108 protein-coding genes, 1 tRNA gene and 1 pseudogene (2 of these 110 only partly in view) are annotated in these 114,160 nt (G+C 71.6%); 57 read left to right on the forward strand and 53 right to left on the reverse strand.

The features are described from left to right. A protein-coding gene (locus ACRAKI_RS07250) for a ferredoxin (protein ID WP_447006274.1) crosses the window boundary here: on the reverse strand, positions 1–34 show its 5' portion. Its footprint begins 161 nt before the window's first position; the window shows 34 of its 195 coding nt (coding positions 1–34); the start codon lies at positions 32–34; its stop codon lies off the left edge, out of view. Then, positions 35–1,231 (reverse strand): cytochrome P450, encoded by a 1,197-nt coding sequence (locus ACRAKI_RS07255; RefSeq protein WP_447006275.1) that lies wholly within the window; start codon positions 1,229–1,231, stop codon positions 35–37. It abuts the gene before it with no gap. Positions 1,232–1,418: 187 nt separating this feature from the next. On the opposite strand from ACRAKI_RS07255, the gene ACRAKI_RS07260 reads away from it, so the two are divergent. The 3 genes from ACRAKI_RS07260 to ACRAKI_RS07270 are packed head-to-tail and all read left to right on the forward strand — an operon-like array spanning position 1,419 to position 3,372. Then, a complete protein-coding gene (locus ACRAKI_RS07260) occupies positions 1,419–2,288 on the forward strand; it encodes an ABC transporter ATP-binding protein (protein ID WP_447008353.1) in 870 nt (289 codons plus the stop codon). Then, entirely contained in the window at positions 2,285–3,136 is an 852-nt protein-coding gene (locus ACRAKI_RS07265) for an ABC transporter permease (RefSeq protein ID WP_447006276.1), read from the forward strand. The genes ACRAKI_RS07260 and ACRAKI_RS07265 overlap by 4 nt, the downstream gene beginning before the upstream one ends. After that, complete coding sequence (locus ACRAKI_RS07270; protein WP_033437276.1) at positions 3,133–3,372, forward strand: helix-turn-helix transcriptional regulator; 240 nt, start codon at positions 3,133–3,135, stop codon at positions 3,370–3,372. Before ACRAKI_RS07265 ends, ACRAKI_RS07270 begins: the two co-directional genes overlap by 4 nt. A gap of 57 nt (positions 3,373–3,429) precedes the next feature. Here ACRAKI_RS07270 and ACRAKI_RS07275 read toward each other — a convergent pair whose 3' ends face one another. Further along, positions 3,430–4,581: a macrolide family glycosyltransferase gene (locus tag ACRAKI_RS07275; RefSeq protein ID WP_447008354.1), complete on the reverse strand. Its 1,152-nt coding sequence runs from the start codon at positions 4,579–4,581 to the stop codon at positions 3,430–3,432. A gap of 128 nt (positions 4,582–4,709) precedes the next feature. Then, positions 4,710–5,300 (reverse strand): TetR/AcrR family transcriptional regulator, encoded by a 591-nt coding sequence (locus ACRAKI_RS07280; protein ID WP_447006277.1) that lies wholly within the window; start codon positions 5,298–5,300, stop codon positions 4,710–4,712. A 60-nt stretch (positions 5,301–5,360) separates the two neighbouring features. Here ACRAKI_RS07280 and ACRAKI_RS07285 point away from each other — a divergent pair, with 60 nt between their 5' ends. From ACRAKI_RS07285 to ACRAKI_RS07305, 5 genes are all read left to right on the forward strand, one after another. Then, a complete protein-coding gene (locus ACRAKI_RS07285; RefSeq protein ID WP_447006278.1) occupies positions 5,361–6,461 on the forward strand; it encodes an FAD-dependent monooxygenase in 1,101 nt (366 codons plus the stop codon). Positions 6,462–6,662: 201 nt separating this feature from the next. Next, positions 6,663–7,814: a nitric oxide synthase oxygenase gene (locus ACRAKI_RS07290; protein ID WP_447006279.1), complete on the forward strand. Its 1,152-nt coding sequence runs from the start codon at positions 6,663–6,665 to the stop codon at positions 7,812–7,814. Positions 7,815–7,922: 108 nt separating this feature from the next. After that, on the forward strand, positions 7,923–9,014 hold the full coding sequence (locus tag ACRAKI_RS07295) for an NAD(P) transhydrogenase subunit alpha (RefSeq protein ID WP_447008355.1): 1,092 nt from the start codon (positions 7,923–7,925) through the stop codon (positions 9,012–9,014). Next, positions 9,011–9,334 (forward strand): NAD(P) transhydrogenase subunit alpha, encoded by a 324-nt coding sequence (locus tag ACRAKI_RS07300; protein WP_447006280.1) that lies wholly within the window; start codon positions 9,011–9,013, stop codon positions 9,332–9,334. Before ACRAKI_RS07295 ends, ACRAKI_RS07300 begins: the two co-directional genes overlap by 4 nt. Further along, entirely contained in the window at positions 9,331–10,698 is a 1,368-nt protein-coding gene (locus tag ACRAKI_RS07305) for an NAD(P)(+) transhydrogenase (Re/Si-specific) subunit beta (protein WP_447006281.1), read from the forward strand. The genes ACRAKI_RS07300 and ACRAKI_RS07305 overlap by 4 nt, the downstream gene beginning before the upstream one ends. A 54-nt stretch (positions 10,699–10,752) precedes the next feature. Here the strand turns inward: ACRAKI_RS07305 and ACRAKI_RS07310 are convergent, their stop codons facing one another. Both ACRAKI_RS07310 and ACRAKI_RS07315 read right to left on the reverse strand, forming a co-directional pair. Continuing rightward, the gene (locus tag ACRAKI_RS07310) at positions 10,753–12,810 is read right to left on the reverse strand and encodes a diguanylate cyclase domain-containing protein (RefSeq protein WP_447006282.1); all 2,058 of its coding nucleotides are present in this window, start codon (positions 12,808–12,810) and stop codon (positions 10,753–10,755) included. Between the two features lie 89 nt (positions 12,811–12,899). After that, positions 12,900–13,706: an SAM-dependent methyltransferase gene (locus tag ACRAKI_RS07315; protein ID WP_447006283.1), complete on the reverse strand. Its 807-nt coding sequence runs from the start codon at positions 13,704–13,706 to the stop codon at positions 12,900–12,902. A 399-nt stretch (positions 13,707–14,105) separates the two neighbouring features. Here ACRAKI_RS07315 and ACRAKI_RS07320 point away from each other — a divergent pair, with 399 nt between their 5' ends. Genes ACRAKI_RS07320 through crcB form a run of 3 tightly spaced genes read left to right on the forward strand, consistent with a single transcriptional unit; the run spans position 14,106 to position 15,335 of the window. After that, complete coding sequence (locus tag ACRAKI_RS07320) at positions 14,106–14,543, forward strand: MarR family winged helix-turn-helix transcriptional regulator (RefSeq protein WP_447006284.1); 438 nt, start codon at positions 14,106–14,108, stop codon at positions 14,541–14,543. Next, positions 14,533–14,994, forward strand: a complete 462-nt coding sequence (locus tag ACRAKI_RS07325; protein ID WP_447006285.1) for a fluoride efflux transporter FluC — start codon at positions 14,533–14,535, stop codon at positions 14,992–14,994. Before ACRAKI_RS07320 ends, ACRAKI_RS07325 begins: the two co-directional genes overlap by 11 nt. Further along, positions 14,991–15,335 carry a fluoride efflux transporter CrcB gene (crcB, locus tag ACRAKI_RS07330; RefSeq protein WP_447006286.1) on the forward strand — a complete coding sequence of 115 codons (345 nt, stop codon included), beginning with the start codon at positions 14,991–14,993 and terminating at the stop codon, positions 15,333–15,335. Before ACRAKI_RS07325 ends, crcB begins: the two co-directional genes overlap by 4 nt. A 13-nt stretch (positions 15,336–15,348) precedes the next feature. Here the strand turns inward: crcB and ACRAKI_RS07335 are convergent, their stop codons facing one another. Beyond that, complete coding sequence (locus tag ACRAKI_RS07335) at positions 15,349–17,601, reverse strand: HelD family protein (RefSeq protein WP_447006287.1); 2,253 nt, start codon at positions 17,599–17,601, stop codon at positions 15,349–15,351. A 345-nt stretch (positions 17,602–17,946) separates the two neighbouring features. Here ACRAKI_RS07335 and ACRAKI_RS07340 point away from each other — a divergent pair, with 345 nt between their 5' ends. The 4 genes from ACRAKI_RS07340 (at position 17,947) to ACRAKI_RS07355 (ending at position 21,386) form a co-directional block, all read left to right on the forward strand. Further along, the gene (locus ACRAKI_RS07340) at positions 17,947–18,621 is read left to right on the forward strand and encodes a hypothetical protein (RefSeq protein ID WP_447006288.1); all 675 of its coding nucleotides are present in this window, start codon (positions 17,947–17,949) and stop codon (positions 18,619–18,621) included. A gap of 105 nt (positions 18,622–18,726) precedes the next feature. Continuing rightward, on the forward strand, positions 18,727–19,407 hold the full coding sequence (locus ACRAKI_RS07345; protein ID WP_447006289.1) for a TetR/AcrR family transcriptional regulator: 681 nt from the start codon (positions 18,727–18,729) through the stop codon (positions 19,405–19,407). A 76-nt stretch (positions 19,408–19,483) separates the two neighbouring features. Beyond that, the gene (locus tag ACRAKI_RS07350) at positions 19,484–20,845 is read left to right on the forward strand and encodes a dihydrolipoyl dehydrogenase family protein (protein ID WP_447008356.1); all 1,362 of its coding nucleotides are present in this window, start codon (positions 19,484–19,486) and stop codon (positions 20,843–20,845) included. Positions 20,846–21,014: 169 nt separating this feature from the next. Further along, positions 21,015–21,386, forward strand: a complete 372-nt coding sequence (locus ACRAKI_RS07355; RefSeq protein ID WP_447006290.1) for a hypothetical protein — start codon at positions 21,015–21,017, stop codon at positions 21,384–21,386. A gap of 21 nt (positions 21,387–21,407) precedes the next feature. Here ACRAKI_RS07355 and ACRAKI_RS07360 read toward each other — a convergent pair whose 3' ends face one another. Continuing rightward, entirely contained in the window at positions 21,408–22,655 is a 1,248-nt protein-coding gene (locus tag ACRAKI_RS07360; RefSeq protein ID WP_447006291.1) for a hypothetical protein, read from the reverse strand. Between the two features lie 152 nt (positions 22,656–22,807). On the opposite strand from ACRAKI_RS07360, the gene ACRAKI_RS07365 reads away from it, so the two are divergent. The 3 genes from ACRAKI_RS07365 (at position 22,808) to ACRAKI_RS07375 (ending at position 25,751) form a co-directional block, all read left to right on the forward strand. Then, a complete protein-coding gene (locus tag ACRAKI_RS07365; protein WP_447006292.1) occupies positions 22,808–24,250 on the forward strand; it encodes a S8 family peptidase in 1,443 nt (480 codons plus the stop codon). Between the two features lie 308 nt (positions 24,251–24,558). Further along, on the forward strand, positions 24,559–25,062 hold the full coding sequence (locus ACRAKI_RS07370; protein ID WP_123743506.1) for a DUF3145 domain-containing protein: 504 nt from the start codon (positions 24,559–24,561) through the stop codon (positions 25,060–25,062). A 110-nt stretch (positions 25,063–25,172) separates the two neighbouring features. After that, positions 25,173–25,751 carry a hypothetical protein gene (locus ACRAKI_RS07375; RefSeq protein WP_447006293.1) on the forward strand — a complete coding sequence of 193 codons (579 nt, stop codon included), beginning with the start codon at positions 25,173–25,175 and terminating at the stop codon, positions 25,749–25,751. 154 nt (positions 25,752–25,905) lie between these two features. Here the strand turns inward: ACRAKI_RS07375 and ACRAKI_RS07380 are convergent, their stop codons facing one another. From ACRAKI_RS07380 to ACRAKI_RS07405, 6 genes are all read right to left on the reverse strand, one after another. Continuing rightward, positions 25,906–27,333 (reverse strand): acyl-CoA carboxylase subunit beta, encoded by a 1,428-nt coding sequence (locus ACRAKI_RS07380; RefSeq protein WP_447006294.1) that lies wholly within the window; start codon positions 27,331–27,333, stop codon positions 25,906–25,908. Positions 27,334–27,357: 24 nt separating this feature from the next. Then, positions 27,358–28,593, reverse strand: coding sequence for a beta-ketoacyl-[acyl-carrier-protein] synthase family protein (locus ACRAKI_RS07385; RefSeq protein WP_447006295.1), 1,236 nt, complete (start codon positions 28,591–28,593; stop codon positions 27,358–27,360). Next, complete coding sequence (locus ACRAKI_RS07390; protein WP_053720023.1) at positions 28,590–28,829, reverse strand: acyl carrier protein; 240 nt, start codon at positions 28,827–28,829, stop codon at positions 28,590–28,592. Before ACRAKI_RS07390 ends, ACRAKI_RS07385 begins: the two co-directional genes overlap by 4 nt. A 61-nt stretch (positions 28,830–28,890) precedes the next feature. After that, the gene (locus ACRAKI_RS07395) at positions 28,891–29,853 is read right to left on the reverse strand and encodes a beta-ketoacyl-ACP synthase III (RefSeq protein ID WP_447008357.1); all 963 of its coding nucleotides are present in this window, start codon (positions 29,851–29,853) and stop codon (positions 28,891–28,893) included. Between the two features lie 11 nt (positions 29,854–29,864). Further along, positions 29,865–30,794 (reverse strand): ACP S-malonyltransferase, encoded by a 930-nt coding sequence (locus ACRAKI_RS07400; protein ID WP_447006296.1) that lies wholly within the window; start codon positions 30,792–30,794, stop codon positions 29,865–29,867. Positions 30,795–30,981: 187 nt separating this feature from the next. After that, a complete protein-coding gene (locus ACRAKI_RS07405) occupies positions 30,982–32,157 on the reverse strand; it encodes a PucR family transcriptional regulator (protein ID WP_447006297.1) in 1,176 nt (391 codons plus the stop codon). Between the two features lie 118 nt (positions 32,158–32,275). Here ACRAKI_RS07405 and ACRAKI_RS07410 point away from each other — a divergent pair, with 118 nt between their 5' ends. Further along, the gene (locus tag ACRAKI_RS07410) at positions 32,276–33,787 is read left to right on the forward strand and encodes an alpha/beta hydrolase (protein WP_447006298.1); all 1,512 of its coding nucleotides are present in this window, start codon (positions 32,276–32,278) and stop codon (positions 33,785–33,787) included. A gap of 255 nt (positions 33,788–34,042) precedes the next feature. After that, a complete protein-coding gene (locus ACRAKI_RS07415) occupies positions 34,043–34,831 on the forward strand; it encodes a mechanosensitive ion channel family protein (protein WP_447006299.1) in 789 nt (262 codons plus the stop codon). A gap of 107 nt (positions 34,832–34,938) precedes the next feature. On the opposite strand, the gene ACRAKI_RS07420 is transcribed toward ACRAKI_RS07415, so the two are convergent. Further along, the gene (locus ACRAKI_RS07420) at positions 34,939–36,186 is read right to left on the reverse strand and encodes a phytase (protein WP_447006300.1); all 1,248 of its coding nucleotides are present in this window, start codon (positions 36,184–36,186) and stop codon (positions 34,939–34,941) included. Between the two features lie 186 nt (positions 36,187–36,372). Between ACRAKI_RS07420 and pnuC the strand changes: the two genes are divergently transcribed. After that, positions 36,373–37,026, forward strand: coding sequence for a nicotinamide riboside transporter PnuC (pnuC, locus tag ACRAKI_RS07425; RefSeq protein ID WP_447006301.1), 654 nt, complete (start codon positions 36,373–36,375; stop codon positions 37,024–37,026). On the opposite strand, the gene ACRAKI_RS07430 is transcribed toward pnuC, so the two are convergent. The 3 genes from ACRAKI_RS07430 to aceE form a co-directional block, all read right to left on the reverse strand. Further along, positions 37,023–38,276, reverse strand: a complete 1,254-nt coding sequence (locus ACRAKI_RS07430) for an ABC transporter substrate-binding protein (RefSeq protein WP_447006302.1) — start codon at positions 38,274–38,276, stop codon at positions 37,023–37,025. The two genes, pnuC and ACRAKI_RS07430, sit on opposite strands and share 4 nt — an antisense overlap. Then, a complete protein-coding gene (locus tag ACRAKI_RS07435) occupies positions 38,273–40,321 on the reverse strand; it encodes a hypothetical protein (protein ID WP_447006303.1) in 2,049 nt (682 codons plus the stop codon). Before ACRAKI_RS07435 ends, ACRAKI_RS07430 begins: the two co-directional genes overlap by 4 nt. 189 nt (positions 40,322–40,510) lie before the next feature. Further along, complete coding sequence (gene aceE, locus ACRAKI_RS07440; RefSeq protein ID WP_447006304.1) at positions 40,511–43,261, reverse strand: pyruvate dehydrogenase (acetyl-transferring), homodimeric type; 2,751 nt, start codon at positions 43,259–43,261, stop codon at positions 40,511–40,513. Positions 43,262–43,555: 294 nt separating this feature from the next. Between aceE and ACRAKI_RS07445 the strand changes: the two genes are divergently transcribed. The 3 genes from ACRAKI_RS07445 to ACRAKI_RS07455 all read left to right on the forward strand — a co-directional run bounded on the left by ACRAKI_RS07445 (position 43,556) and on the right by ACRAKI_RS07455 (position 44,708). Further along, positions 43,556–43,987, forward strand: coding sequence for a DUF3052 domain-containing protein (locus ACRAKI_RS07445; RefSeq protein ID WP_447006305.1), 432 nt, complete (start codon positions 43,556–43,558; stop codon positions 43,985–43,987). A 158-nt stretch (positions 43,988–44,145) separates the two neighbouring features. After that, on the forward strand, positions 44,146–44,604 hold the full coding sequence (locus ACRAKI_RS07450; protein WP_447008358.1) for a peroxiredoxin: 459 nt from the start codon (positions 44,146–44,148) through the stop codon (positions 44,602–44,604). Between the two features lie 32 nt (positions 44,605–44,636). Then, a tRNA-Val gene (locus ACRAKI_RS07455) sits at positions 44,637–44,708 on the forward strand. A gap of 216 nt (positions 44,709–44,924) precedes the next feature. Here ACRAKI_RS07455 and ACRAKI_RS07460 read toward each other — a convergent pair. Then, positions 44,925–45,860 (reverse strand): TIGR04141 family sporadically distributed protein, encoded by a 936-nt coding sequence (locus tag ACRAKI_RS07460; protein ID WP_447006306.1) that lies wholly within the window; start codon positions 45,858–45,860, stop codon positions 44,925–44,927. Between the two features lie 75 nt (positions 45,861–45,935). On the opposite strand from ACRAKI_RS07460, the gene ACRAKI_RS07465 reads away from it, so the two are divergent. Continuing rightward, entirely contained in the window at positions 45,936–46,226 is a 291-nt protein-coding gene (locus ACRAKI_RS07465) for a hypothetical protein (protein ID WP_447006307.1), read from the forward strand. Positions 46,227–46,250: 24 nt separating this feature from the next. After that, entirely contained in the window at positions 46,251–47,306 is a 1,056-nt protein-coding gene (locus ACRAKI_RS07470; RefSeq protein WP_447006308.1) for a saccharopine dehydrogenase family protein, read from the forward strand. On the opposite strand, the gene lipA is transcribed toward ACRAKI_RS07470, so the two are convergent. The 3 genes from lipA to ACRAKI_RS07485 are packed head-to-tail and all read right to left on the reverse strand — an operon-like array spanning position 47,286 to position 49,728. Continuing rightward, a complete protein-coding gene (gene lipA / locus ACRAKI_RS07475) occupies positions 47,286–48,290 on the reverse strand; it encodes a lipoyl synthase (protein WP_447006309.1) in 1,005 nt (334 codons plus the stop codon). The genes ACRAKI_RS07470 and lipA overlap by 21 nt on opposite strands. A gap of 15 nt (positions 48,291–48,305) precedes the next feature. Next, on the reverse strand, positions 48,306–49,247 hold the full coding sequence (locus ACRAKI_RS07480; RefSeq protein WP_447006310.1) for an oxidoreductase: 942 nt from the start codon (positions 49,245–49,247) through the stop codon (positions 48,306–48,308). Between the two features lie 19 nt (positions 49,248–49,266). Next, on the reverse strand, positions 49,267–49,728 hold the full coding sequence (locus ACRAKI_RS07485) for a hypothetical protein (RefSeq protein ID WP_447006311.1): 462 nt from the start codon (positions 49,726–49,728) through the stop codon (positions 49,267–49,269). A 129-nt stretch (positions 49,729–49,857) separates the two neighbouring features. Here ACRAKI_RS07485 and ACRAKI_RS07490 point away from each other — a divergent pair, with 129 nt between their 5' ends. After that, a complete protein-coding gene (locus ACRAKI_RS07490; RefSeq protein ID WP_447008359.1) occupies positions 49,858–50,502 on the forward strand; it encodes a TetR/AcrR family transcriptional regulator in 645 nt (214 codons plus the stop codon). Between the two features lie 48 nt (positions 50,503–50,550). Continuing rightward, positions 50,551–51,483 (forward strand): LLM class F420-dependent oxidoreductase, encoded by a 933-nt coding sequence (locus ACRAKI_RS07495; RefSeq protein ID WP_447006312.1) that lies wholly within the window; start codon positions 50,551–50,553, stop codon positions 51,481–51,483. On the opposite strand, the gene ACRAKI_RS07500 is transcribed toward ACRAKI_RS07495, so the two are convergent. The 7 genes from ACRAKI_RS07500 to lpdA form a co-directional block, all read right to left on the reverse strand. Next, a complete protein-coding gene (locus tag ACRAKI_RS07500) occupies positions 51,468–51,989 on the reverse strand; it encodes an ArsR/SmtB family transcription factor (protein WP_447006313.1) in 522 nt (173 codons plus the stop codon). The genes ACRAKI_RS07495 and ACRAKI_RS07500 overlap by 16 nt on opposite strands. A 1-nt stretch (position 51,990) precedes the next feature. After that, positions 51,991–53,016 (reverse strand): serine hydrolase, encoded by a 1,026-nt coding sequence (locus ACRAKI_RS07505; RefSeq protein WP_447006314.1) that lies wholly within the window; start codon positions 53,014–53,016, stop codon positions 51,991–51,993. A 79-nt stretch (positions 53,017–53,095) separates the two neighbouring features. After that, positions 53,096–53,839 (reverse strand): lipoyl(octanoyl) transferase LipB, encoded by a 744-nt coding sequence (lipB, locus tag ACRAKI_RS07510; protein WP_447006315.1) that lies wholly within the window; start codon positions 53,837–53,839, stop codon positions 53,096–53,098. Beyond that, positions 53,826–54,425: a phosphatase PAP2 family protein gene (locus ACRAKI_RS07515; RefSeq protein WP_447006316.1), complete on the reverse strand. Its 600-nt coding sequence runs from the start codon at positions 54,423–54,425 to the stop codon at positions 53,826–53,828. Before ACRAKI_RS07515 ends, lipB begins: the two co-directional genes overlap by 14 nt. Further along, the gene (locus tag ACRAKI_RS07520) at positions 54,422–55,306 is read right to left on the reverse strand and encodes a TIGR01777 family oxidoreductase (RefSeq protein ID WP_447006317.1); all 885 of its coding nucleotides are present in this window, start codon (positions 55,304–55,306) and stop codon (positions 54,422–54,424) included. The genes ACRAKI_RS07515 and ACRAKI_RS07520 overlap by 4 nt, the downstream gene beginning before the upstream one ends. Before the next feature lie 386 nt (positions 55,307–55,692). Then, positions 55,693–57,504: a 2-oxoglutarate dehydrogenase, E2 component, dihydrolipoamide succinyltransferase gene (sucB, locus tag ACRAKI_RS07525; RefSeq protein ID WP_447006318.1), complete on the reverse strand. Its 1,812-nt coding sequence runs from the start codon at positions 57,502–57,504 to the stop codon at positions 55,693–55,695. Between the two features lie 54 nt (positions 57,505–57,558). Beyond that, a complete protein-coding gene (lpdA, locus tag ACRAKI_RS07530) occupies positions 57,559–58,929 on the reverse strand; it encodes a dihydrolipoyl dehydrogenase (RefSeq protein WP_447006319.1) in 1,371 nt (456 codons plus the stop codon). Positions 58,930–59,104: 175 nt separating this feature from the next. Between lpdA and ACRAKI_RS07535 the strand changes: the two genes are divergently transcribed. After that, positions 59,105–59,422 (forward strand): oxidoreductase, encoded by a 318-nt coding sequence (locus ACRAKI_RS07535; protein ID WP_447006320.1) that lies wholly within the window; start codon positions 59,105–59,107, stop codon positions 59,420–59,422. A gap of 139 nt (positions 59,423–59,561) precedes the next feature. On the opposite strand, the gene ACRAKI_RS07540 is transcribed toward ACRAKI_RS07535, so the two are convergent. Continuing rightward, positions 59,562–61,058 carry a leucyl aminopeptidase gene (locus ACRAKI_RS07540; RefSeq protein ID WP_447006321.1) on the reverse strand — a complete coding sequence of 499 codons (1,497 nt, stop codon included), beginning with the start codon at positions 61,056–61,058 and terminating at the stop codon, positions 59,562–59,564. Positions 61,059–61,253: 195 nt separating this feature from the next. Between ACRAKI_RS07540 and ACRAKI_RS07545 the strand changes: the two genes are divergently transcribed. Then, positions 61,254–62,489 carry an APC family permease gene (locus ACRAKI_RS07545; protein ID WP_447006322.1) on the forward strand — a complete coding sequence of 412 codons (1,236 nt, stop codon included), beginning with the start codon at positions 61,254–61,256 and terminating at the stop codon, positions 62,487–62,489. Between the two features lie 86 nt (positions 62,490–62,575). Then, positions 62,576–63,676: a branched-chain amino acid aminotransferase gene (locus tag ACRAKI_RS07550; protein WP_447006323.1), complete on the forward strand. Its 1,101-nt coding sequence runs from the start codon at positions 62,576–62,578 to the stop codon at positions 63,674–63,676. Between the two features lie 84 nt (positions 63,677–63,760). Here the strand turns inward: ACRAKI_RS07550 and cobS are convergent, their stop codons facing one another. The 3 genes from cobS to cobU are packed head-to-tail and all read right to left on the reverse strand — an operon-like array spanning position 63,761 to position 66,050. Further along, on the reverse strand, positions 63,761–64,459 hold the full coding sequence (gene cobS / locus ACRAKI_RS07555) for an adenosylcobinamide-GDP ribazoletransferase (RefSeq protein WP_447006324.1): 699 nt from the start codon (positions 64,457–64,459) through the stop codon (positions 63,761–63,763). Beyond that, a complete protein-coding gene (gene cobT / locus ACRAKI_RS07560; RefSeq protein WP_447006325.1) occupies positions 64,459–65,496 on the reverse strand; it encodes a nicotinate-nucleotide--dimethylbenzimidazole phosphoribosyltransferase in 1,038 nt (345 codons plus the stop codon). The genes cobS and cobT overlap by 1 nt, the downstream gene beginning before the upstream one ends. After that, a complete protein-coding gene (gene cobU / locus ACRAKI_RS07565) occupies positions 65,493–66,050 on the reverse strand; it encodes a bifunctional adenosylcobinamide kinase/adenosylcobinamide-phosphate guanylyltransferase (protein WP_447006326.1) in 558 nt (185 codons plus the stop codon). The genes cobT and cobU overlap by 4 nt, the downstream gene beginning before the upstream one ends. A 76-nt stretch (positions 66,051–66,126) precedes the next feature. Between cobU and ACRAKI_RS07570 the strand changes: the two genes are divergently transcribed. Then, positions 66,127–66,327: a hypothetical protein gene (locus ACRAKI_RS07570; protein WP_447006327.1), complete on the forward strand. Its 201-nt coding sequence runs from the start codon at positions 66,127–66,129 to the stop codon at positions 66,325–66,327. 89 nt (positions 66,328–66,416) lie between these two features. Here the strand turns inward: ACRAKI_RS07570 and ACRAKI_RS07575 are convergent, their stop codons facing one another. Both ACRAKI_RS07575 and ACRAKI_RS07580 read right to left on the reverse strand, forming a co-directional pair. Continuing rightward, entirely contained in the window at positions 66,417–67,403 is a 987-nt protein-coding gene (locus ACRAKI_RS07575) for an aldo/keto reductase family protein (RefSeq protein ID WP_447006328.1), read from the reverse strand. Between the two features lie 53 nt (positions 67,404–67,456). Further along, positions 67,457–68,089, reverse strand: coding sequence for a DUF3043 domain-containing protein (locus ACRAKI_RS07580; protein WP_447006329.1), 633 nt, complete (start codon positions 68,087–68,089; stop codon positions 67,457–67,459). A gap of 42 nt (positions 68,090–68,131) precedes the next feature. Between ACRAKI_RS07580 and ACRAKI_RS07585 the strand changes: the two genes are divergently transcribed. Both ACRAKI_RS07585 and ACRAKI_RS07590 read left to right on the forward strand, forming a co-directional pair. Continuing rightward, entirely contained in the window at positions 68,132–69,145 is a 1,014-nt protein-coding gene (locus ACRAKI_RS07585) for a glycerate kinase family protein (RefSeq protein ID WP_447006330.1), read from the forward strand. Positions 69,146–69,234: 89 nt separating this feature from the next. Beyond that, positions 69,235–69,609 (forward strand): HesB/IscA family protein, encoded by a 375-nt coding sequence (locus ACRAKI_RS07590; RefSeq protein WP_447006331.1) that lies wholly within the window; start codon positions 69,235–69,237, stop codon positions 69,607–69,609. Between the two features lie 109 nt (positions 69,610–69,718). Here the strand turns inward: ACRAKI_RS07590 and ACRAKI_RS07595 are convergent, their stop codons facing one another. Continuing rightward, on the reverse strand, positions 69,719–69,889 hold the full coding sequence (locus ACRAKI_RS07595) for a hypothetical protein (RefSeq protein ID WP_447006332.1): 171 nt from the start codon (positions 69,887–69,889) through the stop codon (positions 69,719–69,721). A gap of 188 nt (positions 69,890–70,077) precedes the next feature. Beyond that, entirely contained in the window at positions 70,078–72,006 is a 1,929-nt protein-coding gene (asnB, locus tag ACRAKI_RS07600; protein ID WP_447006333.1) for an asparagine synthase (glutamine-hydrolyzing), read from the reverse strand. 207 nt (positions 72,007–72,213) lie between these two features. On the opposite strand from asnB, the gene ctaC reads away from it, so the two are divergent. Continuing rightward, positions 72,214–73,146 (forward strand): aa3-type cytochrome oxidase subunit II, encoded by a 933-nt coding sequence (gene ctaC, locus ACRAKI_RS07605; protein WP_447006334.1) that lies wholly within the window; start codon positions 72,214–72,216, stop codon positions 73,144–73,146. A gap of 12 nt (positions 73,147–73,158) precedes the next feature. Further along, a complete protein-coding gene (locus tag ACRAKI_RS07610; protein WP_447006335.1) occupies positions 73,159–73,575 on the forward strand; it encodes a cytochrome c oxidase subunit 4 in 417 nt (138 codons plus the stop codon). A 55-nt stretch (positions 73,576–73,630) separates the two neighbouring features. Here the strand turns inward: ACRAKI_RS07610 and ACRAKI_RS07615 are convergent, their stop codons facing one another. From ACRAKI_RS07615 to ACRAKI_RS07630, 4 genes and pseudogenes are all read right to left on the reverse strand, one after another. Beyond that, positions 73,631–74,299, reverse strand: coding sequence for a lysophospholipid acyltransferase family protein (locus tag ACRAKI_RS07615; RefSeq protein WP_447006336.1), 669 nt, complete (start codon positions 74,297–74,299; stop codon positions 73,631–73,633). A gap of 164 nt (positions 74,300–74,463) precedes the next feature. Next, complete coding sequence (gene trpD / locus ACRAKI_RS07620) at positions 74,464–75,519, reverse strand: anthranilate phosphoribosyltransferase (RefSeq protein ID WP_447006337.1); 1,056 nt, start codon at positions 75,517–75,519, stop codon at positions 74,464–74,466. Positions 75,520–75,526: 7 nt separating this feature from the next. After that, a complete protein-coding gene (locus ACRAKI_RS07625) occupies positions 75,527–75,937 on the reverse strand; it encodes a hypothetical protein (RefSeq protein ID WP_184928362.1) in 411 nt (136 codons plus the stop codon). 61 nt (positions 75,938–75,998) lie between these two features. Further along, positions 75,999–76,379: pseudogene (locus tag ACRAKI_RS07630) on the reverse strand (hypothetical protein); the annotation flags it as partial. An 84-nt stretch (positions 76,380–76,463) separates the two neighbouring features. Here ACRAKI_RS07630 and ctaE point away from each other — a divergent pair. Genes ctaE through qcrB form a run of 4 tightly spaced genes read left to right on the forward strand, consistent with a single transcriptional unit; the run spans position 76,464 to position 80,714 of the window. Then, positions 76,464–77,072: an aa3-type cytochrome oxidase subunit III gene (gene ctaE / locus ACRAKI_RS07635; protein WP_447006338.1), complete on the forward strand. Its 609-nt coding sequence runs from the start codon at positions 76,464–76,466 to the stop codon at positions 77,070–77,072. A gap of 44 nt (positions 77,073–77,116) precedes the next feature. Beyond that, positions 77,117–77,926, forward strand: coding sequence for a cytochrome bc1 complex diheme cytochrome c subunit (gene qcrC / locus ACRAKI_RS07640; RefSeq protein ID WP_447006339.1), 810 nt, complete (start codon positions 77,117–77,119; stop codon positions 77,924–77,926). Next, positions 77,923–79,047 carry a cytochrome bc1 complex Rieske iron-sulfur subunit gene (qcrA, locus tag ACRAKI_RS07645; RefSeq protein WP_447006340.1) on the forward strand — a complete coding sequence of 375 codons (1,125 nt, stop codon included), beginning with the start codon at positions 77,923–77,925 and terminating at the stop codon, positions 79,045–79,047. The genes qcrC and qcrA overlap by 4 nt, the downstream gene beginning before the upstream one ends. Further along, positions 79,044–80,714, forward strand: a complete 1,671-nt coding sequence (qcrB, locus tag ACRAKI_RS07650) for a cytochrome bc1 complex cytochrome b subunit (protein ID WP_447006341.1) — start codon at positions 79,044–79,046, stop codon at positions 80,712–80,714. The genes qcrA and qcrB overlap by 4 nt, the downstream gene beginning before the upstream one ends. Before the next feature lie 394 nt (positions 80,715–81,108). Here the strand turns inward: qcrB and ACRAKI_RS07655 are convergent, their stop codons facing one another. Both ACRAKI_RS07655 and ACRAKI_RS07660 read right to left on the reverse strand, forming a co-directional pair. Then, a complete protein-coding gene (locus ACRAKI_RS07655) occupies positions 81,109–81,393 on the reverse strand; it encodes an Lrp/AsnC family transcriptional regulator (RefSeq protein ID WP_158840431.1) in 285 nt (94 codons plus the stop codon). A 42-nt stretch (positions 81,394–81,435) separates the two neighbouring features. Continuing rightward, positions 81,436–83,139, reverse strand: coding sequence for a DEDD exonuclease domain-containing protein (locus ACRAKI_RS07660; RefSeq protein WP_447006342.1), 1,704 nt, complete (start codon positions 83,137–83,139; stop codon positions 81,436–81,438). A 119-nt stretch (positions 83,140–83,258) separates the two neighbouring features. Between ACRAKI_RS07660 and ACRAKI_RS07665 the strand changes: the two genes are divergently transcribed. From ACRAKI_RS07665 to ACRAKI_RS07680, 4 genes are all read left to right on the forward strand, one after another. Then, a complete protein-coding gene (locus ACRAKI_RS07665; protein ID WP_447006343.1) occupies positions 83,259–84,617 on the forward strand; it encodes an NYN domain-containing protein in 1,359 nt (452 codons plus the stop codon). A gap of 297 nt (positions 84,618–84,914) precedes the next feature. Next, a complete protein-coding gene (locus ACRAKI_RS07670; protein ID WP_447006344.1) occupies positions 84,915–85,955 on the forward strand; it encodes an NlpC/P60 family protein in 1,041 nt (346 codons plus the stop codon). 63 nt (positions 85,956–86,018) lie between these two features. Next, complete coding sequence (locus ACRAKI_RS07675) at positions 86,019–87,284, forward strand: basic secretory protein-like protein (protein WP_447006345.1); 1,266 nt, start codon at positions 86,019–86,021, stop codon at positions 87,282–87,284. Between the two features lie 25 nt (positions 87,285–87,309). Beyond that, a complete protein-coding gene (locus ACRAKI_RS07680; RefSeq protein ID WP_447006346.1) occupies positions 87,310–88,440 on the forward strand; it encodes a glycosyltransferase family 4 protein in 1,131 nt (376 codons plus the stop codon). 136 nt (positions 88,441–88,576) lie between these two features. On the opposite strand, the gene ACRAKI_RS07685 is transcribed toward ACRAKI_RS07680, so the two are convergent. Both ACRAKI_RS07685 and ACRAKI_RS07690 read right to left on the reverse strand, forming a co-directional pair. Next, positions 88,577–91,465: a BTAD domain-containing putative transcriptional regulator gene (locus ACRAKI_RS07685; protein WP_447006347.1), complete on the reverse strand. Its 2,889-nt coding sequence runs from the start codon at positions 91,463–91,465 to the stop codon at positions 88,577–88,579. Positions 91,466–91,809: 344 nt separating this feature from the next. Continuing rightward, the gene (locus ACRAKI_RS07690; RefSeq protein ID WP_447006348.1) at positions 91,810–93,618 is read right to left on the reverse strand and encodes an AMP-dependent synthetase/ligase; all 1,809 of its coding nucleotides are present in this window, start codon (positions 93,616–93,618) and stop codon (positions 91,810–91,812) included. A gap of 113 nt (positions 93,619–93,731) precedes the next feature. Here ACRAKI_RS07690 and ACRAKI_RS07695 point away from each other — a divergent pair, with 113 nt between their 5' ends. The 7 genes from ACRAKI_RS07695 (at position 93,732) to ACRAKI_RS07725 (ending at position 98,949) form a co-directional block, all read left to right on the forward strand. Then, complete coding sequence (locus ACRAKI_RS07695) at positions 93,732–94,112, forward strand: polyketide cyclase / dehydrase and lipid transport (protein WP_447006349.1); 381 nt, start codon at positions 93,732–93,734, stop codon at positions 94,110–94,112. A gap of 11 nt (positions 94,113–94,123) precedes the next feature. Then, a complete protein-coding gene (locus tag ACRAKI_RS07700) occupies positions 94,124–94,912 on the forward strand; it encodes a metallophosphoesterase family protein (protein WP_447006350.1) in 789 nt (262 codons plus the stop codon). 27 nt (positions 94,913–94,939) lie between these two features. Further along, positions 94,940–95,377 (forward strand): SRPBCC family protein, encoded by a 438-nt coding sequence (locus ACRAKI_RS07705; protein WP_447006351.1) that lies wholly within the window; start codon positions 94,940–94,942, stop codon positions 95,375–95,377. Then, entirely contained in the window at positions 95,374–96,567 is a 1,194-nt protein-coding gene (locus tag ACRAKI_RS07710; RefSeq protein WP_447006352.1) for an ArsA family ATPase, read from the forward strand. The genes ACRAKI_RS07705 and ACRAKI_RS07710 overlap by 4 nt, the downstream gene beginning before the upstream one ends. Positions 96,568–96,572: 5 nt before the next feature. After that, positions 96,573–96,908, forward strand: coding sequence for a hypothetical protein (locus ACRAKI_RS07715; protein WP_447006353.1), 336 nt, complete (start codon positions 96,573–96,575; stop codon positions 96,906–96,908). Further along, a complete protein-coding gene (locus tag ACRAKI_RS07720; RefSeq protein WP_447006354.1) occupies positions 96,902–97,873 on the forward strand; it encodes an ROK family glucokinase in 972 nt (323 codons plus the stop codon). Before ACRAKI_RS07715 ends, ACRAKI_RS07720 begins: the two co-directional genes overlap by 7 nt. A 134-nt stretch (positions 97,874–98,007) precedes the next feature. Next, on the forward strand, positions 98,008–98,949 hold the full coding sequence (locus tag ACRAKI_RS07725) for an anti-sigma factor RsbA family regulatory protein (protein WP_447006355.1): 942 nt from the start codon (positions 98,008–98,010) through the stop codon (positions 98,947–98,949). A gap of 96 nt (positions 98,950–99,045) precedes the next feature. Here ACRAKI_RS07725 and ACRAKI_RS07730 read toward each other — a convergent pair whose 3' ends face one another. Beyond that, positions 99,046–99,540 (reverse strand): hypothetical protein, encoded by a 495-nt coding sequence (locus ACRAKI_RS07730; protein ID WP_447006356.1) that lies wholly within the window; start codon positions 99,538–99,540, stop codon positions 99,046–99,048. A gap of 201 nt (positions 99,541–99,741) precedes the next feature. Here ACRAKI_RS07730 and ACRAKI_RS07735 point away from each other — a divergent pair, with 201 nt between their 5' ends. The 3 genes from ACRAKI_RS07735 (at position 99,742) to ACRAKI_RS07745 (ending at position 102,114) form a co-directional block, all read left to right on the forward strand. Continuing rightward, positions 99,742–100,473, forward strand: coding sequence for a lysophospholipid acyltransferase family protein (locus tag ACRAKI_RS07735; protein ID WP_447006357.1), 732 nt, complete (start codon positions 99,742–99,744; stop codon positions 100,471–100,473). Positions 100,474–100,495: 22 nt separating this feature from the next. After that, a complete protein-coding gene (locus ACRAKI_RS07740; RefSeq protein ID WP_447006358.1) occupies positions 100,496–101,008 on the forward strand; it encodes a polyadenylate-specific 3'-exoribonuclease AS in 513 nt (170 codons plus the stop codon). A gap of 80 nt (positions 101,009–101,088) precedes the next feature. Beyond that, positions 101,089–102,114 carry a 6-phosphofructokinase gene (locus ACRAKI_RS07745; protein ID WP_447006359.1) on the forward strand — a complete coding sequence of 342 codons (1,026 nt, stop codon included), beginning with the start codon at positions 101,089–101,091 and terminating at the stop codon, positions 102,112–102,114. Positions 102,115–102,264: 150 nt separating this feature from the next. On the opposite strand, the gene ACRAKI_RS07750 is transcribed toward ACRAKI_RS07745, so the two are convergent. Further along, positions 102,265–103,275, reverse strand: a complete 1,011-nt coding sequence (locus tag ACRAKI_RS07750) for a DUF2891 domain-containing protein (protein WP_447006360.1) — start codon at positions 103,273–103,275, stop codon at positions 102,265–102,267. 63 nt (positions 103,276–103,338) lie between these two features. Here ACRAKI_RS07750 and ACRAKI_RS07755 point away from each other — a divergent pair, with 63 nt between their 5' ends. Next, positions 103,339–104,727: a class II 3-deoxy-7-phosphoheptulonate synthase gene (locus ACRAKI_RS07755; protein WP_447006361.1), complete on the forward strand. Its 1,389-nt coding sequence runs from the start codon at positions 103,339–103,341 to the stop codon at positions 104,725–104,727. Positions 104,728–104,802: 75 nt separating this feature from the next. Here the strand turns inward: ACRAKI_RS07755 and ACRAKI_RS07760 are convergent, their stop codons facing one another. Next, on the reverse strand, positions 104,803–106,869 hold the full coding sequence (locus tag ACRAKI_RS07760) for a PASTA domain-containing protein (RefSeq protein WP_447006362.1): 2,067 nt from the start codon (positions 106,867–106,869) through the stop codon (positions 104,803–104,805). A 185-nt stretch (positions 106,870–107,054) separates the two neighbouring features. Here ACRAKI_RS07760 and ACRAKI_RS07765 point away from each other — a divergent pair, with 185 nt between their 5' ends. Further along, positions 107,055–107,420, forward strand: coding sequence for an Rv2175c family DNA-binding protein (locus tag ACRAKI_RS07765; RefSeq protein WP_447008360.1), 366 nt, complete (start codon positions 107,055–107,057; stop codon positions 107,418–107,420). A 125-nt stretch (positions 107,421–107,545) separates the two neighbouring features. Here the strand turns inward: ACRAKI_RS07765 and ACRAKI_RS07770 are convergent, their stop codons facing one another. The 4 genes from ACRAKI_RS07770 to ACRAKI_RS07785 all read right to left on the reverse strand — a co-directional run bounded on the left by ACRAKI_RS07770 (position 107,546) and on the right by ACRAKI_RS07785 (position 112,906). Beyond that, the gene (locus ACRAKI_RS07770; protein WP_447006363.1) at positions 107,546–108,442 is read right to left on the reverse strand and encodes a phytoene/squalene synthase family protein; all 897 of its coding nucleotides are present in this window, start codon (positions 108,440–108,442) and stop codon (positions 107,546–107,548) included. Then, a complete protein-coding gene (gene mptB / locus ACRAKI_RS07775) occupies positions 108,439–109,998 on the reverse strand; it encodes a polyprenol phosphomannose-dependent alpha 1,6 mannosyltransferase MptB (protein WP_447006364.1) in 1,560 nt (519 codons plus the stop codon). The genes ACRAKI_RS07770 and mptB overlap by 4 nt, the downstream gene beginning before the upstream one ends. Before the next feature lie 344 nt (positions 109,999–110,342). Continuing rightward, positions 110,343–111,836 (reverse strand): phytoene desaturase family protein, encoded by a 1,494-nt coding sequence (gene crtI / locus ACRAKI_RS07780; protein WP_447006365.1) that lies wholly within the window; start codon positions 111,834–111,836, stop codon positions 110,343–110,345. A gap of 2 nt (positions 111,837–111,838) precedes the next feature. Then, positions 111,839–112,906: a polyprenyl synthetase family protein gene (locus tag ACRAKI_RS07785; protein ID WP_447006366.1), complete on the reverse strand. Its 1,068-nt coding sequence runs from the start codon at positions 112,904–112,906 to the stop codon at positions 111,839–111,841. A 105-nt stretch (positions 112,907–113,011) separates the two neighbouring features. Here ACRAKI_RS07785 and metF point away from each other — a divergent pair, with 105 nt between their 5' ends. Next, on the forward strand, positions 113,012–113,899 hold the full coding sequence (metF, locus tag ACRAKI_RS07790; RefSeq protein WP_447006367.1) for a methylenetetrahydrofolate reductase [NAD(P)H]: 888 nt from the start codon (positions 113,012–113,014) through the stop codon (positions 113,897–113,899). A 133-nt stretch (positions 113,900–114,032) separates the two neighbouring features. On the opposite strand, the gene ACRAKI_RS07795 is transcribed toward metF, so the two are convergent. After that, positions 114,033–114,160, reverse strand: partial view of a carboxymuconolactone decarboxylase family protein gene (locus ACRAKI_RS07795; protein ID WP_447006368.1) — the final stretch only. The gene runs 310 nt beyond the window's last position; the window shows 128 of its 438 coding nt (coding positions 311–438); the start codon falls outside the window, past its right edge — the gene reads right to left on this strand; its stop codon occupies positions 114,033–114,035.

The following is a 114,160-nucleotide window of genomic DNA, read 5'->3' on the forward strand; positions in this document are numbered from 1 at the left end:
CCGCGCACAGGTCCGGATCCACTTCGATCTTCACTCAGAACTCCACCGGTAGCTCGTGTACTCCGTAGATCGCCATATCGTCCCGCATCCGCACCTCCTCCGCGGGAACGGCCAGCCGCAGGTTCGGGAACTCGCGGAACAACGCGGTGTACGCGACCCGCATCTCGATCCGGGCCAGCTGCTGCCCGAGGCACTGGTGCACGCCGTGGCCGAACCCGAGGTGCCCCGCCGCGGACCGGCGGATGTCGAGCTCGTCCGGCCGCTCGAACCGCGCCGGGTCGCGGTTGGCGGCGGCCACGGAGATCGAGACCGACTCGCCGGCCCGGATCACCTGCCCGCCGACCTCCACGTCCTCCAGCGCGGTGCGGAGGGTGCCGAACTGGAGGATCGACAGGTACCGCATCAGCTCCTCGACCGCGTTGTCCGCCAACGACGGGTCCGCCCGCAGCGCCGCCAGCTGGTCCGGGCGCCGCAACAGCGACAACGTGCCGAGGCCGAGCATGTTCGCCGTGGTCTCGTGGCCCGCGATGAGGAGGAGCAGCCCCATGTTGGCGACTTCCTCGTCGGTCAGCTCACCGGTGGCGACGAGCCCGGACAGCATGTCGTCGCCCGGTGTCACGCGCTTGCTCCGCGTCAACCGGAGCACGAAGTCCTCCAGCCGCTCGAACGCCGCCATGATCTCCTCGAACGAGGAGTCCAGCCGCAAGGCCTTCGCGGTGTCCGTCTGGAACGACTCCCGATCCTCGTAGGGGACGCCCAGCAGTTCGCAGATCACCAGCGACGGCACCGGCAGCGCGAAGTCCGCCACCAGGTCCGCCGGCGGTCCGGCGGCGCGCATGGCGGCCAGGTGGTCGGCCACGATCCGCTCGATCCGCGGCATCAGCAGGTTCATCCGCCGCACGGTGAACTGCCCGGTCAGCAGCTTCCGGTAGCGCGTGTGGTCCGGCGCGTCCATCCCGATGAACATGCCCGGCTTGGCGGGCGGCCGTTGCGCCATCGGCTGACCGGCGACCAGCCGCGGTGAGTGCTGCAACTCGGAACGGCTGCTGAACCGCCGGTCCGCGTGCACCTCGCGGGCGAGCTCGTAGCCGGTCACCAGCCACCCCAGGTGCCCGTCGGGGAACTTCATCCGGCTGATCGGTGCCGTGCCGCGGAGCAACCCCAACTCCGCGGGCGGGTCGAACGGCGTGCTGCGCGTCGTGGGCAGCTCGGTGTACAGCGTGTCGGTCATCTCGCACACCTCCCAGTGCGTTAAGGGACCTCCTTCGCAACGTACAGAAGTTTCACGAACCCGTGAAGTAAATATGCCATCAAAGAACGGTGCTAGTACGACCGATAGCACGTGTGCTACAAAATGCCCGAGAACTCCAACGAGGGGGAGGTGAGGGTCCTTGGTCATCGAGGTGCGCGATCTGCGGATGCGCTACGGCACGACGGACGTGCTGCACGGGGTCGACTTCACCGCGGGCCCCGGTGAAGTGGTGGCGCTGCTGGGGCCCAACGGCGCGGGCAAGACGACGACGATCGAGATCCTGGAGGGCTTCCGGCTGCCCTCCGACGGCCACATCCGGGTGCTGGGCGTCGACCCGGCCACGGGCGACGAGGCCTGGCGGGCGAAGCTCGGCGTGGTGCTGCAGTCGTGGCGCGACCACGGCAGGTGGCGGGTGCGCGAGCTGTTGCACCACCTCGGCCGCTACTACACGCCCTACAGCACGCCCCACCAGTCACGGCCGTTCGACACCGACGAGCTGATCGAGACGGTCGGCCTGACCGAGCACGCGCACAAGAAGATCAGCAGCCTCTCCGGCGGCCAGCGGCGGCGGCTGGACGTGGCGATCGGCATCGTCGGCAAGCCGGAGCTGCTGTTCCTGGACGAGCCGACCGCCGGGTTCGACCCGCACGCGCGCCGGGACTTCCACGACCTGGTGCACCGGCTGTCCGACCTGGAGGGTATGACGATCCTGCTGACCACGCACGACCTGGACGAGGCGGAGAAGCTGGCCGACCGCATCCTCGTGCTCGCGGGCGGCCGGATCATCGCCGACGGCAGCCCCGACCAGCTCAGCCGCCAGGTCGCGGGCAAGTCCGAGATCCGCTGGACGCAGGGCGGCCTGCGGCACGTGCACACGGCCGACGACGCGACGGCGTTCGTGCGCGACCTGTTCCGCCAGCACGAGACCGGCATCTCCGAGCTGGAGGTGCGGCGCAGCACGTTGGAGGACACCTACATGGCACTCGTGCAGCAGCACGAGAGCGGGCAGCGGAGGGAGGAGGTGGCGGTCCTGTGAACGCCAAGACGCAGGCCATCCGGCTCGGCGTGGACCGCGGCGTGCGGGAGTTCCGCCACTCCATGGGCAGCTCGGACCAGTGGTACAACGTCTTCACCGGGCTCGCCGCGCTGACGGTGCTGTGGTTCCAGCGCGACTCGTCCATCGAGGGCTCCGGCGTCTCGCTCGCCGCGCTCACCCTGCCCGGCCTGCTCGGCATGGGGATGGTGTTCGGCGCCCTGGTCGGGCCCGCGGGCCAGCTCGCGACCAACCGCGAGGACGGCACGCTGCTGCGCGCCAAGGCGGTGCCCCACGGGATGGTCGGCTACCTCGTCGGTCGGACCGTGCAGACGTCGCTGGACTCCTTGACCGGTCTGCTGATCGTGCTGGTGCCGGGCCTGTTCCTGGTGAACCTGCTGGCGGACGCGGGTGTGGGCGGTCTCCTCGGCCTGCTCGCCGTGCTCGCGCTCGGCATGGTGTCGATGCTGCCCTGGGGCGCGGTCGCCGGGTCGGTCACCAAGAGCCCGGGCGGCGCGATGGGTATCACCATGCTGCCGATGATGGGCATCGTGGCGATCTCGGGCATCTTCTACCCGATCACCGCGATGCCCGGCTGGATGCAGGGCGTGGCCCAGGCCTTCCCGGTGTACTGGGCGGGACACGGCGCCAGGGCGGCCCTGCTGCCCGACGCGGCGGCGGTCGCGGAGATCGGCGGTTCCTGGCGGATCACGGAGATGATCGGCGTGCTGGGGGTGTGGACGGTGGTCGGCTTCCTGATTGCGCCTACGATCCTGCGTCGGATGGCTCGCCGTGAGTCGGGATCGGATATGGAGCAACGCCGACAGGCGGCGCTGCAGAGGGTGCGATGAGCGAAAGCGTCTACAACCGGATCGCGATGCTGCGCGCGGAACGGGGTGTGTCCCGCCGCCAGCTGTCCGAGGCGTTGGGCATCCACTACCAGACCGTGGGCTACCTGGAGCGGGGCGAGTACAGCCCGAGCCTGTACCTGGCGCTGCGCATCGCGCAGTACTTCGAGGTGCCGGTGGAGGTCGTCTTCTCGACCGACCCGTTCCCCCGCCTGGGCAGTTCGGAGAGATCCGCGTAGACGAAGCAGGGGGCGGCGCGCGAGAGCGCCGCCCCCTGCCCGCTCACCCGGAGTCGATCACTTCAGCGCGGACTCGATCACGTCGGCCGCCGCCGGCGTGCCACCGGCGGCCCGGATCTCCGCCTTGATCGCGGCGAGCCGTTCGGCCACGTCCGGGTCGTCGGCCAGTTCCAGCACCGCGGAGCGCAGCCCCTCGGCGGTGACCTCGTCCCTCGGGATGTGCCTGCCGACGCCGAGGTCGACCAGGCGCATCGCGTTCACGACCTGCTCGCCGATCGTGGGCACGCCGATCATCGGCACGCCGTGGTACAGGCCCTCCATCGAGCCGCCCATGCCGCTGTGCGTGATGAACACCTTGGCGTGGGCCAGGATCGCCAGCTGCGGCACCCACCGGTGCAGCTCGACGTTCGCCGGCGGCTCGCCCAGCTCGGCCGGGTCCACCACCTTGCCGATGTTGACCACGACCTGCCAGTCGAGGTCGCCGAACGCCTCGAAGCACTCGCGGTAGATGCCCGGCTCGTTGGTGTAGGCCGAGCCGAACGACACCAGCAGCACCGGCCGGTCGTCCGCCGGCTCCCAGCCGCCCTGGAACGCGCGGTCGTCCAGGCACGGCCCGACGAACGTGTACTTCGGGTGCACGGACTCGCTGCGCGGCTGGAACGACCGCGCGATGCTCACCACCGCGCGGTCCGGGTGGCTCACGTACGTCTGCGCCGGGATCGGCACGCCCTCGGCCGCCAGCCACTCGTCCAGCTCGGCGTAGAACGCGCGCACCTCGTCGTCGATCAGGTCGCCCATGTCGTCCTCCCAGCCCTCGTACGCGACGAAGGTGGGCGAGAACTGGATCGCCGGCACGCCCCAGCGGTCCGCGAGCAGGCGCGCGGTCCACGCGCCGATGTCGTACACGACGACGTCCGGCCGGTCGTCCGCGAACGCCGCCTCCAGCACCGGCAGCACGGCCTTGGCCTCGGCGAGGAACAGGTGCATGGCCGCCGCCATGCCGGTCGGCCACTCCCGGTCGTCGGTGGGCAGGGTGGTCGGGTGGACGACCGGCGTGGCGCCCGCCTGCCCGACGATGTCGGCGAAACCGGGGTCGACCGCGTAGCTGACCCGGTGGCCCCGGTTCACCAGCTCGGTGACGACGGGCAGCGTCGGGTTGACGTGGCCGTGGCCCGGGATGTTGAGGAAAGCGATGTGCGACAAGGAAATCTCCGTGTGGGTTGGGTCGAATACCCCGTCACGCGTGGCGCGTGGGGGTTGCCGGCTGACCCGAACTCAGAGGTAGAAGACCTGGAATGCCCACATGTGAACCACGATAGCGACGGCCGCCAGTCGATTTACGACTGCGGTCCGAGCACGGCGCGCAGCGCCGCGCGCACCGCTCGGGCCAGTTCGGCGCGGCTCTCCGGCGTGCCGGGGGTGGGTGCGCCGAGCGCGCCCGCGCCGACCAGCCGGTCGAACACCAGGCCGTCGACGAACGCCACCAGCTCCCGGCCCTGCCGCTCCGGGTCTGGCGCGCCGGCCGCCGCCAGCATCGCCCGGGCACGGGCGCGGGGCCGTTCACCGTGGGCCAGGATGCCGCGCAGCTCGGGGTGGTGGGTGGCCTCCAACAGGCAGGCGTACCGCGCCAGGGTGCGCTCGCGGCCGGTGGTCATCCACTGGTCGAGCACGTGCGCGATGCCCTCGGCGAGCCGGTCGAGGTCGAGCGGCGTGGTCGTGTCCACGTCCTCGACCTCGGCGTTGTCCAGGTCGGCCAGCCGCTGCACCACGCCCTCGATCAAGGCCTTGCGGGTGCGGAAGTAGGCGGAGGTGGAACCGGTGGGCACGCCGGCCCGCGCGTCCACCGCGCGGTGGGTCAACCCGCGCATGCCCTTGGTGGCCACCACGTGGATCGCCGCGTCGGCCAAAGCGGCCATGCGCTCCGTCACAGTGCTCCCTCCTTCTACAGCTGTAGAGTACGTCCATCTACAGCTGTAGAAGGAGTGCGCATGAAGGCGGTCGTGGTGGGTGGTGGCCTCGGTGGGGTCACAGCGGCGGTGGCGTTGCGCGAGGTCGGGTGGGAGGTGTCGGTGCTGGAGCGCGCGCCCGAGTTCGGCGAGGTCGGCGCGGGTGTGGGCGTGATGCCGAACGCGATGCGGGCGTTGGCGGCGCTGGGGTTGGCCGACGACGTGCGGCGGATCGGCACGCCGCGCGTGGCCGGTGGCATCCGTGACCCGAGAGGGCGGTCGCTGGCGCGCGTCGACGCGACGCAGCTGGACCACGTGGTGGCGGTGCACCGCGCGGACCTGCACCGGGTGCTGCGGTCGGCGTTGCCGGCGGAGTGCCTGGTCACCGACACCGACGTGCGGTCGGTGGACGACCTGGACGCGGACCTGGTCGTGGCGGCGGACGGCATCCGCAGCCGGATCAGGCAGGCGTTGTTCCCCGACCTCCCCCAGCCGGTGTACGCGGGCGCCACGGCGTGGCGGAGCGTGACGACGGCGGAGTTCCCGCCGGACCTCGAAATCAGCCAGACGCTCGGGCCGGGGACGGAGTTCGGCGTGCTGCCGCTGGGTGACGGCCGGGTGTGCTGGTACGCGGCCACGGTCGCGCCCGCCGGTGGCCGTTCGGAGGACGAGTGGGGCGAGGCGCGCCGGCTCGTCGCCGACTGGCACCACCCGATCCCGGCGCTGCTGGACGCGACCCCGCCGGAGACCGTGCTCCGGCACGACGTCCACGAGCTGGCGACGCCGCTGCCGACGTTCGTCCGGGGTCGGGTGGCGCTGCTCGGCGACGCCGCGCACGCCATGACGCCGTACCTCGGGCAGGGCGCGTGCATGGCGATCGAGGACGCCGTGGTGCTGGCCGCCGCGTGCGCGCACGGCGATGTGCCGAGCGCCCTCGCCGAGTACGACCGGCAACGCCGTCCGCGCACCCGGGCGATCGCCAGGGCGTCGAGGGTGCTCGGGCGGGTGGGGCACAAGGTGCGCCACCCGGTGGCCGTCGCACTGCGTGACGCGGCGATGCGAGCGGTTCCCGCGCGGACCGCAATTAGAGGGATGACGAAGTTCCACGGGTGGGTCCCGCCACGGTTGTCACTCGATAGGTGAATAATGAACTGTGAGGTAAATCACTTATCACCGCAGTGATTCGGGCGGGTAACGATCCAATATCACTCGTTTTCCCAGGGTGCGTCACCCTTTTGCTGGATCAAGCACTCACGGTGTGCCATCAAAGATGCGGCGTACCGCTCCTTGTGTGCCCGACGCGGCGGTGCAACAACCCCGAATGGGCAACTACGGTGTCCCGCCATGGCACCCGTCCCCTTGTGTCCGGCTGAAGCCATCCCCCTGCGCGAGACCACTGTCGACCTCGCCGAGGCCGATGACTTCCTCCGTCTCCACCACGCCGAGAACCCCGAACTCGGCCCCGTCGAACACCGTCTCGCGGAGGTGCACGCCGAGGTCGCCGCGACCGGCACGTACCGCCACACGGCCGAAGAGCTCACGTTCGGCGCCCGGGTCGCGTGGCGCAACAGCGCGCGCTGCATCGGTCGCCTGTACTGGCGCAGCCTCAAGGTCCGAGACCTGCGAGACCTGCGTGATCCGAAAGAGATCGCGGACGAGTGCGTGGAACACCTCAAGCTCGCCGCCAACGGCGGCAAGGTCCGCCCGGTGATCACCGTGTTCGCGCCGGACGAGCCCGGCCGGCCGGCGCCGAGGATCTGCAACGAGCAGTTGATCCGCTACGCGGGCTACCTCGGCTCGGACGGCGGCGTGCTGGGCGACCGGCGCAACGTCGAGCTGACCGACAAGGCCGTCCGGATGGGGTGGCGCCCGCCCGCGCGACGAGGGCCGTTCGACGTGCTCCCGCTGATCGTGGAACGGGACGACGCCGAACCGTCCCTGGTCGAACTGCCGCCGGACGCCGTGCTGGAAGTCCGGATCGCCCACCCAGAGCTGCCGTGGCTCGCCGACCTGGGCCTGCGCTGGCACGCCGTGCCCGCGATCAGCAACATGCGGCTGCGGATCGGGGGGATCGACTACCCGGCCGCGCCGTTCAACGGCTGGTACATGGGCACCGAGATCGGCGCCCGGAACTTCGCCGACGCCGACCGGTACGACCTGCTGCCCTACCTGGGCAGGCGGATGGGGCTGGACACGTCGTCGGTGCAGACGCTGTGGAAGGACCGCGTGCTGGTCGAGCTGAACCGCGCGGTGCTGCACTCGTTCGCGGCGGCGGGCGTGACGATCACCGACCACCACACCGAGTCGGACCGGTTCCTCACCCACCTCCGGAAGGAGGAGGAAGCGGGCCGTTCGTGCCCGGCGGACTGGACGTGGATCGTGCCGCCGATGTCGAGCGGCATCACCAGCGTCTTCCACCGGTACTACGACAAGCGCGAGCTGGTGCCGAACTTCTTCGCGGGCGACACCGAAGGTGTCTGCCCGGTCATCCACTGATCCATTCGTGGAGGCGACGAGGTCTCACCAAGACGTACGTACGGGTACTTTTATCGCCTGCGTGTGGCATAGATCACCTTCGGCGGACTAGGGTGACTCTCCGTGAGAGTGGGCATACCCGTCGAGGCTCGGCCCGCCGAGCGCCGCGTCGCAGGTCTACCGGAAACGGTGGCCACGCTGATCGGTGCCGGACTCGCGGTGGACGTCCAAGCCGGGGCGGGCGCACACGCCCACGCCTCGGATGACGCCTACCGCGCAGCCGGCGCGAACATCATCACCGACCACCCGGCCGGTCGATCCGATGTGCTCGTCTCCGTCCAACCGCCGACCCCGGACCAAGCCGCCGCCCTCCGCGAGGGCGACATCACGATCAGCTTCCTCCAGCCGAACGCCGAGCCGGAGCTGATCGAGGTGCTGAACGCCAACAAGGTCACCGCGTTCAGCCTCGACCTGCTGCCGCGGGTCACCAGGGCGCAGTCCGCCGACGCCCTGTCCTCCCAGGCGCTGGTGGCGGGCTACCGCGCGGTGATCGAGGCGGCCAACCGGCTGCCGAAGTTCCTCCCCATGTTCACCACCGCGGCCGGCACCATCCCGCCGGCCAAGGTGCTCGTCCTCGGCGCGGGCGTGGCGGGGCTCCAGGCCATCGCCACCGCCAAGCGCCTCGGCGCGGTGGTCGAGGCGTACGACATCCGTGCGGCGGCCAGGGAAGAGGTCAAGAGCCTGGGCGCGAGGTTCCTCGAACTGGACCTCGAAACGCAGCGGGGCGTCTACGCCGAAGCCCAGTCGGAGACGTTCCTGGAGCGGCAGCGGGAGCTGATCGCGGATCGGGTCGCCGCCTCCGACGTGGTCATCTCCACCGCCGCCATCCCCGGCCGCAAGGCGCCGGTGCTCGTCACCACGGACATGCTCAAGGCGATGGGGCCCGGTTCGGTGGTGGTCGACCTGGCCGCCGAGTCCGGCGGCAACGTCACCGGGAGCAGGCCAGGCGAGGAGACCTGGATCGGCGAGGTGCTGGTCTACGGCGCCAGGAACATGCCCAGCACCATGCCGGTGCACGCCAGCAGGCTGTACGCGCGCAACGTGGCCAACCTGCTCATGATGATGACCAAGGACGGCCAGGTGACCCCCGACCTCACCGACGAGGTGCTGGCCGGCTGCTGCCTCACGCACGCGGGCGAGCTGAGGAGGGAGCTGCCGTGATCGACCTGTTGACGATCTTCGTGCTCGCGGTGTTCGTGGGCTTCGAGGTCGTGTCGAAGGTGTCCACCATCCTGCACACGCCCCTGATGTCGGGCGCGAACGCGATCCACGGCGTGATCCTGGTCGGCGCGATCCTCATCACCGGCCGAGCCGAGCACGCGCTGGAGGTCGCGCTCGGTGTCGCGGCGGTCTTCCTGGCCACGATCAACGTGGTGGGCGGCTTCGTGGTGACCGACCGGATGCTGGAGATGTTCAAGGGCCACAAGCCGGTCAAGGCGGTCGAGGTCCAGGGCAACGGGCACAAGGAGACGGGGACATGAGCCCGACCTGGGTCCAACTCGCGTACCTGGTGGCCGCCCTGTGCTTCGTGCTGGCGCTCAAGGGCCTGAGCACGCCGAGGTACGCCCGCGCGGGCAACCTGCTCGGCGCGGCGGGCATGGCGCTGGCCGTGGTCACGGCGTACGTCCACGGCGCGGTCCACAACGGGCTGCTGATCCTGGTCGCCGTGGCCGCCGGTGTGGCGGTGGGCATCCCGGCGGCGCGGTCGGTGAAGATGACCGCCATCCCGCAGATGGTGGCGCTGTTCAACGGCGTTGGCGGCGCGGCGGCGGCCCTGGTGGCGTTGACCGAGTTCCTGGCGGTCCCGCACGGCTCGGTGCTGTTCCAGGTCGCCACCGCGCTCACGGTGCTGATCGGCTCGGTCAGCTTCTCCGGCAGCGTGGTCACGTTCCTCAAGCTCCAGGAGATCATGACCACCCGGCCGGTGCTGCTGCCCGCGGGTCAGCTGGTGGGCATCGGCGTGGCCGCGGCGAGCGCGCTGCTGGCGCTGTCCGTCGTCCTCAGCGGGAGCGCCCTGCTGCTGGTGCTCCTGGCGTTGGCCGGTCTCGCGCTGGGTGTGCTGTTCGTGCTGCCGGTGGGCGGCGCGGACGTGCCGATCGCGATCTCGCTGCTCAACGCGTTCACCGGCCTGGCCGTCGCCGCGTCCGGCTACGTGCTGGCCAACACCCTGCTGATCGTCGCCGGCACGCTCGTCGGCGCGTCCGGCACCATCCTGACCCGGCTGATGGCGCAGGCCATGGGCCGGCCGCTGACCAACATCCTGTTCGGCGCGTTCAAACCCACCACGGCGGCAGCTCGGACCGACGAGCAGCGGACCGTCCGCTCCGGCACGGTGGAGGACGTCGCGATCCTGCTCGGCTACGCCCACTCGGTGCTGGTGGTGCCCGGCTACGGCCTGGCCGTGGCGCAGGGCCAGCACGCCGCGCGGGAACTGGCGGCCGTGCTGGAGCAGCGCGGCGTCACGGTGCACTACGGCATCCACCCGGTGGCCGGCCGGATGCCGGGCCACATGAACGTCCTGCTCGCCGAGGCGGACGTGCCGTACGAGCAGCTGAAGGAGCTGGCCGACGTCAACCCCGGCATCGGCAGCGTCGACGTGGTGCTCGTGGTCGGCGCGAACGACGTGGTCAACCCGGGCGCGCGGGACGAGCCGAGCAGCCCGATCTACGGCATGCCGATCTTCGACGTGGACCGGGCGAAGGCCGTGGTGTTCATGAAGCGCTCGATGCGGCCGGGCTTCGCGGGCGTGGACAACAGCCTGCTCTACAACCCGAAGACCACCATGCTGTTCGGCGACGCCAAGGAGTCGCTGACCAAGCTCCTAGCCGCAGTAAAACAGGTCTGACCCCGCGAGTCCTCCGTTCCCGTCACCCGAGTCCTCCGTGCGTGGACGGAGGACTCACGGGGGTGGGAGGTCGTAGCCGGGCACGGCGGGGCCAAGGTGAGCGCCGAACGCGGCGTCCACCTCGACCCGGGCCCACCACGCCTCGTGGTCCGCCGTGGAGACGTCCGGCACCACCACGGACACCCCGGACGACCGGATCAGGCGCACCATCCGCGACATCGCCTCGTGCAGCAACGCCTCGGGCTGCTCGGCGAGCCGGCGCACCACCGACGCGTCCAGCACCAGCGAGTCCACCGGCAGCTCGCCGAGCAGCGACAGCTCCGCCTGCCCGCCGTTGAACCGGGTCAGCCCGACGGCGATCCCGTTGTCCCGCAACACCTGCGCGTTGTCCTCTCCCGCGCCTTCGAGCATCGACCTGGTGTCCAGGAATATCCGCAGCCGCGACGCGGGCAGCCCGGTGTCGTCCAGCGTCCGCTTCACCGTGCGGACCAGGTCCTCGTCGCGCGACTGCATCGGCGACAGCTCGAAGTACAGCAGGCCGGGGGAGCCCGACGAGGCCACGTCGCCCGCTGCCTCACGCAGCGCCCACTGGCCGAGCGCCAGGGACACCCCCGTCGCCTCGGCCAGGTCCAGGCAGTCGTCGTGCCCCAGTTCGTCCCAACGCAGCCGGGCCACGTGCCCGAGCACCTGCCGCCCGGTCAGGTCCAGCACCGGCTGGTACTCGACCTCCACCTCGCCGTCGGCCACCGCGCCCGGCATCCGCGCGGCCCGCGACTGGCGCTCCCGGAACGCCTGGTCGGCGTGCCGGTCGTACGGCAGCCACTGCCGCTTGCCCTTCGCCTTGGCCCGCTGGAGGGTCGCGCCGGCCGCGCGCAGCACGTCCGCCGCGTCCGAACCGGCGGGCGGCCGGTCCACCACGCCGATGCTGACCGACAGCGCCACGCCGTCGTCCATCGGCTGCTCCACCGCCGCGGCGATCCGCTCCACCATCTCGGGCACGGTCGGCGTGGCCGGCGAGTTGTCGATCAGGATGGCGAACTCGTCGCCGCCCACCCGTGCGACCAACGCCTGTTCGTCCGCCACCAGGGCGTCGAGCCGGCGGCCCACCTCGGTCAGCAGCCGGTCGCCGACCGCGTGGCCGAGACCGTTGTTCACCACCGAGAAGGCGTCCAGGTCGAGGCAGTAGAGCGTGATCCCGTGGCGCGACGCGCTGTGCACCGACTCCAGCCGGGTGATGAAGCGCTGCCGGTTGGACAGGCCGGTGAGCGAGTCGTGCAGCAGCTGGAAGTCCAGGTTCTTCTGCAACAGGTGCAGTTCGCTGACGTCCTCGACCATGGTCACGTGGTACGCGGGCGCGCCGTCCTCGTCACGCAGCAACGACACCGCCAGGTGCGCCCACACCGGCTCGCCGTCCTCGCGCAGCAGCCGCCGCTGCTCGCGCACCCGCTCCACCCGGCCCTCGCCCACCGCCCGGTAGGTGGCCACCATGGCGTCCACGTCGGCCGGGTGGAACAGCTCGATCAGCCGCAGACCGGCCAGGGCGCCCCGGTCCAGGCCGGTCATCTCGGCCAGTGCCTCGTTCGCCCGCACGCACTCGCCGCGCAGGTTCGTGATCGCGATGCCGAACGCGGACGAGTCGAACACCTCGCTGAACCGGGCCTCGCTCGCCTTCAGCCCCCGTTCGGTCCGGAGCTTCGCCTCCAGCAGCGCCCGCTTGATCTCTTCCTGCTGGTCGAACGCGTCCAGCCGCATCGCCGTGGCGAAGCTGGTGCTGACGCTGCCCAGGATGGCGACGACCTTCTCCGCCAACCTCGGCACGTCCTGCAGCTCGGGGATGAACAGCAGGGTGTGCCCGAGGACGTCCACCGTGCGGCGCAGCGTCTCCGGCCCGGTGAAGTGCGCCTCGACCAGCCGGTCGCCGACCACCTCGACCGGGTCGATGGCGAACGGCTCGGCCTGGATCGCGTCGGCGATGACGTCCACGAGGTCGAGCAGGAACAGCTCGATCTCGGTCGGCGACATAGGCACGTACGCGGTCGGGTAGACCGCCCGCATCCAGGTGCGCGCGATTTCCTGCCGCCGGGTCCTGACCGGTGGCGCCTTCCCGCTCACGTCCCGCGGCTCACTTCTCGGCGCTCACTTCCGGCGCTCACTCCTGCGCGCTCATCCCCGAGGCTCACTTCCGGCGGCTCACTTCCGGTTCACTTCTTCCGGCCGACCCCGGCGAAGATCCCGGCCCGGTCCACGTCCTCGTCGACGGCGCCCTCCTCGGGGCGCCACAGCGGCAGCGGGACGACCCCGGGCTCGACCAGGTCGAAGCCGTCGAAGAATGCGGTGATCTCGGCGTGGCCGCGCGGGAACATCGGGTTCGCGCTGTTCCGCATCACCGCGACGACCCCGGCCATCTCCTCCGGCTGAAGGTCCGCGGTGAACTGGGACAGCGCCAGGTAGCTGCCCGGCACGACGGCGTCCCGGTACGCGGCGACCACGCCCGCCGGATCGCGTTCCGGCGGCACGAAGTGGAAGACCCCGACGGTGAGCACGCCGACCGGCTCGCTGAAGTCGATCAGACCCGTCTCGCGGACGCCGGCGAGCACCGCGTCCGGGTCGGTCATGTCCTGCTGGAGGACGGTCGACCGGTCGTCGTCCTCCAGGAGCATCCGGCTGTGCGCGACCGCGACGTCCTCGTAGTCCACGTACACGACGCGGGACCCGGGCGCGGCCTTCTGCGCGATCTCGTGCACGTTGCCGACGGTCGGGATGCCGGAACCCAGGTCCAGGAACTGCCGCACGCCCGCGTCGACCAGGTGCAGCACGGCCCGGCGCAGGAACGCGCGGTTGAGCCGGGCGATGGTGCGGGCGTTGGGCTGGGCGAGGAGGAACTTCTCCGCCAGCGCGCGGTCGGCGGCGAAGTTGTGGCCGCCGCCCAGCAGGTAGTCGTAGATCCGTGCGGCGCTGGGCAGCCCGGTGTCGACGTCGTTCGGGACCCAGCTCAGCTGTTCCGCCACCGCATCCTCACCCGTTGTGTGCAATGCCCGAGGGTTCGGCCCCCGTGGGGCGAGGTTACTGATGTGGATCGCCGAAGGGGCAGGGGGTCGAGCCGCTTGCCCCTGATCGGCGTACACACGGTGAGGAATGCGATCACGGTCGGTGTCCCGGATGCCCACCCTCGGTCCCCACTGCGCAGGGACGAACAGCGGCAGTGCCACCCCGAACGCGGTGCCGAGCGCGCGGGCGAGGGTCACCGCGTCACCACCCGATCCGGCGTCACCCGTGGAGGGCACCGAGGATGGTGGCCGGCCTGCGGCATCGCCGCGCCCACGCCCGCACCGAGCCGGTGCCACCACCACCTCGTCGCGGCGGACTGTCTCGGCCTCCGATGTATTACCACCCAGTACCATTCGCGCATGTCAGACGAGGCACGCTCGCTCACCGACGTGGTCACGAGGCTCCGCCGGGCGTTGCGCACGAGCATCCGTTCGGAATGGCCGTGGGACGCCCTCCCGATGGCGCAGGTGGAGCTGCTCCAGACGCTCGCCGAGCGTCCGCCGATGCGCGTGGGCGACCTCGCGGCGGAACTGCGGCTCGCGCCCAACACGGTCAGCGGCCTCGTCGGTCAGCTGATCGAGAGCGGTCTGGTGGAACGGGGCGGCGACCCGAGCGACCGCCGCGTGGCCCGGCTCTCGGTGACCCCGCAGGGACATGAGCAGCTGGCCGTCTGGCAGGCCGCGCACGAGACGCGCATCGGTTCGGCGCTGGACAAGCTCGACCCGGCGGAACGCGCCGACGTGGTCCGCGCGCTGGCCGCCTTGGACCACCTGGTGGACCACCTGCGTGCCCACTGATCCGGCGGACCCCCAGCACGAGCCGGATCACGGGCACCCGGATCAGGCGCACGACCAGCCGGTCGACCCGGGCGTCTCGCTCGACGTCCCGGCGCAACGCCGTGAGCTCGGCCCGGCGGTGCCGGCCGTCATCGCGCTGGGCGGCGGTCTCGGTGGTCTGGCCCGGTACGGGCTGTCCGCCGCCGTTCCCGGCCCGTGGGGTCTGCTCCTGGTCAACGTGCTGGGGAGCGCGCTGATCGGCGTGCTGATGGTGCTGGCGCCCCGGCTGCACCCGCTGGCCCGGCCGTTCCTGGGGGTCGGCGTGCTGGGCGGGTTCACCACGTTCTCGGCGTACGCGCTGGACGCCGTGCACCTGGGCGCGACGGCCTTCGTCTACCTGTTCGGGACCTTGTTCCTGGCGCTGGGCGCCACCTTCGCCGCCATGGCGCTGACCAGGAAGGCGCTCCCGTGACGGCGCTGCTCGTGTTCGTGGGCGCGGCCATCGGCGCTCCGCTGCGCTACCTGGCCGACCGCGTCGTCCAGTCCTGGCACCCGACCCGGTTCCCGTTCGGCACGGTGACGGTGAACGTCGTCGGCTCGTTCGCGCTCGGCTGCGTGACCGGCGCGTCACCGCACCTGGTCGCGTTCCTGGGCACCGGCCTGTGCGGCGCCCTGACGACCTACAGCACGTTCAGCTTCGAGACCGTCCGCCTGGCCGAGGACGGCGCGTACCGGCAAGCGTTTGCGAACGTCGCCACCTCCCTCGCCGCCGGCGTAGCCGCCGCCTACCTCGGCTACGCCCTCACCCACTGACGGCAGGACGCCCTCACCCGTCCGACGCCAGCCTCCCCAGGACCGCCGGCAACTCGCCGGTGTGGACGACGCCGAGCCGTTGCGTGGCACGGGTCAGCGCCACGTACAGGTCGCTCGCACCGCGCGGTGACTCGGCGAGGATGCCCGCCGGGTCGACCACGAGCACCGAGTCGAACTCCAGGCCCTTCGCGTCCGTCACGCCCAGCACCACGACCTGCGCGTCGAGGTCGTTCGACGCGCCCGGCACGGCGGCGCGCAGCGACGCCACCGACGCCGACGGCACGATCACCGCCAGCTTGCCGTCCCCGACCGCGGAGACCTCCTTGTCGACCACAGAAGGCAGCGCCTCGGCCAGCGACGGCACCCGCAGGCTCCACGGCTCGAACCCGCTGTCCCGCACCGACGTCGGCGGCACCAGGTCCGGGTCGACCGAGGCCAGCACGTCCGCCGCCACCGCCATGATCTCCGACGGCGTCCGGTAGTTCACCGTCAACTCCGTGAGCTTCCAGCGGTTCATCACGTACGGGGACAGCACCTCGGCCCAGGACGACGCGCCCGCGATGTCGCCGGTCTGCGCGATGTCGCCGACCACGGTCATCGACTTGGACGGGCACCGCCGCATCAACGTCCGCCACGCCATCGGGGACAGCTCCTGCGCCTCGTCCACGATGATGTGCCCGAACGTCCACGTCCGGTCCGCCGCCGCCCGCTCGGCCGCCGTCTCGTAGCGCTCCGCGCCGTGCCGCTCGGCCAGCTTGTAGGCGTCGACCAGGTCGGTCGCCATCAGGATGTCCGGGTCGGCGTCGTCCTCCAGGTCGAGGATGTCCAGCACGCCCTGCGCGTAGTCGATCGCCTGCCGCCGCTGCCGCTCGGCCCTCGCCTTGGCCTCGGTGTCGTCCTCGCCGAGCAGCTCCGCCGCCTCGTCCAGCAGCGGCACGTCGGCGGGCGTCCACTCGGAGCCTCGTGGACGGGCCAGCAGCGCGCGTTCGTCGGGGGAGAGCTTCGGAGTGGCCTTGGCGATCAGCTTCGGCGACGCGTAGAGGTCTTCGAGGAGCTGCTGAGGGGTGAGGTTGGGCCACAGCTTCGCGATCGCGGCCTGGACACCCGGGTCCTCCCGCAGCTCGCGCCGGATGTCGTCGATGTCCGCCTGGTCCAGCAGGTGCCGACCGAGCCGGGACACGGCCTGCGACGCCAGCGTGGAGATGATCTCGCGCTGGAACGTCCGCCGCGCCTCGTTGTGCGGACGCCTGGTGCGCCGCGCCCGGCCGCGCGCGTCGGTGATGGCCCGCCGGTCCAGCCGCAGCACGTCCTGCTCGAACGGGACCTCGACCAGCCCCGGCGCCTCCTGCCGGTCCCGGATCGCGTGCGCCACCACGTCCGCCATGCTGATCCGGCCCTTCAGCGCGGCCACCTCGGCGGGCTCGCGGCCGACCGCCGTCATGCCGGGGAACAGCTCGCCCACGGTCGACAGCAGCACGCCCGTCTCACCCAGCGAGGGCAGCACCTGCCCGATGTACCGCAGGAACGTCGCGTTCGGCCCGACCACCAGCACGCCGCGCTTCGCCAGCTGCCGCCGGTGCGTGTAGAGGAGGTACGCGGCGCGGTGCAGCGCCACGGCCGTCTTGCCCGTGCCCGGACCGCCCTGCACGACGACCACGCCGTTCAGCTCGGTGCGGATGATCTTGTCCTGCTCGGCCTGGATGGTCGCGACGATGTCGCCCATCTGGCCGGTGCGGCTCGCGTTCACCGCGGCCAGCAATGTGGCCTCGCCGGTCAGGCCCTCGGAAGGGCGGTCGAGGTCCACCGAGCTGATGTCCAGCAGCTCGTCGTCGAAGCCGACGACCTTGCGCTGCTTGGTCCGCAGGTGCCTGCGCCGGCGCACGCCGTCCGGCGCGGCGGCGGTGGCCAGGTAGAACGGGCGGGCGGCGGGCGCGCGCCAGTCCATCAGCAGCGGTTCGTAGTCCTTGTCCTCGTCGAACAAGCCGATCCGGCCGATGTAGAACCGGTCGTCGGTGTGGAAGTCGAGCCGGCCGAAGCACAACCCGTTCTCCACCGCGCTGTACTGCGCCAGCTGGTCCGAGTACATCGCGACCGACGTGTCCCGCTCGGACCGCATCTGGTGTGTTCCACCGGTTTGCCGCAACGCCCCGGCCAGGCGCTTCGAGCTCTGCTCGCGCAGGTCGTCCAGCCTGCCGTACAGCATCGACACGTATTCCTGCTCCGACTCGGTTTCCGCGAGCCGGAGGTCATCGGAGGGGCTTGACAACGTGCCTCATTTCTGGATAGCGTGGTTTATCAGCCTGTGTCGCATTGCGGCTGACAGTTTTCTGCGGGCTGACAGTCCTGCGCCCGTCATGCGCAGAACGTCTAATCTACTACACGTCTTCGCCCTGGTGCGCGAAAGCCGTAGCCGAGCGCTGTCCGCCGGCCCCGACGGATCGACCCGCGGTTGGTAGCACCTTGCGCACGCTCGGCAGCGCTGCGTGATCGGCGCAGTCGACCCGCCCCACCTGCACGCCCGGTGAGCACCGGATCACCCGATGAGCGGCTGTCTCCGGGCACGCGGGTGAAACCGGTCGACGTCGGCCGATCACCCGGCACCCTGGGCAGGGTGAGGGAGAAGCGCCGGGAGCTGGCCCGGCTGTGCCGCGTCGTGGTCGACCGGCCCCGGTGGGAGCTGGCGTTCGCGGTGGTCGTGTCCGCCTGGTCGCTGGTGTGGGTGGGGAGCCAGGTGTTCGGCGGGCCGAGCCCGCTGGAAGTGCTGCCGGTGCGGTGGGCGGGATTGCCCACCGGGTGGCTGGACGCGACGGGCGCCTGGTTCGCCGGCCGCACCGGGTTCCTCGCCGTGGCGGGCGGCCTCCTGTGGGCGATGACGAGCGCGCGGCGGCAGGCGTCGGCGTTGTTCGGCTGGCTCGCCGTGATGGCGGCGGCCCAGGACGTCGGCTACGTCGCGGTCCGGTGGGCGCTGCTCACCTTCGTGGTGCACCTCGCGGTGATGGGACTGGTGTCGATCACGGGCCGGCGGGCGTTCGTGGTGGACCGGATTGCCGTGATTCCACGGGACGTGGCACAGGCCGGTGCCACTGCGGCGGCGTTGTCGGCGGTTGTTCCCCTGCTCGCGCCGGGCCTGGCGCTCGCCCGACTGGTCGCCCCCTACGTGACTCGGCCACCCCGCCCCCGGGCCGGAGCGCCGATCGTCCGCGTCCCCTCCGCCGAACGGGTCCACCCGGTCGGCACACCCGGTGAAGTGCTGAAACCGGTGCCCGCGCAGCGCGGGTCGAGGTGAACCGGGTCGATTTCGGCATCGCCGGATGGCGGCGGATGGTTTTGTCGCCTAACAATTGGCCACGGAAGTCGAGGGAACCTCACATCACATTCCGGAATCGTCTGTTTGGGCTTACCGGTCCGTATCCATCAAGATGAGCCCGTGCCAGAAAATCCCGCCGAAAACCGCTTAGCCAAGGTGATGCGTCGTCAGCCCGTTCAGCAGCGCGGCGCCGCCACGGTGACCGCGATTGTCGATGCCTGCGCGACGCTGCTCAACGACTACGACTACGACGACATCACCACAGCCCGGATCGTCGAGCTGGCAGGCGTGCCAATTGGATCGTTCTACCAATACTTCCCGGACAAGCGTTCTGTCGTGCACGCGTTGGCGTTGCGCGGCATGGAGGACTACCTGTCCCGGGTCGAATCGCTGTTCACGGAGGGTCGGCTCGCCACGGACTGGCGGGAAGCGGTGCAGCAGGTCGTCGCCATCTACCTGCGGATGCTCGTCGAGATACCCGGTTTCGGGCGGGTCAGGTTCAGCGACATGCTCGACGGCCACCGGCTCGACGCGTCGGTCGACCAGTACGAGTTGATGGCCGAGCGGTTGCGCGACCTGTTCGTCGGTCGCTTCGCGGTGCGCGGCGCCGCGCCGATCTCGTTGACATTCCGGATGGCGGCCCAGACCGCCGACGCGATGTTCAAGCTGGCCGAAAGGGTCGAGCCGGACGAGCGCCCGGTGGTGCTCCGCACCGCCGATCAGGTGATCATGAAAATGTTGTCCGGGGTCTTCGACCCGGCCTAGGCGGGGTCCGACGGCGTCTGATGTTGCCGCCGAGGTCCGGGTGGTGTGGGGTGGACCGGTGAGCGACGACTTCGACGTGATCGTGATCGGCGGCGGGCCGGTGGGTGAGAACGCCGCCGCCCGGACCGCCGCCGGCGGACTCCGCACCGCGCTGGTGGAAGCCGAACGCGTCGGCGGTGAGTGTTTGTACTGGGCCTGCATGCCGAGCAAGGCGTTGCTGCGCCCCGGTCACGCGCTCGCCGCCGCCCGCCGGCTGCCCGGCGTGCCGGTCGGTGACCGGCTGGACCCGGCGGAGGTGTTGAAGCGCCGCAACGGCTTCACCTCCGACTGGGACGACTCGGGCCAGGTCGAGTGGGCCGAGGGCGCGGGGCTGACCGTGGTCCGCGGCCGTGGCCGGCTGGCGGGGGAGCGGCGGGTCGAGGTCGACGGCCGGGTGCTGACCGCCGCGAAGGCGGTCGTCGTGTGCACCGGCAGCGTGCCGCGGGTCCCGTCGCTCCCCGGCCTGTCGGACGTGCCCTACTGGACGTCCCGCGAGGCGACCTCGGCGCAGGAGGTGCCCACGTCGTTGGTGGTGCTCGGCGGCGGCGTGGTCGGCGTCGAGATGGCGCAGGCGTGGGCCAGGCTCGGCTCGGAGGTCACGCTGGTGGTCTCCGGCGAACGGCCGTTGCCCAGGTTCGAGGCCTTCGCGGGCGACCTGGTCGCCGAGGGCCTGCGCGAGGACGGCGTCCGGGTCGTCACCGGTGTCAGGGCGACCGGTGTGTCCACTTCGGACGGCGGCGTGTCGTTGCGGCTGTCCGACGACTCGTCGGTGTCCGGCGCGCACCTGCTCATCGCGACCGGGCGCCGGCCCGCCACCTCGGACCTCGGCGTCGAGCAGTTCGGCTTCACCGCGGGCGAGGTGCTGGAGGTCGACGACACCGGCCGGGTGTCCGGAGTGGACTGGCTGTACGCGGCGGGCGACGTCACGGGCCGCGCGCTGCTCACCCACCAGGGCAAGTACGCCGCGCGGGCGGTCGGGACGGCGATCGTCACCGGCGCGACCAACCCGGAACCGTGGACCGCGCCGGTCGCCACGGCCGACCACACCGCCGTGCCACAGGTCGTCTTCACCGACCCGGAAGTGGCGTCGGTGGGCTGGTCCGAGGCGCAGGCGCGAGAGGCCGGGCTGGACATCCGGGTGATCGACCTGGACATCGCCGTGGCAGGGTCGTCCCTGCACGCGGACGGGTACCGGGGCAAGGCCCGGATGATCGTGGACGAGCGCAAGCGCACGCTGGTCGGGGTCACGTTCGCCGGTCCGGACGTCGCCGAGCTGGTCCACGCGGCCACCATCGCGATCGTCGGCGAGGTCACCGTGGACCGGTTGTGGCACGCGGTGCCGGCGTACCCGACGATCAGCGAGGTCTGGTTGCGGCTGTTGGAGGCGTACGGGTTGTAGCGCACACGGGTGGTGGGCGTGGGACTTCGCCCGACCCTGTCGACACACTGACGCTGCGTACACGATTGAGCGGTATAGCGTGCCTGCGATCGCCCGAGTGCCGTACAAACGCTGCGGCCATAAAGCGTCTGAACCGAAAAGTGCGGTTCCAGCTCATTACACTGCGGGTGTGACCAGGGGAACTGTGGCAGTCGCGATGGGCGCGGTGCTCTGGTGCGCCTTCGTCATCGCGACCACGTTCCTGCCGGGCGGACCTTCGTGGCCGCCGACCGCGGTGTACCTGCCGGGGTTCCTGGTTATCCCGGTCGTGCTCTCCACGTTGTTGCGCGCGCGTTCCCACGCCTTGTTCTGCCTGGCCCACGTGCCGAGATCGGTGATGTTCACCGGTTTCGCCATCGCGGTCGGCGGGTGGATGTTCTCGTTCGGCCTGATCACCGGCAAACCGGGCACCGAAACGCTGGTCGCGGTGGCCGGGCTGGTGATCGTGCTGCACGTCGCGTTCGGGTTGATCGGCGTCGGCATGGCGCGCACCGGGCGCTGAGCACCGCGTCACCCCTGGGCGTCACCCCTGGGCAGCGGGCAGCCGCAAGCCCTGCTCGGCGATCTCCACCAGCTCCGGCGCGGCCGGATCCGGTTCGCCTTCCGCCCACACCACCTGCGTGATCCGCAGCAGCGCGCCCTTCACCGAGACCCGGATCACCGACCGGTCGAACGACTTCGGCCCGCCGGGCCACCCCTTGCCGTCCTGGACCAACGGCTTGACGCCGCCCGAGCCCGCCGTCGACGCGATCGCGTGCAGCTCGCCGGCGCGCGTCGCGTCCGGCAGGCTGAGCTCGGCGATCGCCACGCCGACCTCGCGGCCGTCCACCGCTGTCTCGTACTGGGCGCGCCTCAGCTGCATGCACATGTGCCCGGACAGCCACGCCCGCACGTCGCCGAACGCGTGCCCGGCGCAGTCCTCGGTGCGGTCCGCGCCGCGGGGCGAGAAGTTCCGGCCGTCCACGACGACCGTCGTCGGCTGCGGTGAAGGAGGGGTGGAGGCCGCGCTGTCCGCCGTGTTGCCCGACGACAGCGACGCGATCAGGGCGATGACCAGCAGCACGCCGACGACCGCACCGGCCACGTAGGGCACCAGCTTGCGCCGGGTCGGGGCCACCGCGATCTTCGGCAGCAGCATCGTGCTGGCCGACGCCAGGTCGGCCGCCGCGTCGGAGAAACCCTCGGCGATCAGCGCCCGCCGGTCGGGCGGCGAGCCGGTCGGCGCCAGCACCGCGACCAGCTTGGCGGCGTGGTCGGCCGTGCAGGGCCGGTCGCTGGTGGCCAGTTCGCGCGCGGCGGCGAGCAGCGTGGTCGGCTTGGGGTGCAGGACGCGCACGCCCCGGTTGAGGTCCACGGTCGGCTGCACGACCTGGCCGACGTACGGGCCGACGGCCACCACGGTCGTCACCGGCAGCGGCTCGCCGCGCATGTCCTGGATCCGGCGGCCGACGGCGGTGCTGGCCTCCAGCGCCTCGGCGGCGGGGCTCATCGCGCCGTCGGGACGGGTCAGCGGCCAGCCGTCGATCTTCCACTGCCCGTTCAGCGGCGCCTCCAGCCGCACGGCCGGGTCGGGCAGGTCCACGCCCACGACGACGAGCACACCCCGTGGCAGCACGATGACCGCGTCCAGGACGCGGGGGCAGTCCGGCGGACGCACCCCGAGCAGCGCGACGCCGCCCAGCACGGCGTCGCCCACACCCCACGTGCTCAACGCGGCGCGCACGTCAGCGCCCACTTCGGACGGCTCGCTCCCGAGTCGGATCAGCCGCACAACACCACACCGTTCCACACGGTCGGACACGGTAGCGCCGTTGGCAGCCGGGTCGTCGGGCGCATCGGGGGAGACGACGTCGCGTGACACCCATCACCTGGACGGCCGTGGCTCGTTGGTCGGTCGTCCAACCCCGCATCGGAGGTCCGACAGTGAAGCGCAACGCCGCCCTGCTCGCGGCGGGAACGCTGGCGCTGTCCGTCGCGGTCGTCCCGTCCGCCTCGGCCGGTCTGCTCGCCCCCGTCTCGACGTTGCCCGCCAGTCAGCTGTCCGGCGGTGCCGCCGGCACCGTCTTCGTCCACGGCACCGATCTCGCCGCCGCCGAACGCGCCGTGCGCGGGTCCGGCCTGAGCCGCATCACCAGCTTCGACCGCATCGGCGTGGTCGCCGCCCGCGGCACCGCCGCGCAGATCACCGCCGCCCGTGCCGCCGCCGGCGTGACGTACGTCGAGGCGAACCGGCCGATCGAGTTCACCGGCTCCACGTCCCACACCGCCACCCGCGGGCTCGAAGCGCGCCGGACCCTGACCGGCCCGAACGGCCAGGCGCTCGACGGCAGCGGCGTCACCGTCGCGGTGATCGACTCCGGGGTCGACCCGACGCACCCGGCGTTCCGGCAGCCGAACGGCCAGACCAAGATCGTCCGCAACCTCAAGAGCGTCTGCCTGGACGAGGCGAACCCCGGCACCGGCTGCATCCTCGACGTGCCGACCACCGTGGACACCGACCTGCTCGCGGTCGGCGGCCACGGCACGCACGTCACCGGCATCGCGGTCGGCGGCGACACCACGCTGACCGACGGGACGGTGGTGCGGGGCGCGGCTCCCGGCGCGAAGGCCGTGGTGATCTCCACCGGCGCGGTGCTGTTCATCATCGGCGCGGACGCGGCGCTGAACTGGGTGCTGGAGAACCACCGGGCTCCTTGCGGCGCGGGCGTCCCGGCGTCGGTGTGCCCGCCGATCAAGGCGATCAACAACTCGTACGGCCCGTCCGGCGGCGGCGCGTTCGACCCGAACTCGACCACGGTCAAGCTCCAGCGCGCGTTGGCGGCCGAGGGCGTCGTGACGGTGTGGGCCAACGGCAACGACGGCGGCGACGGCAGCGCGAACCTGTCCAACCCGCCCGGCCAGGACCCGACGCCCGGCGTGCTGTCCGTGGCGTCGTACCACGACCTGGGCACCGGCACCCGGGACGGCGCGGTGTCGGAGTTCTCGTCGCGCGGCCTCGCGACGGACTCCTCGACGTGGCCGGACATCTCCGCGCCGGGCGAGGACATCACCTCGGCTTGCCGGCCGTACCTGGTGATCTGCGCGACCGGGCTGCAGCCGCAGCACGGGCCGGGCCTGCTCGACCTCGGCACCTTCAACACGATCAGCGGCACGTCGATGGCCGCGCCGCACGTCACCGGCATCGTGGCGCAGCTGTTCCAGGCGAACCCGTCCGCCACTCCCGCGCAGGTCGAGGCGGCGCTGAAGTCGACGGCGCACAAGTACGGGTCCGGCTACCGGGCCGTCGGACCCCACACCTCCAGCCACGACAGGGGAACGGGCCTGGTCGACGTCGTCGCCGCGGCCCGCGTGCTCGGCGCAGCCTGATCAGCGCGGCTCGATCTGCCCGGCTTGATCTGCCGGTCTTGATCTGCCGGTCTTGATCAACCACCGATCACATCACCGTGTCCGGGCGATCCCGGAAAGTGACCTCGCGGCCCGCACCCGGGCCGCGAGGTCGTCGTTTTAGGGTCGAAAGTCCTGTATCCGACCCGCCCGGGTGAGGAACGCGATGGTTCTTATGGCGGACCGCAGCCGTAGCGGGCAGAATGACCAAGTCGGGAATTCACAAGATCGTCCGCTCCATCGACAGGCCGTAGGGGAAGACGTCCCTCGTCGAGTAGCGGAGGTCAGCTGTGAGCACCCGTGGCAGCAGCAGTGGCGTGGTCTACGTCCACTCGTCGCCGTCTGCGGTCTGTCCGCACGTCGAGTGGGCGATCTCGGGCACCCTCGGTGAGCGAGCGGACCTCAAGTGGGCGGCGCAGCCCGCGGCGCCCGGACAGTTGCGCGCCGAATGCAACTGGACCGGCGATGCCGGCACCGGGGCCAGACTCGTGTCCGCCCTCAGGGCGTGGCCGATGCTCAGGTTCGAGGTGACGGAAGACCCGAGTCCGGGAGTGGACGGCGTGCGGTACTGCTTCGCGCCCGTGCTGGGCCTGTGGCATGCGCGCACCAGCGCCAACGGTGACATCGTCGTGTCCGAAGACCAACTCCGAGCCCTGGCCGCCCGCAGCAGGGGCGGCGAGTCGTTCGCGCACGGCGTGGACGAGATCCTGGGCGCGGCGTGGGACGACGCCCTGGAACCGTTCCGGCGCGCGGGTGATGGCGCACCCGTCACCTGGTTGCACCGCGTCGGCTGAGCCGGTCGACGGCGCCCGGCCGTCGTGCTGTTCTCCGTCCGGAGGTCACCGGGGTCCGGAGGTCACCGGGTTTCGCTTCACGCGCACGGTCGCTGTGGCACGCTCGTGCTGTGTCCGCACGTCTGCTGCTGCCCGTCGTGCTCGTGGTCGCCACCGCCACGGCCGGTGTCGGTGTGCTCGCGCGCGAGGTGTACCAGCGGCCCGTGCAGGCGCAGGGCGACCAGATCGCGGTGCCGAGTTCCGGGCCGTCCAGCCGCGTGCCGCGCAGTGCCCAGCCGGGCAGCGGCACCGTGCAGCTGAGCATCGACGCGTCGCAGCACCCGGACGGCCAACGCGTGCGTGAAGTGCTCCAGCAGTTCTTCGACGCGATCAACGACCACGACTACGACGAGTGGGCCAAGACCGTGACGGCGCACCGGGTGAGCCAGACACCGAAGTCCCGCTGGGTGTCGGACTACGAGAGCTCGCAGGACGGCTCGATCCTGGTGCACCGAGTCGAGTCCGTCTCGCCGACCAGGCTGCGCGTGCTCATGACGTTCACCAGCACCCAGGACGTGGCCAAGGCGCCGGCCGAACTCCAGGCCGACTGCATCAACTGGCGCGTCGTCTACCCGCTGCAGGAGGAACGCGGTGGCCTCCGCGTGGACCTGGGCACCGAAGGCTCGACCTCCCAGTTCGCCCCCTGCTGACGACCCGCGAGTCCTCCACTCGGACACCGCGAGTCGTCCGCTCGGGCACCGCGAAAGCCCCGGTCGGGCACCGCGACATGCGCGGTGGGGTCGCCCCCCGACGGAACGACCCCACCGCGGTGCGGCGGAGCTGGGGCCGGTCGAGCCGGCAGGGTTACAGGGGGATGTTGCCGTGCGCGCCGCGGCCGGCGGGGGCGGCGGCCAGTGCCTGGGCCAGCTTGCGGCGGGTCCGGGTCGGCTCGACGACCTCGTCCACCACGCCGATCGCGATCGCGCGCTCCACGCCACCGGCGATGCGCTCGTGCTCCTCGACGAGCGAAGCGTGCAACGCCTCCCGCTCCTCGTCCGGCACGGCCGCCAGCTTCTTGCGGTGCAGGATGCCGACGGCGGCCTTGGCGCCCATCACGGCCACCTCCGCGATCGGCCACGCGAACACCGCCGTCGCGCCCAACGAACGCGAGTTCATCGCGATGTACGCGCCGCCGTACGACTTCCGCGTCACCAGCGTCACCCGCGGCACCACGGCCTCACCGAACGCGTGCAGCAGCTTCGCGCCGCGCCGGACCACGCCGTCCCACTCCTGGCCGACGCCCGGCAGGTACCCCGGCACGTCCACCAGCACCAGCAGCGGCACGCCGAACGCGTCGCACATCCGGACGAACCGCGCCGCCTTCTCCGCCGACAGCGAGTCCAGGCACCCGCCCTTGCGGATCGGGTTGTTCGCGATCACGCCGACCGTCCGACCGCCGAGCCGGCCGAGGCCGACCACGATGTTCGGCGCCCACTTCGCCTGCAACTCCTCGAACGAGTCCGCGTCGAGGATCGCGGCGACCAGCGGCTTCACGTCGTACGCCCGCTGCGGCTGTTCCGGCAGCAACGCCCGCAGGTCGTCGCCGTCCGGCACCGAGTGCAGGTCGAACACCCCCGGCTGGGCGAACAGCCCGGTGATCCGGCGCGCCCGCTGGTAGGCGTCCGGCTCGTCCGAGGCGATCACGTGCACCACACCGGACTTCCGCCCGTGCGCCTCCGCGCCGCCCAGTCCGTCCATGTCGATCTGCTCGCCGGTCACCGACCGGACCACGTCCGGCCCGGTCACGAAGACCTTGCCGGCCGGAGCCATGATCACCACGTCGGTCAGCGCCGGCCCGTACGCCCCGCCGCCGGCCGCCGGCCCGACCACCACGGAGATCTGCGGCACCCGGCCGGACGCCCGGATCATCGCGGCGAACATCTGGCCCATGCCGTCCAGCGACTCCACGCCCTCCGGCAGCCGCGCGCCGCCGGAGTGCCAGACGCCGATCACCGGGGTGCGCTCGCGCACCGCGATGTCGATCGCCTCCACGATGTGCCGACAACCCTCGGACCCGAGCGCCCCGCCCATCCGCGTGGCGTCACTGCAGTAGGCCACGACCTTCGCGCCGTTGACGCGCCCCCGCACGGCGTACATGCCGCTGCCGTCACGGGGCCGCAACGGCGCGATCGAACCGGGGTCCAGCAGTTGCGCGAGCCGGACCTCCGGGTCGCGCGGGTCGAGTGCGGCATCCGCCTCCGGGTTCGCCGGGCGGGACGCAAGAGCGGTCATCGCGAAGCTCCTCGTAGACGTCTGTCAGGCCTGGGTGAACACGAGCGAGACGTTGTGCCCGCCGAACCCGAAGGAGTTGTTCACCGCGGCCACCAGGTCGATCTTGCGCGGCTCACCGGTGACGACTTCCAGGTGCACCTTCGGGTCCTGGTCCACCAGGTTCAGCGTCGGCGGCACGATGCCGTCGCGGACCGACAGCAGCGTGGTGATCGCCTCCACCGCGCCCGATGCGCCCAGCAGGTGGCCGTGGTTGCCCTTGGGCGCGGTCAGCACCGGGTGGTCGCCGATCGCCCGCTGCACCGCCTTCGGCTCGATCACGTCGCCCACCTGAGTGGACGTCGCGTGGCAGTTGACGTGGCCGACGTCGGCCTTGTCCACGCCCGCGACCTGGATCGCCTTCGTGATGGCCCGCGACTGGCCGATGCCGTCGGGGTCCGCCGCGGTGATGTGGTGGCCGTCGGAGCTGGTGCCGATGCCCGCGAGCTTGCCGTAGATCCGCGCGCCGCGGGCACGGGCGAACTCCTCGCGCTCCAGCACCATGATCCCGGCGCCCTCGCCGAGCACGAACCCGTCCCGGTTCACGTCGAACGGGCGCGACGCGGCTTCCGGGTCGTCGTTGCGGGTGCTCATGGTCCGGGCCTGGATGAAGCCCGCCATGGTGATGGTGGTGATGCACGCTTCCGCGCCACCGGCCACGACCACGTCCGCCTCGCCCGACTTCAGCATCCGGAACGCCCAGGCCAGCGCCTCGGCGCCGGACGCGCACGCCGACACCGGCGCGTGCACGCCCGCGCGTGCCTTCAGGTCCAGGCCGACGTGCGCGGCCGGGCCGTTGGGCATGAGCATCGGCACGGTCAGCGGCGAGACCTTCCGCAGCCCGGCGGTCTCGATCAGGTCGTCCTGCTCCAGCAGCGTCATCGCGCCGCCGATGCCGGTGCCGACGATCACGCCCAGCCGTTCGGGGTCGACGCCGTCGTCGCCGAGCCCCGAGTCCGCCCACGCCTGGCGGGCGGCCACCACCGCGACCTGCTCGCAGCGGTCCAGCCGGCGCGCCTCGACGCGGGGCAGCACCTCGGTCGGCTCGACCGCGAGCCGCGCGGCGATCCGCACGGGCAGCTCGAACCGCTCCGCGAACCCGCCGATCAGCGACTTCACACCGCTGCGGCCGGCCAGGAGCGCATCCCAGGTGGAGGCGACATCGCCACCGAGCGGGGTGGTTGCACCCAGCCCGGTGACGACGACGTCGTTGTTACTGGTCATGCGTTGCTGGCGATGTAGTTGACCGCATCCCCCACGGTCTTGAGGTTGGCCAGCTCGTCGTCCGGGATCTTCACGCCGAACTTGTCCTCGGCCTGCACGGCGATCTCCACCATGGACAGCGAGTCGATGTCCAGATCGTCCACAAAGGACTTATCGGCCGTCACGTCGGCCGCCTCGACACCGGCGACCTCCTCGACGATCTCGGCGAGCCCCTTCTGGATGTCCTCGTTGCTCACTGAAAATCCCTTCCTTCTTGCTTCGCCGGCTGGTTGGTCCCACCGGAGTCTGGATGTGCGGTCATGGCAGTCGGACGACCTGGCCCGCGTAGGACAGGCCCGCTCCGAAACCGACGAGCAGCGCCACGTCACCGCTGCGCACCTCACCCGCCGCGCGCATGTGGTCCAGCGCGAGCGGGATGGAAGCGGACGAGGTGTTGCCGGAGTCCACGATGTCACGCGCGATCACGAGGTCTTCGCGGGCTCCCTTGGCGCGCAGGCGCTTCGCGATGGCCTCGATGATCCGCAGGTTCGCCTGGTGCGGCACGAAGACGTCCACATCGGACACCTCGATGCCGGCCAGCTCGATCGCCTGCAGCGCGATCGGCGCGATCTTGGTGGTGGCCCAGCGGAAGACCGCCTGGCCCTCCTGGAAGATGAACGACTCGCGGTCGGAGATCCGGATCATGTCGGCCAGCTCGCCCGCGCTGCCCCAGGCCACCGGGCCGATGCCCGGCTCGTCGGACGGACCGACGACCGCCGCGCCCGCGCCGTCCGCGAAGATGATCGCGGTGGACCGGTCGCCCTGGTCCACCCAGTCGGTCAGCTTCTCCGCGCCGATCACCAGGACGTGCTTCGCGGTGCCCGCGCGGACCATGTCGGACGCGGTGCCCAGGGCGTAGCAGAAGCCCGCGCACGCGGCGTTCAGGTCGAACGCCGGCGAGCCCGTGACCCCGATCCGGTCGGAGACCTGCGCCGCCGCGTTCGGGATCTGGGTCGGCATGGTGCAGGTGGCCACGATGACCGCGCCGATGTCCGACGGGGCGAGCCCGGCGTCGGCGACCGCCTTCGCGCCCGCCTCGGCGGCCATGTCGACCAGCAGCTCGTCCGGCTTGGCCACCCGGCGGTTCGCGATGCCGACCCGGTCCCGGATCCACTCGTCCGAGGTGTCCATGCGGAGGCTGAGGTCGTGGTTGCTGACGATCGTCTCGGGCTGGTAGCTGCCCAGGCCGAGGATGCGGGTGCCGGCCGGGCCGGCGGGCATCGAGAACGTGGTCACCCGGTCACCTCTGCCCCGGTGAGCAGGTCGACGACCCGGTCCAGCTCGTCGGGGGTCTTGAGGGCCAAGGTGGGGGTGCCCTTCAGCTCGCGTTTGGCCAGGCCGGTCAGCGCGCCGGCGGGCGGCAGCTCGACCAGCGCGGTCACGCCGTTCGCGGCCAGGGTCGCCTGGCAGGCGTCCCAGTGCACGGGGCTGGTCACCTGCGAGATCAGCCGGCTCAGCACCTCGGCGCCGTCGGTCACCACAGCGCCGTCGGCGTTGGACAGCAGCGGCAGCGCCGGGTCCTTCACCGCGATCCCGGTGGCACGGGCGCGCAGCGCCTCCTGGGCGGGCGCCATGTACTCGGTGTGGAACGCGCCGGCGACCTTGAGCGCGCGGACCTTCGCGCCGGGCGGCGGCTCGGCGACCAGCTTCTCCAGCGCGTCCAGCGGACCGGCGGCCACGATCTGGCGCGCGCCGTTGAGGTTCGCGCCGACCAGGCCCAGCTGCTCCAGGTGGGCCAGCACCTCGTCCTGCTCGCCGAGGAGCACCGCCGCCATGCCGGTCGCCGTCAGCGCGCACGCGGCGGCCATCTCGGCGCCGCGCACGGCGGCCAGCGCGACCGCGTCGTCGGTGCTCATGACGCCCGCGATGGCGGCGGCGGCCAGTTCGCCGACGGAGTGGCCGGCGATGATCGTGTCGGCGGGCAGCTCGACCCGGCGGCGCAGCTCCTCGTAGGCGAGCAGGGCGAGCGCGACGACCAGCGGCTGGGTCACCGAGGTGTCCTGGATCTCGTCCGCGTCGGCGGTCGTGCCGAGCCGGACGAGGTCGAGGCCGGTCGCCTCGGACCACGCGCCGACGCGCTCGGCGGCCCCCTCGAGTTCGAGCCAGGGGGCGAGCATGCCGGGTGTCTGGGACCCCTGTCCGGGGGCGAGGAGCGCGATCACCCGCTCACTGAACACTCTTCCGGCCGTGTCCGGTGATGCTGTCACGGACGAAACCAACGACCAGTGTTTGTAGGGTGTCTACAAATGTGACTCTGAGATGAACGTAGAACGACGTCAGGTGTTGTCGAACTCGGCCCAAACCGGACATGCGTCGTCCGTCACACCCCGTCGAGCGTCCCTCGTCAGGTCACCAAAGACCGCGGGCGCGGGCCAGCCGCCCCACGGACAGTGCGATGCGCAACACCAGAGCGTCACGGGGATCGTTGGCGTTCCTCCCGGTGAGCTCGGTCGCCCGCTTCAACCGGTAGCGGACCGTGTTCGGGTGCACGAACAGCTTCCGCGCGCACGCCTCCAGCACGCCCCCGACTTCCAGGAACGCGTCCACCGTCTCCAGCATCGAGCCGCCGGCGTCCTCCAGCGGACGGGCCACCCGGTCCACCAGCTGCCACTCGGCCTCCGGGTCACCGGCGAGCGCGCGCTCCGGCAGCAGGTCGAGCGACCGCACCGGGCGCGGCGCGGCGGGCCACCCGACCACCGCGCGCAGCCCGGACAACGCGTCGCTGGCGCTGCGGTGCGCCTCGGCCAGGCTCATCACGGTCGGACCGGCCACCACCGGGCCGGGTCCGAACGCGTCCGAGATCCGGACCAGCGACTCGCCGCGCTCCGTCTCGCCGCTCAGCACCACCACGAGCCGCGAACCCTGGACGCTCAGCAGCACCGGCCGGCTGATCCGGGCCGCCCTGCTGCGCACCTCGAACACCACGGCCGGCGGGTCGTCCGACGGCGGGTTGCCCACCAGCACGGTCGCCTCCGCCGCCGGGTCCCAGCCCAGCGCGGTGGCCCGGGACAACAACGACTCCTCCGCGTCGCCGCGGACGATCCCGTCCACGACCAACGCCTCCAGCCGGGCGTCCCACGCGCCGCGAGCCTCGGCCGCCGCCGCGTACGAGGTGGCCGCGGAGAACGCGATCTCCCGGCCGTAGCGCAGCACTCCTTCGCTCAGCAGCGCGCGCTCGGCCTCGTTCTCGGCCAGCTGCGGGAGCTGCCGTTCGAACAGCTCCAGCGCGATCCGCACCAGCTCCACGGTCTGCCGCAGGCTCACCCACCGCGAGATGTCCTTGGGCGCGGAGCGGAACGCCTCGGCGGTCAGCCGGATCGCCTGCTGCGGATCGTCCAGCCAGGACACGAAGCCGGCGACCCCGTTCTGGATCAGCAGCAGCACGCCCGCGCGCTGGTCGGCGGGCATCCGCCGGAACCACGGCAGGCGTTCCTCCATCTCGGCCACGCTCGCCGCGGCCAGGTCGCCCGACGCCCGTCGCAGCGTTCGCAAGGTGGCCCGCGAGAGCGCGGCTGAGCTGGTCATACCCCAACGATCGCATGGGCCGGGAGGGGCGACACCAACGAGTGACACAGCCTGACGCTCCGCGCCGGCCGCCTTACGGTCGGTGGCAATCGGACCAGCTCTTCGTGGAGGGGTGCTCGTGCGCAGGTACATGTCAGTCGGCCTGGCGGTGACCGCGGTGCTGGCGACGGGGATGACACCGTCGTGGAGCTCGTCGCGCGATGATCCGCTCGCCGAGTTCCACGGCCAGCAGCTCACCTGGTCGCCGTGTCGGGAGAACCTGGAGTGCGCGGAACTGGTCCTGCCGCTGGACTACACCCGGCCCGGGGCCGACCGGATCTCGTTGGCCGTCAGCCGGAAGCAGGCGACCGACCAGGAGCGCCGGCGCGGCGTCCTGGTGCTCAACCCCGGCGGGCCGGGCGGGTCGGGCCTGGACATGCCGTCGTTCCTGGCCCACACGAAAGCCGCGGAGGTGTACGACCTGATCGGCTTCGACCCGCGCGGCGTCGGCGGGTCGACCGCGCTGACGTGCCGCACGGTGCCGGAGTTCGCCACGCTGGACTCCCGACCGGCTGATTCAGAGTTCCCGAAGTGGGCCGCCGAGGCACGGGCCGCCGAGGACGCCTGCCACCGCGCGGCCGGTGGCATCCGGCCGTTCATCAACTCGGCGAACACCGCGCGGGACCTCGACGTGGTGCGCGCGGCGCTGGGCGAGGAGAAGCTGAACTACCTGGGCTACTCCTACGGTACGTACCTGGGCGCGGTGTACGGCAGCCTGTTCCCGAACCGGCTGAACCGCAGCGTGCTCGACTCGTCCGTGCACCCGGAGTGGGTCTGGCGCGAGCAGTTCCGGGCGCAGGGGGTGGCGATCCGGCGCAACGTCGAGGCGTGGGCCGCGTGGGCCGCGCAGCACCACGACCGGTTCGAGCTCGGCGCGACCGCCGACGAGGTGATGACGACCGTCGAGGGCGTCGCGGCCACGCTCGCGGCCACACCGGTGGAGGGCCAGGACCGGACCAGGTTCGACGCCATGGTCGGCGTCGGCAGCCGCTACCGTCCACTGTGGTCCGACCTGGCCGACTCGGTGGTGAAGCTGGGGGCCGGGAAGGCCTCCCCGTCGGGCGCGTTGCTGGCGCGGGCGGCGCGGGACGACCTGGTGTCCGGTGTGTTCAACACGGTGACGTGCGAGGTCGACTGGCCGACCGACCTGGCGGTGTACTACGAGGACATGCGGGTCTTCCGGGACCGCTACCCGTACGGGTACGGCGTCCTCCGCGCGGCGCCGACCACCTGCGCGTTCCGCACGTTCACCCCGCCGGAGCCGGCCGTGTCGCTCAAGCGGGCCGGGTACCCGGTCGGGCTGATCGTGCAGGCGGAGGGCGACACCCAGACGCAGTACGAGAGCGGCCCGGCGATGGCCACCCGGCTCGGGCACAACCTGATCACCGTGCGGGACGAGGGCAAGCACGGCATCTACGGCCGCGGCAACGTGTGCGTGGACAAGGCCGTCGACCGGTACCTGGTGTACGGCGTGCTGCCGGCCAGCAGCTCGAACTGCCCCGGCGACCCGAGGCCGGACGCGGCGCGGGAACCGTCGGCCCAGTACGTGCAGGCGTACCTGGACGGCCGGGTCCTCTCCGCCCGTTCCTGATCCGCCCGCGATCGGAAACGCGCGATCCCCGGCGCGCGATCCCCGACGCGAAAGGCGCTCACGCGAAAACGCCCGGCGCGAGAATCCCGCGCCGGGCGTTTCCCTCTCCCCGGTCCCCACCGGTGATTCCACTCTGGACTGTCCGGGCGCGAACCGCCACGTCAGTCACCCTTTCGTGCCACCACTTCAGGTTGCCGGGTGATGCGCACTGGGAAACGATCTCCACCACAAGCGAAAATGCCAAGGAGGGTCGTCGTGGGTACCCAGATCACCGAAGGACTCGGACAGGCGTGGGCGATGGTGGCCACGTTCGTGCCGAAGCTCCTCGGCTTCCTGCTGGTTCTGTTCATCGGCTGGCTGATCGCCAAGGCACTGGCCAAGGCCGTCGGCTTCCTCCTGAAGCGGGTCGGTTTCGGCCGCCTCGTCGAGCGCTCCGGCCTCGGTGGCGACAAGTCCCCGATCGACGCCTCCGGTGTGATCGTGAAGATCGTCTACTACTTCGTGCTGCTGATCGCCCTGCAGCTCGCGTTCGGCGTGTTCGGCACCGGCAACGCGGTGAGCGTCCTGCTCAACGACGTCATCGCCTACCTGCCGCGGATCGTCGTGGCGATCATCCTCGTGCTCGTCGCCGCGGCCATCGGCAAGGCGCTGAAGGGCCTGGTGAGCGGCGCCCTGGGCGACCGCCCGTACACGAAGATCCTGGGCAACATCACGTACGGCTTCATCGTCGCGCTCGGTGTCATCGCGGCGCTGAACCAGCTCGGCATCGCCGTCGCGGTGACCATGCCGGTGCTGATCGCGGTGCTGGCGACGGTCGCCGGCGTGATCATCATCGGTGTCGGCGGCGGCCTGGTCCGGCCGATGCAGCAGCGCTGGGAGGGCTGGCTCAACAAGATCCAGGAGGAGTCGGCGCACATCGCCCCGACGCCGCGGCGCGAGCAGGAGCCCGTGACGGCCGGCGCCGGCCGCGCCTCGGCGCGTGCCGGGCAGGTCCCGCAGACCCCGCCCGCCGGGATGGCGAAACCGCCGGCCGAAGGCCGCTGACCCCGGTTCGGCCGGGCGCGGCCCAGCCCGCCTCGCACACACCTGACGACGCCCCGAACACACCGGCAGGCCCCCGCACCGGCGGGGGCCTGCCGGTGTGCGGTGGATCAGTCCAGCTCGTCCAGCACGTCCGCCCAGCTCACGTAGGCGAACCCGGTGGTGTCCACGTCACCGGCGGCCGGGGCGCGCTCGCCGTCGTGCACCACCAGCAGCCCTTCCCGGTAGTTCCGGCCGAGATCGGCGGTCACGAGGTGCGCGCCGTCCGAGTGCTCCACCGAGTCGTTGCCCCGGCCGCTGCCCACCACGAACTCCCCGGCGTACCGGTTGCGCCCGGTTCGCTCGTAGGCCACGAACCGCGAGTCGCCCTGGCTGGACGCGATCAGGTAGTCGTCGCCGACGGCCAGCCCCTCGGCGTCCGCCGTCAGTCGCCTGCCGCCGAAGCCCGGGTCGGCGCCCGACACCGAGCACTCCTCGGTCTCCGGGTCGTAGGCCTGCGGCACGCCGAACGACCGCACCTTGTCGATCAGCACGGGCGTGCCGAACCCGGCGGCGCGCAGCGGGATGCGCCAGATGCCGACGTCCTCCTGGGCCGCGTACAGCACGCCGTGCTGGGAGTCGACCACCATGCCCTCCAGCTGCGGGCGCTCACCAGGCTCGCCGCAGGGCGTCCAGTCGGTGCCGTCGGGCAGCCGGAACGTCGCCGGTAGGTCGATCGAGGCCACCACCGCGGTGCCGACCGAGCGGTCCGGCCCGGCGACGACGTGCAGCAACGCCACCCGGGTCTCGTTGCGCCGGTTCGCCACGACGACCGGCGTGCGCCCGACGATCCCGGCCGCCAGCCCGTACGCGGTGTGCTGGTCGTCCACTTCCTCCTCCGACGCCGAGAACACCGGCCGCGCGCCGGGATCGGTGACGTCGCGGACGACCGACGCGCCCGCCGCCGCACCCCGGCCGTCGATCTCGTAGACCCGGATCCGGTCCCGACCGCGATCGCTGACGAACGCCAGGTCCCGTGCCCGTCCGCCGACCGGCACCCGGCTCAGCACGTCCACGTTGTTGAACCGGCCGGGCTTGGCGTCCGGCGTCGGCGGCGCGGGCGCCGGGTAGGTGCCGAGCGTCCGACCGGACAGGTCGAACGCGGCCAGCCCGCCCTCCTTCAGCGTGCCGAGCACCACGCTCTGCCGGGCAGCGCGCGGATGCACCCAGATCGCCGGGTCGTCCGCGTCGGCGTTGGCCGGCGTCCCGGACGGGTCGTCGACGAACGCGCGGGTCTGGGTCACCGGCACGACCTCGGCGGGACCGGGGGACGAGGCGATCAGCAGCGGCACCAGGGCGGCCATGAGCAGGATTCGCATTGAGCGGAAGCTACGGGCCGCCGGTGTACGACCGCTGAAGTCGAGGTGACACCTCCACCGCCGGGCGGGGGCTTCGGGAATCTTGCGCTTTTCGTCACCACAGGAACACGGACGCGCGGGCTGATGTTCGATGCGACAGAGAGACATGCGCTCCGGAGCGCGCCACGCTCGTTACCGTGCCCGGGCATGTCGGGGATGGAGGACGCGGTGCACGTCTTGTTGGAGCAGGGGTTCACGGTCTTCGGGCAGAAGGTCTCCTGGGCGGAGTTCATCGGCCAGGTCTTCGCCCTGGTGGTGGTCTACCTGGCGCAGAAACGCTCGCTCTGGACGTGGCCCGTGCAACTGGTGTCGGTCACGCTGCTGTTCGTCGTCTACATGTCGGCCCAGCTCGGCGGCACCGCCGCGCGCCAGGTGGTGATCGCGCTGATCACCCTCTACGGCTGGTGGGCGTGGACCCGCCGGCGCGACCCGGTGTTCGGCGTGGTCGTCCGCAAGGGCACGACCGTGGAGCGCGTCGCGGTCGCGGTCGCGTTCGTCCTCGGCACGGTCGGCTTCGCACTGGTCCTGGACGCGCTTGACGCCTCCTGGGCGCCGTGGCCGGACGCCGCGATCTTCGTCGGGACCATCCTCGCGTTCACCCTCCAGGGCTTCGGCCTGGTCGAGTTCTGGCTGGTGTGGCTGGTGGTGGACGCGATCGGCGTACCGCTGCAGATCCAGTCCGGGCTGTGGTTCAGCGCGTTCGTCTACACGATCTTCGCCGTGCTGGTGGTCCGCGGCTGGATCGACTGGAACCGCGCGGCCAAGCAGACCACGTCGCGCGCCAAGGCGCCCACGGCCTAGCGCCCGGTCTTGGCCTTGGCGAGCTCCGCGGCGAGCACGTCCAGCGAGCTGTCCACTGACTCCGGTTTCCCCAGCGCGTGGTGCAGGTTCTCCTGCATCACGCTGGTCAGCTCGTCGTAGTGCGCGGACGTGGGCCGGAGCCGGGCGGTCCGCAGGCTCTTCCACAGCGGGGCCAGGTCCGCCTCCAGCTCGGGATCGCGGTACAGCGCGGTGGACGTCGGCCCGAACCCGGCGTGCTCGAACATGAGCCGCTGGTTCGCGTCGTCGACGACGAACCGGATGAACTTGCGAGCGGTCTGCTGGTGCGCCGAGCACCGTGACACGGCCAGGTTCCAGCCACCCAACGCGCTGGTGCCGGGCAGCGTCGTCCTCTCCCACTCCCCGATCACGTCGGAGTCCTTCCCGTCGAGCACCGGCCCCGCGTACGGCCAGTTGCGCATGAACAACGCCCGGCCGGCCTTGAACTCGTCGAGGGACGCGTTCTCGTCGTAGTCGAGCGCCGCCCGGGGGATCCACCCCTGCTCGATGCCCTCCGCGAGCGCCCGCACGCCGGCCTTCGCGCGGGGGTCGTCCGGGCGTTCCAGGTCGCCGTCGTGCGCCCAGATCGCCTCGGCCGCGTTCACGATCAGGCCCTCGTAGCGCCGGAACTGGCCCACGTAGCCCTGCAACCCGTGGCGGGGCGCGACCTCGGTCGCCTGCCGCCGCAACTCGGCCCACGTGGTCGGCGGCTGGAGACCTGCGCGCTCCAGCACGTCCTTGCGGTAGTAGAGGAACCCGGCGTCGGCGCGCCACGGGACGGCCCACAGCTTCCGCTCCTCCGGCGACCGCGTCCCGCCCACCGGTGACCTGGCCGCCTCCACCGCCTGCGGCAGCATCCGGTCCACCCCGAAGTCGCCGGGGTCCAGCGGCTCCAAGTGCCCGGCCGCGGCGAACTCGGCCGTCCACACCATGTCCACGGCCATCACGTCGTAGCAGTCCGGGCTGCCGGGCACGCCCGCCAGGTCCTGGGCGCGCGCGGTCAACTGGGCGCGGTGGGCGTCGGTGGAGCTCGGCATCTGCACGAAGTCCACCTGTTCGTCCAGGCCGGCCCTCGCGTTCCAGCGGTCCACCATCTTCGCCACCTGGCCGCCGTCGGTGGTGTCACGCCCGTCCACGAACGTGATGGGGCCGCTCCCGTCCCTCGTCTCGTCCTCGATCGGGGTCGTGCAGGCCGCCAGGAGCACCAGCAGCGGTATGAGAACGCGGATCACGTCACCCTCCCCCAAGCCATGCGCGCTATGTCGTCCAGAGCGACCTCTCGGCCCCCAAGCGCCCCGTTGCCGTTCGCACCGCCGATTTGGTGGCAGAGCCCGCCGTTGGCGGTCGCGGCGGCCCAGAGGGCCGTTGAGGGCGCGCACGCCCCATCGGTGAAGCCGACGGCCACCACCCGGACCGGACGGCTGACGCCGCGCGCGATCGGCGTGATCGGCGCGGTGGACGCCAGCACCACGATGGTCGCCCCGCGCTCGACGCCTTCCTCGACCGCGTCCTCGGACAGGGGCAGCTCGATCAGCCCGTCACGCGGGCCGATCAACCGCGCCACCTCGGCCGCGAACAGCGCCGCGTCGGCCGAGCCGTCGACGGCCACCGCGATCACCCGCCGCCGGGACGCCGCCTCCCACGCGGCGCGCACGTCCGCCGCGTCCGCCGAGCCCGGCTCGACCTGGAGCGTCTCGGGCCGGCCGGGCCGCACGTCCGGCCGCGAGTCGACGTTCCAGGCCACGTCCCGGAACCCCTCCCGCTTGAACTCCTCCTGGGCGGACGCCGAGAGCAGGTGCGCGAGGAACCGGTCCACGATCCGCAGCCGGTGCCGGTTGGACTTCCGGTTCGTCCGCTCCACCTCGACGAACGGGTGGTCCAGCACCAGCGCGCCGCCCCGCGGGTACAGCACGCGGCACCCCGGCGTGCCCGCCACCGCCTTCTCCGAGCCGACCAGCGCCACGTCGCCGACGCACGGCTGGTCGGTGGTCGTGCGCCGGGTCACCTCGTGCAGCTTGCGCGGCGCGCCCTCCGCGTCCAGGTCCAGCCCGTCCAACGCGTGCAACGCCAGCGCGGTCGCGGCCAGCACGCCGACCCCCGACGACGTGTCCACCTCGGCCGGCCGCCGCACGTCCTGCCAGTCGAACTCGTCGTCAGGCCCGGCGATCGACCCGGCCAACTCCTCCGACGCGCCCAGCACCAGCGGGGACACCGCCACGCCCGCCCGGTGGTGCAACGCGACGTCGGCGCGGTGGCGCAACGCCTCCTCGACCGCCCGGACCTCCGCCGTGGTGTCCGGCAGCCACACGTGCGGCTCGGCCCCGACCCTGGTCAGGTCGGCCGACTGCCAGCCGCCGCCCAACGCCTCCGCCGCCGCCTTCGCGGACGGCCCGGTGAACACCAGCGTGTTGAACTCCTTGCAGCCCAGCGGGCTCTCCCGGCGCAGGTCCTGCTCCAGGTCCAGCGCGAGCCGGCGCACCACCACCTCCTTCTCGGCCGACACCAGGACGTTCAGCTGGACCGGGGGAGGGCACGGCGGGACGGTGGGAGGCGCGGCGCCCGCGCCGTTCGTGACGCCGACGAACAGCAGCGGCACCGCCAGCAGGGCCATCGCGGGCCGCGGCTTCGGCCGCTCCTTGCGCTCCCTGCGGTGCCCGGCCGGCCGGTGGCCGTGGACCGCTCGGCCGCCCGGGACCGGCGGCGGCCCGGCGTCCGGCACGTGCACCCACGCGTGCCCGCGCACCTCCTTGACGTCCACGTCGACCCGCCGGAACGACTCCGGCTCCATCGCCGGGTCGGGCCGGATCACGTCGTCGTAGAACCGGTCGGACACGATCAGCGCGAGCAGCGCGGTGGAGCCCGCCAGCGCGTCCCGCAGCGGCTCGGCGTCGAGCAGCCTGAACGCCAGCGTCACGTCGTCGCCGACCACCCCGTGCTCGTCGTGCACCACCTCGCCCGCGGTGATCGCCATCCGCAGCCTGATCCGGGCGTCCTCGTTGCGGGTGGCGTTGTAGCGGCGCAACTCGCCCAGCAGGGCGTGCGGCAGGCCGCCGACCACCCGGCTCTTCGGCACGTCGGGCGGCACGAGCACGAACACGCCGTCGCCGCGGTCCTCGTGGTGGGCCGTCGACCAGCCCAGGCGGGAGTCCTCGAAAGCGCTCTCCAGCGCCGCGTACAGCCCGCGCCGGATCTCCTCCTGGGGGACGAGGTGGCGCCGGCCGAACGCGGCCACGTCCACGACCACGACCGTGCGGTGCAAAGGCGGCTGCGTCCCCATCCGACCCCTCGTTGGAACGCTGGGCTTCTGGCCGCAAGTCTATGGGGTGGATCACATCTCGCACGGTCATCGGGGATACCGCGCAGGTCGACCGCATCACTGCGGGAACGGCTCGGGGCGGCTCGGCCCGGCGGAAACGGTTCGGGGGCGGCTCCGCACAGCGGAACCGCCCCCGAACCGTTCAGCCGATCAGGCCAGGCCGGCGTCCGAGGTGGACGGGCCCGCCGCGCTCACGTCGTCGAGCTTGTACTTCTTGGTCGCCTGCACGACCAGCGACTGCTGGATCTCACCGCGCTTCGCCAACGCGGCCAGCGTGGCCACCACGACCGACTCGGCGTCGACCAGGAAGTGCCGCCGCGTCGCCGGCCGGGTGTCGGAGAACCCGAACCCGTCGGTGCCCAGCGTGGTCATGTCCGTCGGCACGTACGGCCGGATCAGGTCCGGCACGGCGCTCATCCAGTCGGACACCGCCACCACCGGGCCGGCCGCGTCCGCCAGCACCTGTGTGACGTAAGGCACACGCGGTTCCTGGTCGGGGTGCAGCATGTTGTGCCGGTCGACCTCGACCGCCTCGCGGCGCAGCTCGGAGTACGACGTCGCCGACCACACGTCGGCCTGCACGCCCCACTCCTCGGCCAGCATCCGCTGCGCCTTGATCGCCCACGGCAGACCCACGCCGGAGCCGAGCAGCTGCGCCCGCGGACCGCTCTGCGCCGGCGCCACCTGGTACCGGTACAGGCCCTTGAGCAGGCCGTCGACGTCCAGGTCCGCCGGCTCGGCCGGCTGCTGGTACGGCTCGTTGTAGACGGTCATGTAGTAGAAGACGTTCTCGGCGTTCTCGCCGTACATCCGCCGCAGGCCGTCCTTGACGATGTGCGCCACCTCGAACGACCACGCCGGGTCGTACGCCACGACCGCGGGGTTCGTGTGCGCCAGCAGCAGCGAGTGCCCGTCCGCGTGCTGGAGGCCCTCACCCGTCAGCGTCGTGCGGCCCGCCGTGGCGCCCAGCACGAAACCGCGCGCCATCTGGTCCGCCGCCGCCCACAGGCCGTCGCCGGTGCGCTGGAACCCGAACATCGAGTAGAAGATGTAGATCGGGATCATCGGCTCGCCGTGCGTCGCGTAGGACGTGCCGGCGGCGGTGAACGACGCGGTCGAACCGGCCTCGTTGATGCCCTCGTGCAGGATCTGACCCTGCTCGCTCTCCTTGTACGCCAGCATCAGCTGGGCGTCCACGGAGGTGTACATCTGCCCGTTCGGGTTGTAGATCTTCTGCGCCGGGAACATCGAGTCCATGCCGAACGTGCGCGCCTCGTCCGGGATGATCGGCACGATGCGGTGGCCGATCTCCGGGTCCTTGGCCAGGTCGCGGACCAGCCGGACGAACGCCATCGTGGTGGCGACCTCCTGCTTGCCCGAGCCCCGCTTGACCACGTCGTAGACCTTGTCGCCCGGCAGCACCAGCGCCTTGGTCTTGGTCCGCCGCTCCGGCACGAACCCGCCGAGCTGCTTGCGCCGCTCCAGCAGGTACTGGATCTCCGGGGAGTCCTTGCCGGGGTGGTAGTACGGCGGCAGGTACGGGTCGAGGTCCTTGTCCTCGATCGGGATGCGCAGGCTGTCCCGGAAGTTCTTGAGGTCCTCGTGGGTCATCTTCTTCATCTGGTGCGTGGCGTTGCGCGCCGCGAAGTGCGGGCCCAGGCCGTAGCCCTTGATGGTCTTGGCGAGGATGACCGTCGGCTGGCCGTGGTGCTCCACCGCCGCCTTGTACGCCGCGAACACCTTGCGGTAGTCGTGGCCGCCGCGCTTGAGGTTCCACACCTCGTCGTCGGACATCGGCGAGACCAGCTCCTTCGTGCGCGGATCGCGCCCGAAGAAGTGCTCCTTGACGTACGCGCCGTCATTGGCCTTGTACGTCTGGTAGTCGCCGTCCGGCGTGGTGTTCATCAGGTTGACCAGCGCGCCGTCGCGGTCGGCGTGCAGCAGGGAGTCCCACTCCCGGCCCCAGATGACCTTGATGACGTTCCAGCCCGCACCGCGGAAGAACGCCTCGAGCTCCTGGATGATCTTGCCGTTGCCGCGGACCGGGCCGTCGAGGCGCTGGAGGTTGCAGTTGACCACGAAGGTCAGGTTGTCCAGCTGCTCGTTCGCCGCGACCTGGAGCAGGCCGCGCGACTCCGGCTCGTCCATCTCGCCGTCGCCGAGGAACGCCCAGACGTGCTGGTCGGCCGTGTCCTTGATACCGCGGTCGTGCAGGTAGCGGTTGAACCGCGCCTGGTAGATCGCGTTCATCGGGCCGAGGCCCATGGACACGGTGGGGAACTCCCAGAAGTCCGGCATCAGCCGCGGGTGCGGGTACGACGGCAGGCCGCCGCCCGGTCCGGCGTGCGAGAGCTCCTGGCGGAAGCCGTCCAGCTGCTCGGCGGACAGCCGGCCTTCGAGGAAGGCGCGGGCGTACACGCCGGGGGAGGCGTGACCCTGGATGAACACGTGGTCACCGCCGCCGGGGTGGTCCTTGCCCCGGAAGAAGTGGTTGAAGCCGACTTCGTACAGGCTCGCGGACGACGCGTAGGTCGAGATGTGACCGCCGACACCCACGCCTGGGCGCTGCGCGCGGTGCACGGTCATCGCCGCGTTCCAGCGGATCCAAGCCCGGTAGCGGCGCTCCACCTCTTCGTCGCCCGGGAACCACGGCTCCCGTTCGGTGGGGATGGTGTTCACGTAATCCGTGCTGGTCAGCGAAGGAACGCCGACGTGGCTCTCCCTGGCCCGTTCGAGCAGGCGCAGCATCAGGTAACGGGCACGCTGCTGCCCGCCGCCCTTGAGCGCGGCGTCGAACGACTCCAGCCACTCCGCGGTCTCCTCCGGATCGATGTCCGGGAGGTGGGCGGCCAGACCGTCACGGATGACGCGTACCCGCTCGGGGGTGTTCTGCGGGGCCAAGGGATCTCCTCGTTCCGGTGTCTTCTGACTCCATCGTTGCTCGACACACACGTTCCCGTCACCGCTACCGGTGAGTAGTTCTGGATCGTGTCTCTCGCGCGCGCGAATAGGAGGTATGTAGAGCGTGCCTCATCCGGTCGGGGGACCGCACCCTGGGGTACCCGATGCGGCGTGTCTTGCCCGTTACGGTTGCGCGTGGCGGGGCTGACAGTGTTCGCTAGCCGCGACTGGTAGTGACATCGCGCGGCAGTCGGACCCGACTGCCGCTCTTGTGTACTTGGAGGAGTGGAAGCCGTGGTCGCCGCGGAAGACGCCGGCAAGATCGGTGTCGCCGACAGGCTCGGGATCGAACCGGGCAGCGTGGTCCAGGAGATCGGCTGGGACGAGGACGTCGACGACGACCTGCGCGCCGCGATCGAAGAGCGGGTGGGCGGTGATCTGCTCGATGAGGACTCCGACGAGGTGATGGAAGTCGTCCTGCTGTGGTGGCGCGAGGACGACGGCGACCTCACCGACGCTCTGATCAGCGCCACCACGTCCCTGGCCGACGACGGCGTGATCTGGGTGTTGACGCCCAAGACGGGGCGGGACGGTCACGTCGAGCCGAGTGACATCGCCGAGGCCGTGTCCACCGCGGGGCTCGCCCAGACCTCCAACATCACGGTGGGCGGTGACTGGTCTGCGACCAGGCTCGTCTCGCCGAAGTCGGCCAAGACGAAGCGTTAGCCGCCGGCGCGTGCCGGACAGGGCGTACGTCGATCAGTCGTACGCCGAGACGTAGCGCTCACCGCCATGCCCTAGGCTCGATGGCGGGCTCCCCGATCGGGTGGAGCCCGTTCTTCGGGTTGCTCCGGGTTCTCGGGTTCGCTCTGGTGGAGGGTTGCATGGTCGCGGTCGGTGCGGAGGCTCCTGACTTCACGCTCAACGACTACAACAAGCAGCCTGTGACGCTGTCCTCGTTCCGCGGGACGAAGCACGTGCTGCTGGTGTTCTACCCGTTCGCGTTCAGCGGGATCTGCACCGGCGAGCTGTGCCAGGTGCGCGACGAACTGGCCGCGTACGAGGACGAGAACGTGCAGGTCGTCGGGGTGTCCGTGGACACGCCGTTCAGCTTGAAGGCGTGGGCCGCGGAACAAAGCTTCCAGTTCCCGCTGCTGTCGGACTTCTGGCCGCACGGCGCGGTGGCGCAGGCGTACGGCGTGTTCAACGAGAAGGCCGGCCTGGCCAACCGCGGCACGTTCCTGATCGACACCTCCGGCGTGGTGCGGTACGCCGAGGTGAACGCCCCTGGTGAGCCCCGTGACCAGGAGGCGTGGAAGAAGGCCGTGGCGGCGCTCGCCTGATACCTTCCCGGCGCCGGCCACCGGCGCTTCGGGGGCGCGTAGCTCAGCGGAAGAGCACTCGGTTTACACCCGAGCGGTCGCAGGTTCGAATCCTGCCGCGCCCACTGCGTCCTTGCGGAACTGTGTCCCCCCTGGGGGGTGTATCCCCGACCCGGCGGGCTCTGCCCTCCGGGCCCCGAGCTCTCGCCCTCGGCGCGACGAGGTCGGTGCCGCCGTGCGGCTCGTCGCGCGGTTCGGCATGACGAAGGCACGGCGTGCGTCCCGGTGCTTCACCGGCGAACGGCGACGGCCTGCGCACCGGAGGCCGGGTCGCGACGACGTCAGGCGGTGCCTCGTCCTCGGCTGATCTCGTGCCAACGCCCCTCGCGCAGCCGGTAGGAACGGCCGTTGAGGGTGGTCTCGAAGGCGATCCAGCGGTCCAGGGGGATGGGGGCGGTGAGGAGTTCTTCGCGGTTCTCGTCGGCGCACGGGATCAGTCGGGCCTGCTTCAGCTCGTCCGTCCGCGCGAACTCGGGGATCCGGGCGAACCGGGCGGTGATCACGCCGATGTCGAGCATCGGGTCCAGTGGCACCGGGCCGTACCCGCCGACGTCGTTGGTGCGGAACGCGACCGTGTCCCCGGCCCGCGCGACGGCGGCGGCCGGCCAGCGGAGGTCCAGCGGGCCGAACTGGGTGCTCCCGCCGAGTGCTGCCGCCAACCGGCGCTCCAGGGCGGGCAGCAGCGGGTCGTCGGCGGTCAGCGTGCGGATCCCGGTGAGCCGACGCGGTGGTGCGGTCGGCTCGATGATGTCGTGGGTGGTGTTCACAGCGGCCAGGAACTCCTTCGGTCGCGCGAGGCGGGTACGTATTCGGAAGGATTCGTCTTGGGTGGTCCGACAATGGCCCACAAATGGGCGACGCGGTCGGGTCCGAGTGGACCGTTCGGCGAGCGGCCCGCTGCCTGAGCCCAGCGGCCGGGTCGCCGTGCGGGGGCGATGAGGTGCGGTGATCGGCCCGGTCGTGCACGCAGAGATGAGCACTGGTCGATTCGGGTGGAAGAAAGACTCAGGCACTGTCACTCGATCGAGTGATAAACGTGCATGCGCTGTAACCCCGGTCCGGTGGAATGCCCGGAACGCTGTCAGGTGGTCCGAAAAGCACGCCGGGACCACCGGTTGTCGATCACGCCGGAGGGCGCGGCTGATCGCGTCGAGGAGGGTCGGGACCGTTCGGCGCTCCAGGGCGTCCGCTCGCCCTTGATGGGCCGGATGGCCCATTAGGGGCTGCCAACCTTGGCCCCCTGTGCGGCATCCCCCTATACCGGACGGATCGGACGACGTAACTTCCTGGTCATGTCGCCCAGGACCGTCACCGCGGTGATCGGCGCCGCGTTCTTGCTGGCCGGGTTGCTGATCATGGTGCTGCCGCTGTCCACCGACTCGCCATCGGGCTTCCCGGTCGCCTGCGGCAACAGCCTCGGGATGGGGTTCGACGAGGTCGTCGTGGAGGCCGAGGGCGCAGCCTTCGTCGAGCTCTGCGGCCGGCTGCGCGGGGAGCGGTTGGCGTGGGCCGCCCCCGTCACCGTGGTGGGTGTTCTGCTCCTGGGCGGCAGCGTCGTGGCGCGGCGTCGGTCGTCCGCATAGCTACCTACGAGTAGCTTCTACCTCATGACGTGGATGGTCTACGGAGCCAACGGGTTCACCGGCACGCTCGTCGCGGAACTGGCGGTGCGGCGCGGGATGCGGCCGGTGCTGGCCGGGCGTGATGCCGCGAAGGTGCGACCGCCGGCCGAACGGCTGGGTCTCGAACACCGGATCTTCGACCTCGGCGATCTCGCGGACGCCGTGACGGCGCTGGAGGACGTGGACGCGGTCGCCCACTGCGCGGGCCCGTTCTCGGCCACCTCGGGGCCGATGGTGGAGGCCTGCCTCGCGTCGCGGACGCACTACGTCGACATCACCGGCGAGATCGACGTCTTCGAGGCGGTGGCGAGCCGGGACCAGGCGGCGAAGGACGCCGGCGTGGTGCTGCTGCCCGGCGCCGGCTTCGACGTCGTCCCCACCGACTGCGTCGCGGCCATGCTGCACCGGGCGCTGCCCACGGCCACGCACCTCGACCTGGCGTTCGTGGTCCAGGGCGGCGCCAGCGCGGGCACCGCCAGGACGGCCGTCGAGGGCTCGGGCGGCGGTGGGCGCGTCCGCGAGAACGGCGAGATCCGCGGCGTGCGACTCGGCCACCGCCGCCGGACCGCCCACTTCCGCGACCGGCCGCGTGACGTCGGCGCCATCCCGTGGGGTGACGTGAGCACCGCCTACCGGTCCACCGGCATCCCGAACATCACCACGTTCACCACGCTGCCCGCTGTGCTGAGCAAGCTGCAGCCGTTCACCGCGCCGCTGCTGAGCACCGGCCTGGGCCGGCGGCTGGGCATGGCGGTGGCGAGGCGCATCCCCGGGCCGGACCACGCCACCAGGGGCCGGACCCGCTGCGAGGTGTTCGGCGAGGTCTGGGACGACGCGGGCAACCGGGTGCGGGCCGCGCTCACCGGCCCGAACGCCTACGACCTGACGGCGGACTCGGTGGTCAAGGCGATCGAACGCCTCGGCGACGCCACGCCCGGCGCGCACACGCCGTCCAGCGCGTTCGGAGCGGACTACGTCCGAGCGCTGGACGGCGTGGTGGTCGGCGAAGTCGAGGCGGTGTCAGCGGGCGGACAGCAGTGAGGTGATCTCCTGCGCCGCCCCGCCGGCCTGGAGCAGGTGCTCCAAATTCTCCGGGAGCACGTCGCCGCGCTTCTGCACGGCCTGCGCGTACAGCCGCCCGGCGCGGTAGGACGAGCGGACCAGGGGACCGGCCATGACACCGGAGAACCCGATGCCCTCGGCCGTCTCCTTGTGCGTCACGAACTCCTCCGGCTTCACCCAGCGCTCGACCGGGTGGTGCCGGGGCGAGGGCCGCAGGTACTGCGTGATCGTGATGATCTCGCAGCCGGCGTCGTACAGGTCGCTCAACGCCTCGGTGACCTCGTCCGGCGTCTCGCCCATGCCCAGGATCAGGTTGGACTTCGTCACCAGACCGGCCTCACGGGCGGCGGTGATGACCTCCAGCGACCGCTCGTAGCGGAACGCCGGCCGGATGCGCTTGAAGATCCGCGGCACCGTCTCCAGGTTGTGCGCCAGCACCTCGGGCCGGGACGAGAACACCTCGGCCAGCTGCTCGGGCACCGCGTTGAAGTCCGGGATCAGCAGCTCGACGCCGGTGCCCGGGTTCAGCTCGTGGATCTGCCGGACGGTCTCCGCGTACAGCCACGCGCCGCCGTCCTCCAGGTCGTCCCGCGCCACGCCGGTCACGGTCGAGTAGCGCAGACCCATGGCCTGCACCGACTCCGCCACCCGCCGCGGTTCATCGCGGTCCAGGTCGGCGGGCTTGCCGGTGTCGATCTGGCAGAAGTCGCAGCGACGGGTGCACTGCTCGCCACCGATCAGGAAGGTGGCCTCCCGGTCTTCCCAGCACTCGTAGATGTTGGGACAACCGGCCTCTTCGCACACCGTGTGCAGGCCCTCGCGTTTGACCAGGCCCTTGAGCTCCCGGTACTCGGGGCCCATCTTCGCCTTGGTCTTGATCCACGAGGGCTTCTTCTCGATGGGCGTTTGGCTGTTGCGGACTTCCAGCCGCAGCAGCTTCCGACCTTCAGGTACGACGGTCACGGCTTCAACACTACGTCACGAGGGGTCCGGCGCCACGCCCGTGAGCTTGGCCGTCAGGTCCCACAACCGGGCCGCCGCGAGGTCGTCCCGGGCGGCCTTGGTGGATGCCGCCGGCGCCGGGTGGCCGCCGGTCTCACGGAACCCGTCCGGGCCGTAGTAGCCGCCCGGCTCGACCTTCGGCGAGGTCGCCGCGTAGAGCTGCGGCAACGCGCCGACCTCGGCGGGCTGCGCGAGCCGGTCGCTGATCTTGAGGCCGAGCCGGTAGAGCGGGTTGCGGTAGGCGGCGGCGGTGTTGGTGCTCAGCTCGGTGGCGGACACGCCGGGGTGGGCGGCGACGGACGTCACGTCCACGCCCGCAGCACGGGTGCGCCGGTCCAGCTCGCGCGCGAACAGCAGGTTCGCCAGTTTCGACTGCCCGTAGGCGCCCCACGCCGTGTACCGGCGCACCTCGTAGTTCGGGTCGGCCAGGTCGATGCGGCCGATGTTGTGGACCAGGCTCGACACGGTGACCACGCGCGCGCCGGGCCGGGTGCGCAACGCGGGCATGAGCAGCCACGTCAGCGCGGCGTGGCCGAGGTGGTTGGTGCCGAACTGGCGCTCGAACCCGTCCGCGGTGCGCCCCAGCGGCACCGCCATCAGGCCCGCGTTGTTGACCAGCACGTCGAGCGCGTCACCGGTGCGTTCCCGCACCAGCGCCGCCGCCGCGCGGACCGACGACAGGTCGGCCAGGTCCAGGGACACCAGCTCGGCCTTGCCGCCGGTGGCCAGCACCCGCTCCAGCGCCCACCGGCCCCGTTCGGCGGACCGGCAGGCCAGCACGACGTGCGCGCCCCTGTCCGCCAGCACCTCGGCGGTGCGCAGGCCGAGCCCCGAGTTCGCCCCGGTGACCAGCACGGTGCGCCCGCTCTGGTCAGGGATGTCCGAGGTGTCCCACTTCCGGCCAATCCATTTCGGCATGCCTAATACCTACAGGCGTTCAGGCGCTCTTGGCGAACCTGCGACGCCCGCCGGGCACGACGGCGGCCGGGGCGGTGCGGATCAGGCTCTCGAACGCCGCGCCGACACGGGTGATCTCCGGGGTCGGCTCGGACAGTTCCGCCAGGCCGGCGGTGAGCGCCAGCAGGCGCTGCTCGCGCTCGACCGCCTCCGTCGACGTCAGGTGCGCGTCGAGCACCGCACGCAGCACCGGCTGCTCGGCGGCCAGCTCGCGCCACGTGCGCGTGACGATCTCCACGCGGTCGTCGTCGCTGTCCTCCAGCGCCGTGCCGAGCCGCCCGGTGAGCTGCTGCATCCAGCGGTAGTGCAGGGCCAGGAGCAGGTCTTCCCCGGTGGCGAACAGGTCGCGGTCGAACGTCGGGGGCGCCGCGGGGTCGCCCGCCGCGTCGCGGAGCACGGCGTCCAGAGCGTCACGGCGTCGGTAGAAATCGGTCCAACCCATGATCACGCCTCCTCTCGTGGTGACCGGCGTCATACCTCAGGTCTTTCGCATACCGTCGGTATGGCCATGACGCGAACATACCACGAGTACGTACCGCCGGTATGTCGTACGGTTGTGAACGTGGTGACAGTGCGGTCGAGGCGGTTGGACTACTCGGAGTCGACGAGGCAGGCCCTCGTGGACAGTGCCGTCGAGCTGTTCACCAAACGGGGGTACGCGGGCACCTCGCTGGACGAGGTGGTCAAGCGCGCCCGGCTCACCAAAGGCGCGCTCTACCACCACTTCAGCGGCAAGCAGGCGTTGTTCGAGGCCGCCTTCGACTCGGTCGAGAACACGTTCATGCGCAAGCTCGGCGAGATCGTCAGCGCGCCTGGCGACCCGTGGGAGACCGCGATGGCGGGCCTGCGCGCGTACGTCCGGGTCTGCCTGGAACCCTCCTACCAGCGGATCGTGATCCACGAGGCGCCGGTGGTGATGGGCTGGGAACGCTGGCGCGAGGCCGAGGAGCACTTCAGCTACGGCCTCCTGCGCGCCACGATCGAGGGACTGGTCACGTCGGGTGAGCTGGAGCAGCTGCCGGTGGAGACGATGAGCAGGCTGCTGTTCGGCGCGCTGTCGGCGGGCGCGAGCACGATCGCCGGCGCGTCCGACCCGCGCAAGGCCGGCGCCGAGGTGGAGCGCACCATCGTCCGGGTGGTCGAAGGGCTGCGGGTCCGCGACGTCCCGGCCGCCGCGCCACCCGAGGAGAAGCGGTCCCGGTCACGTCGCCGGTAGTGGCGTTCGGATCGCGGTGCCACCGCACCCGCTACTAGCGTGACGGCAGTGGAACTCCGCATCTTCACCGAACCCCAGCAAGGGGCCTCCTACGACGACCTGCTCGCGGTGGCGCGCACCGCCGAGGCCGCCGGCTACGGCGCGTTCTTCCGCTCCGACCACTACCTCAAGATGGGTGACGCCACCGGTCTGCCCGGACCGACCGACGCCTGGATCACCCTCGCCGGGCTGGCCCGCGACACCGGGACCATCCGGCTCGGCACGCTGATGACCGCCGCGACGTTCCGCCACCCCGGCCCGCTGGCGATCAGCGTGGCGCAGGTGGACCAGATGTCCGGCGGACGGGTCGAGTTCGGCTTGGGCGCGGGCTGGTTCGAGGCCGAGCACAACGCCTACGGCCTGCCGTTCCCGGACACCGTCGAGCGCTTCGATCGGTACGCCGAGCAGCTGGAGATCGTCACCGGCCTGTGGGGCACGCCGATCGGCGGGACGTACGACTTCGAGGGCCGCTACTACCGGCTGACCGCCTCGCCCGCGCTGCCCAAGCCCGCGCACGACATCCCGGTCCTCGTCGGCGGCAAGGGCCGCAAGCGCACCCCGGCGCTCGCGGCGAAGTTCGCGGACGAGTTCAACCTGCCGTTCGTGGACGTGAAGATGTCCGTCGACCTGCTCGCCCGGGTCGACGCCGCGTGCGAGGAGATCGGCCGCGACCCGGCCGGGATCATCCGCTCCGCCGCCCTCGTGGTGTGCGTCGGGCGGGACGACGCCGAGGTCGCCCGCCGGGCCGCCGCCATGGGCCGCAACCTGGACGAACTGCGTCGCGACGGCCTCACCGGCACGCCCGCGGAAGTGGTGGACCGGCTCGGCACGTGGCGGGAGAAGACCGGCATCAGCCGCGTCTACCTGCAGTTCCTCGACCTGGCCGACCTGGGCCACGTGGAGTACGTCGCGGCCGAGGTCGCGCCTCAGCTGCGCAGCTGACCGGCCACGTCCGACGCGGCGGTGAGCAGGACGAGCACGGGGATGGTGGCCGCGGTGCGCAGCCGGTAGCTCCCGCGCTTGTCCTGCTCCACCACGCCGGCCGCGGTCAACGCCTTCAAGTGGTGGTACAGCTGCCCGGTGGACCCGAGGCCGGCCGCCTCCTGCAACGCCGTCGCGGGCCGGCCGCCCTGGGCGAGGAGGGTGCGGACGATCTCGACCCGGACCGGGTGCGCCAACGCGGACAGCACCTCGATCCGGGGCCGGTCCGCCAACGACAGCGCGCGCTCCGGCGTGATGTCGATCCGCCACGTGATCCGGCCGTCGCCGAGCGCCACCTGGCCGCCGTAGCCGAACGCGCCGCCACCGTCGTCCTGGGCGGCCGGCTGCCCTGCCTCGGCCGGCTGCCCCGCCTCGGGCAGCACGACCGCCTCCCGCTCGTCGCCCTCCAGAGCGGCCACGCGCTGTTCCAGCTCGGCAAGTCGCTGCACCAGGTCCACCGCTGCCATCCTACGAGAGGCTGACCTGGAATCGCCGCAGGACAGCGGGCTCCAGCAGGGCTTTCAGCGCCAAGGCGACCAGGTCGCCGGCCCTGCCGTACCACTGCTCGTCGACTTCCCCGGTCAACACCGCCGCGCTGCCGACCCGCCCGTCCGCCCAGCGCACGCCGAAGCCGACCGTGATGATGCCCGGCAGCGACCCGCCCTTGAACCCGACACCCACCACGCCGGGCGGCAGCTCGTCGCCGTAGCCGTGTTCGAGGTGCGCGCGGGCGATCGGCATCGCGGTCATCGCCCGGTGCGCCCGGTTGAGGCCCGCCGCCGTGCCCGACCAGGTGCCGCGCGCCCAGGCGCGCTGCCCCTCGTAGGTCTTCGGGACGTCCGGGAACTTCCCGATCACCTCGAGCTGCAACTGCGGGTCGCGCAGGTACCGCCGCACGTCCACCCGGCGGCCGAGCACGAAGTGCAGCACCTCGGCCAGGATCTCCGGGACCTGCAGGACCGGCCAGCGGGCCGCCGTCGCGTGGATCAGCCCGTCGCCCAGCCGGTACCGGAGCAAGTCGGTCGCCGCGTTGTCGCTGAACCGGACCATCACCGTGGCCAGGTCGTCCAGCGTGACGTACCGGTTCGGGTCGTCGGCCGTGACGCCGTTGGAGAACGGGATGCCCAGGTGGCGCAGCGACGCCTGGTGCGCGCCACCGTCCAGCCCCAGGTAGTACTGCTCCCACTCGCGGACGCGCACCTTGTCGTCCGGCCGCACCAGCCCGACCTCCACGGCCTTCGCGTACGCGGCCAGGTGCACGACCTTCACCGCGGAGGCCAGGGGCCGGCGTTCGTGCGCGCGGTGCGAGAGCCGACCGCCCCGACCGTCGTCCACCACCACGGCCACGTGCTCCGGGTTGGCGCGGAACCAGCTCAGCCAGTCGTCCGGCGCGACGTCCGCGTTCGGATCGGCGGCGGCCGGCAGGACGGGCAGCAGCGCGGCGGCGCCGGCCACCCCGCAGGCGGCCAACAGGTGTCGTCGGGTCAGGAGCACGACGAATCTCCCCTCCGGTAGTCCGTAATTCCGGAATACTAGAGGGGAGGAGTCGTGCTTGTCAGCGGGTGCGGCGGGGTCAGCCCGTTTGGACGGCGAACGTGACGCCCGCGGCGACCGGTCGGTCGCGGACGAGCGTGCGGTCGGTCAGCGGCAGGTCGCCGTTCAACGCGTCCACGACGGCTCGGCGGGCGAGCGGCAGCACCTCGGCCACCGTGACGGTCCGGCCCAGCTCGTGCGACAGCGACGCCACCCCGGCGTCCCGGATGCCGCACGGGATGATGTCGCCGAACGCGCCCAGGTCGGCGTCGCAGTTGATCTCGAAGCCGTGCATGGTGACGCCGCGCTGCACCCGGATCCCGATCGCGGCGATCTTGCGTTCACCGGCCCTGTCGTCGGCCGGCAGCCACACGCCGCTGCGGCCGTCCACCCGACCGGTGTGCACGCCGAGCTGGTCGCACACGTGGATCAGCGCCTGCTCCAGCCGGCGGACGTACTTGACCACGTCCAGCGGCTCGGCCAGTCCCACGATCGGATAGCCGACGAGCTGACCGGGTCCGTGCCAGGTGATCTTGCCGCCGCGGTCCACGTCGATGACCGGGACGTCGCCGCCGACGGGGCGCTCCTCGGGCTCGGTGCGCCGCCCGCACGTGTACACGGGCGGGTGTTCCAGCAGCAGCAGCGCGTCGCCGATCGCGCCGTTCGCGCGGGCCTCGGCCAGCTCGCGCTGCAGGTCCCACGCGGCCAGGTAGTCGATGGTGCCCAGCTCGCGCACGTCGATCGGGTCGGTCGAGGCGCGGCAGGAGAGGTCAGGACTGCTCACGTCTCGACCCTACGCCCACGGGCAGCAGCCGCAGGGCGTGGGCGACGACCAGACCGACCCCCACCACGCCGAGGATCGCGCCGACCGTGTCGGTGAACCAGTGCATCTCCAGCACCACCCGACTGGCGGCCGTGATCAGGACCGCCGTGCAGGCCAGCGCGATGGCGAGCTTGAAGTACCGCCGGGCCAGCCACCCGCACAGCACCACGCCCGTGAAGGCGACCGACGTGACGGCCGTGACGTGCCCGCTCGGATAGGCCCACTTCGGGAAGTCGACCGGCCGGACCCGCTGGTAGGCGTGCCGGGCCAACAGCGTGGACCAGCACGCGGCGAGCAGGACGGCGCCCTTCGCGGGCAGCGGGTCGCGGGAGAGCAAGGCCCGCAACACCAGCGACAGCAGCGCGATCGTGGCCAGGCCGGGGCTGAGGACCAGGCTCACCACCGCCGCGGCGTCCACGAACGTGGGACCGAGGTCCAGCGCGGCCTGGTGCAGCTCCCGGTCCACCGCGGGCACTTCACGGCGCACCGTGAAGCCGAGGACCACCGAGGCCAGCGCCAGCACCACGCCGACCAGCGCGCCGATCACCCGTTGACGGCCGCCGCCACCGCGGCGCCCAGGGCGGGGTGCAGGAACTGGAAGCCGCGCTGCTCGAGGACGCGCGGGACCGCCCGCTGCCCGGAGAGGAGCCCTTCTTCGGCGAGGTCGCCGAGCACGGCCTTCAACACGAACGGGGGCGCGATCCAGGGCGTCGGCCGGTGCAGGGCGTGGCCGACGGTGCGGGTGAACTCGGCGTTGGTGACGGGGCTGGGCGCGGTGACGTTCACCGGGCCGGAGATGTCGTGCTCCACCACGAACCGGATGGCCGAGACGGCGTCGTCCAGCGAGATCCACGGCATGTACTGGCGGCCGTTGCCGAGACGTCCGCCGAGGAAGAACGAGAACAGCGGCTTGATCCTGCCGAAGAGGCCGCCGGACGGGCTGATGACCAGGCCGGTGCGGAGCCTGGCGACGCGGGCGTGCTCGTCGGCGGGCTGGGTGGCCGCCTCCCACTGGCGGCAGAGCTCGGCCAGGAAACCGGTGCCGGACGGGCTCGCCTCGTCGACGACCTCGTCACCCGTGTCGCCGTAGTAGCCGATCGCACTGGCGTTGACCAGGGCCGGGACGCCGTGCTCGGCGACGGCCGCGGCCAGCACCTCGGTCGGCACCGTGCGGCTGTCCAGCAGCACCTGCTTGCGCTCGTCACTCCACCGCTTGTCGGCGACGCCCGCTCCGCACAGGTTGACCACCACGTCCGCGCCGTCCAGCGCGCCCGCGTCGATCCGCCCGGCCGGCGGGTCCCAGCCGCGCTCGTCCGGCGCGCCGGGCCGCCGTCGCACCAACCGCAGGACCTCGTGCTCCGCACCGCGCAACGCGGCCACCAGACTGGTGCCGATCAAGCCCGATGAACCCGCGATCACAACCCGCATGGGTTGATCGTCTCTCAGCAGGGGGCCGGTTGCACAGTGGCCGAGGTGTCACCCACACCACGCACCCGCGCCACCCGGTACACCTCTCGGCACGCCGCTCCGGCCATCCGCAGGCCTGACGGCGATGGTTCGCGGAGGTCGCTCTCGCAGAGGTCCCCGCCAAGGGGATCCCTTGATGTGATCCTGCCGGCCAGGTCCGACGATTCCGGCCGTTCAACGCATCGCCTGTGGACAACCGGCCCGTCCTGTGGACAACCACGGTCGCTCGGCAACTGAGGTCGCTCGGCGGAGAACTGCGGGCGGGGACGGCGAAGGCCGCTCCCGGCGAACCGGGAGCGGCCTTCAGCGGTTGGTGCAGGGCCTCACCGAGGGGCCTGGGAGAGGGGTCAGAGGCCGAGGTCGGCTTCGAACGAGCCCTCTTCGAGGCGGTTCTTCACGGTGGTGAGGAAACGGCCCGCGTCGGCGCCGTCCACCAGGCGGTGGTCGTAGGTCAGCGCCAGGTAGGCCATGGACCGGATGGCGATGGTGTCGTCGCCGCTCTCGTCCGTGATCACCACCGGGCGCTTCTTGACCACGCCCACACCCAGGATGCCGACCTGCGGCTGCTGGATGATCGGCGTGTCGAACAGCGCGCCGTTGCTGCCCAGGTTGGTCAGCGAGAACGTGCCGCCGGTCAGCTCGTCGGGCGTGAGCTTGTTCCCCCGCGCCCGCGCCGCCAGGTCACCGATCTTGTGCGACAGCCCGGCGAGGTTCAGGTCGCCCGCGTTCGCGATGACCGCGTTGAGCAGACCCCGCTCGGTGTCGATCGCGATACCCAGGTGCTCGGCACCGTGGTACACGACCTCCTTCTTCTCCTCGTCGATGGACGCGTTCAGCACCGGGTGCTGCTTCAGCGCCTCGACCGCCGCCTTCGCGAAGAACGGCAGGAACGTCAGCTTCGTGCCCTCGCGCTGCTCGAACGCCGCCTTCGCCCGGTTCCGCAACCGGGCGATCTTGGTGACGTCCACCTCGAACACCTGCGTGAGCTGCGCCGAGACCTGCAACGACTCGCGCGTCCGCTGGGCCACGATCTGCCGCAGCCGGGGCAGCTTCTGCACCGTGCCGCGCTTGCCGCTGGAGTCCGCGGCCGGTGCGGCGACGCGCTGCGCCGGGGCGGACGCGGCGGCGGCGGGCTTGGGCGCCTCGGGTTTCGGCGCCTTGGCGGCCTCGACCGCGGCCAGCACGTCCTGCTTGCGGATCCGGCCACCGACGCCGGTGCCCTTCAACGACGCGAGGTCGATGCCGTTCTCGGACGCCAGCTTGCGGACCAGCGGCGTCACGTACGGGGCGCCGTTGGACGACTCCTCGGCCGGAGCCTCCTGCTTGGGAGCCTCCTGCTTCGGGGCCGCCTGGGGGGCCTCCTGCTTCGGCGCTTCCTGCTTGGGCGCTTCCTGCTTCGGGGCATCCTGCGCCGGAGCGGGAGCCGGGGCAGCGGCCGGAGCCTCCTGCTTGGGGGCCTCCTGCTTGGAAGCCTCCTGCTGGGCGGGCGCGGGCGAACCCGAACCGACCACCGCGAGCTGACCGCCGACCTCGACGGTCTCGTCCTCGCCGGCGGTGATCTCCAGCAGGGTGCCGGCCACCGGAGACGGGATCTCGGTGTCGACCTTGTCGGTGGACACCTCCAGCAGCGGCTCGTCCACCTCCACCGAGTCGCCGACGGCCTTGAGCCAGCGGGTCACGGTGCCCTCGGTGACGCTCTCGCCCAACGCGGGCATGGTCACCGGGGTGCCTTCGGCCGAACCACCGGACGGAGCCGGGGCCTCGGCGGCGGGAGCCGGAGCGGACTCGGCCCGGGGCGCGGGAGCGGCCTCGGGCGTCGACTCCTCGGCCGGCGCCGACTGGGCCGGGGCCGAGTCCTGGGCCGGAGCGGAGTCGGAGGACCCCGCATCGGAGGACCCCGCATCGGAGGACCCCGAGTCGGAGCTGTCGCCGATGACGGCCAACTCGGCGCCGACATCGACGGTCTCGTCCTCCTGGGCGACGATCTTCTGGAGCACACCCGCCGCGGGCGACGGGATCTCGGTGTCGACCTTGTCGGTGGACACCTCCAGCAAGGGCTCGTCGACCTCGACGCGGTCACCCTCCTGCTTCAACCAGCGGGTGACCGTGCCCTCGGTGACGCTCTCGCCGAGTGCGGGCATTTGGACGGAGAAGGCCATCGTTCGCTGACTCCTCGTGCGTGGGTCGGGGATCGGCTGACTGCGGTGCGACGGTCAGCCGTGCACGTGCAGCGGCTTGCCGGCCAAGGCGAGGAAAGCCTCGCCGAGGGCTTCTGTCTGGGTCGGGTGGGCGTGGATCAGCGGAGCCACGTCCTCGGGGTAAGCCTCCCAGCTGTAGATGAGCTGGGCCTCACCGATCAGCTCGCCGACCCGCTCGCCGACCATGGTGACACCGACCACCGGGCCGTCGGGCGCCTTCACGAGCTTGACACCCCCGGCGGTCTTCAGGATCTGGCTCTTGCCGTTGCCCGCGAGGTCGTAGACGAACGTCTCCGCGGAGCCGTACTTCTCCTTGGCCGCGGCCTCGGTCAGACCGACCGACGCGACCTCGGGCTTGCAGTAGGTGACGCGCGGGATGCCCGCCTCGTCGATGACCTTGGGGTTCTGCCCGGCGATGTCCTCGGCGACGAAGATGCCCTGCTGGAAGCCGCGGTGCGCGAGCTGCGGACCGGGCACGATGTCGCCGACCGCGTAGACGCCGGGCACGCTGGTGCGCAGCCGCTCGTCGGTGACGACGAAGCCGCGGTCGATCTGCACGCCGGCCTCCTCGTACCCGTGGCCCGCCGTGTTCGGACCGCGGCCGACGGCCACCAGCAGCAGGTCCGCGTCGAGCACGTCGCCGGACTCCAGCGTGACCGACACGCCGTTCTCCTGCTGGGTGGCGCCGGTGAACTTCACCCCGGTCTTGAACTTGATGCCGCGCCGCCGGAACGCGCGCTCCAGCTGCTTGGACGCGTACTCGTCCTCGGCGGGGACCAGGCGGGGCAGTGCCTCCACGATGGTCACCTCGGCGCCGAAGGAGGCCCACACGCTGGCGAACTCCACGCCGATGACGCCGCCGCCGAGCACGACGACCTTCTCCGGGATGAAGTCCAGGTTGAGCGCCTGGTCGCTGGTGATGATCCGGCCGCCGATCTCCAGACCGGGCAGGCTGCGGGCGTAGGAACCGGTCGCCAGCACCACGTTCTTGCCGGTGTACCGCCGGCCGTCCACCGCGACGGTGGTCGGGCCGACGAACGTGCCCGCGCCCTCCACCAAGGTCACCTTGTTGGCCTTGACCAGGCCCTGAAGGCCCTTGTACAGGCGGCTGACCACGCCGTCCTTGTACGAGTTCACGCCCGCGATGTCGATGCCCTCCAGCGAGGACTTCACCCCGAACTGGTCACCCTCGCGCGCGTTGTCCGCGACCTCCGCCGCGTGCAGCAGCGCTTTGGTCGGGATGCAGCCGCGGTGCAGGCACGTGCCCCCCAGCTTGTCCTTCTCGATCAGGATGACGGACAGGCCGAGCTCGGCCGCGCGGAACGCGCAGGCGTAGCCGCCCGAGCCGCCACCGAGGATCACAAGGTCGGCGGAGGTGTCGGTCACGTGATCTCCCTGGAGAGCTTGATGCCTTACTCCGCGCGGGTGCGCGCGTGTGCTTGCCATCTTGTCACTACCGCGAGGGCGACGGCGACGCGGTGTCCTGTTGGGAGGATTTGCCCCCGCCTTCACACCCGGTCCGGCACCATGGTGGGGAGTAGTCCCGGCAGGAGGTGGCCCGGTGGGCCTGTTCGACCGTTTTCGCAGGAAGCAGCGCCCAGGCGTGCTGCGCGCGTCCACGTCCACGGACACCGGTCACCTGGAGCAGTGGGCCGCTGAGCGCAGGGGTGTCGAGGCGTACGTCGAGCCGAAGACGACCGTGACGGAGACCACTGTCGTGCTGGTCGCGCACGACGGCGAGTGGACGCGGCGCAGGATCGACGGCACGGACGGCGCGAAGCGGCTGGCGAAGAAGCTGGCGATCCCGATCTACGACGCGGGCATCGTCGGGTACCCGAAGCGGATGCGGGAGTACTCCCGGCGCAAGAACCAGGGCTGAGTCCCCGTACCCCTGATCTGTCCTCAGTGGACGATCGGGCGAGCGGGTCCGCGCGTCGTCGGACGCCGACGTTCGTGGCCGGGCCGACCGAGGAGAGGTCGACCCGGCCACTTCGCGGATCAGCTGGGACCAGGTCCGACTAGCCGTTCGCCGCGATGTCGGCCAGCACCGCCGCGAGGGTGCGCACCGGAACGCCCGTGCCGCCCTTGGTGGTGTACCCGTACGGGCCACCCGAGTGGAACGACGGCCCGGCCACGTCGATGTGAGCCCAGGTCACGCCCTCGGCCACGAACTCGCGCAGGAACACGCCGGCCGTGAGCATGCCGCCGAACCGGTGCCCGGACACGTTGGAGAGGTCGGCCACCCGGGACTCCAGGTCACCGCGCAGCTCCTCGGGCAGCGGCATGGCCCACGCCTGCTCGCCCACCGCGCGGCCCAGCGCGGCGATGCGGTCGCGGAACTCCTCGGTGCCCATGACACCGGAGGTCCGCTTGCCGAGCGACACGAGCTGCGCGCCGGTCAGCGTGGACGTCTCGATCAGGTAGTCCGGCTGGTCCTCGCACGCCCGCACGATCGCGTCGGACAGGATGAGCCGGCCCTCGGCGTCGGTGTTGAGCACCTCGACGGTCTTGCCGCCGTACATGGTCAGCACGTCACCGGGCCGGTAGGCGGTGCCGGAGGGCATGTTCTCCGCCATCGGCGCCCACGCGGTGATCTCCAGCGGGTACTTCAGCTTCGCGGCCAGCACGACGGTGGCGATCACGGCCGCCGCGCCGCCCATGTCCGAGGTCATCTCGTCCATGCCCGCGGCGGGCTTGATCGAGATGCCGCCGGTGTCGAACGTGATGCCCTTGCCGACCAGCGCGATCTTCTTGCCGGCCTTCGGGCCGCGGTACGTGATGCGGACCAGGCGCGGGCCGCGGCTGGAGCCGCCGCCGACGGCGAGGATGCCGCCGAAGCCCTGCTTGCGCAGCGCCTTCTCGTCCAGCACCTCGACCTCCAGCCCCTCGGCCTTGGCCAGGGCGGCGGCCCGCTCCGCGAACGACGCCGGGAACAGGTCGTTCGGCGGGGTGTTGACGAAGTCGCGGGTCGTGGCGACGGCCTCGGCGATCGCGGTGGACGCCTTGAGCGCGGCGCGGTGCGCCCGGATGTTGCCCTCGGCGGGCGCGACGAAGTCGACCTTGCCGACCGGGCCGTCGCCCTTGTCCGACTTGTAGGTGGTGAACGAGTACGAGCCCAGCACGGTGCCCTCGACGGCCGGCCCGAGGTGCAGGGCGGACAGCGTGGAGATCGCGCGCTTGCGGCCGGACAGCGCGCGGGCGGCGGCGCCGGACGCGCGGCGGACCTGCTCCTCGGTCACGGTGCCGTCGTCGGCGGGCTTGCCCAGGCCGACGGCGAGCACGACGCGGGCGCCGACCTTGCCCGCGGACGGCACGGTGACGACCTCCTCGGCCTTGCCGCTCGCGCCGACGGCGTCGAGCAGGTCCAGCAGCGCGCCGTCGAACGCGGCGCTCACCGCTTCGGACCCGCCGGCGAGGGCGAGGCCGTCCGGCCCCTGGAGTGTGCCCACCACCACGGCGTCGGAGGCGGTGCTGCTCGGGTCACTGTCGGTGATGGCCAGTTTCGGCGCGGTCACTGCGGCTCCTTGACGGGGTCCTCCCGGCGCTTCCTGGTCTTGCGGCGGGATCGAGGTGGATCGTGACGAATGCTAAAGGTGTCGTTCACACCGAGGACGCCCGCACCTTCGATCGCACGGAGTAACAATTAACACGAATGGGGGTCGACCGGTCGGCCGGTCGTACTCACCCCGCCCGTGTGTAAGTGTGTACCGGTGACAGTCACGCCCCGTGCCGGGGCCGTGGTGCTCGCCCTCGGCGCGACGTTGGGAGCCGGTGTCTTCACCGGCTTCGCCCCTGCCGCGGCACTCGCGGGCCCCTGGTTGATCCCCGGACTCGTGCTGGCCGCGGTGACCGCGCTGTGCTGCGCGTTCTCCACCGCGGACCAGCACCGCGCCTACCCGGACGCCTCCGGCGGCTATGCCTACATCCGCAACCAACTCGGTCCTTGGCCGGCGCGCATCGGCGCCAGCGCCCATCTGGTCGGCAGAGCCGGGATGGCCGCGGCGCTGGCCGGGATGTTCGGCGCGTACGTGGTTCCCGAGCACCGGGTGGCGGCGGCGCTGGGGCTGATCGTGGTCACGGCGGCGCTCGGAGCCGCGGGTTTCGCGTGGACGGCGAGGCTGAGCGCGGCTGCCGTGGGCGTGGTGGTCGGTGTGCTCGGGCTGGTCGTGCTCGTCTGCTTCTCGGTGGCGTCGCCGGAGGACCCCGTGGCGGGTTCCGGGTCTTCGGTGGACGCGGGCACCGTGGGGGAGGTGCCCGGGCTCGACGGGCTCATGGGTGCGTCGTTGTTGCTGTTCACGGCCTTCGTGGGGTTCGAGCGGGTCACTGCGCCGCAGCGTGGCGACCGGGTGTTCTCCCCCCGGGTGCTGCACTTCGCGGTGCCCGCGGTGATCGGTGTCGTGCTGGTGGTGTGCGTGGGGCTCTGCCTGGCGCTGTTGCGGCAGCTCGGTCCGGCCCGCTTGGCGCTGTCACCTGCGCCGTTGCGGGACGCGTTGATCGCCGCGGACGGTCGTTGGCTGCTGCCGGTGCTCGGGTTCGGGGCGGCGGTGGCGGCGGTGTCGTCCCTGTACTTCGTGTTCGCGTCGGCGCGGCGGACGCTGGTCGGGATGACCGAGACCGGTGATCTGCCGGCGGTTCGGTCGCGGTGGGCGTTGGAGGTGGTCAGCGCGTCACTGGCGGTCCTGGGTGTGGTGGCGTTGCCGCCTTCGACGGCGTTGGCCGTGGGTGCGTGCGGGACGGCGTTCTACTACGGCTTCACCAACGCCTCGGCGCGGGTGCTGCTCCAGGAAGACCGGACTTGGCCGATGCGCACGGCGTGCCTGGGGTTGGGGTTGTCGGTCCTGTTGGCGATGAGTGCGCCCGCGGACGCCCTGGTGATCACCGGGTTGGCGCTCGCTCTGGGTACCGGGTTGCTCGCGCTCGGTCGCGCGCGGCAGCTCGTGCGGTGACCTCCGGGTAGTCCTTCCGGATGGTCGGATGTCCGAGCGTCGGGACAGCGATTTTCCGACGTCCCACAGGCGGCTATCGTGCTGTCATGACGACAGCGTTGCCTTTCACCCGGACCCCCAGCCCGCAGCCGGCGACCCCGGAGCGCGTTGCGGAGGTACTCGCGAAGCCGGGCTTCGGGCAGCACTTCACCGACCACATGGTGACGATCCGCTGGAACCGCGAACAGGGCTGGCACGACGCCGCGGTCGAGCCCTACCACTCGCTGGAGCTGGACCCGGCGGCCATGGTGCTGCACTACGGCCAGGCGATCTTCGAAGGGCTCAAGGCGTACCGCCAGCCCGACGGGTCGATCGCGTCCTTCCGCCCGTCGGCCAACGCCGAGCGCTTCCGCGCGTCGGCGCGCCGGTTGGCCATGCCCGAGCTGCCCGACGAGTTGTTCCTGGAGTCGATCCGGGAGTTGCTGGCGGTGGACTCGCGGTGGGTGCCCGCGATCCCCGAGGAGTCGCTGTACCTGCGACCGTTCCTCTACGCGACCGAGAAGGGCTTGGGCGTGCGGCCCGCGACCGAGTACCTGTACGTGCTCATCGCCTCGCCCGCCGGGTCGTACTTCGCCGGTGGGTTGAAGCCGGTGACGGTGTGGCTGTCGACCGAGTACGTGCGGGCGTCGCCGGGTGGCACGGGCGCGGCCAAGTTCGCGGGCAACTACGCGGCGTCGTTGGTGGCGCAGGCGCAGGCCGCCGAGCAGGGCTGCGACCAGGTCGTGTGGCTGGACGCGGTGGAGCGGCGGTGGGTCGAGGAGATGGGCGGGATGAACCTGTTCTTCGTCCTCGGGTCGGGCGCCGACGCGCGGGTGGTCACGCCGGAGTTGTCCGGGGCGCTGCTGCCCGGGATCACGCGTGACTCGTTGCTGCGGTTGGCTGCCGATTTCGGTCACGCGGTGGAGGAACGGCGGATCTCCACCGAGGAGTGGGAGAAGAAGGCCGAGTCCGGCGAGCTGACCGAGGTGTTCGCGTGCGGCACGGCGGCGGTGATCACGCCGGTTGGGCACGTGAAGCACGCGGAGGGTGAGTTCTCCGTGTCCGGTGGTCGTACTGGCGATGTGACGATGAAGCTGCGCAATCACCTGACCGGGATTCAGCAGGGGTTGGTCGCCGACCCGCACGGGTGGATGGTCAAGATCGATTGAGGGGTGGTCCGGTCCGGCTCGACGTGACAGGGGTTCGACCAGCCTGTGGCCCGAACCCGTGTCACGTCGGGCCACATCGGCCACTTACAGGGCGTTGATGGCCAGGACCGCCAGAGTGGCCGTTTCGCACGCTGCGCCCAGTACGTCGCCGGTGATGCCGCCGAATCGCTTCCGGGTGTGGTGGATCAGGAGCAGGACCAGGGCTGCGGCGACTATTACGCCGGCTGGGCCGTGGACGGGGTGGACGAAATAGCCGCCCGTGGCGAGCGCCGTCCACCACGCGGCGGCTACCCATGTCGATTGGGTGCCGGCTACTAGTGCGCCCAGGCCTTCGGGGCGTGCTGCGGGTACGCCGTGCAGGCAGCAGAGGATGAACGCGGCTCGGCCTGCTGTCAGGGCCAGCAGTACGGCTCCCCAGTGGACGGTGGGGAAGGCGGCGGCTTCCGCGCCCAGCACGACGATCAGCGCTACTACGGCGAACGGGCCTGCGCCGCCGTCCTTCATCACGGCCAGCGCGCGCTCCGGTGGGCCGTAGCAGCCGAGGCCGTCCGCCGTGTCGGCCAAACCGTCCAGGTGCATGCCCCTGGTGGCCAGTGCCAGGAAGCCGACTGCCAGGAAGCCCGCCAGCAGGTCGGGCAGGGGCGCGTGGAGCAGCGCTGTCACGGCCGCACCCAGCAGGAGGCCTACGAGGGGCGCGAGGGTGATGGCTCGTCGTGCTGCCCGTGCGTCGACCTCGCCGACGCGGACGGGCAGCACCGTCAGCCAGGACAACGCCAAGCGCATCAGGCGGGTCCGGAGACGCCTGCGCTGTCGAAGGTCGCCATCTCGGCCAGGATGCGGGTGGCCATCACCACCAGTGGCAGCGCGGCCACCGCGCCTGAGCCCTCGCCCAGCCGCATGTCGAACTCCAGCAGCGGTTCCAGGCTCAGGTGGCCCAGTGCCAGGGCGTGCGAGGGCTCGACCGAGCGGTGGCCGGCCACCCACCACTCGCGTGCGCCCGGCGCCAGCTCCTCGGCCACCACGGCCGCCGCGCCGGACACCACGCCGTCGAGGATCACGGGGGTCCTGCGCACGGCCGCTTGGGCCAGGAACCCGGCCATCGCGGCGATGTCCGCCCCTGACGAGGTGGCCAGCAGGGCCACCGGGTCGTTGATGACCGGTCGTGCGCGGCGCAGCGCGTCCCGGATCGCGGCCGTCTTGCGCATCCAGCCCTGGTCGTCGATGCCGGTGCCGCGGCCGACCACGGCGACGGGCTCCGACCCGGTCAACGCGGCGATCAGCACGGCTGCCGGTGTGGTGTTGCCGATGCCCATGTCGCCGGCGATCAGCAAGTCCGCGCCGCCGTCGACCTCGTCGTCCACGATCTTGTGGCCGATCTCGACCGCCCGTTCGGCCTCTTCGAGGGTCAGCGCGTCCTCGCGGTCGATGGAGCCTGAGCCGCGGCGGACCTTGAAGTCGCCGACTGCCGTCTCCGAGTCGACCGACAGGTCCACCACGCGGACCGTTGCGCCGGCCACGTTGGCCAGCACGTTCACCGCCGCGCCGCCGGACAGGAAGTTGGCCACCATCTGGCCGGTGACCTCGCTCGGGTACGCCGAGACGCCGTGCTGCGCCACGCCGTGGTCGCCTGCGAACACCACCACGCGCGGTCTGGTGAAGGGGCGGGGCGGGCACTTGCCCTGGCACGCCGCCACCCAGACGCCCAGGTCCTCCAGCCTGCCCAGGGAACCGGGGGGCTTGGTCAGCGAACCGTGCCTGGCGACCGCCTGGCCGCGGGCGTCCTCGCTCGGCGGCTCGACGGGCGGGAACTCGATGGTCACCGACTACCTCCGGGTTCGCGCAGTCGCAGTGGGATTCCGGCGACGACCAGCAGCACCTCGTCGCACACCTCGGCCAGCCGCGCGTTGAGCGAACCGAGGTGATCGCGGAAGAGCCTGCCAGAGTGCGTGCTGGGCACGACGCCCAGGCCGACCTCCGCCGACACCAGGACCAACCGGGATCGGGTCTGGGCGACCGCGCGGACCAGCGCCGCGCAGGCTTCCCCGACCTGGCCCATGCCGTGGCCCTCCCAGGCGCCGGCGTCGTCCAGCACGCCGTTGAGCCAGGTGGCGATGTCGTCCACCAGGATCGGCGGGTCGGTTTCGCTGGTCGCGGTGAGCAGGGCGATCAGGTCGGTGGGCGCGGGGGCCTCGACCGTGTTCCAGGTGCTGGGACGGCGGGCCACGTGCTGGGCGATCCGCAGCTCCCAGTCGGCGTCGTCCGGGTACCGCCGCGCCGTGGCCACGTAGGTCACGACGTCGTCGGCGACCAGCCCCTCGGCGTGCGCGGACTTGCCCGAACGGGCGCCGCCCAACACCAGTGTCCGACACGTCACACCGCACTCCAACTGTTCCGAGAGGACATAGCCTGACCGGGACGTTACCCGGAGCGCACAGCGGGAGGAGATCGTCGTGGAGTACCGCTGGAGGTACCAGGACGAGCAGGGCCGCGAGGTCGACGGCCCGAAGGCCGCCTTCCCCGACCAGACCGGGGCCGAGGAGTGGTTCGGCACGGCCTGGGGCGACCTGCGGGAGGCCGGTGTCGCCCAGGTGACCCTGCTGCGCAACGAGTCCGAGGTCTACGGCCCGATGTCCCTCGCCCCGGCCGAGTAGACCGGTCCGGGGAATTCACGCAGGGGTCACGCGGGAGTCCCGCCCGGACGCGTCCGGGCGGGACTCCCGCGTAGCCGTGCGTTTCCGCGTCAGGGGGTGACGGTGAGGCGCGGGTCGGTCTCGACGACGCCTTCGAGCACCTCGTCGATCTTCGTCATCAGGTCCTCGTCCAGCTTCACGCCGGCGGCCTTCACGTTCTCGTGCACCTGCTCCGGGCGGGACGCGCCGATGATCGCGCTGGCCACGTTCGGGTTCTGCAGCACCCACGCGACGGCGAGCTGGGCGAGGCTCAGCCCGGCCTCCTCCGCCAGCGGCTTGAGGAGCTGGACCTTCTCCAGCACGTCGTCGCGCAGCAGGCGCTGGATGAACTTCGAACCGGTCTCGTCGGTCGCGCGGGAACCGGCGGGCACCGGCTGACCGGGCAGGTACTTGCCGGTCAGCACGCCCTGGGCGATGGGGGACCAGACGATCTGGCTGATGCCCTCGCGCTCCGAGGTCGGCACGACCTGCGACTCGATGACCCGCCACAGCATCGAGTACTGCGGCTGGTTCGAGATGAACGGCACCTTCAGCTCACGCGCCAGCGCCGCACCGCGCGCGATCTGGTCGGCGTTCCACTCGGACACGCCGATGTAGAGGGCCTTGCCCTGCCGGACGACGTCGGCGAACGCCAGCATCGTCTCCTCCAGCGGCACCGTCCTGTCGTACCGGTGTGCCTGGTAGAGGTCGACGTAGTCGGTCTGGAGGCGCTTGAGCGACCCGTCGATCGACTCCATGATGTGCTTGCGGCCGAGGCCCTTGTCGTTCGGACCGCCGGGACCGGTGGGCCAGAAGACCTTGGTGAAGACCTCCAACGACTCGCGCCGCTCGCCGGCCAGCGCGCGGCCCAGCACGGATTCGGCCTTGGTGTTGGCGTACACGTCGGCCGTGTCGAACGTGGTGATGCCCGCGTCGAGAGCCGCGCGGACGCAGGCCGTCGCCTGGTCCTCCTCGACCTGCGAGCCGTGGGTGAGCCAGTTGCCGTACGAGATCTCGCTGATGTTCAGGCCACTGCGGCCGAGACGTCGGAACTCCATGGTCCCAGCCTAGTACCGGATCGTTCGGGTTGCTAATGAACTCCCCGGAGGTGTCAGACCTTGTCGCCGGGGCTCACCCGTGGCTTGGGGACGCGCAGGCGGCGCAGCTGGCTGGCCCGGATGAACGAGTACCAGCCGATGGACAGGCCCCGGCTGGTGTCGGTCGGGAACTTCAGCCGCACCCGCCTGGTCACCATCCGGCCGAGCACGAAGCCCTCGGCGATCATCGCCAGCAGCATGAACGTGGTCAGCAGCGTGGCGTAGCTCTGCACCTGGGGCATCGGCACGAGCAGCGCCACGAACACCAGGATGGCCAGCGGCATGAACAGGCCCATCAGGTTGCGGCGCGAGTCGACCACGTCGCGGATGTAGGCCTTCACCGGGCCGCGGTCGCGGGGCAGGAGGTACTTGTCCTCGCCCGCCATCATCCGCTGCCGACGCTCGACCGCCGCCGCACGGCGGTCTTCCTTGGACATCTTGTTCCCGCGCGCCCGCTTCAACGCCTCGCGCTGCGTCCTGGGCGGCGGCGGGACGGGGCCGCGCCGCTTGCCCTCCGCCTCTCGGCGCTTCGGCGTGGGCCGACCCTTGCCCTGGGTGCGCGACGGATCGACCGGGTTCACCTCCGCCGGCGCGTCCTCGGCGGTGGTGTCGGTGGCTTCGTCGGCGTTTCGGCGCAGGAACCTCACCGCACCAGAGTAGGAGATGCCCCGATAAGTACTGTTCGCGAGGTGCGAGTTGTGATTGCGCCGGACTGCTTCGGCGGAACGTTGACCGCGCGGGAAGCCGCCGAGGCCGTGGCCGAGGGCTGGCGCCGCACCGCCCCCGACGACGAGCTCCGCCTGCGTCCGCTGGCCGACGGCGGTCCGGGCTTCGTGGACGTCCTCCACGCGGCGCTGGGCGGTGACCTCCGCACGGCGACCGTCACCGGCCCGCTGGGCACGCCCGTCGAGGCCCGCTGGCTGGAGCACGACGGCACCGCCTACATCGAGTCCGCCCAGGCCTGCGGCCTGCACCTCATCCCGCCCGACGAGCGCCCGCGGACCGCCGAGACGGCCACCACCAGGGGCGTCGGCGAGCTGATCGACCGTGCGCGGGACGCCCACACGATCGTGGTCGGCCTGGGCGGCTCGGGCACCACGGACGGGGGCGAGGGCCTGCGGGAGGCCGTCGGGCGCGTCACGGCCCGGCTGGTCGCGGCGGTGGACGTGGAGAACGTCCTGCTGGGTCCTCACGGTGCCGCGCGCACGTTCGGCCCGCAGAAGGGCGCGTCACCCGAAGCGGTGGAACGCCTGGAGGCCCGGCTGGCCGCGATGGACGAGCTGGCCGAGGTGCGCGACCGGCCCGGGGCAGGTGCGGCGGGCGGCCTGGGAGCTGCGCTGATGGCCCTGGGCGCCACGGTCGCGTCCGGCGCGGGCGTGGTCCGCTCGCTCACCCGGCTGGACGACGCCCTGGATCGTGCCGACCTGGCCGTCACCGGTGAGGGCAGCTTCGACTGGCAGTCGCTGCGCGGGAAGCTGGTGACCGCCGTGGCCCGTGGCGCGGCCGAACGAGGCCTGCCGTGCGTGGTGCTCGCCGGGCAGGTCACCGTGGGCAGGCGTGAGGCCGGGGCGGCGGGCGTGCAGGAGTCGTACGCGGTGGCCGAGCACGCGGGGTCGGTGGAGCGGAGCATGGCCGACCCGGCGGGCACGCTGGCCGACCTCGCGGCGCACGTCGCGAGTCACTGGTCACAGCGCCGACCGTGACGGCTGTGCGACCATGGGGGCAGGAACAAAGCGGGTACTTCCCGTGTTTGCCGGAATAGATGCCCGCAAAGGACCTCTGAGGGAGAGCCATGACGACCGCTCAGGACGCAGTCACCTCGACTCCTGACGCCCCGCCGACCCACGGTGTGACGCTGACCGACGCGGCAGCCGCCAAGGCGAAGGCGCTGCTCGACCAGGAGGGGCGCGACGACATGCACCTGCGCATCGCCGTCCAGCCCGGTGGCTGCGCGGGGCTGCGCTACCAGCTGTTCTTCGACGAGCGCACGCTCGACGGTGACGCGCTGCGTGACTTCAACGGCATGAAGGTCGCCGTCGACCGCATGAGCGTGCCGTACGTCGAGGGCGCCGTGATCGACTTCGTCGACACGATCGAGAAGCAGGGTTTCACCATCGACAACCCGAACGCCGGCGGTTCGTGCGCCTGTGGCGACTCGTTCCACTGATCGACCGCTGGAACCGCAGCGACCACGGGAAGGGCCCTCGCCACACGGCGAGGGCCCTTCCCGTTTGCGTGCGGACGGCTGAAGGCCCCCGCCGGGGGCGCTCACCGGCTCAGACGTAGGCGTCCAGGTCGGCTACCTGGGCGTAGTTGGAGTCGTCCACCTGCCACGGCCGTGCGGTCTGCGGCTCGGGGAGGGACTTCACCCCGCCGCGCAACTCCTGCGGCAGGTCGGTGCAGTCCTCGATCAGCTCGTCCAGCGTGTCCGCCTCGATGTTCCTCACAACACGACCGTATGCGTGCGAATCGCTTGACAAAAGCCCTACCGAACGGTAGTCGTCCGGTCGGTCCATTTTGACCCCGCGGTGCCCTTCGGAACCAGCCCTGTGGTGAGCAGCATCACGCCGCGTCGGCCACCGGGACAGCGCGAAGGCCCTCGGCACGAGTGCCGAGGGCCTTCACAGGGACAGCGTCAGAGCTTGACCGGGTAGTGCGGCTCCGGCACGACCGGACGGATCCGGCCCTCCACGAAGATCCCGTGCCAGATCATGAACACCAGCAGCGCCCAGATCCGCCGGCTGTGGTCCGCCACGCCCGACCGGTGCTCCTCGATGACCCGCAGCACCGCGTCCTTGTCGATGTACTGGTCGGTCTGCGACTGGCGCACGTGCTCCACCGCCCAGTCGTGCATCTCGTCCTTCAGCCAGTGCCGGATCGGCACCGGGAAGCCCAGCTTGCGCCGGTTGAGCACGTGCGCGGGCACGATGTCGCGGATCGCCCGGCGCAGCGCGTGCTTGGTGGTCTCCTTGGTGAGCTTCAGCTCGGAGGGCACCTGCGACGCGATCCGGAACACCTCCGGGTCCAGGAACGGCACCCGCAGCTCCAGCGAGTTCGCCATGGTCACCTTGTCGGCCTTGACCAGGATGTCGCCGCGCAGCCAGGTGAACAGGTCCACGTGCTGCATCCGCGTCACCGGGTCCCAGCCCTCGGACTCGCGGTACACGTGCGCCGTCACGTCCTTGTGCGACACGTCCGGGTTGTACGTGCGCAGCACCTGCCGGATCTGGTCGTCCATGAAGATCCGCGCGTTGCCGTAGTAGCGCTCCTCCAGCGTGAGCGCGCCCCGCCGCAGCAGGTCCTTGCCGCGCACACCCTGCGGGATCTTCGTGGACACCTTGCCCATGGCCTTGCGCAGCGCGACCGGCACCTTGTCGAACGGCGCCAGCGACAGCGGCTCGCGGTAGATCGTGTACCCGCCGAACAGCTCGTCCGCGCCCTCGCCCGACAGCACCACCTTCACGTGCTGGCGCGCCTCACGCGCGATGAACCACAGCGGCACCAGCGCCGGGTCCGCCACCGGGTCGTCCAGGTACCAGGTGATCAGCGGCAGGGCGTCCATCATCTCCTGCGCCGTCACCGCCTTGACCACGTGCTTGACCCCGATCGCGGCGGCCGACTCGGCGGCCACGTCGATCTCCGAGTAGCCCTGCCGCTCGAACCCCGTGGTGAACGTGATCAGGTCCGGGTTGTGCTCCTTGGCCAGCGCCGCGACCACGGTCGAGTCGATGCCGCCGGACAGGAACGAGCCGACCGTCACGTCCGCGCGCATGTGCTTGGCCACCGAATCGCGCAGCGCCTCGGTGATCTCGTCGTACAGCCGGTTCTCGTCCGCGTCGCCGCGCACCGCGCGCGGCCGGAACGTGGCCGGGAAGTACCGCTCCACCACCGGCTTGCCGCCCGGCGTGACGGTGAACGACGTGCCGGACTCGATCCGGTGAATCCCGGTCTGCATCGACTCCGGCTCCGGCACGTACTGCAGGATCAGGTAGTGCTGGAGCGCCTTCAGGTCCACCTTCGGCGTGATGCCGATCGTCGGCGCCAGCTCCAGCACCGACTTCTTCTCGCTGGAGAACGCCACACCGCCCGGACCGGCCGCGTAGTACAGCGGCTTGATGCCGAACGGGTCGCGCGCGCCGAACACCACGCGGCGCGCCTTGTCCCAGATCAGGAACGCGAACATGCCGCGCAGCCGACCCACCGCGGCCGGGCCCCAGTAGTGGTAGGCCGCCACGATCGTCTCGGTGTCGCCGTCCGTGGCGAACACCGCGCCGAACTGCTTGGTCAGCTCCGCGCGCAGCTCCACGTAGTTGTAGATCTCGCCGTTGAACAGGATCGCGTACCGACCCTGCTGGTCGTGCGGACCCCAGTGCAGGGGTTGGTGCGAGTGTTCGATGTCGATGATGGACAGGCGGTTGAAGCCGAAGACGACCTCACCGCCCTGCCAGGTGCCACTCTCGTCGGGGCCGCGGTGCCGCTGGCAGCGCAGCGCCCCAGCCACCGCCGAGCGCGCCCGCTGTGCCTCGATCTCGCCAGGGCAAACCAGTCCTACCAGGCCGCACACGCCGTAACACCCTTCATGTCGTCTGGAGAAGGGTCCAGTATGCCGGGGGGTGGGTGTGTGACCGAAACTGCACCGGACGGGTACGGCCCCCAAGGGGTGACGCGCCGTGCGCTGGGCTACGCTCCCGCATGATCCGGCATGGGGCTGTTCCGCCCCTGCCTGCGAGCTTTTGGCAAGCGGTTGAAGGCGACGAGGAGGCGGCGAGCAGTGGGCCTGAAGGAGGGCACCAGGGCAGCCCGGCTGGCGAAGGTCGGCGGGCTGGTCGGCCTGGTCGGCGTCGGGGCCACGGGTTGCTCCACGGAAGAGGTGCTGCGCTTCGGTTGGCCGGTGGCCGTGACGCCGCAGGCCGAGGCGATGCGCGAGCTGTGGACCTGGTCGGTCGTCGCGGCGCTCGCCGTCGGCGTGATCGTGTGGGGTCTGATCCTCTGGTCGGTGGCGTTCCACCGCAAGAAGAGCGAGGAGCTGCCCCGCCAGGTCGCTTACAACCTGCCGCTGGAGCTCGTGCTGCTGGTCGTCCCGACGATCATCGTCGCGGTGTTGTTCTACTTCACCGCCGTGACGCAGAACTACGTCACGGACAAGTCCAAGACACCCGACGTCACGGTCGACGTGATCGCGTTCCAGTGGAACTGGGAGTTCCAGTACCCCCAGTACAAGACCGAGGAGTCGAGCCTCCCGGTGAGCACCGTCGGCTCGTCCGGCGAGATCCCGCTCCTGGTGGTCCCGCAGGGCAAGTCGATCCGCTTCAACCTGCGGTCGACCGACGTCATCCACTCGTTCTACGTGCCGGAGTTCCACTTCAAGCGGGACGTCTTCCCCGAGCCGGAGAAGAACAACCAGGACAACTCGTTCCAGATCGACCAGATCGACCGGACCGGGTCGTTCGTCGGTCGCTGCGCCGAGCTGTGCGGCGTCTACCACGCCGTGATGAACTTCGAGGTCAGGGCGTTGGAGTCGGCCGACTTCGACCGGTACATCGAGTTGCGGCAGCAGACGAACCCGGAGACGGCGCAGCCGTACACGGCGGCTCAGGCGCTGACCGAGCTGGACTGCGGCGAGCTGTGCACGCCGCACGCCGTGACGACCAAGCCCTTCGACACCGACCGGACCGTCCGCGAGGCGTCCGGCGGCGGGAAGTAGGAGGACGCTGCGATGAAGGTCGAAGCACGCATTTTTGACTTGGTGATGGCGTTCTCGTTCCTGATGGCCGTCGTGTACGGCTACTGGACGTGGGCGGACACCGGTTTCGTGGAGCCGACCGGCACGGTGGCGCTCGCGCTGACCGGCGGGTTGGCGCTGCTCGTCGGCACGTACTTCCGGTTCGTCGCCCGGCGCATCGAGGTGCGGCCCGAGGACAACGCGGACGCCGAGATCAGCGACGGCGCCGGTGAGCTGGGCTTCTTCAGCCCCGGCAGCTACTGGCCGATCGGTCTGGCGGCGGCTGCCGCGACGGCCGGCGTGGCGTTGGCGTTCTGGCACGTCTGGCTGCTGGTGATCGCGGTCGTGATGGTGCTGATCGCCATCGGCGGCCTGGTGTTCGAGTACCACACCGGTCCCGACCACACCTGACGCTCGTTCTCACGGGGGCCACCTTTCGGGATGGCCCCCGTTTTCGTGCTCGGGGTCAGGCCGCCGCGTTCGAGGTCTGGTAGGTGTCCACGTACTCCTGCTCGGACAGTTCCAGGATGCGGTAGACGATCTCGTCGGTGACCGAGCGCAGCACCGGCAGCGACTCCTGCATGCCCGCGTAGCGGTCGAAGCGGAGCGGCGCGCCGAACCGGATGGTGACCGGGCTGACGCGCGGCAGCTTGCGGTCCACGGGCTGCACCTTGTCGGTGCCGATGAGTCCGACCGGGACGACGGGCGCGCCGGACTCCAGCGCCATCCGGGCGACACCCGTGCGGCCGCGGTGGAGGCGGCCGTCCAGCGAGCGCGTGCCCTCGGGGTAGATGGCGAACGCGCCGCCTCCGGCGAGGATGTCCGTCGCGGTGTCCAGGGAGGCCCTGGCGGCCCTGCCGAGCCCCCGGCGGACGGGAACGTGGCCCAGGGAGCCGAAGAAGTAGCGGGAGAGGGCTCCCTTGACGCCCCTGCCCTCGAAGTACTCGGCCTTGGCGAGGAACGAGACGCGGCGCGGGACGACCATCGGGATGACGACGCTGTCGATGAACGACAGGTGGTTCGGGGCGAGGATCACCGGACCGTCGGCGGGGACGTTCTCCAGACCCTCGACGGTCGGCCGGTAGACCAGCCGCGCCGTGGGCGCCACCACTCGCTTCATCACCGTGTAGAGCATGGCCACAGCATGACCGGCCGCTGTTACCCCGTGGTGAAAAGGTGGCCGTAGTCTCCGACCTGCCGCCCGGGTGCCGGTGGAGGCGCGGCGCAGGGTGCCCGAGTGGACCGCTCGCGGTGCCGGAGTGGACGACTCGCGGTGCCCGAGTGGACGGCTCGCGGGGGTCAGGCGTCGGCCAGGGCGGCTTTCAGCTCGGTCGAGCGCGCGGCCCACTTGCGGAGCAGTTCGGCCGCCGTGCCGGAGTCGATCGCCTCGGCGGCACGGCCCAGGGCGTTCGCGATGTCCGCGTGCAGGTCGCCCGACAGTCCACTGTGGGTCGCGAGCGCACCGGCCGCGTTGAGCAGCACCGCGTCCCGCACCGCACCCGGCTTCCCGGCCACCAGGTCCCGCACGACCTCCGCGTTGACCGAAGCGTCACCGCCCTTGAGGTCGGCCGGCAGCGCCGCCGCGATGCCGAGCACCGACGGGTCGATCCGGTCCATCCGCACCTCGCCGCCATCGGCCACCCACACCGACGTCGTGGTGGTCGTGGTGATCTCGTCCATCCCGTCGTCGCCGCGCACGACCAGCATCGTGTTGCCGCGACGCGCGAACACACCCGCGATCAACGGGGCGAACGACACCCGCGCGCACCCGACCAGGCCGGTCTTCGGCTGCGCCGGGTTGGTCAACGGCCCGAGCAGGTTGAACGACGTCGGGATGCCGATCTCCCGCCGCGGCGCGCCCGCGTGCCGGAAACCGGGGTGGAACACCGGGGCGAAGCAGAAGCCGATGCCCAGCTCCTCCACCGTCTGCTGCACGCCCGACGGCGGCAGGTCGATGGCCACGCCCAACGCCTCCAGCACGTCCGCCGTGCCGCACTGGGACGACGCCGCGCGGTTGCCGTGCTTCACGATGGGCGCACCGGCCGCGGCCGTGACGATCGCCGCCATGGTCGAGATGTTCACCGAGCCGGAGCTGTCACCGCCCGTGCCGACGATGTCCGCGGCACGCCCCTCCACCGTGAACCGGCGGGCGTGGCGGAGCATCATCGTGGCGATGCCGTCGACCTCTTCGGGCGTCTCGCCCTTCGCCCGCAGCGCCACCGCGAACGCGGCGATCTGCGCCGGGGTCGCGGCGCCGGACATCACTTGGTCCATGGCCCAGCCCGTGTCGTCCTGCGAGAGGTCGACCCGGTCGATGAGCCGGTTCAGCAGTAACGGCCAGGTGCGCTGCTCCACGGCGGCATCAGCCCCGGACGACGGGCAGCACCGTCGAGCGCAGCACCTCGGCCACGGTCTCGGCGGCGGCCAGCGGGTCGAGCGGGTGCACCAGCACCGCGTCCGCCTGCGACCACGTCGCCAGCCACCGGTCGTCCTTCCGGCGCACCGCCACCACGATCGGGGGGCAGTCGGTGATCTCGTTCTTCAGCTGCCGGGACAGGCCCATGCCGCCGGTCGGCTGCGCCTCGCCGTCCAGGATCGCCAGGTCGACGCCGCCCTTGTCCATCTCGTACAGGACGTCGGCGACGGAACCCACCTCGACGTACTCGACGCGACCGAGGTCGGGCGCCGGACGGCGGCCCACCGCAGTGATGATCGTCTCACGCACCTCGGGGCGGTGGCTGAACACCAGGATCCTGGTCGTCTGCGTGCTCATCGGCGCGGTCCTCCGGGTCGGGGTGCGAGGTGTCGAAGATGTTATCCGGCCCACTCCCCGCGACTTGCAGTGCGTCCCACCCGATCCAGTCCCCGCCCAGCCGCTGCGCCAGCCCGGCCATCCGGGCGCGTTCCTGCGCGCAGTGCAGGGCGTCCAGCGGCTGCACCCGCAACGCGTGCCAACGCCCGTCGAAACGCAGCTCCCAGCCGTCCTGGGCGAGCAGTTCGCGGGCACGTTCGACCTGGTCAGACGGCAAGTCGAGGTGGTGTCGAAGCACCGCCGGCTCCGCCTCGCGCCACCGCGGCGACCGGGCCAGCGCGGCCGAGTCGGCCTCCGCGATGTCGAACGCCTCGACCACCACCGCCAGCCCCGGTGAATCGATCCCCAGTGCGGGTACGCCCCGTCGTGCGCGACGATCACGCCACCGGCTCAACAACCCCATGACCGTCCTCACCGCGCGTGTGACCCAGATGACCTGCGGACGTGCCCCGGACCCGATGGGCGGAGCGAAATCCTGCAAGCAATAATGCGTCGTGTGACAACGGCAGCGCCCTCCATCGGCCAGCGCGTGCACTCGCTGAACCGACCGAACATGGTCAGCGTCGGCACGATCGTCTGGCTGTCCAGTGAGCTCATGTTCTTCGCCGGGCTCTTCGCCATGTTCTTCACGGTGAAGGCCCAGAACGAGGGGCACTGGCCACCAGAGCCGACCCACCTGAACGTGCCTTACGCACTGTTCTTCACGATCATCCTGGTGGCTTCCTCGTTCACGTGCCAGTGGGGCGTGTTCGCCGCGGAGCGGGGTGACGTGTTCGGTCTCCGTCGCTGGTACGTCGTGACGCTGATCATGGGCGCGATCTTCGTGGCAGGTCAGGCCGGTGAGTACATGACCCTCGTGAACGAGGGCACGACCATCGCGGGCTCGGCCTACGGCACCGTCTTCTACCTGACGACCGGCTTCCACGGCCTGCACGTGATCGGTGGTCTGATCGCGTTCGGCTACCTGCTGGTCCGCACGAAGCTGAGCAAGTTCACGCCCGCGCAGGCAACCTCCGCCATCGTCGTGTCGTACTACTGGCACTTCGTCGACGTCGTCTGGATCGGCTTGTTCGCCATCATCTACATCGTGCCCTGACCAGCTCGAACCCCGAACTCACACCAGCAAGGGTTGCCGCACACATGACCACCAACACCACACGGGCCGGGAAGCGCGGCACGAAGCTGCGCAGGCGGATCTCCGGTCTGCTCGCGCTGGGCTTCGCGCTGCTGGCCGCCGGCTTCCTGTTCAGCGCCCTCGCGCCGCAGCCGCAGACCGCGCAGGCGCAGGACGACCCGGCGCAGGTGCGACTGGGCGAGCAGCTCTACAACAACGCCTGCATCACCTGCCACGGCACGAACCTGGACGGCGTCGAGGGCCGCGGCCCCAGCCTCATCGGCGTGGGTGAGGCGGCCGTCTACTTCCAGGTGTCGTCCGGCCGCATGCCGATGGCGCGCCAGGAGGCGCAGGCCCTGCGCAAGCCCGCCAAGTTCACGCCGGAGGAGGTGGACGCGCTCGGCGCGTTCATCCAGTCCCGCGGCGGCGGCCCGCAGACCCCCGAGGAGCGCGGCGAGGCGCTGCGCGGCGAGAACCCGGCCCGCGGCGGCGAGCTGTTCCGGCTCAACTGCGCGGCGTGCCACAACTTCACCGGCCGCGGCGGGGCGCTGTCGTCCGGGAAGTTCGCACCCGAGCTCGACGGCGTGTCCGAAGAGCAGCTGTACACCGCGATGCTCACGGGCCCGCAGAACATGCCGAAGTTCTCCGACCGGCAGCTGACGCCGGAGGAGAAGGAAGACATCATCGCTTACATCAAGTCGGTGACCGACGGGAACAACAACCCCGGCGGCGCCCCCCTCGGCGGCCTGGGGCCGGTATCGGAGGGTCTGATCGCGTTCATCGTGGGTATCGCCGCCCTGATCGGCGTGACCCTCTGGATCGGAGCCAAGGCATGAGCGGCGTGAAGCCGAACGAGCTGCCCGACGAGGCGGAACTCGCCGGGATGAGCCGGGACGAGCTGGTCAAGCTCGGCACCCGCATGGACGGCGTCGAGCTCGTCCACTACGAGGAGCGCTGGCCGGTCAAGGGCACCCGCGCGGAGAAGCGCGCCGAGCGCCAGGTCGCCCTGTGGTTCGCCATCGCCGCGCTCTCCGGCCTCGCGTTCCTGGTCGCGTTCATCTGGTGGCCGTGGAAGTACGTGGCGCCGCACTCGACCGACCACCTCCTGTACAGCCTGTACACCCCGATCATCGGCTTCACGCTCGGCCTGTCCGTGCTGGCCGTCGGCATCGGCGCGCTGCTGTACACGAAGAAGTTCATCCCCGAGGAGCTGGCCGTCCAGCAGCGCCACGACGGCGGGTCGAGCGAGGTCGACAAGGCCACGGTCATCGCCGAGCTGGCCGACGCGGGCGAGCGCTCCACCCTGGGCCGCCGGGGGCTCATCAAGAAGACCGCGGGCCTCGGCATCGGCGTGCTCGGCCTCGGCGTGACCGCCGTGCCGCTCGGCGGTCTGATCAAGAACCCGTGGGCCGACAGCGACTCCAAGGACTCGCTGTGGCACACCGCGTGGAAGTCCGAGAACGGCGAGAAGGTCTACCTGCGCCGGCACACGGGCAACTTCCACGACGTCGCGCTGGTGCGTCCGGAGGACATGGAAGCCGGCGGTTTCGAAACGGTGTTCCCGTTCCGCGAGTCGGAGCGTGACGACGAAGAAGCCCTGGTCCACGCGTTGAAGCGGGCCGACAGCCCGGTCATGCTCATCCGCCTGCGCCCGAACCAGGCGGTGGTCAAGCGCGCCGGCCAGGAGGACTTCAACTACGGCGACTTCTACGCGTACTCGAAGGTCTGCACGCACCTCGGGTGCCCGACTTCGCTGTACGAGCAGCAGACCGGTCTGCTCCTGTGCCCCTGCCACCAGTCGCAGTTCGACGTCTTCCACTACGCCAAGCCGCGGTTCGGTCCGGCAACCCGGGCCCTGCCGCAGCTTCCGATCACGGTGGACGAGGACGGATACTTGATTGCTCGCAGCGACTTCATCGAGGCTGTGGGTCCGGCGTTCTGGGAGCGTAAGTCATGAGCGGCATCACCACGCCGACGAAACGGCAGGGCCTCGTCTCCCGCGCCGCGGGTGGCACCGCGAAGTGGGCTGACGACCGGTACCACATGGCCGGTGGCATGCGGAAACAGCTCAACAAGGTGTTCCCGACCCACTGGTCGTTCCTGCTCGGCGAGATCGCGCTGTACAGCTTCATCATCCTGCTGCTGTCGGGCACCTACCTGGCGCTGTTCTTCGACCCCTCCATGGAGGAGGTCGTCTACAACGGCAGCTTCGTGAACCTCCAGGGCATCGAGATGTCCCGGGCGTTCGAGTCGACCCTGCACATCTCGTTCGAGGTGCGCGGCGGCCTGTTCGTGCGCCAGGTCCACCACTGGTCCGCGCTGCTGTTCATGGGCTCGATCGTGGTGCACATGTTCCGGATCTTCTTCACCGGCGCCTTCCGGCGTCCGCGTGAGATCAACTGGGTCATCGGCATCGTGCTCTTCCTGCTCGGCGCGATCGAGGGCTTCCTCGGCTACTCGCTGCCCGACGACCTGCTGTCCGGCACGGGCCTGCGGGTGATGGCGGCGCTGCTGATCTCGTTCCCGGTGGTCGGCACGTGGATCAACTGGCTCGCGTTCGGCGGGGAGTTCCCCGGCACGGAGATCATCCCGCGGCTCTACACGCTGCACATCCTGGTCATCCCGGGCATCATCCTGGCGCTGATCGCGGTGCACCTCGGCCTGGTCTGGTACCAGAAGCACACCCAGTTCCCGGGCGTGGGCCGCAAGGAGACCAACGTCGTCGGCGTGCGCATCATGCCGGTGTTCGCGGCCAAGGGCGGCGGGTTCTTCGCGGTGGTCGTGGCGGTCACGGCGATCATGGGCGGCATCTTCCAGATCAACCCGATCTGGAACCTCGGCCCGTACAACGCGGCCCAGGTGTCGGCGGGCGTGCAGCCCGACTGGTACATGGGCTGGACCGACGGCCTGATCCGGCTGTGGCCCGCGTGGGAGCTGTACCTGGGCAACTACACGGTGCCGGCGCCGTTCCTGCCGTTCCTCCTGGGCCTGCCGCTGCTGACCGGTCTCGCCGCGGTGTACCCGTGGATCGAGCGCAAGATGACCAAGGACTACGCGCACCACAACCTGCTTCAGCGTCCCCGCGACGTGCCGGTCCGGACGTCCCTGGGCGCGATGGCGATCTCGTACTTCATGGTGCTGCTGCTCTCGGGTGCGAACGACATCATCGCGATGAAGTTCGACATCTCGCTGAACGCGACGACGTGGATGGGCCGCATCGGCATGCTCCTCGTGCCGCCGATCGCGTACTTCGTCACGTACCGCATCTGCATCGGTCTGCAGCGCGCGGACCGCGAGGTGCTGGAGCACGGTGTCGAGACGGGCATCATCAAGCGCCTGCCGCACGGTGAGTTCATCGAGGTCCACCAGCCGCTCGGCCCGGTGGACGCGCACGGCCACCCGCTGCCCCTGGACTACCAGGGTGCTCCGGTGCCGAAGAAGATGAACAAGCTGGGTTCGGCCGGTCACCCGGTTCCGGGCAGCTTCCTGACCCCGGACGCGCCGGAGGAGACCGCGGCCCTGACCCGTGCGCGAGCGGCGCACGGTGTCTCGGACGACTCCCTGACCGGCGAGAACAAGCCCACGGGCGAACTGGCCGGCAAGCCGTCCCAGCCCGAGGCCTGACCGCACTACTGGCCGGCCCCGCCGGCAGTCGGCTCCACCGGAAGGGCCCCGCACCTCATCGAGGCTGCGGGGCCCTTTCGCATGTCAAAGGACGAACACGGCGGCCGCCCACCGCCGGCCGAGCCGATCAAGGCGCAGTGCTTCGCAGGGGTCGCCGCCCAGGGGATCCCTTGTTGTGAGTCTGCCGGCGAGGTCCGACAATTCCGGACAAACCGCTGGTCAGCACGTGTGCTACGGGTGGGTCGGTGAGACGCGGGTCGGCTGCGAGCGTGGCTCGGCCGGCGAACCGTCAGCCCGGCACGCGACCGACCGCTACGCACCCGACGTGACGCCCGGTGCGCACGCCAACGCCCGGTGCCGCTGGGGCACCGGGGGCGGGAGCAGGAGCAGCCGGTCAGGCGTCCTCGAGGCCGATGGCGAACGCGGCGTCCGTGTCGCGCTTCGAGTACGACCGGAACGAGATGTGGGTGTCCGTGTTCAGCACGCCGGGCACCTTCGAGATGTGGCCGGGCACCAGGTCGGCCAGGTCCTCGTGCCGGGCGACCTTGACCAGGGCGATCAGGTCGACGTCACCGGCGCACGAGTAGACCTCGGTGACGCCCTCGATGTCGGCGATCGCCTGCGCCGCGTCCGGGATGCTCTCGGCGGCGGCCTGGATCAGCACGATCGCGGTGATCACAGCGGTCCTCCACAAGTCGTCGGGGTATCGACCGCCCACATGCTAGTGGCCCGCCATCCGGTACTGATCGCGACCGGCCTCTGCCCGCGCCACCCACTCCCGCCACGCCCCGGCGGCGAACGCGGGCGACGTCCACGGCGTCTCGCAGTGCACGAGCCGGGTGCCGGGCCGGTCCACCCACCGCAGCACGACGCCGACCTCCTCGGCGGGCGCGCCGAACAGCGGCCCGTCACCCGGGATCACCGTCTCCGCGGACGCCACCAGCGCGTCGACCACCGGCATCGGACGCACACCGCGCCGCGCCACCCCCGCCGACGCCAACCGCCCGTGCCGCACCACGGCGAACTCCCACCCGCCGGACCCGTCGGGACGCGCCGCCACCACCTCGGGCAGCACGGCCAGCCCCGCGAGCCGTTGCGCCCGGTCGAGTGAACGCACCAACGACGACATCCGGTCGCGGCGGGTGGCGGCGTCCTCGAAGCGGTGGTCCGCGGCGAGCGCGTCGATCTGCGCGGTGAGCCCGTGCAGCGGCGCCACGTCCGCCCCGCCGACCAACCGCCGGAAGGCCTCGGCGGCGGGGGAGTAGTCGTCCACCGACTGCCGTCCCGCGCACGGCGCCTCGCACCGGCCCAGCTCGAACAGCGCGCACGGCGTGGCGGACGCGTTGCGCGCCGGGATCCGCATCGAGCAGGCCCGCAGCGGCACGGCTTCCAGCACCGCCTCCAGAGCCGTCTCGGCGAGCCTCCGCGACCGGAACGGTCCGAGCGCACCGTCCCGGGGCGTGCGGACCACGGAGAGGCGCGGAAACGGCTCGTCCGTGAGCACGAGCCACCACGCCTGCCCCTGGTTCTTGGAACGCCGGTTGTAGGCGGGCTTGTGCGCGGTCAGCAGCCGCAGCTCCCGCACCTCCGCCTCCAACGAGTGCGCGCACTCCACCGCGTCCACCCGCACCGCCAGCGAGACCATCTCCCGCAGCCGCTTCCGGCCTTCACTGGCGGTGAAGTACTGCCGCACCCGCCGCCGGAGGTCGGACGCCGTGCCGACGTACAGCACCTCCTCCGACGGTCCGCGGAACAGGTAGACGCCGGGAGTGGACGGCAGGTCGGCGGCGAGCGTCCGCTTGCGCCGCTGCGCCGGCGTCACCTCGGGCAGGTAGGCGACCAGCTCTTCCAACGAGTGCACGCCGACCGACCCGACCCGCTCCAGCAGCCGGTGCAGCACCTCGACGGTGGCGCGGGCGTCGATCAGGGCGCGGTGGTTCGGCTGCACGGACACACCGAACAGGTGCGCCAACGCGGACAGCCGGCAGCTCGGCGCCTCGTCGCGGCTCAGCACCCGCCGGGCCAGCTTCACCGTGCACACCACGGTCGGCTTGGGCCACGCGTACCCGTAGCGGGCGCAGGCGGCCTTGATGAAACCCACGTCGAAGCCGGAGTTGTGCGCCACCAGCACCGCCCCGGCGGCGAACTCGAGGAACGCGGGCAGCACCGTGTCCAGCCGGGGCGCGCCGGTCACCATCAGCTCGGTGATCCCGGTCAGCGCCACCACCTGCGGCGGGATGCCGCGCTCGGGGTCGACGAGCGTCCCGAACTCGCCGATCACCTGCCCGCCGCGCACCTTCACGGCGCCGATCTCGGTGATCGAGTCGCCGTCGGCGCGACCACCCGTGGTCTCCAGGTCGAACACGACGAAGGTGACCTCGCGCAGCGGGGTGCCCAGTTCGTCGAACGTGAGCTGAGTAGTCATGGCAGGCGCACGGTATCCGGCACCACCGACAGTGCTGGATCGTCGCTGCTCCGATCGGCGCGACCTCGTGGCGCGAGGTCAACGCCGGAGAGGGTGCGCACCTGCTTTAACCTGTAGTGATGCAGGACCCGATCGCGCCGGCGAACAGTGCCGACGACCTGGGGGGCGAGGAGCCCGCGCAGGCCGTCGAGTCCACTGTGGACTGGTCTGCGCTGCCCGAGCCGCTGCGGTCGCGGCTCGCCGAGCTGAGCGCGGACGCGTTGGGCGGTCTGGCGAAGGTCGACGTGCCGCAATCCCTGCGCGCGGTGGCGCGGTTCGCGCCGACGAAGCGGGCGCGGCTCGGCGGGCCGGCGCTGCTCGGCGGGTTGAAGTCGTCCTCGAACTTCCGCGCCGCCGTCGTGGAGTGGCTCCGGCGCAACCGGCCGACAGCGCTGGAGGTGACGTCGCCCGACCCGGTGGCGGCCGGCGCGGCGGCGGTCCTCCAGGGTGACGAGGTCGCGGCGCACTTCGTCGAGTTGATCGGCAGGCGGGCGGCGGACGCGTCGCTGCGGTCCGAACGCGACCTGGCCGTGCAACGCGCGGAACGGCTCGAAGCGGAGTTGGAGCGGCTCAAGGCGGAACGGGTCGAGGCGGGCGGCGCGGCGGACAAGATCCGCGAAGAGGCCGACGTCGAGTTGGAACGGCTCCGCAAGCGGTTGCGGGAGCAGGGCGTGCGGCTGCGCGAAGCCAAGGACCGGGCAGAGTCGGCCGCGACCGAGGTGGAACGGGTGCGCGCCGAGGCCGAGGCCGAGGTGCGCCGCCTGGCCGCCGAACGGGACCGCGAGCGCGAACGCGCCGAGCACGAGCGGGCCAAGGCGCGGCGGGCCGTGGCGGACGCCGACGTGGCGCGCCAGTCGGCCAAGGAAGCCCGTCAGGCCGACGAGGTGCGGTTGGCGCTGCTCGTCGACACCTTGGACGGCGCGGTGAACGGTCTGCGCCGCGAACTGGCCCTCGGTGGCGCCGGCCCCCGACCCGCGGACCTCGTGCGGGGTGCGAGCGCGGCACAGGGCGCGGTCGGGCGGGTGGAGGACCCGGCGGCGTTGGACCGCTTGCTGGCACTGCCCGCCGTCCACTTGATCGTGGACGGCTACAACGTGACCAAGACGGGTTACCCGGAGCTGTCGCTGTCCGACCAGCGCGACCGCTTGGTGCACCAGCTGGCCGTGTTGGCGGCACGCACCGGCGCGGAGGTGACGTTGGTGTTCGACGGCGCCGGAGTGGTGGCCGTGCCGACGTCCGCGCCGCGCGGAGTCCGTGTCCTGTTCAGCGATCCGGGCGTGTTGGCGGACGACGTGATCAGGGCGTTGGTGACCGCCGAACCCGAGGGTCGTCCGGTTGTCGTGGTGACGTCCGATCGGGCGGTGGCCGATTCCGTCCGGCGGCGGGGCGCGCACCCGGTGCCGTCCGCGGTGCTGCTGGCCCGCTTGGGCCGGGTGTGACACAAATCGTGTTTTTAACACCACCGGCGGTCACACGACCAGGTCACAGCTAGGCCGTTCGGGAACTCACGGTTTCCCGCAACGATTCCCGTGCCCCGCCAGTGGACTCCGAGGCTCACTTTTCGTAACCTAGCCGAGATCTCGCGGCGAGCATGCGGTCCATCCTGGACGGCGACGCGGGTTCACCGCCGAATCGGCCTGTCGGGGAGCCGAGCCGGAACTCGATCACGAGGACTTGTCGGGCTGCGTCATGCGCCCGGTCGGCAGGCGGTTCACACGAAGGAGACACACGCGACTGTGGCGTCGCAACGACTCAAGCGCGGCCTGCGCGGGGCGATGGCGGCCACGGCGGTGGCCGCTGCCGCGGTGGGCGTCATGCCCGTACCCGCCGGAGCTCAGCCGAACACCCCCGCGAACGCCTCCGAGGCGCTGAAGAAGTACAACGAGCTGGCCGAGCAGGCCACGAAGCTCAACGAAGAACTCCTGCGCGCGGAGGAGAACCGCTCCGCCAACCAGGCGAAGCTGGACGAGGCGAACGCTTCCCTCGCCCAGGCGACGCAGGCCGGCGACCAGGCGAAGGTGGACGAGGAGAACTTCCGCGTCCAGGTCGACAAGCTCACCGAGGCGTCGTTCGAGGGCGCCAGGTTCAGCCAGCTGTCGGCGTTGCTGGTCTCCGACTCCCAGCAGGACTTCCTGAACCGCATGTCGGCGCTCGGAGTGCTGGCGTCGGACAGCGAGGAAGCCCTCGACCGGCTCTCCGGCGCGGTCGCCGCCGCGGAGGACGCGCGGCAGAAGGCCGCCGCCGCTCAGGGCGCCGCCCAGGCGGCGACCGACGAGGCCGCGCGGATCGCCGAAGAGGTCAAGAAGCGCAAGGCCGAGCTGGACGGCCAGGTCACCGAGGTCAAGAACCAGCTCAACAGGCTGACCGCCCAGGAACGCACCGTGCTGCGCGACCCCGGCGAGACGCCGAACGTCGCCGTGCCGTCGGGCAAGGCGGGTGAGGCGCTGCAGTTCGCGCTGGGCCAGATCGGCGACATGTACCAGTACGGCGCGACCGGCCCGGACCGCTGGGACTGCTCCGGTCTCACGTCCAAGGCCTACGCGGCGGCAGGTGTGATCATCCCGCGCACCTCGGGTGGTCAGGCGGGCGCGGGTCGCGCGGTCAGCCGCGGTGAGGTCACCGCGGGCGACCTGATCATCTACAACGGCGGCATGCACGTCGGCATGGCGGTGGACAACGGTCGGGTCGTGCACGCGTCGACCGACGGCGTCCCGGTCAAGGTCGTGTCGCTGGATGCTCCCGGCAGCATCTACGCCATGCGGCGCATCGCGGGCTGACAACGATCGTCCGGCAGGGCCATCCTGAACGTGGGGTGGCCCTGCCGACGACTTTGGAGGCTCGTGAGCCGCTATCGGGTGCTGCTGGCCGCGTTGGTGGCCATGACGTTCCTCGCCGGGCTGGGCGTTGCCGTGGTCCCGGTGAGCACGTCCGCACCCCCGGCGTCCGCCGACACCGCCGCCTCACCGCGTGCCGACTCGATCCGGTCGCTGCTCGACCGGCGGGCTCGGGCGTTGCTGGAGCGCGACGAGACGGCGTTCACCGCCGACCTGGACCCCTTGGCCGACGCCGGGTTCCGGCAACGGCAGCGCGACCTGTTCCGCAACCTCGCCGCCGTGCCGCTGGCCGAGTGGGACTACTCCGTCGAAGGCGAGACGGACCTCTCGTCGCTCGACCTGCCCGCCGCCGACGAGTCGTGGGCGCCGGACGTGCGGCTGTCCTACCGGCTGCGCGGCGTGGACGTGGAGCCGAGCAGCCAGGGGATGGCCTACCTGTTCACCCGGCGCGGCGACCGGTGGTACCTCAACTCCGACACCGCCCTCGAACCGGTCGGCAAGCGCACGTGGCGCGGGCCGTGGGACTTCGGGCCGTGCCAGGTGCTCACCGGCGCGGGCGGGTTCGTGCTGAGCCACCCCGGCGGTGAGGCGCTGGCCGCACGGGTGCTCGCCGAGCTGGACGACGCGGTGGCGGCGGTGACCGAGGTGTGGGGTCCGGCTTGGTCGCGCCAGGTGGCCGTGCTGATCCCGGCGGGTGTGGAGGAGATGCGCGCGCTCGTCGGGCCTGGCTTCGCCACCGGGTCCATCGCGGGCGTCGCGGTGGCCGACCGGGTCGACCCCGACACGCACACCGCTCGTGGTCAACGGGTGGTGCTGAACCCGGACAGCGCGGGCGCGTTGTCGCCGTTGTCGCTCCGGGTGCTGCTGCGGCACGAGATCACGCACATCGCCGCGCGCGGTGCGACCGTGGACGGCGCGCCCATGTGGGTGCTGGAGGGTTTCGCGGACTACGTGGGGTACCGGCGCAGCGACGTGCCGCCGCGCAAGGCCGCGCCGTTGCTGGCGGCGCAGGTCCAGCGGGGGCTGCCCACCGCGTTGCCGACGGACGCGGACTTCCGCGGCGGGTCGATGGAGTTGGCGTACCAGCAGTCGTGGTCGCTGAACCTGTACCTGGCGTCGACGTTGGGCGAACCGGGCCTGGTGGAGCTGCACCGGCGGCTGGCGAGGGTCCGGGTGTCCGAAGTGGACGGCGTGTTGGTCGAGATCACGGGGCAGGACACGGCCGGGTTGGTGCGGGGGTGGCAGGACTTCCTGCGGCAGACGTTCCCGTGACGAGGCGGTCCCGTAACGTGGGCGCGTGCGTCGGACCCTGTTGGTGACCAATGACTTCCCGCCCCGGCCCGGCGGCATCCAGGCCTACCTGCACGCGTTGGCCGTGCGGCTGCCCGAGTTGGTGGTGTACGCGCCGTCGTGGGAGTCGCCGTCCGGCTCGCACCCGGAGTTCGACGCCGTGCAGCCGTTCGAGGTGGTGCGGCATCCGGGGACGTTGATGCTGCCCACGCCCGATGTCCTTCGGCGGGCGTCCGACATCCTGCGTGGAGCGCGCTGTGACGCCGTGTGGTTCGGGGCGGCGGCTCCGTTGGCGTTGATGGCGTCCCGGCTGCGGGCCGCGGGTGCTTCGCGGGTGGTGGCTTCGACGCACGGGCACGAGGTCGGGTGGTCGATGCTGCCGGGCGCGCGGCAGGCGTTGCGGCGGATCGGGTCGGATGTGGACGTGGTGACGTTCGTGAGCCGGTACACGCGGTCCCGGTTCGCCGCCGCTTTCGGTCCGATGGCGGCGTTGGAGCACTTGCCGTCCGGTGTGGACACGTCGGTGTTCGCGCCGGACGCCGCTGCTCGGGAGTCGCTTCGCGCGCGGTACGGGTTGGGTGACCGGCCGGTGGTGGTGTGCGTGTCGCGCCTCGTGCCGCGGAAGGGGCAGGACGTGCTGGTGCGGGCGTTGCCGGAGATCCGGCGGCAGGTGCCCGACGCGGCGTTGCTGCTGGTGGGCGGTGGGCCGTACCGGAAGACCCTGGAGCGCTTGGCCGCTTCGGTCGGGGTGTCGGAGCACGTGGTGATGACCGGGTCCGTGCCGTGGGAAGAGCTGCCGGGGCACTACAACGCCGGTGACGTGTTCGCCATGCCGTGCCGGACGCGGGGGCGTGGGCTGGACGTGGAGGGTCTGGGCATCGTGTACCTGGAGGCGTCGGCCACCGGTCTGCCGGTCGTGGCGGGGCGTTCGGGTGGTGCGCCGGAGACCGTGCGCGACGGGGTGACCGGGCGGGTGGTGAACGGACGTGAGGTCGCGGAGGTCGCCGACGCCGTCGCCGCGCTCCTCGCCGATCCCGGCACCGCCGCGAAGATGGGCGCCGCCGGCCGTGAGTGGGTCACCGCGAGCTGGCGCTGGGACGTCCTGGCCGACCGCCTCGCCGGATTGATCAACTCCTGAGCGTTGAACTCGGCTGTTCCGAACGCAGGACTCGCGGTGTCTGAGCGCGCGACTCGCGGTGCGCGAGTGGAGGACTCGCGCGGGTGGGAGCGCTCTCGCGCGCGAGTTGTCCGGTCAGGCACCGCGAGTTGTCCGGTCAGGTGGGGTCGGGGTCGGACAGGGCGGCGTGGACGGCGGCCAGTTCGGCGCGGGCGGAACGTTCGGTCACGCGGAGGCCCAGGTTCGAGGTGAGGGTGACCGCCTCGGTGGCCAGGGACTTCGCCTCGGTCGGTTGGCCCAGGAGGCGGCGGACGGCGGCGAGGCCGACGAGGGCGCGCGCCTCACCGGGGAGGTAGCCGATCCGGCGGGCCTTCGTGAGAGCCTGCTGGAACTGCTCGTCGGCGGTCCGCAGGGAACCCAGGCCGCGGTTCGCGGACGCCATGACCACCAGCACGTTCGTGGTGATCCGCTGGTCACCGTCCTCCCGCAGCTCGGTCAACGCCTGGTCCGCCAGCGCCAGCGCCTCCGCGTGCTCGCCCAGGTCCAGCCGCACGGACGCGATCGTCTCCAGGACCCGGGCGGTGGACTCGCGGAAACCCCCGTCGGTGGACAGCCGCAGCGCCTCCGACAGGTGGGTGAGCGCGCGCTGCGGTTCGCCCATGAGCTGCCACGCCACCCCGAGCAACGTCGACGCGGTGATCTCGCTGGACCGCAGACCGTGCTCCACGCTGATCGCCAGTGCCTCGCTCAACAGGTCCGCCGCCTCGGCCAGCTCGCCGGTCTCGATCGCCAGCACGCCCAACCCGGTCAGCACACCCGCCTCACCCGACCTCGGCCCACCGGACTCGCGCTTCAACGCCAGGCACGTCTCCAGGTCGTCACGGGCGCCCGCCATGTCGCCCGCTTCCATCCGCACCACGCCGAGGTAGCTGCGCACCCCCGCCTCTGACGCCAGGTCACCGGACACCCGGTGCAGGTCCACCGCCCGCGTGTAGTGCGCGATGGACGTGGTGAAGTCGCCCAGCCGCCAGTGCAGCGTGGCCAGGTTCTGGTGCATCGCCGCCTCGCCGGCCACGTCGCGCTGCTCGTGCGCCGCGTGCATCCCGTACCGGGCCGTCGACAGCCACTCGGTGACGTGCTTGCCGATCCACAGGTAGCCGCGCAGCCCGTCCGCCAGCCGCCACGACACCGCCGCCGGCCCGCGTTCGGCCGCCGAACGGATCGCCGCGGTCAGGTTCGCCCGCTCCGCGTCCAGCCACGCCCGCGCCTGCGCCGCCGTCCCGATCCGCGGCAGCCGCACCGCCCGCCCCGCCGGCGCGGGCAGCCGCATCAGGTCCGGGTACAGCAGCTCGGCGCAGTGGTCCACCGCCCGCGCGTAGAACTCCAGCACCCGGACTCGTGCCGCGCCGAGGTCCGGCTCGGCGTCCGCGACCTCGGCGGAGAACCGCGCCAGCTCGTCGTGGAACGCGTACCGCCCCGCGCCGGAACGCACCAGCCGCGCCCCGGTCAGCTGGTCGAGCAGCGCGGCGGCCTCGGGCACCGGCAGGTCCGCCGCGTTCGCCGCGACCTCGGTGGTGAAGTCCGGCCCCGGCACCACGCTCAACAACGCGAACAGCCGGCGTGCGGCCGGTGGCAGCGTGGCGTGCGCCAGCTCCAGCGGACCGCGGTCGCCCAGCCGTTCCAGGTACCGCGACACCGAGCCGCCGCCGACCGCCGCCGTCGCGATGTCCAACGTCAACGGCAGGTGGCCGCACCGCCGCGCCAACTCCTCCGCCGGCTGCCCGGACCGCCGCAGCAGGGCCAGCGACTCGTGCGGTTCGAACACGTCCAGACCCACCCGGCGGGCGCCGTCGACGGCGATCAGGCCACGCAGGTCGTCCCTGCTGGTCACCAGCACCGGGCAGCTCGCCGCACCGGGCAGCAGGGGTCGCACCTGGTCGGGCGCGCCGGCGTTGTCGAGCACCAGCAGCATCCGGCGACCCGTCAGCAACGACCGGAACAGCGTGCTCTGCTCGTCCACGTCCACCGGGATCTGCTCCGGCGGCACGCCGAGCGCCCGCAGGAACCGGGTCAGCGCCTCCACCACCGGCATCGCCGGCCCGGACGCGTGACCACGCAGGTCCACGTACAGCCGTCCGTCCGGGAACCGGTCCCGCAGCCGGTGCGCGACGTGCACCGCCAACGCCGTCTTGCCCACACCGGGCACGCCGGTCAGCGCCACGATCGGCACGGCGGTGCGCGGCCCGTCCGGCGCGATCAACCGGGAGATCCGGTCCACCACCTCGACCCGACCGACGAACCCCGGCACGTCCGGCGGCAGCTGGTCCGGCCCGGGCTCGGTCCGTTCGGCGGGCGCGGCCAGGCTCGGGTCGCCGACCAGGATGGCCTGGTGCAGCTCGCGCAGCGCCACCCCGGGTTCGACGCCGAGCTGGTCGTCCAGCATCCGGTCGACCCGCCGGTACGCCTCCAGCGCCTCGGCCTGCCTGCTGCCCCGGTACAGCGCGACCATCAGCTGCGCCCAGAACCGCTCGCGCAGCGGGTGGTCCGCGGTCAACGACCGCAGCACCGGCACCAGCCGCTCGTGGTTGCCCAGGGCGAGTTCGACGTCGTTGCGCTCCTCGTGCACCACCAGCAGCCGTTCGGCCAGCCTCGGCACCGCGCCGTCGCGCAACGCGTCCGAAGGCACGTCCGACAGCGCCGGGCCGCGCCACAGCGCCAGCGCCTGCCCGTACAGCTCGGCCGCGTCCGACAGGTGCCCGGACTGCGCGGCCTGCCGGGCGAGACCGGCCGTGGTGGTGAACCGGTGCACGTCCACCTGCTCCGGTGGCACGACCAACCGGTAGCCGTCCGAGGTGGTCCGGATCAGGGACGGGTCGCCGAGGAGTTGCCGCAGCCGCATCACGTAGGTCTGCAACGTGCCGCGCGTGCGGGCGGGAGGGTCGTCGCCCCACAGGAACGAGACCAGTTCGCCAATTGGGACGACCCGGCCGGCGCGCAGCGACAGCGCGGCCAGCAGCGCCCGGTGCTTGCCCGCCCGGACCGACACCGGTTGACCCTGTATGCGCACTTCAAGGGGGCCGAGAAGGCCGAACCACGGCCCTGCGCCCATCCGTTTGCGTCCCCTCGTTCCGCCTCCCCCCGGCACAGCCTAGGACGGGCGCTGACGGCACGAGTCACCACCGCGTCAGCGATACGACAGCGTGCTGCTGCACTCTAGGAGATGTCCCGGTTGGGGGACCGGGACAACAAACTTCTCGGGTCCGCGTCAAGCGGATACGCGATCACTGGGGGTCGAGTGGCCCGCACCGAACAGGGTGCGGGCCACTCGTCTTGTCCGCTGTCCGGGATCGGCCGAGGTTGAACCCGGCCGCGTCCGCGGAGCAGCGGCGGTCAGGAGCTGTAGATCGCTTCGATGTCCTGCTTGTAGGTCGACGCCACGACGGAGCGGCGGAGCTTGAGGCTGGGGGTCATCTCGCCACCGGCCTCGGTGAAGTCCACCGGCAGGATGCGGAACTTCTTGATCGCCTCCGCCTTGGACACCGCCAGGTTGGCCTCGTCCACCGCGGCCTGGATCTCGCCGCGCAGCGTCTCGTCGTCCACCATCTCCGCCACGGTCGCCGAAGCCGGCTTGCCGTGCTGCTCCTTCCACGTCGGGAAGAACTCCGGGTCGATGGTGATCAACGCCCCGATGAACGGCTGCGCGTCACCGACGACCATGCACTGGCTGATCAGCGGGTGGGAGCGGAGGCGGTCTTCGAGGCCGGCGGGCGAGACGTTCTTGCCGCCGGCGGTGACGATGATCTCCTTCTTGCGGCCGGTGATCTTGACGAAGCCGTCGTCGTCCAGCTCGCCGAGGTCGCCGGTGTGGAACCAGCCGTCCTCCAGCGCCTCCGCGGTGGCCTGCTCGTTGTTCCAGTAGCTGCGGAACACGATGTCGCCCTTGATCAGGATCTCGCCGTCCTCGGCGATCCGCACCGAGGTGCCGATCACCGGCCGGCCCACCGTGCCCACCCGGAACGCAGCCTTGGTGTTCACGCTGGCCGCCGCGCTGGTCTCGGTCAGGCCGTAGCCCTCCAGCACCGGCACGCCCACACCGCGGAAGAAGTGGGCCAGGCGCTCGCCGAGCGGCGCGCCGCCGGACACCGCCGCGATGCACCGGCCGCCGAGCGCCGCCTGGAGCTTGCTGTAGACGAGCTTCGAGAACACCGCGTGCTTGATCTTGAGCCCGAGGCCCGCGCCGCCGGTGTCCTGCGCCTGGCTGTACTGCACCGCGGTCGCCTCGGCGGCGTCGAAGATCTTGCCCTTGCCCGCCGCGTGCGCCTTCTGCTTCGCGCCGTTGTAGACCTTCTCGAACACGCGCGGCACGGCCACGACGAACGTCGGCCGGAACGACTGGAGGTCCGGCACCAGGTTCTTCACGTCCCAGGTGTGACCCATGGTGACCCGCGTGTACACGCCCGTCACCGACAGGGCGCGGGCCAGGATGTGGGCCAGCGGCAGGAACAGCAGCAGCGAGTTGCCCGCGCGCATCAGCTCGGGGAACGCCGCGAGCCCGCCGCGCACCTCGGCCAGCAGGTTGCGGTGGGTCAGCTCGCAGCCCTTCGGGCGGCCGGTGGTGCCGGAGGTGTAGACGATGGTCGCCGTGTCCTCCGCGCCGACCTCCTTGCGCCGGGCCCGCGCGTCCTCGTCGGACACGCTCGCGCCGAGCGCGGTCAGCTCGTCGATCGCGCCCGCCGCGTCACCGGAGGGGCCGTCGATCTGCCACACGTGCCGCACCTCGGGCAGGCCGGACACCACCGAGTCCACCATCGCGCGGTGGTCGGAGGTCTCCACGAACACGGCCTTGGCCGAGGAGTCGGACAGGATCCACTCGACCTGCTCGGCCGAGGAGGTCTCGTAGATCGGGACCACGACCCCGCCCGCGTGCCACACGGCGAAGTCGAGGAGGGTCCACTCGTAGCGGGTCTTGGACATCAGGCCGACCCTGTCGCCGGCCTGGAGACCCGCCGCCATCAACCCCTTGGCCACTGCCAGCACCTGGGCGGCGAAATCACGGGCGGTGACATCCACCCATGTCCCGTCCACGCGGCGGCGGAAGCTGACGGCGTTGCCGAAGCGCTCCGCGTTCGCCCACACCATGTCGGTGAGGTTTTCCTCGGCAGCCACAGTGGCGGTGGCGGGGACGCTGAACTCGCGCACGTCGACCTCCGGACGATTCGTTTGTTACTGGTGGGGAAACCTAGCCTGTGATTCCGGCGATACACCAGGCTGGTGGGTACTTCCGTAACCGTGTCGTGGCACTCTTCCCATCCGTGCCCAGTGTCGACGTCGTGGACGAGACGTTCCTCGCAGTGCCCCCGGACGTGGTCGCCGCCGCTTTCGCGCCACCCGCCGCATGGGCGGAATTCTGGCCCGACCTGACCCTCGACGTCTACGCCGATCGGGGTACTGAGGGCTTGCGCTGGACGGTGGGCGGCGCGTTGGTCGGAACGATGGAGGTCTGGCTGGAGCCCGTCATGGACGGCACCCTGCTGCATTACTTCCTCCGTGCCGACTTGCCCGGGGGTGCGTCCGACCAGCGGGTACGGCGTGAGGTGCGCCGCCGCCAGATGGCCGCCAAAGAGGTGTCGCTCGGCCTCAAAGTGATCTTGGAGGAGGGCCGGCCGCCGGGTGTCCCACCCGTCCTGCCGTAGATTTGGGTCTTGTGCGGGTTCACGTCGTCTCGGACGTCCACGGCAACGCGGAGGCACTGGCCCGCGCCGGGGACGGTGCCGACGCGCTGGTGGTGCTGGGTGACCTGGTCGACTTCGTCGACTACTACGACCACGGCAGGGGCATCCTCGGCCGGGTGTTCGGCGCGGAGAAGGTCGAGGTGTTCGCCCGGCTCCGGCGGGGCAGGCCCGGCGCCGAGACGGTCCGCTACATGCGGTCGCTGTGGGAGAGCCTGGACAACGCGGCGGACGTCGTCCAAGAGGCGATCGTCGAGCAGTACACCGAGCTGTTCGGCGCGATGAGCGCGCCGACCTACGCCACGCCGGGCAACGTGGACAGCCCCGAGCTGTGGCCGAGGTTCGCCCGCGACGGCGTGCACGTCCTGGACGGCCAGGCCGTCGACATCGGCGGGCTGCGGTTCGGCTTCGCGGGCGGCGCGCTGCTGCACCCCGGTTTCGTGCCGAACCGGCGCGGTCCGTGGCGGCCCTACCTGCGCACCGAGGACGAGTTCGGCGCGGCGCTGGCGGGTCTCGGAGAGGTCGACGTGCTGTGCACCCACGTGCCGCCGGCGGTGGCCGAGCTGACCTACGACGTGGTCGCCCGGCGGCCGGAGCTGGGCTCCACGTCGCTGCTCAAGGTGATCGAGCGCGACCGGCCGCGCTGGTCGGTGTTCGGGCACGTGCACCAGCCGATGGCGCGCCGGGTGCGGATCGGCCGGACCGAGTGCGTCAACGTCGGCCACTTCCAGCGCAGCGGCACGCCCCACGTGCTGCGTTGGTGAGCAGAACTACCGGGTAGCCTCCCGGACATGGCCGACGAGTCCACCCAGTCCATCGTCATCGACGCGACGCCCGAGGAGATCGTGGCGGTCATCGCCGACTTCGACGCCTACCCCCAGTGGGCCAACGGCGTGAAGCGCACCGAGGTGCTGGAGACCGGGGCGGACGGCCGCGCGGCCCAGGTCAGGTTCAACATCGACCAGGGTCCGATCAAGGACGAGTACGTGCTCGCCTACGACGAGTGGTCCACGAAGAAGATCTCGTGGCACCTGGTCAAGGGCCAGATGCAGAAGTCGCAGGAGGGCAGCTACGCGCTGACCCCCAAGGGCGCCTCGACCGAGGTCACCTACACGCTCTCGGTGCAGCTGATCGTGCCGATGATCGGCCTGTTCCGCCGCAAAGCCGAGAAGATGATCATGGATACGGCGCTCAAGGAGCTCAAGCGGCGGGTGGAAAACGCTGGATGAGCGCTCGCCTGCTGCTCTTCACCGGTAAGGGCGGGGTCGGCAAGACGACCTTGGCCACCGCCACCGCCGCCGCGCTCGCCGCCGGCGGTCGCAAGGCGCTGGTCGTGTCCACCGATCCGGCGCACTCGCTCGCCGACGCGCTCGGCGTGCCGCTGTCCGGGCACGTCACCGAGGTCGAGGGCAGCCTGCACGCGGCCCAGATCGACCCGCGTGCGCTCGTCGACGACGCGTGGCGCGACCTGCGCGGACACCTCCGGACCGTGCTCGCCGGCGCGGGCGTGGACGAGTTGGACGCCGAGGAGCTGACCGTCCTGCCCGGCGTCGAGGAGCTGCTGGCGCTGTCCGAGGTGCGCCGGCTGGCGAGCGGCGGACCGTGGGACGTGGTGGTCGTGGACTGCGGTCCGACCGCCGAGACGTTGCGCCTGCTGGCGCTGCCCGAGGCGTTCGCCTCCTACCTGGAACGGCTGTTCCCGACCCACCGACGGGTGGTGCGCGGGCTGCTGGCCGGTGTCGCGGGCAGCGGCACGGCGGAGAAGTGGGACGCCACCGCCGACGCGCTGGGCCGGTTGGCGGAGGACCTGGACCAGCTGCGCGGCCTGCTGACCGCGCCATCCACCAGCGTGCGGCTCGTCCTCACCCCGGAACGGGTGGTCGCCGCCGAGACGAGGCGGACCGTGACGGCGCTGGCGTTGCAGGGCATCCGGGTCGACGGCGTGGTGGCCAACCGGGTCGTGCCGGATCCGGGCGCCGACAGCGGTCCGGCGGCCGAGTGGCTGCGCACCCGGCGGGCCGAGCAGGACGCGGTGCTCGTCGAACTGGCCGACCTCGGGCTCGTCCGCACGGTCGAGCACCGGGCCGCCGAACCGGTGGGCACGACCGCGCTGCTGGACGTCGCCGACGGCCTCTACCAGGGGCGTGACCCGCTTGAGGGTTCCTCCGCGGACGAACCGCTGCTGGAGGTGGTGCGGTCCGGCGAGCTGGAGTACACGCTGCGCATCGCGCTGCCGGTCGGCGACTCACCGCTCGACCTGGCCCGGGTGGGCGACGAACTGGCCGTCACCGTGGACGGCAGGCGCCGGCTCATCGCGCTGCCGTCGCTGCTCAAGCGTTGTCTGGTGACCGGCGCGGAGCTGGACGACACCGGGTTGGCGGTGCGGTTCGCACCCGACCCCGATCTGTGGATGCGGTGAGGCGCGTGGACTCGAAGCTTGCCGAGGAGCTGCGACTGCTGCTCGACGCCGCCGCCGAGCGGGCGCAGCCGTGGCTGCACCGGGTGGCCGCCGAGGGCGAGCACGACGACCGGACGTGCGGCTGGTGCCCGTTGTGCAACGCGGTGGCGTTGGCCCGCGGTGACCGGTCGGAGCTGGCCGCGAAGGCCGCCGAGCACGTGGCCGGGCTGATCGCGGTGCTGCGGGCGGCGTTGGCCGAGCCCGTGCCGCCGCCCGCGGCGTCCTCCGAGCCCGAAGGGGAGCGGAAGCCGCGCGTCCAGCACATCCCGGTGGTGCGGCGGGACAAGGGTGCGCAGTGCTGACTGTCGGCGTCGACGTCGGCGGGACGAGCGTGCGCGCGGGGGTGGTCGACAGCGACGGCGCGGTGCTCGACACGGCGCGTGCGGCCACGCCCAGCGGTGAAGAGGCGTTGGAAGAGGCGATCGGCGCGGCCGTCGCCGAGCTGGCGGCCCGGCACGAGGTGGCCGCGGTCGGCTTGGCGGTGGCCGGGTTCGTGGCCTCGGACCGGATGACCGTGCGGTTCGCGCCGCACCTCGCGTGGCGGCAGGCGCCGGTGGCGGAGCGGATCTCGCGGCGCGTCGGCATGCCGGTGGTGCTGGAGCACGACGCGAACGCCGCCGCGCTCGCCGAGCACCGGTTCGGCGCGGCGCGCGGGGCGAAGATCGCCGCGCTGGTCGCGATCGGCACCGGGATCGGCGGGGCGCTGTTGATCGACGGCCAGGTGTTCCGCGGCGCGTACGGCGTCGCGCCCGAACTGGGTCACCTGCGGCTGGTGCCGGACGGGCGACCCTGCCCGTGCGGCAAGAACGGCTGCTGGGAGCGGTATTGCAGCGGCACCGCGTTGAGCACCACCGCGGTCGAGCTGCTGGCCCGGCACCCTGGGCTGTCGACGGTGCTGGCGCGGGAGGCGTTGGGCGACTCACGGGCGGTGACCGGGCGGCGGGTGGCGGGCGCGGCGCGGGACGGCGACCCGTTGGCGCAGCGCGCGATGGCGGACCTGGCCCGGTGGCTGGGGGAGGGCTTGGCGCTGGTCGCGGACGTGTACGACCCGGAGGTCGTGGTGATCGGCGGTGGCGTGTCGGAGTCCGCGCCGCTGTTCCTCGACGACGCGCGGGAGCACTACGCGACCGTGGTGACCGGCGCCGGGCACCGGCCGCTGGCGCGCATCCGGACGGCCCAGCTCGGAGACGACGCGGGCATCGTCGGGGTGGCGACGCTGGCGCGTGACGTGGCCGGTCGGACGGCTCGCAACGGACGGGCCCGGTGACCGGTGTCGGCCACTTGACGGCTCGGCGCGCGTAGCATCGCGGGCATGCGCACCTCCGGCGCCGTGGCAGCCTTCCGGGGACAGGGGCCGCGCGACTGCGTTCGCGAGGTCTGGAACGATCACGCGGTGTTCGGATGAGTGTTCGGACGGGTGCGGCGCGTGACCACGTCGGTTACTTCCACGAGACGGCGTTCTACGGCAGCGACGAGGACTTCCGGTCCATCGTGGCCCCGTTCGTCGACGGTGGTGTGGTGGCCGGCGAGCCGGTCGTGGTGGCGTGCCACCCGGCCAACGAGCGGCTGGTCCGGGACGCGGTGGCCGACGTCTCCGGGGTGGTCTTCCTGCCCGGTGCGGACCAGTACGAGCGGCCGACCGAGTCGATCCTGACCTACCGGAAGCTGTTCGCCGAGTACGCGGGTGCGGCGCAGATCCGGGTGCTGGGCGACGTGCCGCACCCCGGCGTCGGCGCGTCCTGGGACTGGTGGTCGCGGTACGAGGCGGCGGTGAACGACGTGTTCGCCGACGTCCCGCTGTGGGGCCTGTGCCCGTACGACCTGCGCACCACGCCGGCCCCGGTGCTGGCGGACGTGCTGCGCGCCCACCCGCACGTGACGGGGCCGGACGGCGCGCACCGGCCGAACCCGAGCCACTCGACCTGGACGTTGCCGCCCACCGTTCCCACCGCGCTCGAAGCCGATCCGCCGGTGGTCGAGCTGACCGACCCGGTGCCCGCCGAGGCGCGGCGCGCGGTGACGGCGGCCTGTGCCGCCACCCGGCTGAGCCGCGACGACGTGGACGACATCGTGTACGCCGCGAGCGAGGCCGTCACCAACGCCCTGTCCCACGGCAAGCCGCCGGTGACGCTGCGCGCCTGGGTCGTCCCCACCCACGTCGTGGTGGCGATCACCGACCACGGCGACGGCCCCCTGTCGCCCACGGCCGGCCTGATCCCCACCAGCCAGACGTCGACGGCCGGCGTGGGCCTCTGGCTGACCCACCGCACCTGCCACGACGTCACCATGACCCGCGGCCCGGACGGCTACACCATCCGCCTGACGGCCACCCTCCACCCCTGACCCCGCGCGAGTCCTCCAGCCAGGCACCGCGAGTCGTCCACTCGGACACTGCGAATCGCGCGTTCGGGCACCGCCAGTCGCGCGTTCAGGCGAGCGTCAGAGGACCGCACCGTCGTCCCAGCCCGAGTCGGGCGGCGGCCCGCTGCGCATCCGCAGCACCAGCCACCCGGCCCCCGAGCACATCACGATCAACGCCAACGGCGTCCCGATCGCACCGGTCAACCCGAACAGCCCCGGCACGACCAGCAGCACGACACCCAGCGCGATCAGCGCCAACGCCGCGATCGTGCCCCGCCGCAACGCCGGCAACGGCGGCGGCTCCGGCGGCACGTAGTGGTCGTTCGGGTCGTCCGACTCGACGTCGTCACGACCGTCGACGTCATCAGGCCTGTCCTCGACGGTGGCCACCACCGGCTGACCCTCGGGCCGCACCGGCCGGACGGGCTCCGCCTCGTCGCCTTCGTCCGGTTCGACCTCCTCGGAGGACCAGGCCTGCCTGCCCACGCCTTCGCGTTCCAGGCCCGCCACGATCTCGGCGAAGGTCGCGTCCACGTCCTCCGGGCCGTCGGTCGAGTCGCGTCGGGAGTTCATCGGCGTGCTCCAGCCCTCCGGGTCGTGAAGGCCAACCCTCTGCCAGGTTCCATCGTCCCACGAGCCGGTTGTGTTGCGGATTACGGCAGCCGGTGGACGTTGGGACCGTACCGCCTCCGCGTGCGTGTTCGTTGTGTGTTCTGCCGTCGGCTCCGTAGGCTGACGGCGGGGATCAAGCTCGTCGAGGAGGCGCTCCCAGCGGTGCTCTACTGGTTGATGAAACACATCTTTCTCGGGCCGCTCCTGAACCTGTTCTTCCGACCCCGGATCATCGAGGGCGCGGAGAACATCCCGAAGGAGGGTGGCGCGATCCTGGCGAGCAATCACCTCGCGGTCTCCGACTCGTTCTTCCTGCCGTTGAAGCTGTCCCGCCGGGTCACCTTCCCAGCCAAGATCGAGTACTTCACCGGCAAGGGCTTCAAGGGGGCGCTGCAACGCTGGTTCTTCTACGGCGTAGGCCAGGTCCCGATCGACCGGTCCAGCGCGTCGGCCGCCCAGGGCGCGCTCGACACCGGCGTGCGCATCGTGCGCGAGGGCAAGCTGCTGGGCATCTACCCCGAGGGCACCCGCTCGCCCGACGGCCGGCTGTACAAGGGCAAGGTCGGTGTGGCGTGGATCGCGTTGGAGTCCGGCGCGCCCGTCATCCCGATCGCGATGTTCGGCACGGACAAGGCCAACCCCATCGGCTCGCGGATGTGGAAGCCGTACCCGATCCGGATCAAGATCGGCAAGCCGCTGGACTTCTCCCGGTACGCGGGTCTGTCCGGTGACCGGTTCGTGCTGCGGTCGATCACCGACGAGATCATGTACGCCCTGATGGAGCTGTCCGGCCAGGAGTACGTCGACGTGTACGCGACCAAGGCCAAGGAGGACCAGGGCGCGCCCCGACCCGCGAAAGCGGTCGATCGGCTGCCCGAGACGAAGGCCGGCTGATCCGGCACCCTAGGCTGGTGGGGTGCGGTTCTTCTACGACTGTGAGTTCATCGAGGACGGGGTGACGATCGACCTCGTCTCCATCGGAGTGGTCGACGAGGAAGGCCGCGAGTTCTACGCCGTGTCCACCGAGTTCGACCCGGCCAAGGCCGGTCCGTGGGTGCGCGCCAACGTGCTCAACCAGCTGCCGTCGCCCGCCGACAAGGCGTGGCGCAGCCGTGAGCGGATCCGGAACGACCTGCTCGAGTTCCTCGGCGGCGCCAAGGCCAACCGGGACGACATCGAGCTGTGGGCGTGGTTCGCCGCGTACGACCACGTGGCGTTGGCCCAGCTCTGGGGCCCGATGCCGACCTTGCCCCGCTGCCTGCCCCGGTTCACCCGCGACCTGCGTCAACGCTGGGAGGACGTGGGCAAGCCGTACCTGCCGCCCGCTCCCGCCGACGCGCACGACGCGTTGGCCGACGCGCGGCACAACCTGGCACGGTGGAAGGTGATAGAGACCGAGCGGCTGCGCAAGGGTTTCGCGGTCCGGTAGGTGGACCCTCGCTTGCTGCACCGATCCAGGGCGTGTCAGTCTTGGGTGACCCACGCCACGAGAAGAGATTGGCTAAGCAAATGCGCATTGGTGTGCTCACCGGCGGTGGCGACTGCCCCGGCCTCAACGCGGTCATCCGCGCGGTGACCCGCAAGGGCATCGAGGCTCACGGCTGGGAGATCGTCGGGTTCCGGAACGGGTGGCAGGGACCGATCGAGAACCTGACCAAGCCGGTCGGGCTCGGTGAAGTCGAGGACATCCTCACCAGGGGCGGCACCATCCTCGGCTCCTCGCGCACCAACCCCTACAAGGTCGAGGGCGGTGTCGACCGGATCCGCGAGAACCTCGCGGCCAACAAGGTCGACGCGCTGATCGCGATCGGCGGCGAGGACACCCTCGGCGTCGCGAAGCGACTGACCGACGACGGCATCGGCGTCGTCGGCGTGCCGAAGACCATCGACAACGACCTGGGCGCGACCGACTACACGTTCGGCTTCGACACCGCGGTGCACATCGCCACGGAGGCGATCGACCGGCTGCGCACGACGGCCGAGTCGCACCACCGGGCGCTCGTCGTCGAGGTCATGGGTCGGCACGCGGGTTGGATCGCGCTGCACTCCGGTCTGGCCGGCGGCGCGAACGTGATCCTGGTGCCGGAGCGGAAGTTCAGCGTCGAGAAGGTCGTCGAGTGGGTGGAGCGGCGCTTCGAGCGCCAGTTCGCCCCGATCATCGTGGTCGCCGAGGGCGCCATGCCCGAGGGCGGCGCCGAGGTGCTGCACTCCGGCGAGAAGGACGCGTTCGGCCACGTGCGGCTGGGCGGCATCGGCACCTGGCTGGCCGAGGAGATCGCGGAGCGGACCGGCAAGGAGTCCCGCGCGGTCGTGCTGGGCCACGTCCAGCGCGGCGGCATCCCGACCGCCTACGACCGCGTGCTCGCCACCCGGTTCGGCCTGCACGCGGTGGACGCGGTCGCCGAGGGCGACTTCGGCGTCATGGTCGCGCTGCGCGGCACGGAGATCGTCCGGGTGAAGCTGGCGGAGGCGACGGCGGAGCTGAAGACCGTTCCGGCGCACCGCTACGCAGAGGCCGAGGTCTTCTTCGGCTGATCGACCCCCGTTCAGGCGCCCCGGACGACTGCGTTCGGGGCGCTTGGCGTTTCCGCGGGTGTTCCGAGCGTTGAACTCGGAGTACGCGAACGGAGGGCTCACGCGTCCTGAACGGAGGACACGCGGTGTCTGGGTGGAGGACTCGCGGGGTCAGTGGGCGGACAGGTGGAGGTAGGCGGCGAAGGTGCCGAGCCAGTGCTCGGCGTAGTAGCCGTGGCCGAAGACGTAGGCCAGGCCGGCTTCGCGGTGGGCGTCGGCGGCGGTGCGGGCCAGGTCGGTGTAGCGGTGGTCGGGCGGCAGGGCGGCGGTGATCGCACGCCACTGCCAGGCGCGGGACAGGGCGAGCCCGATCAGGTGCGAGCCGTGCGCGTCGCCCGGGTCGTCCACCGGCACCGGCTCGCGCAGCACCTTCCAGCGCGCCTCCTCCAGGTTCGGCAGGAACGCCTCGAACCACGCCGTGAACGCGGGGGCCGGCAGCACCCGCCGCATCAGGTCCGCCTCGGTCAGCGCGGGCGACAGGAAGTCCGCCGCGTCCGGCTCGAACCCGCCGTACCCGACGTCCTCCCGGTGCCACCGCAACGCCGCCTCCGCGCACGCCGCGGCCAGCTCTTCGTCACCCACGGCGCGCGCCGCGTCGAGCACGAGCCCGGTGGCGAACGCGGTGTTGCCGTGCGTGCCGGACCGGTTCGGCAGCCGCGCCCCGGCCACCTTGGCGAGATACCGGTCACGCAGAACCGTGCTCAACGGCCGCAGCGCCGCCGCCCACGGTGAACCCCAGGTGCGGAGTTCCGCATCCAACACGAGCAGCCACGCCCACCCGTAGGGCCGCTCCCAGAACCCGCCGCCGGGGCCGTCGAAGTACGCCGCCTCGGTCTCCGCGTGCGCCGGGGTGATCAGCGAGTCCAGCGCACGGCGGGCCTCCGTCGCACCCTCGACGTCCGGCCGCGACCGCAGCACGCGGACCGCCAACCAGGTCTGATGCACGCACGAGTGCCAGTCGAACGACCCGGCGAAGATCGGGTGCAGCACCCGCTGGGGCACCAGGTCGGCGTCCCCGGTCACCACGTGCGACCAGTGCACCGGGTAGTCGCGCCGGATGTTCTCCACCGCGGTCGACAGCAGCCTGGCCGCCGTGTCGTCATCCAGCCGGGTGTCGGGCATGGCCCACATCATGCACAGCCGGACCCCTGCCCGTCCCGAGGCGTGGACAGCTATCTTTAACGTGTGAACTGGACCGTGGACGTGCCCGTGGACACGCTTCCCGAGCTTCCGCCCCTTCCGCCCGAGCTCCGCGCGCGGCTGGACGACGCGCTGGAGCGGCCCGCCGCCCAGCAGCCGGAGTGGCCGGACGCCGAGCAGGTGCGCCGGGTGCGCGCCGTGCTGGAGAGCGTGCCGCCGATCACCGTGCCGGCCGAGATCGACCGGCTGAGCGCCAACCTGGCCGAGGTCGCCCGCGGCGAGGCGTTCCTGCTGCAGGGCGGTGACTGCGCGGAGACGTTCGCGGACAACACCGAGCCGCACATCCGCGCCAACATCCGGACCCTCCTCCAGATGGCCGTCGTGCTCACGTACGGCGCCAGCCTGCCGGTGGTGAAGATCGGCCGCATCGCGGGCCAGTACGCCAAGCCGCGCTCGTCGGGCATCGACGCGCTCGGCCTGCCGTCCTACCGGGGTGACATCGTCAACTCGCTGGTCCCGACGCCCGAGGCGCGCGTGCCGGACCCGTCCCGGATGATCCGCGCCTACGCCAACGCGGGCGCGGCGATGAACCTGCTGCGCGCCATGACCACCGCGGGCATGGCCGACCTGCACAAGCTGCACGACTGGAACAAGGACTTCGTCCGCCAGTCGCCGGCGGGTGAGCGGTACGAGGCGCTGGCCGGTGAGATCGACCGCGGCCTGCGGTTCATGTCGGCGTGCGGTGTGAACGACGCGTCGCTGCACACCACCGAGATCTTCGCCTCGCACGAGGCACTGCTGCTCGACTACGAGCGCGCGCTGCTGCGCCTGGACACCAACGGCGACCAGCCGAGGCTGTACGACCTGTCGTCCCACTTCCTGTGGATCGGCGAGCGGACCAGGCAGCTGGACGGCGCGCACATCGCGTTCGCCGAACTGCTGTCCAACCCGATCGGCTTGAAGATCGGCCCGTCGACCACGCCGGAGATGGCGGTCGAGTACGTCGAGCGGCTGGACCCGCACAACCAGCCCGGCCGGCTCACGCTGATCAGCCGGATGGGCAACGGCAAGGTGCGCGACGTGCTGCCGCCGATCGTGGAGAAGGTCACCGCCTCCGGCCACCAGGTCATCTGGCAGTGCGACCCGATGCACGGCAACACGCACGAGGCGTCCACCGGCTACAAGACCCGGCACTTCGACCGGATCGTGGACGAGGTGCAGGGCTTCTTCGAGGTGCACCGCAGGCTCGGCACGCACCCCGGCGGCATCCACATCGAGCTGACCGGCGAGGACGTCACCGAGTGCCTGGGCGGCGCCCAGGAGATCTCGGACATCGACCTGGCCGGCCGCTACGAGACGGCCTGCGACCCGCGGCTGAACACCCAGCAGTCGCTGGAGCTGGCGTTCCTGGTCGCGGAGATGCTCCGCAGCTGACCCGCTGTTCCGCGCAGTGGCCCCCGACTCCTGGAGTCGGGGGCCACTGCCGTTCCAGCACCACAGCCGGTCGTGCTACACGGCGATGAGCGTGATCTGGCTGTCCTTCGGGACGCGCTCCCCGCCCCGGACGGACTGGTTGATCACCCGGGCCCGGTCGCGGCCGTTGAACTGGACGTCCACCTTGAGGCCCGCTTGCTCCAGGATCTTCTTCGCTTCCTTGACCTGCTTGCCCTCCACCTGCGGCACGGTCACCGCGTTGGACAGCACGACGGTCACCTTCCGGTTGTTCGCCGGCAGGTTGGAGCCCGCCTGCGGGTCGGTGCGGACGACCTTGCCCGCGTCGACCGCCGCGGAGAACTCGGCCGGGCCCTCGACCGGCTCGAACCCGGCCGCGCTCAGCTCGGCGAACGCCTCGTCCTTCGTCTTGCCGGTCACGCTCGGCACGGGCTTGGGCTCGGAACCCTTGCTCAGCACGATGACCACGGTGGAGCCGATCGGCACCGGCGTGCCGGGCGCGGGCTTGAACGTCACCACCTGGCCCTTGGGCACGCGATCGCTGAACGCGTCCTCGGCGGGGTTGAGCTGGGACTTCAACCCGACCGACGCGATCTCCCGCTCGGCCACGGCCACCTCGGAGCCCGCGCTGACCTGCGGCACGACCGGCTTGCCCGCCGACACCAGGATGCGCACGTGGTCGCCCTGGTTGGCCTCGGTCCCGACCGGCGGATCGGTGCTGATCACCTGACCGGTGGGCACGGTGTCGCTGTGCTCGTTGCGCGAGGTCGACTTGAGCGAGGCCTCGTCGAGCAGCGCGATGGCCGTGGACAGTTCCTTGCCGACCAGGTCCGGCACCCGGGTGACCCGGCCGACCGCGAGCCACCAGCTGAAGGTCCCGACCACGATCGCGGCCACCACCACGACGCTGAGCCACGTGACGAACTGCCGCTTGCTGCGCGCCCGCATCTCCTCGTACAGCTGTTCGGGCGTCTTCTTCGGCGGTCTCTTCGGCCGCACGCGGGCCGGTCGTGGCTGGGGCGCCGCGGGCAGGGGCTCGGACGGCGGCATGAGCAGCTCCGCCCGCGAGATCGCCTTGGTGCCCTGCGGGCCGGAGGACGGCGGCACGAGCGGGTTCGGCCGGTGCACGGGCACGGTCGGCTCGGCGAACGGCACGCCGGCGGCCACCCGCACCGGCTCCACCCGCACCGTCTGCTCGGCCGGGCTCGGCGGGGGTGGAGCCGGTGCGCGCACGTGCTCCGTCGGCTCCTCCGCGGGCGTGGAGGCGGGCACCGGGACGTCCACGGTGGCCAGCCCGAGCATCGCCCGCGCCGTCTCCACCTCGGACAGGAACGAGTCGGCGTCCGCGGGCCGCAGGAACGGCTCCTTGCGGGTCGCGCGGCGGACCAGCTCGGCCACTTCGGCGGGCACGTCCGGCACCGGCGGGACTTCGTCGTTCACGTGCCGGTAGGCCACCGAGATCGCGTTGTCGCCGACGTACGGCGGCGTGCCGGTCAGCATCTCGTACAGCAGCACGCCGGCGGAGTAGACGTCGCTGCGCGCGTCGGTGATCCCCGTGGTGACCTGTTCGGGGGAGAGGTAGGCGACTGTGCCGAGGATCATCGTGTCGCTGGTCACGCCGACCGCGGACACCGCCCGGACCAGGCCGAAGTCGGCGACCTTGACCGTGCCGCCCGACCCGATGAGCACGTTCTCCGGCTTCACGTCCCGGTGCACGAGGTCGGCGCGGTGCGCGGCGGCCAGCGGCGAGAGGATCTTCTCGATCACGGTCAGCGCCAGCGGCACGTCCAGCTTGCCGCGGGCGGTGAGCAGGTCGCGCAGCGTGCCGCCCTCGACCAGTTCCATCACCAGGAAGACCCGGTCCTCGTCCACGCCCTGGTCGTGCACCTGCACCACGCCCGGGTGGTGGAGCTTCGCCGCGGCACGCGCCTCGCGCTCGAACCGCGCGACGAACTGGGGGTCGGCGGAGAACCGGGGGTCCATGACCTTGATGGCCACGGCGCGCTCCAGGCGGGTGTCCACACCGCGGTACACGGTGGACATACCGCCCCGGGCCACCAGGGTGCCGACCCGGTAGCGTTGTTCGAGCAACCCGCCGATCACGTTCGAAGCCGACCTTTCCACAGCCGTGGATCGTACGGTGGGGTGATGCCGACCGATGCTGTGCGTCGGAGCATCCCACGCGTGCTTGTGGGATCCGCGTCAAACCCCGGTGGAACAGGGGGTGGCGGACAGTCGACCCGAGGGTGTATGCCCACCACCCGGTTGGCGCAGGGCGTCGTTCACGTCGTTGTGGCATCGTGACGCAGGTGAGTGCGATTCCTGCCGCTGCGGATGTGCTGGCTCCCGACCTGGAGGTCCTGCCTCTACCCGAGGTCGCCGAGCGTCTTGCCCTACCGATCAACCGTGTCCAACAGTTGCTGCGCGACGGTCAGCTCCTCGCGGAGCGCCGGAACGGTGTCCTCGTCGTCCCCGCCGCGTTCCTCGCTGCCGGAGGCGTCGTGAAGGGGCTGCCGGGCACCGTCACGGTGCTGCGTGATTCCGGCTTCTCGACCGAAGAGATCCTCCGGTGGCTGTTCGCCGAGGACGAAACCCTCCCCGGCACGCCCATCGAGGCGTTGCGCGGCGACCGCGGCCGTGAGGTGAAGCGCCGGGCACAGGCACTGGCTTTCTGACGAGCCCAGCACCACCCCGACGACCGGCGACGTCCGGGCGGCCCTGAAACGGGGACCGTCCGGGCGTCGTCCTGCGCCCGGACGCCGCCCGCACAGCCCCCGCGCGGCTCCCGGACGGCGCGGTGCTAGCGACGGGAGCGGTGTACGGCCCTGGCCACGAGCGCGCGCCCGAACGCGGGCACGGCGACCGCCAGCCGCCGCGAGTCCGGCACCGCCACCCGCCGGTCCAGCACCTGGTAGTCGGCCGCCACGATCTCGTCCAGGATCTCCCGGTACAGCGTGAGCGCGGTCCGCACGCACGGCCGTGACACGGGCCGCAGCATCGGCACCCCCACCTCGGCCTCCCGGTACTCGGCGAACGCGTGCGCGACGAAGTGCCGCAACGCCCGCCGCACCCGCTGGTCCGGCTTCCCGGTCCGCCGGCACCACACCAGCAGCTCGCGGTCGACGCCGTGCACCGCCAGCACGTCCTCCGGCAGGTACAGCCGCCCCCGGTCCAAGTCTTCCCCGACGTCACGCAAGAAGTTCGTCAGCTGGAACGCCCGGCCGAGCGCGGCGGCGGACGGTTCGGCCTCGGCCCGCGGCACGACCGTGCCGAAGACCGGCAGCAGCTGGAGCCCGATCACCGCGGCCGAACCGTGCACGTACCGCTCCAGGGCGGCGAAGTCCGGGTACGACGTGACGGTCAGGTCCATCCGCATCGACGCCAGGAACGCGGTGAACAGCGCGTGGTCGATCGAGTACCGGTGCGCGGTGTCCACCACGGCGGCCAGCACCGGGTGGCCGGTCGTCCGCCCGGCCCACTCCTCGTCCAGCCGCGCTTCCCACTGCTTCAGTTCGGTCGCCGGGTCGGCGGACTCTCCGCTGTCCACGATCTCGTCGGCCCACCGGGCGAAGCCGTACAGGGCGTGCACGGCGGGCCGCTGGTCGGCGGGGAGCAGCCTGGTGGCGAGGAAGAACGTGCGGCCGTGCCGGGCGTTCAGCTCGCGGCAACGGGCGTACGCCGCGGCCAGGTCCGTCACGCGTACCTGCCGGACAGCCGCAGCGGATCGGGCTTGGTCAGCGACACGCAGGCGAGCGCGGACACGGCGGCGACCATCACCAGGTAGACCCACGCGTACAGCGCGGTGTCGCCGTTGGGGAACGTCACCAGCAGCAAGCAGGTGGAGAAGAACGCCGCCGCCTTCAGCCCGGTCTCGGTCCACGGCAGCGCGGCGGCCATGACCAGCGGCCAGCTGAAGTACCAGGGCAGCGTGGCGGGGGAGAGCAGGGCCACGGCCAGCATGGTGATCGCGGCGCGGCGCACCGCCTCCGGGCCGCCGTCCCGCGCGGCCCGCCACTGCCGCCACGCGATGTAGACCAGCAGCACGGAGCCCAGCGCGCGGGCGATGGTCATGAACCAGCCCGGTTCGACCAGGACGAACGCGCTGACCACGGTGTGCGCGAAGTCGCCGACCGCGCTGGGCAGGGACAGCCAGTTCACGATCGTGGACGAGGAGCTGAGGGCCGGGATCCAGCCCAGGTCCAGCCCGGAGACGAGGGTGGTCGCGGCGAACACCGAGACGAACGTGGCCACGCCGCCGGCGATGGCCTTGCCCAGCTGCGCGCTCCGCGTGCCGGGCAGCCGACGTGCCCAGATCAGCACCAGGAACGGCAGCGCGACCACGGCGGTGGCCTTCACCGCGAACGCCAGCGTCACCACCGCGATGCCCAGCACGTGCCTGCGGTCCAGCACGAGCAGCACACCAGCGGCCAGCAGGCCGACCATGAGCAGGTCGTTGTGCGCGCCGGCGATCAGGTGCACCAGCATCAGCGGGTTCGCGGCGGCCACCCACAGCGCGGTCGCGGGGTGTCCGCCGAGGTGGCGGGTGAGGCCGGGCAGCGCCCAGCACAGCAGGACCAGGCCGATGGCGAGCACGAACCGCATGATCACCACGCCGCCGATGACGCTGCCGCCGGTCACCCAGACGACGCCCTCGGCGAGCATCAGGAACAGCGGTCCGTACGGCGCCGGGGTGTTCTGCCAGACCCAGCTCACGTTGTCCGACAGGGGGCTCTGCAGCACCGCCGGCCCGACCGAGTAGGGGTCCAGGCCGTTGAGCGCGAGCTGGCCCTGAGCCAGGTAGCTGTAGATGTCCTTGCTGAACAACGGCGGCGCGAACAGCAGCGGCAGGGTCCAGGCGACGATCGCGGTCAGCACCGCCGCGGTGCCGACGTGCCGGTTGCGCACCATCCGGCCCAGCCGGATCCACGCCCAGACGACCATGCCGAGCCCGATGTAGAGGACCGCGGTGGCCAGGTCGTGGCCGTGGCCGTACCGGATGAAGCTCAGCGTGGTGTCGGCGATCAGCGGGTCGTGCTTGAGGATCGCGCCCGCGCCGGTGCCGCCGAGCGCGAGCAGCATGACGCCGCCGACGCCGAGCAGGATCGTCCGGATGGGGATGCCGCCGGGATCTGCCCGGTCCGTCCGGTCCGTCCGGTTCGAGCGGGCGGCCTGCTCCGGAACCTGGGTAGCCGACGACCGCACCGGCTCGACAGGTGCGGCGCTCGATCGTGGAGAAGACGGGGTCGCGGCCATCGCGGCAACATCGTCGCACAACGGCGGGACGGGCCTGCACGTGATTGCTCAACCTGGTGACACGCTCGTAACACCCGGACGGATCCTCGCACGGCCCGGCCGCCCGGGGGAGTGGCCACATGGAGTATTCGGTCCCGGAGCGGGGACGGGTTCCACCTGCGTCGAGGCTGGGATCTCGGCCAGGCGGACCGCGGCCGGCGGATCGCGCTGACCGGGCCGCGAGCCTGCGCAGGTCCGCAGCGGTCGGCGTCGACCGGTTCGGGGGTGTGGTGCGCGGCGGTCGTGACGGCGTGCGCGGTGTCACGTTCGAGCTGTGGACGGCCCGCCGGCGCGGAGCCTCGTGATCACCGCGGGGTGTGCGCTCGTGGCCTTGCCGCCGGGCGGCGTGAGCTCGCGCTGACCGACCCCGTGATCCGCTGCGCGGCCAGCCGGCCGGAGATCAGCACCGGCGGCACGCCCACACCCGGCGTGGTGCCGCAGCCGGCCAGCACCACGTTGTCCAGCACCAGGTTCCGCGGCCGGAACGGGCCGGTCTGGGCGAACGTGTGCGCGGCGGAGAACGGCGTGCCGGCGGCCAGGCCCATCGCGGCCCAGTCGTTCGGCGTGACCAGGTGCTCGACCTGGATGGAGTCGCCGAACCCGGTCAGCCCGCGCGCCTCCAGCACGCCGACCAGCTCGTCCCGGTAGGCGGGGCCGACCCGGTCCCAGTCGATCGGGCCGGTGCGCAGGTTCGGCACGGGCGCCAGCACGAACATGCCCTGGCCGGGCGGCGCGGTGACCAGCAGCGACGGGTCGCTCATCAGCGTGCCGCGGCGGGTCAGCTCGTCGAACGTCCGGTCCCACGCGCGGCCGAAGAACAAGGTGTGGTGGGCCAGTTCCGGCCACGTCCGGTCCACGCCCGCGTGCAGCACGACCGCCGAGGGCGACCACGTCATCGGCAGCGGGCGGCGCGGGCGGTGGCCCAGCAGGCGGTACGACACCGGCAGGTCCGGGGTGAGCACGACCGCGTCGCACGGGATGCGCTCGCCGTGCGTGGTGCGCACGGCGGCGACCCGGCCGCCGATGCGTTCCAGCCAGGCCACCGGGGTCTGGAAGCGCAGGTCGGCGCCCGCGTCCCGGGCCGCTGCCGCCAACGCGTCCGGCAACGCCCGCATCCCGCCCTGCGGGTAGTGGACGCCCGCGATGGTGTCCATGTACGCGATCACGCCGTACGCGGCGAGGGCCTTGCGCGGCGGCACGCCCGCGTACAGCGACTGGAACGAGAACACCCGCTGCAACCGCTCGTCGCGCAGGAACCGCGCCACCGACGGCCCCAGCCGGGCGAACCCGCGCAACGCGGCCAGCTTCGCCAACTGGGGCGTGAGCAGGGACAGCGGCGAGTCGAAGTTCGCGCCGATGAACGCGTCGCGCTCCACCCGGTACAGCTCGGTCAGCCAGCGGCGCAGCGCCCGGTACCCCTCGGCCTCGCGCGGACCGGCGAACCGGCGCACCTCGGCCTCCATCGCCTCGGCGTCCGCGTGCACGTCCAGCGTGCTGCCGTCGGCGAACCGGGCGCGGTAAGCGGGCTCGACGGGACGCAGGTCCAGCCGGTCGCGCAGCGAGTCGCCGACCGCGTTCAGAGCCTCGTCCACCAGCTCCGGCATGGTCAACACGGTCGGCCCGGTGTCGAACCGGTACCCGCCCAGGTCCAGCCGCCCGGCCCGGCCGCCGGGCACGGCGTCCCGCTCGACCACGGTGACCCGGCGGCCGGCGCCGAGCAGGTGCAGCGCCGCGGACAAGCCGGCGAGACCCGCGCCGACCACGACGACGTGGTCGGCGCGGCCGGTGACCGTGCGCATGGTCAGTAGGTCCGCTTCGTGGCGCTGACCGCCAGCTCCGCCAGCCGCTCACCGGCCGGTTCGGCGATCGGCGCGCGGTCGAGGGCGCGCAGTGCCGACCCGGTCAGCTCGGCGATCCGGTCCTCGATCGCGTCCACCGCGCCGACCTCGCGCAGCCGGGTGCGCACCTCGTCCACCATCGCCACGTCCAGGTCGGGCTTGCCCAGCGCCTCGTGCAGCACGTCCGCGCCGAACTGCATCCCCAGCGCCACCAGCAGCGTCCGCTTGCCCTCGCGCAGGTCGTCGCCGGCGGGCTTGCCGGTCACCGCGGGGTCGCCGAACACGCCGAGCAGGTCGTCCCGCAGCTGGAACGCCACCCCGATGTCCGCGCCGAACGAGCGCAGGCCCGCCACCAGCTCGGGTGAGCCCGCGCCGATCGCGGCGCCCATGTGCAGCGGCCGTTCCACGGTGTACGCGGCGGTCTTGAGCCGGTCGATGCGCAGCGCGGCGTCCGGCGAGCTGTCGCCGCGCGCCTGGGTCAGCACGTCGAGGAACTGGCCGGCCAGCATCTCGGTGCGCATGTCCCGCCACGGCAGGCTCAGCCGCTGCAACGCGTCGGTGGGCAGGCCGGCGGCGAACAGCATGTCGTCCGCCCAGGCCAGCGCCACGTCGCCGATCAGCACCGACGCCGCGAGCCCGAACCGGTCGGCTTCACCCAGCCAGCCCTCGGCGCGGTGCTCGCGCGCGAACCGGACGTGCACGGTGGGCATGCCGCGGCGCGTCTCGGAGGCGTCCATCAGGTCGTCGTGCACCAGCGCGCACGCCTGGAGCAGCTCCAACGAGCTGACGGCGGTGAGCACGGCGTCGGCCAGCTCGTCGCCCGGGTCGCCGCCGGCGGCGCGCCAGCCCCACCACGCGAACGTCGGCCGGATCCGCTTGCCGCCGCCGAGGACGAAATCGGACAGCGCGTCCACCGCGCTGGTGAAGGTCTCCTCCATGCGGACGCCCAACGCCCGGCGGTCGGCGAGATAACCTGCCAACGCCTCGTCGACGTGCTTGGGCAGTTCGAGGTCCAACACATGGAGCGGCACCCGTCTATGGTCACCTCTGCCGCCGCCGGGTGCCCAACCGGGGGGCTTGTCCCAATGAGTGAAAGGGAACTCCCACTGTCCGGACGTACCTCTAAGCTGACCCGCATGACGTCGGTGGTCGAACGCCTGCGCGGGGATTCCCCCGTGTTCTCCGTCGAGTTCTTCCCGCCGCGAGACGAGGCGGACGAGACCGTGCTCTGGCGCGCGATCCGCGAGCTGGAAGCCTTCGACCCGGCGTACGTGTCCATCACCTACGGCGCGGGCGGCTCCTCCCGTGACCGGACCATCCGCACCATCGGCCGGGTGGCGCAGGAGACGACGCTGGTGCCGATGGCGCACCTGACGGCCGTCGACCACTCGGTGGCCGAGCTGCGCAACGTGATCGGCTGGTACGCGGCGGTCGGCGTGCGCAACATCCTGGCCGTGCGCGGCGACCCGCCCGGTGACCCGAACGGCGAGTGGGTGGCCCACCCGGAGGGGCTGACCTACGCCGAGGAGCTGGTCCGGCTGTGCCGGGAGCTCGGCGACTTCTGCGTGGGCGTGGCGGCGTTCCCCTACGGCCACCCCCGGTCGGCGGACCTGGACGAGGACACCAAGTACCTGGTGCGGAAGCTGCGGGCGGGTGCGGACTTCGCGATCGCGCAGCTGTTCTTCGAGCCGGACGACTTCCTGCGCCTGCGCGACCGGGTGGCGGCCCTGGGCTGCGACGCGGACATCCTGCCGGGCCTCATGCCGCTGACCACGCCGCGGACGCTGGCCAAGACGGTGGAGCTGTCGGGCGCGTCGATGCCGGACTCGTTCGCGCGCCGGCTGAACCCGTATCTGGACGACCCGGCGGGGTTCCGCCAGGCCGGCATCGACGTGGTGACGGAGGTGGCGGAGCGGCTGCTCGCGGAAGGCGTGCCGTGCCTGCACTTCTACACGTTCAACCGGTCCAAGGCGACGCGCGAGATCGTCGGCCGCCTCGGCCTGGTCCCGGCGCGCACCGTGTGAATGGCCCCTGCTCCGCAGACGGCGGCTCGGTCGCCTGGGAAGTCGGTCGTTCGCACCCGTTTTCCGACGACCGAAGGGCGTGATCGCCGGGAAACGGGGCGCGAACGACCGACGCGACCTCGCGGACGGGTGGCTAGGTGTGCAGGTGGCGTTCGGTCGCGGAGTCGAGGGTGACGCCGAGCCGGTTCAGGCCGTTGATGCTGATGATCAACGCGAGCAGGTCGGCCAGTTCCTTCTCGGTGAACGCCGCGCTCGCGCGCT

This window comes from Saccharothrix isguenensis (assembly GCF_052936305.1).

What these genes read in the sequence shown, in the direction of transcription:
- ACRAKI_RS07255 (WP_447006275.1), bottom strand. Translation starts at nt 1,231, where the DNA reads ATGACCGACACGCTGTACACCGAGCTGCCCACGACGCGCAGCACGCCG.
- ACRAKI_RS07260 (WP_447008353.1), top strand. Translation starts at nt 1,419, where the DNA reads ATGCGCTACGGCACGACGGACGTGCTGCACGGGGTCGACTTCACCGCG.
- ACRAKI_RS07270 (WP_033437276.1), top strand. Translation starts at nt 3,133, where the DNA reads ATGAGCGAAAGCGTCTACAACCGGATCGCGATGCTGCGCGCGGAACGG.
- ACRAKI_RS07285 (WP_447006278.1), top strand. Translation starts at nt 5,361, where the DNA reads ATGAAGGCGGTCGTGGTGGGTGGTGGCCTCGGTGGGGTCACAGCGGCG.
- ACRAKI_RS07290 (WP_447006279.1), top strand. Translation starts at nt 6,663, where the DNA reads ATGGCACCCGTCCCCTTGTGTCCGGCTGAAGCCATCCCCCTGCGCGAG.
- ACRAKI_RS07305 (WP_447006281.1), top strand. Translation starts at nt 9,331, where the DNA reads ATGAGCCCGACCTGGGTCCAACTCGCGTACCTGGTGGCCGCCCTGTGC.
- ACRAKI_RS07320 (WP_447006284.1), top strand. Translation starts at nt 14,106, where the DNA reads ATGTCAGACGAGGCACGCTCGCTCACCGACGTGGTCACGAGGCTCCGC.
- ACRAKI_RS07380 (WP_447006294.1), bottom strand. Translation starts at nt 27,333, where the DNA reads ATGACCGCTCTTGCGTCCCGCCCGGCGAACCCGGAGGCGGATGCCGCA.
- ACRAKI_RS07385 (WP_447006295.1), bottom strand. Translation starts at nt 28,593, where the DNA reads ATGACCAGTAACAACGACGTCGTCGTCACCGGGCTGGGTGCAACCACC.
- ACRAKI_RS07395 (WP_447008357.1), bottom strand. Translation starts at nt 29,853, where the DNA reads ATGCCCGCCGGCCCGGCCGGCACCCGCATCCTCGGCCTGGGCAGCTAC.
- ACRAKI_RS07405 (WP_447006297.1), bottom strand. Translation starts at nt 32,157, where the DNA reads ATGACCAGCTCAGCCGCGCTCTCGCGGGCCACCTTGCGAACGCTGCGA.
- ACRAKI_RS07420 (WP_447006300.1), bottom strand. Translation starts at nt 36,186, where the DNA reads ATGCGAATCCTGCTCATGGCCGCCCTGGTGCCGCTGCTGATCGCCTCG.
- pnuC (WP_447006301.1), top strand. Translation starts at nt 36,373, where the DNA reads ATGTCGGGGATGGAGGACGCGGTGCACGTCTTGTTGGAGCAGGGGTTC.
- ACRAKI_RS07435 (WP_447006303.1), bottom strand. Translation starts at nt 40,321, where the DNA reads ATGGGGACGCAGCCGCCTTTGCACCGCACGGTCGTGGTCGTGGACGTG.
- ACRAKI_RS07450 (WP_447008358.1), top strand. Translation starts at nt 44,146, where the DNA reads ATGGTCGCGGTCGGTGCGGAGGCTCCTGACTTCACGCTCAACGACTAC.
- ACRAKI_RS07460 (WP_447006306.1), bottom strand. Translation starts at nt 45,860, where the DNA reads ATGGGCCATCCGGCCCATCAAGGGCGAGCGGACGCCCTGGAGCGCCGA.
- ACRAKI_RS07465 (WP_447006307.1), top strand. Translation starts at nt 45,936, where the DNA reads ATGTCGCCCAGGACCGTCACCGCGGTGATCGGCGCCGCGTTCTTGCTG.
- ACRAKI_RS07470 (WP_447006308.1), top strand. Translation starts at nt 46,251, where the DNA reads ATGACGTGGATGGTCTACGGAGCCAACGGGTTCACCGGCACGCTCGTC.
- ACRAKI_RS07480 (WP_447006310.1), bottom strand. Translation starts at nt 49,247, where the DNA reads ATGCCGAAATGGATTGGCCGGAAGTGGGACACCTCGGACATCCCTGAC.
- ACRAKI_RS07485 (WP_447006311.1), bottom strand. Translation starts at nt 49,728, where the DNA reads ATGGGTTGGACCGATTTCTACCGACGCCGTGACGCTCTGGACGCCGTG.
- ACRAKI_RS07500 (WP_447006313.1), bottom strand. Translation starts at nt 51,989, where the DNA reads ATGGCAGCGGTGGACCTGGTGCAGCGACTTGCCGAGCTGGAACAGCGC.
- ACRAKI_RS07520 (WP_447006317.1), bottom strand. Translation starts at nt 55,306, where the DNA reads ATGCGGGTTGTGATCGCGGGTTCATCGGGCTTGATCGGCACCAGTCTG.
- sucB (WP_447006318.1), bottom strand. Translation starts at nt 57,504, where the DNA reads ATGGCCTTCTCCGTCCAAATGCCCGCACTCGGCGAGAGCGTCACCGAG.
- ACRAKI_RS07550 (WP_447006323.1), top strand. Translation starts at nt 62,576, where the DNA reads ATGACGACAGCGTTGCCTTTCACCCGGACCCCCAGCCCGCAGCCGGCG.
- cobS (WP_447006324.1), bottom strand. Translation starts at nt 64,459, where the DNA reads ATGCGCTTGGCGTTGTCCTGGCTGACGGTGCTGCCCGTCCGCGTCGGC.
- ACRAKI_RS07575 (WP_447006328.1), bottom strand. Translation starts at nt 67,403, where the DNA reads ATGGAGTTCCGACGTCTCGGCCGCAGTGGCCTGAACATCAGCGAGATC.
- ACRAKI_RS07590 (WP_447006331.1), top strand. Translation starts at nt 69,235, where the DNA reads ATGACGACCGCTCAGGACGCAGTCACCTCGACTCCTGACGCCCCGCCG.
- ACRAKI_RS07610 (WP_447006335.1), top strand. Translation starts at nt 73,159, where the DNA reads ATGAAGGTCGAAGCACGCATTTTTGACTTGGTGATGGCGTTCTCGTTC.
- ACRAKI_RS07615 (WP_447006336.1), bottom strand. Translation starts at nt 74,299, where the DNA reads ATGCTCTACACGGTGATGAAGCGAGTGGTGGCGCCCACGGCGCGGCTG.
- ACRAKI_RS07625 (WP_184928362.1), bottom strand. Translation starts at nt 75,937, where the DNA reads ATGAGCACGCAGACGACCAGGATCCTGGTGTTCAGCCACCGCCCCGAG.
- ctaE (WP_447006338.1), top strand. Translation starts at nt 76,464, where the DNA reads ATGCGTCGTGTGACAACGGCAGCGCCCTCCATCGGCCAGCGCGTGCAC.
- qcrC (WP_447006339.1), top strand. Translation starts at nt 77,117, where the DNA reads ATGACCACCAACACCACACGGGCCGGGAAGCGCGGCACGAAGCTGCGC.
- qcrA (WP_447006340.1), top strand. Translation starts at nt 77,923, where the DNA reads ATGAGCGGCGTGAAGCCGAACGAGCTGCCCGACGAGGCGGAACTCGCC.
- qcrB (WP_447006341.1), top strand. Translation starts at nt 79,044, where the DNA reads ATGAGCGGCATCACCACGCCGACGAAACGGCAGGGCCTCGTCTCCCGC.
- ACRAKI_RS07660 (WP_447006342.1), bottom strand. Translation starts at nt 83,139, where the DNA reads ATGACTACTCAGCTCACGTTCGACGAACTGGGCACCCCGCTGCGCGAG.
- ACRAKI_RS07665 (WP_447006343.1), top strand. Translation starts at nt 83,259, where the DNA reads ATGCAGGACCCGATCGCGCCGGCGAACAGTGCCGACGACCTGGGGGGC.
- ACRAKI_RS07705 (WP_447006351.1), top strand. Translation starts at nt 94,940, where the DNA reads ATGGCCGACGAGTCCACCCAGTCCATCGTCATCGACGCGACGCCCGAG.
- ACRAKI_RS07710 (WP_447006352.1), top strand. Translation starts at nt 95,374, where the DNA reads ATGAGCGCTCGCCTGCTGCTCTTCACCGGTAAGGGCGGGGTCGGCAAG.
- ACRAKI_RS07725 (WP_447006355.1), top strand. Translation starts at nt 98,008, where the DNA reads ATGAGTGTTCGGACGGGTGCGGCGCGTGACCACGTCGGTTACTTCCAC.
- ACRAKI_RS07730 (WP_447006356.1), bottom strand. Translation starts at nt 99,540, where the DNA reads ATGAACTCCCGACGCGACTCGACCGACGGCCCGGAGGACGTGGACGCG.
- ACRAKI_RS07745 (WP_447006359.1), top strand. Translation starts at nt 101,089, where the DNA reads ATGCGCATTGGTGTGCTCACCGGCGGTGGCGACTGCCCCGGCCTCAAC.
- ACRAKI_RS07750 (WP_447006360.1), bottom strand. Translation starts at nt 103,275, where the DNA reads ATGCCCGACACCCGGCTGGATGACGACACGGCGGCCAGGCTGCTGTCG.
- mptB (WP_447006364.1), bottom strand. Translation starts at nt 109,998, where the DNA reads ATGGCCGCGACCCCGTCTTCTCCACGATCGAGCGCCGCACCTGTCGAG.
- crtI (WP_447006365.1), bottom strand. Translation starts at nt 111,836, where the DNA reads ATGCGCACGGTCACCGGCCGCGCCGACCACGTCGTCGTGGTCGGCGCG.
- metF (WP_447006367.1), top strand. Translation starts at nt 113,012, where the DNA reads ATGACGTCGGTGGTCGAACGCCTGCGCGGGGATTCCCCCGTGTTCTCC.